This window comes from Anaerovirgula multivorans, assembly GCF_900188145.1.
GTDB lineage: Bacteria > Bacillota > Clostridia > Peptostreptococcales > Natronincolaceae > Anaerovirgula > Anaerovirgula multivorans.
The window spans coordinates 1-89,903 of record NZ_FZOJ01000018.1; the positions used below are offsets into that span (position 1 = coordinate 1).

The 89,903-nt window shown below is 35.4% G+C and carries 76 protein-coding genes, 7 tRNA genes, 1 pseudogene and 6 riboswitches; of the genes and pseudogenes, 7 read left to right on the forward strand and 77 right to left on the reverse strand.

What is annotated here, in order from left to right; translation table 11 throughout:
- The first annotated feature begins 247 nt into the window (after window positions 1–247).
- Window positions 248–910: a hypothetical protein gene (locus CHB72_RS16095; RefSeq protein ID WP_089283908.1), complete on the forward strand. Its 663-nt coding sequence runs from the start codon at window positions 248–250 to the stop codon at window positions 908–910.
- Between the two features lie 617 nt (window positions 911–1,527).
- Here the strand turns inward: CHB72_RS16095 and CHB72_RS16105 are convergent.
- From CHB72_RS16105 to CHB72_RS16315, 43 genes and pseudogenes are all read right to left on the reverse strand, one after another.
- Complete coding sequence (locus CHB72_RS16105; RefSeq protein WP_089283909.1) at window positions 1,528–2,658, reverse strand: metallo-dependent hydrolase; 1,131 nt, start codon at window positions 2,656–2,658, stop codon at window positions 1,528–1,530.
- A gap of 99 nt (window positions 2,659–2,757) precedes the next feature.
- Window positions 2,758–4,257 carry a tripartite tricarboxylate transporter permease gene (locus CHB72_RS16110; protein WP_089283910.1) on the reverse strand — a complete coding sequence of 500 codons (1,500 nt, stop codon included), beginning with the start codon at window positions 4,255–4,257 and terminating at the stop codon, window positions 2,758–2,760.
- Between the two features lie 26 nt (window positions 4,258–4,283).
- Entirely contained in the window at window positions 4,284–4,751 is a 468-nt protein-coding gene (locus CHB72_RS16115; protein ID WP_089283911.1) for a tripartite tricarboxylate transporter TctB family protein, read from the reverse strand.
- Window positions 4,752–4,777: 26 nt separating this feature from the next.
- The gene (locus tag CHB72_RS16120) at window positions 4,778–5,794 is read right to left on the reverse strand and encodes a tripartite tricarboxylate transporter substrate binding protein (RefSeq protein ID WP_089283912.1); all 1,017 of its coding nucleotides are present in this window, start codon (window positions 5,792–5,794) and stop codon (window positions 4,778–4,780) included.
- Between the two features lie 30 nt (window positions 5,795–5,824).
- Window positions 5,825–6,526, reverse strand: a complete 702-nt coding sequence (locus tag CHB72_RS16125; RefSeq protein WP_089283913.1) for an RraA family protein — start codon at window positions 6,524–6,526, stop codon at window positions 5,825–5,827.
- Window positions 6,527–6,529: 3 nt separating this feature from the next.
- Complete coding sequence (locus tag CHB72_RS16130) at window positions 6,530–7,507, reverse strand: 2-hydroxyacid dehydrogenase (protein WP_089283914.1); 978 nt, start codon at window positions 7,505–7,507, stop codon at window positions 6,530–6,532.
- A gap of 498 nt (window positions 7,508–8,005) precedes the next feature.
- Window positions 8,006–10,036: a sigma 54-interacting transcriptional regulator gene (locus CHB72_RS16135; RefSeq protein ID WP_176431418.1), complete on the reverse strand. Its 2,031-nt coding sequence runs from the start codon at window positions 10,034–10,036 to the stop codon at window positions 8,006–8,008.
- Between the two features lie 68 nt (window positions 10,037–10,104).
- On the reverse strand, window positions 10,105–10,878 hold the full coding sequence (locus CHB72_RS16140; RefSeq protein WP_089283916.1) for an REP-associated tyrosine transposase: 774 nt from the start codon (window positions 10,876–10,878) through the stop codon (window positions 10,105–10,107).
- Between the two features lie 84 nt (window positions 10,879–10,962).
- Window positions 10,963–12,090, reverse strand: a complete 1,128-nt coding sequence (locus CHB72_RS16145; protein ID WP_089283917.1) for a hypothetical protein — start codon at window positions 12,088–12,090, stop codon at window positions 10,963–10,965.
- 396 nt (window positions 12,091–12,486) lie between these two features.
- On the reverse strand, window positions 12,487–12,906 hold the full coding sequence (locus CHB72_RS16150) for a MarR family winged helix-turn-helix transcriptional regulator (RefSeq protein ID WP_089283918.1): 420 nt from the start codon (window positions 12,904–12,906) through the stop codon (window positions 12,487–12,489).
- A 269-nt stretch (window positions 12,907–13,175) separates the two neighbouring features.
- Window positions 13,176–13,424, reverse strand: coding sequence for a hypothetical protein (locus CHB72_RS16155; RefSeq protein ID WP_089283919.1), 249 nt, complete (start codon window positions 13,422–13,424; stop codon window positions 13,176–13,178).
- 76 nt (window positions 13,425–13,500) lie between these two features.
- Window positions 13,501–14,256: an isoprenyl transferase gene (locus CHB72_RS16160; RefSeq protein ID WP_089283920.1), complete on the reverse strand. Its 756-nt coding sequence runs from the start codon at window positions 14,254–14,256 to the stop codon at window positions 13,501–13,503.
- A gap of 25 nt (window positions 14,257–14,281) precedes the next feature.
- The gene (locus CHB72_RS16165) at window positions 14,282–16,246 is read right to left on the reverse strand and encodes an FtsX-like permease family protein (protein WP_207652585.1); all 1,965 of its coding nucleotides are present in this window, start codon (window positions 16,244–16,246) and stop codon (window positions 14,282–14,284) included.
- Window positions 16,236–17,003 carry an ABC transporter ATP-binding protein gene (locus CHB72_RS16170; protein ID WP_089283922.1) on the reverse strand — a complete coding sequence of 256 codons (768 nt, stop codon included), beginning with the start codon at window positions 17,001–17,003 and terminating at the stop codon, window positions 16,236–16,238. The genes CHB72_RS16165 and CHB72_RS16170 overlap by 11 nt, the downstream gene beginning before the upstream one ends.
- A 27-nt stretch (window positions 17,004–17,030) precedes the next feature.
- On the reverse strand, window positions 17,031–18,923 hold the full coding sequence (locus CHB72_RS16175) for a serine hydrolase domain-containing protein (protein ID WP_089283923.1): 1,893 nt from the start codon (window positions 18,921–18,923) through the stop codon (window positions 17,031–17,033).
- Window positions 18,924–19,071: 148 nt separating this feature from the next.
- The gene (locus CHB72_RS16180; RefSeq protein ID WP_089283924.1) at window positions 19,072–20,085 is read right to left on the reverse strand and encodes a sensor histidine kinase; all 1,014 of its coding nucleotides are present in this window, start codon (window positions 20,083–20,085) and stop codon (window positions 19,072–19,074) included.
- Window positions 20,082–20,765 carry a response regulator transcription factor gene (locus tag CHB72_RS16185; protein WP_330397062.1) on the reverse strand — a complete coding sequence of 228 codons (684 nt, stop codon included), beginning with the start codon at window positions 20,763–20,765 and terminating at the stop codon, window positions 20,082–20,084. The genes CHB72_RS16180 and CHB72_RS16185 overlap by 4 nt, the downstream gene beginning before the upstream one ends.
- 1,214 nt (window positions 20,766–21,979) lie before the next feature.
- Window positions 21,980–24,100: a HelD family protein gene (locus CHB72_RS16190; protein WP_330397063.1), complete on the reverse strand. Its 2,121-nt coding sequence runs from the start codon at window positions 24,098–24,100 to the stop codon at window positions 21,980–21,982.
- Window positions 24,093–24,953, reverse strand: a complete 861-nt coding sequence (locus tag CHB72_RS16195) for a GNAT family N-acetyltransferase (protein WP_089283925.1) — start codon at window positions 24,951–24,953, stop codon at window positions 24,093–24,095. The genes CHB72_RS16190 and CHB72_RS16195 overlap by 8 nt, the downstream gene beginning before the upstream one ends.
- A gap of 256 nt (window positions 24,954–25,209) precedes the next feature.
- Entirely contained in the window at window positions 25,210–27,261 is a 2,052-nt protein-coding gene (locus tag CHB72_RS16200; RefSeq protein ID WP_089283926.1) for a sigma-54 interaction domain-containing protein, read from the reverse strand.
- Window positions 27,262–27,743: 482 nt separating this feature from the next.
- Entirely contained in the window at window positions 27,744–29,147 is a 1,404-nt protein-coding gene (locus CHB72_RS16205; RefSeq protein WP_089283927.1) for a YfcC family protein, read from the reverse strand.
- 356 nt (window positions 29,148–29,503) lie between these two features.
- Window positions 29,504–30,598, reverse strand: coding sequence for an amidohydrolase (locus CHB72_RS16210; protein WP_089283928.1), 1,095 nt, complete (start codon window positions 30,596–30,598; stop codon window positions 29,504–29,506).
- A 629-nt stretch (window positions 30,599–31,227) separates the two neighbouring features.
- Window positions 31,228–31,803 carry a GyrI-like domain-containing protein gene (locus CHB72_RS27990; RefSeq protein ID WP_330397065.1) on the reverse strand — a complete coding sequence of 192 codons (576 nt, stop codon included), beginning with the start codon at window positions 31,801–31,803 and terminating at the stop codon, window positions 31,228–31,230.
- 51 nt (window positions 31,804–31,854) lie between these two features.
- Window positions 31,855–32,157 (reverse strand): annotated as a pseudogene (locus CHB72_RS27995) (helix-turn-helix transcriptional regulator); the annotation flags it as partial.
- A 153-nt stretch (window positions 32,158–32,310) separates the two neighbouring features.
- A tRNA-Arg gene (locus CHB72_RS16220) sits at window positions 32,311–32,387 on the reverse strand.
- Between the two features lie 144 nt (window positions 32,388–32,531).
- A complete protein-coding gene (locus CHB72_RS16225; protein WP_089283930.1) occupies window positions 32,532–33,317 on the reverse strand; it encodes a transglutaminase-like domain-containing protein in 786 nt (261 codons plus the stop codon).
- Window positions 33,318–33,330: 13 nt separating this feature from the next.
- A riboswitch (cyclic di-GMP riboswitch) is annotated at window positions 33,331–33,421 on the reverse strand.
- A gap of 91 nt (window positions 33,422–33,512) precedes the next feature.
- Window positions 33,513–33,602, reverse strand: a riboswitch (cyclic di-GMP riboswitch).
- Window positions 33,603–33,824: 222 nt separating this feature from the next.
- Window positions 33,825–34,475 (reverse strand): class D sortase, encoded by a 651-nt coding sequence (locus CHB72_RS16230; RefSeq protein ID WP_089283931.1) that lies wholly within the window; start codon window positions 34,473–34,475, stop codon window positions 33,825–33,827.
- A gap of 69 nt (window positions 34,476–34,544) precedes the next feature.
- Entirely contained in the window at window positions 34,545–38,426 is a 3,882-nt protein-coding gene (locus CHB72_RS16235) for a carboxypeptidase-like regulatory domain-containing protein (protein ID WP_089283932.1), read from the reverse strand.
- A 33-nt stretch (window positions 38,427–38,459) separates the two neighbouring features.
- Window positions 38,460–38,543: riboswitch (cyclic di-GMP riboswitch) on the reverse strand.
- A 3-nt stretch (window positions 38,544–38,546) separates the two neighbouring features.
- Window positions 38,547–38,630: riboswitch (cyclic di-GMP riboswitch) on the reverse strand.
- Between the two features lie 230 nt (window positions 38,631–38,860).
- A riboswitch (cyclic di-GMP riboswitch) is annotated at window positions 38,861–38,942 on the reverse strand.
- 398 nt (window positions 38,943–39,340) lie between these two features.
- Window positions 39,341–39,417: transfer RNA gene (locus CHB72_RS16240), tRNA-Arg, on the reverse strand.
- Between the two features lie 88 nt (window positions 39,418–39,505).
- Window positions 39,506–39,580, reverse strand: a tRNA-Gly gene (locus CHB72_RS16245).
- Window positions 39,581–39,617: 37 nt separating this feature from the next.
- A tRNA-Gln gene (locus CHB72_RS16250) sits at window positions 39,618–39,693 on the reverse strand.
- 5 nt (window positions 39,694–39,698) lie between these two features.
- Window positions 39,699–39,774: transfer RNA gene (locus tag CHB72_RS16255), tRNA-His, on the reverse strand.
- Window positions 39,775–39,782: 8 nt separating this feature from the next.
- A tRNA-Arg gene (locus CHB72_RS16260) sits at window positions 39,783–39,859 on the reverse strand.
- 9 nt (window positions 39,860–39,868) lie between these two features.
- A tRNA-Gly gene (locus tag CHB72_RS16265) sits at window positions 39,869–39,942 on the reverse strand.
- A 248-nt stretch (window positions 39,943–40,190) separates the two neighbouring features.
- Window positions 40,191–40,673, reverse strand: coding sequence for a YfcE family phosphodiesterase (locus CHB72_RS16270; protein WP_242975163.1), 483 nt, complete (start codon window positions 40,671–40,673; stop codon window positions 40,191–40,193).
- Window positions 40,666–41,280: an XTP/dITP diphosphatase gene (locus CHB72_RS16275; RefSeq protein ID WP_089283934.1), complete on the reverse strand. Its 615-nt coding sequence runs from the start codon at window positions 41,278–41,280 to the stop codon at window positions 40,666–40,668. Before CHB72_RS16275 ends, CHB72_RS16270 begins: the two co-directional genes overlap by 8 nt.
- Before the next feature lie 11 nt (window positions 41,281–41,291).
- Window positions 41,292–42,044, reverse strand: a complete 753-nt coding sequence (gene rph, locus CHB72_RS16280; protein ID WP_089283935.1) for a ribonuclease PH — start codon at window positions 42,042–42,044, stop codon at window positions 41,292–41,294.
- A gap of 231 nt (window positions 42,045–42,275) precedes the next feature.
- Window positions 42,276–43,286 (reverse strand): GerMN domain-containing protein, encoded by a 1,011-nt coding sequence (locus CHB72_RS16285; protein WP_089283936.1) that lies wholly within the window; start codon window positions 43,284–43,286, stop codon window positions 42,276–42,278.
- 206 nt (window positions 43,287–43,492) lie between these two features.
- Window positions 43,493–44,014, reverse strand: coding sequence for a DUF2179 domain-containing protein (locus CHB72_RS16290; RefSeq protein WP_089283937.1), 522 nt, complete (start codon window positions 44,012–44,014; stop codon window positions 43,493–43,495).
- Window positions 44,015–44,276: 262 nt separating this feature from the next.
- Window positions 44,277–46,034, reverse strand: coding sequence for an N-acetylmuramoyl-L-alanine amidase (locus tag CHB72_RS16295; protein ID WP_089283938.1), 1,758 nt, complete (start codon window positions 46,032–46,034; stop codon window positions 44,277–44,279).
- Window positions 46,035–46,276: 242 nt separating this feature from the next.
- The gene (locus CHB72_RS16300; protein ID WP_089283939.1) at window positions 46,277–48,160 is read right to left on the reverse strand and encodes an N-acetylmuramoyl-L-alanine amidase; all 1,884 of its coding nucleotides are present in this window, start codon (window positions 48,158–48,160) and stop codon (window positions 46,277–46,279) included.
- A gap of 308 nt (window positions 48,161–48,468) precedes the next feature.
- Entirely contained in the window at window positions 48,469–49,452 is a 984-nt protein-coding gene (locus CHB72_RS16310) for an AIR synthase family protein (RefSeq protein WP_089283980.1), read from the reverse strand.
- Between the two features lie 53 nt (window positions 49,453–49,505).
- Window positions 49,506–50,090 (reverse strand): hypothetical protein, encoded by a 585-nt coding sequence (locus tag CHB72_RS16315; protein ID WP_089283941.1) that lies wholly within the window; start codon window positions 50,088–50,090, stop codon window positions 49,506–49,508.
- A 316-nt stretch (window positions 50,091–50,406) separates the two neighbouring features.
- On the opposite strand from CHB72_RS16315, the gene CHB72_RS26660 reads away from it, so the two are divergent.
- Both CHB72_RS26660 and CHB72_RS16320 read left to right on the forward strand, forming a co-directional pair.
- Window positions 50,407–50,559, forward strand: a complete 153-nt coding sequence (locus CHB72_RS26660) for a hypothetical protein (RefSeq protein ID WP_176431420.1) — start codon at window positions 50,407–50,409, stop codon at window positions 50,557–50,559.
- A gap of 291 nt (window positions 50,560–50,850) precedes the next feature.
- Window positions 50,851–51,249 carry a rubrerythrin family protein gene (locus tag CHB72_RS16320; RefSeq protein WP_207652586.1) on the forward strand — a complete coding sequence of 133 codons (399 nt, stop codon included), beginning with the start codon at window positions 50,851–50,853 and terminating at the stop codon, window positions 51,247–51,249.
- Window positions 51,250–51,347: 98 nt separating this feature from the next.
- On the opposite strand, the gene CHB72_RS16325 is transcribed toward CHB72_RS16320, so the two are convergent.
- The 8 genes from CHB72_RS16325 to pcrA all read right to left on the reverse strand — a co-directional run bounded on the left by CHB72_RS16325 (window position 51,348) and on the right by pcrA (window position 61,248).
- Window positions 51,348–52,037: a TIGR01906 family membrane protein gene (locus CHB72_RS16325; protein ID WP_089283942.1), complete on the reverse strand. Its 690-nt coding sequence runs from the start codon at window positions 52,035–52,037 to the stop codon at window positions 51,348–51,350.
- A 595-nt stretch (window positions 52,038–52,632) separates the two neighbouring features.
- Window positions 52,633–53,367, reverse strand: coding sequence for an ABC transporter ATP-binding protein (locus CHB72_RS16330; RefSeq protein WP_176431421.1), 735 nt, complete (start codon window positions 53,365–53,367; stop codon window positions 52,633–52,635).
- A gap of 8 nt (window positions 53,368–53,375) precedes the next feature.
- On the reverse strand, window positions 53,376–54,383 hold the full coding sequence (locus CHB72_RS16335; protein ID WP_089283943.1) for an ABC transporter substrate-binding protein: 1,008 nt from the start codon (window positions 54,381–54,383) through the stop codon (window positions 53,376–53,378).
- A gap of 1 nt (window position 54,384) precedes the next feature.
- Window positions 54,385–55,200, reverse strand: coding sequence for an ABC transporter permease (locus CHB72_RS16340; protein WP_089283944.1), 816 nt, complete (start codon window positions 55,198–55,200; stop codon window positions 54,385–54,387).
- Window positions 55,175–55,462, reverse strand: a complete 288-nt coding sequence (locus tag CHB72_RS16345) for a thiamine-binding protein (RefSeq protein ID WP_089283945.1) — start codon at window positions 55,460–55,462, stop codon at window positions 55,175–55,177. Before CHB72_RS16345 ends, CHB72_RS16340 begins: the two co-directional genes overlap by 26 nt.
- Window positions 55,463–55,593: 131 nt before the next feature.
- Window positions 55,594–55,705, reverse strand: a riboswitch (TPP riboswitch).
- A gap of 110 nt (window positions 55,706–55,815) precedes the next feature.
- On the reverse strand, window positions 55,816–56,904 hold the full coding sequence (locus tag CHB72_RS16350; protein WP_089283946.1) for a YibE/F family protein: 1,089 nt from the start codon (window positions 56,902–56,904) through the stop codon (window positions 55,816–55,818).
- 154 nt (window positions 56,905–57,058) lie between these two features.
- The gene (gene ligA / locus CHB72_RS16355) at window positions 57,059–59,041 is read right to left on the reverse strand and encodes an NAD-dependent DNA ligase LigA (RefSeq protein ID WP_089283947.1); all 1,983 of its coding nucleotides are present in this window, start codon (window positions 59,039–59,041) and stop codon (window positions 57,059–57,061) included.
- A 26-nt stretch (window positions 59,042–59,067) separates the two neighbouring features.
- On the reverse strand, window positions 59,068–61,248 hold the full coding sequence (gene pcrA, locus CHB72_RS16360) for a DNA helicase PcrA (RefSeq protein ID WP_089283948.1): 2,181 nt from the start codon (window positions 61,246–61,248) through the stop codon (window positions 59,068–59,070).
- Between the two features lie 583 nt (window positions 61,249–61,831).
- On the opposite strand from pcrA, the gene CHB72_RS16365 reads away from it, so the two are divergent.
- The 4 genes from CHB72_RS16365 (at window position 61,832) to CHB72_RS28310 (ending at window position 65,156) form a co-directional block, all read left to right on the forward strand.
- A complete protein-coding gene (locus CHB72_RS16365; protein WP_089283949.1) occupies window positions 61,832–62,119 on the forward strand; it encodes a transposase in 288 nt (95 codons plus the stop codon).
- Entirely contained in the window at window positions 62,077–62,760 is a 684-nt protein-coding gene (locus CHB72_RS16370) for an IS3 family transposase (protein ID WP_141131462.1), read from the forward strand. The genes CHB72_RS16365 and CHB72_RS16370 overlap by 43 nt, the downstream gene beginning before the upstream one ends.
- A gap of 526 nt (window positions 62,761–63,286) precedes the next feature.
- Window positions 63,287–64,768, forward strand: coding sequence for a group II intron reverse transcriptase/maturase (gene ltrA, locus CHB72_RS16375; RefSeq protein ID WP_089283951.1), 1,482 nt, complete (start codon window positions 63,287–63,289; stop codon window positions 64,766–64,768).
- Between the two features lie 25 nt (window positions 64,769–64,793).
- On the forward strand, window positions 64,794–65,156 hold the full coding sequence (locus tag CHB72_RS28310) for an integrase core domain-containing protein (protein ID WP_242975164.1): 363 nt from the start codon (window positions 64,794–64,796) through the stop codon (window positions 65,154–65,156).
- 203 nt (window positions 65,157–65,359) lie between these two features.
- Here CHB72_RS28310 and CHB72_RS16385 read toward each other — a convergent pair whose 3' ends face one another.
- From CHB72_RS16385 to CHB72_RS16510, 26 genes are all read right to left on the reverse strand, one after another.
- Window positions 65,360–66,280, reverse strand: a complete 921-nt coding sequence (locus CHB72_RS16385) for a hypothetical protein (protein WP_089283952.1) — start codon at window positions 66,278–66,280, stop codon at window positions 65,360–65,362.
- A 209-nt stretch (window positions 66,281–66,489) separates the two neighbouring features.
- A complete protein-coding gene (locus tag CHB72_RS16390) occupies window positions 66,490–66,783 on the reverse strand; it encodes a hypothetical protein (RefSeq protein ID WP_089283953.1) in 294 nt (97 codons plus the stop codon).
- Between the two features lie 275 nt (window positions 66,784–67,058).
- On the reverse strand, window positions 67,059–67,760 hold the full coding sequence (locus CHB72_RS16395) for a lysophospholipid acyltransferase family protein (RefSeq protein WP_089283954.1): 702 nt from the start codon (window positions 67,758–67,760) through the stop codon (window positions 67,059–67,061).
- 350 nt (window positions 67,761–68,110) lie between these two features.
- On the reverse strand, window positions 68,111–68,797 hold the full coding sequence (locus tag CHB72_RS16400) for a DUF998 domain-containing protein (RefSeq protein WP_089283955.1): 687 nt from the start codon (window positions 68,795–68,797) through the stop codon (window positions 68,111–68,113).
- Between the two features lie 149 nt (window positions 68,798–68,946).
- Window positions 68,947–69,837, reverse strand: coding sequence for a hypothetical protein (locus CHB72_RS16405; RefSeq protein ID WP_089283956.1), 891 nt, complete (start codon window positions 69,835–69,837; stop codon window positions 68,947–68,949).
- Window positions 69,838–70,083: 246 nt separating this feature from the next.
- Window positions 70,084–70,833, reverse strand: a complete 750-nt coding sequence (locus CHB72_RS16410) for a GNAT family N-acetyltransferase (RefSeq protein WP_176431422.1) — start codon at window positions 70,831–70,833, stop codon at window positions 70,084–70,086.
- A 216-nt stretch (window positions 70,834–71,049) separates the two neighbouring features.
- Window positions 71,050–71,919 carry an alpha/beta hydrolase gene (locus CHB72_RS16415; RefSeq protein ID WP_089283958.1) on the reverse strand — a complete coding sequence of 290 codons (870 nt, stop codon included), beginning with the start codon at window positions 71,917–71,919 and terminating at the stop codon, window positions 71,050–71,052.
- Between the two features lie 328 nt (window positions 71,920–72,247).
- The gene (locus tag CHB72_RS16425; protein WP_089283960.1) at window positions 72,248–73,012 is read right to left on the reverse strand and encodes a phosphotransferase family protein; all 765 of its coding nucleotides are present in this window, start codon (window positions 73,010–73,012) and stop codon (window positions 72,248–72,250) included.
- Window positions 73,013–73,383: 371 nt separating this feature from the next.
- The gene (locus CHB72_RS16430; protein ID WP_089283961.1) at window positions 73,384–74,220 is read right to left on the reverse strand and encodes a prenyltransferase/squalene oxidase repeat-containing protein; all 837 of its coding nucleotides are present in this window, start codon (window positions 74,218–74,220) and stop codon (window positions 73,384–73,386) included.
- A 360-nt stretch (window positions 74,221–74,580) separates the two neighbouring features.
- Entirely contained in the window at window positions 74,581–75,342 is a 762-nt protein-coding gene (locus CHB72_RS16435; RefSeq protein ID WP_089283962.1) for a class I SAM-dependent methyltransferase, read from the reverse strand.
- Window positions 75,343–75,618: 276 nt separating this feature from the next.
- Window positions 75,619–76,476, reverse strand: a complete 858-nt coding sequence (locus CHB72_RS16440; RefSeq protein WP_242975165.1) for an FtsW/RodA/SpoVE family cell cycle protein — start codon at window positions 76,474–76,476, stop codon at window positions 75,619–75,621.
- Between the two features lie 252 nt (window positions 76,477–76,728).
- A complete protein-coding gene (locus CHB72_RS16445) occupies window positions 76,729–77,367 on the reverse strand; it encodes an HAD-IA family hydrolase (protein ID WP_089283964.1) in 639 nt (212 codons plus the stop codon).
- A gap of 188 nt (window positions 77,368–77,555) precedes the next feature.
- Window positions 77,556–78,197, reverse strand: coding sequence for a M50 family metallopeptidase (locus tag CHB72_RS16450; protein ID WP_089283965.1), 642 nt, complete (start codon window positions 78,195–78,197; stop codon window positions 77,556–77,558).
- Window positions 78,198–78,465: 268 nt separating this feature from the next.
- Window positions 78,466–79,686 carry a flavodoxin family protein gene (locus CHB72_RS16455; RefSeq protein ID WP_089283966.1) on the reverse strand — a complete coding sequence of 407 codons (1,221 nt, stop codon included), beginning with the start codon at window positions 79,684–79,686 and terminating at the stop codon, window positions 78,466–78,468.
- Window positions 79,687–79,875: 189 nt separating this feature from the next.
- Window positions 79,876–80,097 carry a GNAT family N-acetyltransferase gene (locus CHB72_RS16460; RefSeq protein WP_089283967.1) on the reverse strand — a complete coding sequence of 74 codons (222 nt, stop codon included), beginning with the start codon at window positions 80,095–80,097 and terminating at the stop codon, window positions 79,876–79,878.
- 15 nt (window positions 80,098–80,112) lie between these two features.
- Window positions 80,113–80,367: a GNAT family N-acetyltransferase gene (locus CHB72_RS16465; RefSeq protein WP_089283968.1), complete on the reverse strand. Its 255-nt coding sequence runs from the start codon at window positions 80,365–80,367 to the stop codon at window positions 80,113–80,115.
- Between the two features lie 355 nt (window positions 80,368–80,722).
- Window positions 80,723–81,190, reverse strand: coding sequence for a GNAT family N-acetyltransferase (locus CHB72_RS16470; protein ID WP_176431423.1), 468 nt, complete (start codon window positions 81,188–81,190; stop codon window positions 80,723–80,725).
- 231 nt (window positions 81,191–81,421) lie between these two features.
- The gene (locus CHB72_RS16475; protein ID WP_089283970.1) at window positions 81,422–82,042 is read right to left on the reverse strand and encodes a hypothetical protein; all 621 of its coding nucleotides are present in this window, start codon (window positions 82,040–82,042) and stop codon (window positions 81,422–81,424) included.
- 261 nt (window positions 82,043–82,303) lie between these two features.
- The gene (locus CHB72_RS16480) at window positions 82,304–83,011 is read right to left on the reverse strand and encodes a DUF5131 family protein (RefSeq protein ID WP_089283971.1); all 708 of its coding nucleotides are present in this window, start codon (window positions 83,009–83,011) and stop codon (window positions 82,304–82,306) included.
- A 347-nt stretch (window positions 83,012–83,358) separates the two neighbouring features.
- Window positions 83,359–84,138 carry a PhzF family phenazine biosynthesis protein gene (locus CHB72_RS16485; RefSeq protein ID WP_089283972.1) on the reverse strand — a complete coding sequence of 260 codons (780 nt, stop codon included), beginning with the start codon at window positions 84,136–84,138 and terminating at the stop codon, window positions 83,359–83,361.
- 447 nt (window positions 84,139–84,585) lie between these two features.
- Window positions 84,586–84,927, reverse strand: coding sequence for a hypothetical protein (locus CHB72_RS16490; RefSeq protein ID WP_089283973.1), 342 nt, complete (start codon window positions 84,925–84,927; stop codon window positions 84,586–84,588).
- Window positions 84,928–85,226: 299 nt separating this feature from the next.
- Window positions 85,227–85,367, reverse strand: coding sequence for a hypothetical protein (locus tag CHB72_RS26665; protein WP_176431424.1), 141 nt, complete (start codon window positions 85,365–85,367; stop codon window positions 85,227–85,229).
- Between the two features lie 284 nt (window positions 85,368–85,651).
- A complete protein-coding gene (locus CHB72_RS16495; RefSeq protein ID WP_089283974.1) occupies window positions 85,652–86,302 on the reverse strand; it encodes a hypothetical protein in 651 nt (216 codons plus the stop codon).
- Between the two features lie 352 nt (window positions 86,303–86,654).
- Window positions 86,655–87,188 carry a GNAT family N-acetyltransferase gene (locus tag CHB72_RS16500; RefSeq protein ID WP_089283975.1) on the reverse strand — a complete coding sequence of 178 codons (534 nt, stop codon included), beginning with the start codon at window positions 87,186–87,188 and terminating at the stop codon, window positions 86,655–86,657.
- Window positions 87,189–87,493: 305 nt separating this feature from the next.
- Window positions 87,494–88,345 carry a class D beta-lactamase gene (gene blaOXA / locus CHB72_RS16505; RefSeq protein ID WP_089283976.1) on the reverse strand — a complete coding sequence of 284 codons (852 nt, stop codon included), beginning with the start codon at window positions 88,343–88,345 and terminating at the stop codon, window positions 87,494–87,496.
- Window positions 88,346–88,554: 209 nt separating this feature from the next.
- Entirely contained in the window at window positions 88,555–89,205 is a 651-nt protein-coding gene (locus CHB72_RS16510; protein WP_089283977.1) for a helix-turn-helix domain-containing protein, read from the reverse strand.
- Between the last annotated feature and the right edge of the window lie 698 nt (window positions 89,206–89,903).

Genomic DNA, 89,903 nt, shown 5'->3' on the forward strand with positions numbered 1-89,903 from the left:
ACAAAGTGCGCTATATAAAAATGAAAAAACATAAAAAAAATAAGCCTTTTCAAGCTTTTGAATGGGTTTTGAAATTTACAACTGTCAAACTCCCGTATTCTATGTAGTAATAAAGTCCTGTTTTAAGCTTTATTTCCTTCAACTTGTAGAAATATTGACAATGTATATTGCTTTTTTTTATAATTTTATGTATTATTTATTAGGGTAAAAAATAACAAATTAGTTTAATTGAGGAAGGGGTTTATTTATGACAAGATTTAAGAGAAGTATCTTAGCAGTATTATTAGTCACTTTATTTGCAATATTAATTACAGGGTGTGGAAAGAATAACATTGAAAAAGTTATAAGTTTAGGAAGTGTGGAGGGTTCTACATATACTAATGATTATTTTGGATCAACATTTACCATACCAGAAGAATGGGTAATTGCAGATGAAGAAGAGATGGAAATGATAACTAACATGGGTCAAGAGCTTATTGCTGGTGATGATGAGGAATTAAACAAAGAAATTGACCTTTCTAAAGAAAAAACCTTAAATATGGTAATGGCATTTAAATATCCACTAACACATACAGATGGTTATAACCCTAACATCATGTGTATTGCAGAGAACCTAAATCTCGTTGAAGGACTAGCTATTAAAAATGGAGACGACTACTTAGAGTATTCTAAGGAAGTCTTACAAATGTCAGGAATGCCGTATTCTTTTGAAGATGTATATACAGAAAAAATTGGTGGAAAAGAGTTTCATGTTTTGGTGGCAAAACTAGACTTTGGAGTAATGGAAATAACACAAAAATATTATTCTACCATTATAAATAAATATGCATTTAACTTTATTGTTTCCTATTCAAATGATGAAGAGTTAGAGGAATTAAATGGAGTATTAAATACTGTGGAATTTAAGTAATGGTATGATTGAATTGATATTACTAATAGTATAATAGTATAGAAAAAACAAAGAGACAGGTGGTGGGTTTGATGATACCTCGGGTTTACGATAGACTAAATCCCAGTGGTTTGCAATTAAACCCGTTACCTGTCCTTTTTAAATCACGAAATCACGAGGTGAATCACAGGGACGGTTCTTTTGATTATGCTAAGTGATTGATATAAGAGCTTGTGAAACTCCTAAAATCCTAGCCAATTGGCGCTGTGTTACTCCTTCTATGTATTTAGCCTTTTTAATTATCTTATTCCTTTGATCTTTTGGTAAACTCTTTATTTGCGCTACATTAATCCCTGATATTATCTTTTCAATTTCTAACCTTACGTCTTCGTCTCTCAGTCTTGTAGTAATAACATCATCTAAACAATTATCTTCATTTTCTTGCTCATTAAATTCCTTGAATCTTTTTTCCGCAATTTCATTATCTTCTGAGAATAATTTCAGTATCAGCTCACTATCTAACAGTTCTTGCGGATATAATTTCTTTCCATAGTATCCTGAACAACTACTCCATTTCTAATCCAAAAGAAATGACTAATCAATAGAACCGTCCCTATAATTACTATAATTAAAATTACTTAAAATTCTATATCCCTATAAACAATCTCACCGTCTCGCATCGTTAGCATCGTTCTTAACAGCTTCTTACCTATGATTTTGCTGCCTTCCCAATCCTCGTATAATTCCTCTTTTTTAATGATCTTTAGAATAGCTATATCAGCACAACTTCCCAGACTAAGGCAGCCTATCTCACCTTCCATACCTATAATACGTGCTGGCGCGCTTGTACATCTTTCTATTATCTCATTCATGCTCAGTCCCATATTCAAGTATTTTGAAAGCAAGAACATCATATTAAATATCTGTGGTTTTTTGTAAAGGCTTTTTACCGTAAGGTCTGTACTGATTACATCAGGCAAGAAACCATCTTTAATTGCCGCATTGGCCACTTTAAATGCGAAGTGGAATCTTGCATTCGCTACATCGAAAATAACGCCTCGTTGTCTCGCTGCTTTTATTTCGTCATATACTTTTCCATTTTCATCAATAATCGAATGTCCAATATTATGGTACGCATGTGTAACTACATCACCTTTTCTTAAACAGTTCACCAATTCTGTCATTGTAACAGGAGAATCGGTGCTATGAACAACCACATTAACACCTATTTCCTCTGCTAACTTGATCGTTTCCTTCAAGGGCTCTATTCCCAAATCTCCAACTACGTCTTTGCTGAGACGCACCTTTAAACTGATTAGTTCTCCCTTGTATTTCTCAAAAAGCCTTTTGATTTTTTTTCTATTAAAATATTCAGGATTTACATTTTCATGGTAACTACTGGTCACTAACCCTGCAGAACAAACGTTTAGATAGCATTTGATTCTCAGCTTGCTACTGTTAATAAACCCTCTATAATATTCATAATTGGCACATCCGCAGCTTCCTGCATCCACTACCGTAGTAATTCCTGAAGAAAAACAGGTAACCTCAGCAGGAATACCGATTTCTGTTAAGGGATATATGTGCACATGATAATCAATTAACCCTGGGGTTATTATATATCCTTCAGCATCGAGGATCTTTTCACCTTCTATATTGTCAAAGTTCCCAATCCCCACTATTTTTCCTTCTTTTACTGCGATATCAGCAATTTTATCAATTTTATTATAGGGGTCAATTAGTCGACCATTCTTGATTATGATATCCATTACAGGAAACACTCCTCGCACAATATTTTAGACTGGAGAAATTGAAAAGAAAGCAGGCTTTTAGCTGCTTCTCTTCATAATTGGGAGAATTAATATTTATTATATAGCATCTGGTGCAGCACCATCTTTTTTCTTAAGGTTCTTTTTAACTACTAATGCAACCGAAACTACAGCAGCTACTAAAAAGAGTGCAGAAATTGGTCTTGTTAAAAATGGAATTAGACTTCCATCACTTGCCATGAGTGCCCTTCTTAGGTTTACTTCAGCAATGGGTCCTAAAATAAATCCAATAATAAAGGGTGTCGAAGAAATATTTGCTTTGATGAATAAATAACCTACGACACCAAAGATGAATATACTCCATACGTCAAAGACTCTACTGTTGCCCCCAAATGCTCCTACTGCACAAAGGACCATGATGATAGGGAATAAAATACTTTTTGGTATATCCATAAGTTTGACGAAATATTTAAGTCCTGCGTATTCAAAAATAAGCATTGCGATATTCGCAACAATTAATGCTGTAAATATTGCATACATAACTACACCATTGTTTTTGAAAATCAACGGACCAGGTGATATTCCGTGAATCAAAAGCCCTCCTAATAACATCGCCGTTACCGTATTTCCAGGAATGCCCAATGTAAGTAGTGGTATTAAGGCTCCACCTGTTGTAGCATTGTTTGAAGACTCTGAAGCTACCACGCCATCAATAATACCTGTTCCAAATTTTTCAGGATATTTAGAAGCATTTTTTGTTGCACTGTAGGCTAGGATACTCGATGTTGAGCCTCCTACACCTGGGAGAATCCCAACCCCCAACCCTATTAGTGATGATCTTATCATATTCCAAAATTGTTCTTTGAATTCCTTTAGAGATACACCAAAGCCTTTAATTTTATACTCTTTGACTTTGCCTGTCTGCCCTGTAGTCTTTTGATAAGAAAATCTTATGATATCACTTACAGCAAAGAGCCCGATTAAAACCGTGAGAATGTCAAATCCCGAGGTTAAGTGATGGATACCGAATGTGAACCTCATATATCCATCAAGAGGCGCAATACCAATCATGGCTATAAGAATTCCCAATAATCCGCTAAGTAAACCGTTAATCATAGAATCACCAGAAAGACTTGCAATAATTGTAAGAGAAAAAATGGCGATCGAGAAATATTCAACAGGAGTAAATTTGAGGGCAAAGTCTGCCAAGGATGGTGATATAAAAATAAGGGCAATTACACTAATGATTCCTCCAATAAAGGAGTACAAAATACCTATACCTAAAGCTTTTCCCGCTTCACCTTTCTCTGCCATAGGCCCACCGTCAAAAATCGTTGCTATGGATGAGGGTGTCCCGGGAATTTTAAGAAGGATCGCTGAGATGAGCCCACCTGAAATCCCACCGATATATAATCCCATTAAAAGCGATATACCATTAATAGGCTCCATTCCAAAGGACATTGGTAAAAACAACACAACTGCCATTGTAGCCGATAGGCCGGGTATGGAACCGAAAATGATTCCAACAATTACACCAAGAGTTATCAGTAATAAACACACTGGCGACAGCAGTACTGCCAAAATACCTTCTAAAATCATTTGAACACCTTCCTTTCTTGATATATTTATCCTAACAAGCCAGCAGGAAGCATTAAGCTAAATGCCTTTACGAAAAGGAAATAAATGCAGACGGGCACTGTGATCGATATGATACCCATAATAATATAATTTCTTTTTTCAGCACTCATTAATAAGTACATTTGAAAAAATAAATATAAGGCAGAAGAAATAATAAATCCCAATACATTAAATAGAGCTACGTATAACCCCAGGGCTACTATTGTAAGTAGCCCGTTTAGGGTATTTTCATTCTTGGTAGATTTTTTTGTGTATTCAGGAGTATTCTTTTTGATTGAAAGCCCTAGTTTTACTACAGCCAAAATGATTATTCCCATAGTTACAATTTTCGGTGCAAAGGCAGGACCTACGTCTGCTTTGATTACAGTTTGAATTGTAGCGCTATATGCGAACACAGCAACACCAATGATGAGAAAAATCATAGAGGATAATATGTCTTTTTGCTTTTCACTCATTTTTTTTCCTCCCAACAGATAACTTTTTAAAGTGCACCTTCCATTACCGTTTTGATATATTGAATCATTTCTTTTTCTGAATTATATGTTTCTGTAGGATTCATATATTTTACTACTCCAAAGAAGGATTCTATTTCTTTCTGAAATTCTTCATTTTGAGAAATTTTTCCTAAAGCTTCATCAAATTTTTCTATAATAGCTGGATCTGTGCCTTTAGAGAAAGAGTAGGAGTATGTTTTAATTGCGGTTACATCATACCCCTGCTCAACAAATGTTGGGACATTTGGAAGAGTAGGAACTCTTTCCTCTGATAAAATACCCATAACAATAAAGTCACCTGACTCAATATAATCCTTAATTGTTGCATAGTTAACCGTCAAAACGTCTACCTGTTTTCCAAGAAATGCCGCTATTCTATCAGAGTTTGAAGAACCAACATCAAGTTCTTTGATATCTATGCCTGCAGCTTTTTCAAGCTGTACAGATACATAATGTGTTACGGAACCATGTACAGTAGAGTATGTTAATTTTCCTGGGTTTGCCTTTGCATAGTCGACCATATCTTGTAATGTTTCAAAGCCAGAGTCTTTGCGAACAACTACTGTATATGTGCTATCTTCAACAATTGTACCTCCAATGTCAAAGTCTTCTGTATATGAAAAATCTGCCAAGCCTGTTGCTTCCGTAATTAGACCTGCTGTATGTTTGAAAAGCACATTATAACCGTCGGGCCTATCACTCATAATTTTCGTTGCAGCAGTCATACCACTTGCGCCTGCCATATTGATAATAACGATTGTTTGACCCAATTCTTTCTCAAGATATTTTGCTGCAATTCTTGCATAAATGTCTGTATCACCACCTGCATTGTAAGGAACAGTCATCTGAATTGTCTTTTCCGGCCATTTAATTTCCTCTTGAGCAGCTTCTTCAGACGGATTAGTATTAGTAGGTTCTATATCTTTGCTTCCACATCCTACTAATGAACTTAATGTGAAAATCACTACCAGTAAAACAATAAATACTTTCGAATATCTTTTCACTTATATCATCCTTTCTTAAAATAATTATTCTTAAACCCTATAATAATCTTCTACAATTTCACAATTTTTCTTTATGAGAGTATCTTCAACCCATTGCTTATTTGCTGTCCCATTTTTAGCCGCTTCAACCTTGGCACTATCACTTGCTGACAATTTTATAGCTTCCTCTAAAAGCTTTTGCGCGTCATTTTTAGGAATAACAATGAGGCCATCTTTGTCACCTAATATAATATCACCAGGATTTACAGGTACTCCTCCAATAGCAATCGGAACATTTATTTCTCCAGGACCTTCCTTGAATGGTCCTCCTGGCGTATGCCCTGTTGCATATACAGGTATTTCCATTTTTGATATGGCATCGATATCTCTGATTGGTCCATCAAAAACAAGACCCGATATCTTTTTCGTATACTGTGCATAGGCTACCATTATTTCTCCAACTAATGCACGACTTCTGTCACCCTCATTGGATACTATTATTATATCACCTTCCCCTGCCAGTTCCATTGCCTTGTGTATAAAAAGATTGTCCCCTGGTCTTGCTTTCACTGTCACTGCAACACCCACCATAATATCTGTTTTAGAACTGGACATAATTCTAATCTCTGGATTTAATGCATATACTCTGTTCATACAATCACAAACATTTGCCGTCGGAATCGACTTAAATCCTTCTACAATCTCTTTGCTCGGTAATTCTCTTTTTAAAAATACTCTGTTTCCAATAGCCATTTCTTATCCTCCTATGTTTGCTATAAAATATTCTTTATTTACAACGTATTTAATGTCTTGTTGCTTTTCAAAATTAATTATATTTTCTGCCATCAGAGGAACCATATGAATAAGAAGATCTGCAGATGTTCCTCCAATATGAGGTGTCAATGTTACATTAGGTGCTTCTAGGATAGGATCTCCTAGCTGCACAGGTTCATTTGCTATACAGTCTAGACCTGCACCTAATATTCTATTGTTTTTTAGTGCCTCTATTAAATCCCCCTCGTTAATGATCCCACCCCTTGCTGTATTGATAATTATTGCAGTAGGCTTCATTAGCTCAATTTTTTCCTTATTAATTAAATTTCTTGTAGATTCTATTAAGGGTACATGTACACTAATGATGTCTGACGTTTTCAATAATTCTTCTAGCTCTACATATTTCATATCCAAGCTCTTTTCTTCTAGCTCACTCATTCTAAAAGCATCATAGTATTGTACAGTGGCTCCAAATGCTTGAACCTTTTTTGCCACTCCTTTACCAATACTTCCACAACCGATAAGGCCCACAGTTTTGCCTAAAATTCCGTAGGATCTATCCGTATAGGTATTTTTTGTCCATTCACCCTTTTTCATTGCATCATGTTGTACAATTAGATTTCTATAAACTGCTAGAATATGCATTACTGCTAACTCTGATACTGCATAGGCATTTGCGCCGGGGGCGTTTGCAACATAAATATTTCTTTCTCCTGCTGCCTCAATGTCAATTGTATCGAAGCCAGCTCCCCATTTCTGAATGAACCTTAAGTTTTTGTTTCGTTCAATTACCTCTCTATTAATTTTAAAAATTCTTAAGATAATAATCTCAGCATCTGTTAGATTATCGTACTTTTCCTGAGTATCTACTATCTCAATCTGAAATTTTTCCGCTGGGAGCAATTCTGTAAACAATTCTTTCGCTCCCGAGGGAAATATTCCAACTAAAGCAACTTTCATCCATATCACCTCTCTAAATATTATTGTGATTCTATATGATAGCAATAATCGTGCCAGAAGTACACGGAAAAGGTTTTCCTGTATTTCTAAGCTTTTTATCCAAATATAGTGAATAATTTATTAATTTTTTTATTTGTCATTTCAAAAGTGAAATGTTTTTATTTCAATTTTGAAATGTTTACTAGGCTTTTGACATATAAAATGCTTTTCGAATAGAAAAACTCTAGCATTGGTGCACTAATCAAAACGATGTGTTATGAAATCCTTTCTATGCTATCCTTGATAAAAAAAAGAACAAATTTGACTTCGTCAATTTGTTTTCGCTAGGGAACCCTAGGTTCCCTTCGACGCCGACAAAGTCGTCTGAGCATCCTCCTGAATACGACAGAGGGGAATCCCTCTGTACTCCCCATGTCTAGTAAATTAAAAACCATAATTTCCTAGACATTAATAAATCCCTATCATAGGAATAGGGATAAAATGGTGCAGCTAACAATTCTATAATATATTGAACTTTTTCATTCTGCGCCACAAGGTTGTTGTGCTGATGCATAATAACTCAGCTGCTTTTTCTCTATTGCCTCCTGTTTTTTCAAGGGCTTCTTTTATTATTTCAGCCTCTATCTGGGCAAATAAATTAGGTCCGAAGGAGCTTGTCTCTGATAAAATGTCTTTTTTCATTTCATTAAATATCTCTACCTTCTCTATGGCCTTAGAAGTTTTTTGAATGCCTGACGTATTCGTTTTCTCTCCTATAAGCATTTCGATAATGTTTATAAGTTTCGCTTCCGTTTCGGAAGCTGGTTTTTCTTTTGACTTATTAGAGTCTTGCTTATTAAAAGTCATATTTTTCAGAACTTCTGCCGTCTTTTCTCCATCAATTATTCCACCTTCACAAATAACCGTAAGTCTTTCAATAATGTTTGCAAGTTGTCTTATATTTCCAGGCCAATCATAATCGCAGAGCATTTGGATTGCGTCTTGCGCTATGATCATATTTGTCTTCGTTTTTTCTTTAATGAAATAATGTATTAGTTCCTTTACATCTCCTTTTCTATCTCTTAAAGGAGGTAACTCAAGTTCTAAAACAGCCAACCTGTAATATAAATCTTCTCTGAAATTGCCTTTATAAATCTCTTCCATTAAGTTTTTATTGCTAGCGGCTAATATCCTAACATCTATAGGAATAACCTTATCATCTCCTATTCTTGAAACCTCTTTTTCCTGAATTACTCTTAGAAGCTTAACTTGTACATCGGTGGAGACTTCACTTATTTCATCTAGGAACACAGTTCCCATATGAGCTAGCTCGAAGATACCTGCTTTCCCTTCATTTCTTGCTCCTGTAAAAGCCCCCTTTACATAACCAAAAAGTTCACTTTCTAAAATATTTTCTGGAAGAGCCGCACAATTTATTGCAACAAATGGCTGCCTTTTTCGGTTGCTATAATTATGGATGCTTTGAGCAAAAACTTCTTTTCCTGTCCCCGTCTCACCAATTATTAATATTGTACTATCCGATTGTGCATATCGAACCGCACGTTTTTTTACTACGTCTATGACCCTTGATCTTCCAATGATATCGGCAAAAGTTTTTTTTGCAACATGTCCACTACCTAGATGTTTTTTACGAATTTCCCTGTCAATAGATTGGATCTTATTCTCTTCTTGTATCGTTGCAACTGCTCCTATCGTTTTATCTTCTACTTTTATTGGTACACTGTTTATTACAATAGATTGACCTCCTATATTAATCAATTCACTAAAATTCTCTTTTCCTGTATTTGCTGTATCTATAAGTAGAGATGATGGAAGAATCTCTTTTATATTTCGTTGTTCTTTATAATTTAAAATCTTCTTGGCTATTTCGTTGATATGCATAATTTGTCCATCTATTTCAATCCCTACAATTCCCTCTGAAGTACAATTTAATATGGAATTAATGGTTTCATATTTTTCCTTTCGTTCTATCTCAATCTTCAAATCATGAAGAGCCTCATTCAGAGCTAGATTAATGGCAGAAGGGTCAGCCTGTCCCGCTACATACGGCACATTATATTTTTTTGCTGCTTTTGCCAGCTGAAATCCTCCTATAACGACCTTAGTACCATTATTAACATGCTCTTTTAATTTTTCTTTTATTTCATTTTCATTCTTAACCTCAGTTACACAAATATCAGTTTTCATTATTTGATTGTAATCGTTTGCCGCTTCACAAATATCTCTAAAACCGACAACTCCAATTTTATCTGAAATCTTTTTAGCACTTTCAACAGATAGATGCATATCAATAAAACCATGCCTTATATCGACAATAGGAACTCCAACTTTATCTCTTAAATAGGCGGCTGTTCCACCTCTGCATATTACGACTTTGGTACCTGATTGAATGGCCGCTTCTGCTATTTTATATGCCTCCTCCATAGTAGCTTCATATATAGGAAAATCTAGTTTTCTCTTTTTAAGTACCTCTTTAATTGTTGCCGTGAGAATAGAAGTTGTAGATATAAGTATTATTTCATTATTCAATGTTTTCACCTCCGTTAAACAAATCATAAATCACACACATAATCACAGGGACGGTTCTTTTGATTATGTTAAGTGGTTGATATCAGAGCTTGTGAAACTCCTAAAACCCTAGCCAATTGGCGCTGTGTTACTCCTTCTATGCATTTAGCCTTTTTAATTATCTTATTCCTTTGATCTTTTGGTAACCTCTTTATTTGTGCTACATTAATCCCTGATATTATCTTTTCAATTTCTAACCTTACGTCTTCGTCTCTCAGTCTTGTAGTAATAACATCATCTAAACAATTATCTTCATTTTCTTGCTCATTAAATTCCTTGAATCTTTTTTCCGCAATTTCATTATCTTCTGAGAATAATTTCAGTATCAGCTCACTATCTAACAATTCTTGCGGATATAATTTCTTTCCATAGTATCCTGAACAACTACTCCATTTCCAATCTTGAGGTTTGCTTACAAGTCCAGCTTTTATAGGATTTTGATGTATATACCTAATTACTGTTATAAGATATTCTTCACTTTCCACATTCTCACTTTTATACCTGTCTTGAAATAAATGCCCTGTCGTATCATATTTACAGTGATAATATGCTACAAAGCTTACACCTATTCTCTTCATAGTTGTTGCAAGCTCCTCTTTACCTTCTTCAACAAGTAAATGTATGTGATTATTCATCAAACACCAACCATATATCTTAATTTCACTTTTCACTTTATATTTTGCTAAAGTTTCAAGGAATTTTAAGCAATCCTCATCATCATGAAATATCTCCTGTCTATTTGCGCCTCTAATTATTACATGATATATACCACTTTTACTTTTCACTCTTGCAGTTCTTGGCATTCTGATTACTCCTTTGTGTTTTTCCTCTATTCTACTACAAAAGAAATGACTAATCAATAGAACCGTCCCTATAATTTTTAAAATTCATCGATAATCTTTCCTTTTCCATTCAGAATTCATTGTAGGCTGACCTTTCTCATTCAATTCAATCTCTGCAGTCCATATGTAGGTTTTTGTCCAATTCTTAAACATGGGAATTGCTGCATAGAGAAGTTTCATTGACCACTTTGGCTCATTCGGCTTCCAGCCTCCGTTTGGATGGACCTTCATTTTGATTTTACTTCCATACCTGGAAAGCTCATATTCCCCACTGACAGTGCCTGTCGTCTTTTCACTGGCTATGGTAATTTTTCCTTTTACGCTTGCTCCATCGTGGATACATACAATGTCTGGCACTGCTGGTTTAAAGTAAACTGTAAGGCTATGTTTTTCATTTGCGATACTCATTTGCTTAATTTCATAATGACCTTTATTATCTATCAAATCATATGTTGTATCTTTATCTTGTATCTGCAATTTGCCACTAAGTTCTAGGGGATATAACGTCTCTAGGCCCGCAACATTCCATTTTACCAGGAAGGGGTCTATCGAATATCGTATATAATATATCTTAGACCCATCTACAAGCAGTGGGATCTTATCTACTTTATGTTCTCTTCCTGCTATGGTAATCTGTATTTCCGTTCCAGTCCGTCTGATGAAATCAATATCATACAACATAAACAGTGGCAAGGCATCAGGCTTATATGTACCAGCACCCAAAGGAGCAAGTATATTAAATGGCTTAGGCGTTTTTTTGTTGTTTTCTTTTATTTTTATTTCTATTTGTCTCCCAATTTTATCCTCAAAGGTGTAGAAAAGATCCACTCCTTCGGAGGTAATTTCGTACCTTGCATTTTTCATAGGCCTCTCTATCAAGTCCCTCAGACCTTTTCCAACCTGATTGAAGTCATTGGAATTAAAGATCAGCCCAGGCTGATAATACACATCAACGTAACCGTCGTTGCGCGTTGCTAAGATTCTCATCCCTTTACCGTAAATGTTATCATCAAATATTTGCGACTCAAAAGTGGTATAGATTTCATCGGGATCATTCTCTATCCCAAAAATGATTAAGCGCTCCATTGGCTCAAGCTTGAAATTGAAGGGCGAATATATTATTCCGTTTGATTGCGTTCCGTAAATACTGCTGGGATTATTGTCTGATATCATAAAATCCTCCTTATAAGTTGAGAAAATTTCCAGTTGAACAAAATAAAAACAATCAATAAAAACACTGTGGACAATGCAGATCCCCACGTCTTCCAGCATCTATAATAAAGTGCTTCAATAATGGCATATAAGAAAAATAAACTAAGTACAAAAAAAAGTAAATGGAATTTGAAATAAAAGAGAACACTGAGACTGAAAAAACAAAATTCCAAATATCAGCATGCAGATGGCCTTAAACTTGATTTTTCTTTCACAAATATTTTTCGGCAATTTCCTATACTGTTTCTTTGCCAAAGCTATTCGCTGTTTTTTGATTATGTATAGCAAATTTGTTAAAATCTCAGCTGCACCAAAAACAATAAAAATATTCTGAAGATCTCCTGTCCCATGCTCGCCCTACGATAAGTTATCAATAATTCTATTTAATGCCCTGTATAATATTTTTACTTCGTCCTCACTAAGCCCATTTAATGCTTCATTTGTAATTTCCAAGGACAAGCTTTCGATATCACTTATTATTCCTTTGGATTTAGAAGTCAAGCCTATAACATATGATCTGTTATCATTTTTATCTAAGTTTTTTTTCAAATATTCTTTCTTATATAGTATTGATATGACACTGCCGATAGTTGCTCTGTCTCCTGCCAATGCGTCAGCTATTTCCGCCTGAGACAACTCGCCACAATTATAAAGCAGTCTTAGTATAGCACATTGGGAAGTTGTTATCCCGTATTTTTCCAATCGTTTATTTACAGCTCTTTTGAAAAATCTGGAACTAGTACTTAACAAATATGCGAGTGCTTCTTGTTTTTTCATATAAATCCCCTCTTAGTTTGATATGTATACTTATAATAAGTGTACATATTATTTTTGTTGCTGTCAAGTAAAATTAAAGAGAATAAAAATGACCTACCTTTTGGGCAAGCCTCTTCCTAAAGTATTGGCAGAAATAAATGTTACAATCATAATTAGTGGGCGTTTCCTTTTCAAGTCTCCATAATGCCAGCACATCACTGCAAATATTGCAATGACAGGCAGAATGTCTCTAAACAAGATTGTCTCTCCAAATATCAAGCTGCAAAGCGTTAATGATATGTGTAAATGGATTGAGCATCAAGGCCCTCAAACAAATTTTCGGCAGAAAAAAGAGCTGTACTAACCCTCCCTTGAAATTTATTACTGGTAGTCATAAACCCAAGATTAGCAGCAACATCTTGAAATTTCAAATCTGAATCTGAAATCACCACATCAAACTTTTCATCTTTAGAAAGATTACTTTTAGCATATAATAACATCTCTTTTTTTAAGTAGCATATTTTGATAAAAATAGACAATAGGCTCTAACCTAGCTCTATCAACACAACCTAACCATGGGTTTTGATAGAATTCAGGTATTCTTATAATGAATGATCATATAGTTCTATATGGTTGGTAGCATTCAAAAGCTTTCTGAAGATGTTCACTTTTAAAATCAGGCCATAACACTTGAGTTGTCCATATCTGAGTCTTTGCCAGCTGCCATAATAAAAAATTGCTTACTCTAAATTCTCCACTGGTTCTGATTAAAATGTCCGGATCATCTTGACCTTTCGTATAAAGGTAGTTATGAATGGTATCCTCGTTAATATCGTCCTGCATTAACTTACCATATTGTACATCCTTTGCGATAGCTTGTACTGCATTTACTACTTCTTGCCTACCACCATAGTTTAAGGCTACGTTAACGATCATTTGATTATTATTCATAGTAACTTTTTCTGTTAATTCAATCTCATATAGTAAATCTTCGGGAAGATTTTCTTTTAACCCTATATGGTGAAACTGAATCCCCTTGCTGCGAATTTCTTCTCTCCACTCACGAAAGAAGTCTACAAACAGCTTCATCAGGAAATCAACTTCATTCCTGTCACGTTTCCAGTTTTCTGTCGAAAAAGCAAATAATGTCAGAATTTTTACACCAGTCCTTGCACATTCCTGAGTGATACACTTCATTGGTTTAACTCCTGCCTTATGGCCAAAACTGCGTGGCAAACCTCTTTGTTTTGCCCATCTTCCATTTCCGTCGCATATTATTGCAACATGCTTAGGGATGTTTTTCTTCTCGGTTTCTTTATCTTTATTATCTGACTTCTGTTGATTCAAAAATATTCGATTAAAATTAAACATAGTTTCTCCTTGGATGTTTTTATATTTAATACCCTTGTCCTTCCAGAATCCTCTTAAATCCACGTTTGCAGGCAGTGAAATATACTCCGTAAAACACTGTAAATACCATTACTGTGAACAATACCATTTTAAATATAGAAAAATTCCCTGCAAGTTGAATATAATTTGTAATGGCAGTCAAAGCAACTGCGCTATTACCGATTGTCAAAAGTAACGGTGTAAAAAAATAAACTGCCATTTGTAAAAATATTGAATCGTCAATCATTTTATCATCGACTCCGATTTCTTTAAGCGTTTTATATCTTTGTCTGTGCTGTGCAGCATCGGTCAGCTGCTGAAGTGCTAATACGGTGGTACTCATGATTAAAAAGGTAATACCGATATACAGCCCTGCAAATATAGCAAGTGCCGACATTCCATAAAGCTTTTGCAGAATCTCGAATCTGACAATAAGTAAACCATTTTTGTATTTATTAATTTCATTTGTTACCTTTTGGGAAAAGGCTTCATCGTATTTACCGTTTATATTGACTGTAACAACTTTATTTGCTGGAACGACTGCAGCAAGTTCTTCATCATTTATTACTGCAAATTCAAGATACCCTGCCACCAGGTTTTCGTCATACACACCTGCTATTTTTCGTGTAGTACCATCAATAATCAATGCCTTATTTACATCGACAAAATCCTTAACATACGGCTTTAGTTCAGATTCAATCACATGCAATGCAATTGCACCTTTATCAAGAGATATTGAATCAAGCCCTTTTTGCCTTCGCAGATGATTATAATCAGTCAGCTTGACTAACTCCAATTTCATATTTATAAGATTACTGTAAGCATTTGCATTTTCCTTTGAAGCTGCTTCCAGCGCCTGTTCCAATACCGTATCGGATAATGTTGCACCGGATGGATAAACCTCTACCTCAGTAATTAAGGATTTGTCATACCCTTCAGATTTAATATATTCGCCGATTAAAGCTATATCGGTATTAATTGGAGTTGAAAATTCAAAATCATTCGGCGATGCACGTTTCAGTTTGTTATTTGCGAAGTCATTCAGTCCGAAACCTCCTGCAAAAGCACATACCGTAACAAGAAGCATAATGGAAATAGTGGCTATCAATACCGTGTTGGTCATTATTTTGTTTGAAACCTGGCGAAGTGAAAAAATATTTAGCTTCTTATAATACAGCTTTTTATCTCTCGTCAGTACTGTCAATAAAAAGCCGGAAGCAGAAAAATAAAACAAATATGTACCTGCACTTCCAAGAATAAAAGCAGAGATAACCTTCTTTACATCATTGAAACGAAAGTCCTTACCGAGGGCAATAATATATGCCGCCACAAGAAGCATTGCTGAAAATGCAAATAATGTGATAGATATCCCCGTCTTTGCAAATCTGATCTTTTCATTCTTTTTGCCTGTCTGTAAAAGGTTGATAATTTTAAGACAAGCAATCTTATATGAACAAAATGCGGCAACTACAATAAAAATCAAAAGAAAAAAGAATACCGTCTTAATCAATGATGAGATAGAGACAGAAAACTTTAATGCTTCCAGCTCCTGCTCAAAGATCCTTGCTACAATAAATGACATCCCCTGTGAAAGAAATATTCCTGCAAAAAGGCCTGACAATAGTGCAGCAGCAGCAAGTATTAACATTTCTAGGAACAGCATCACCGATATTTTACGTGCTGACATCCCTAGCAGCATATAAATTGCAAGCTCCTTGCTGCGTTTTTTAATAATAAAGCTGTTTGCATATACAATTAAAAAGCCAAGTATTACACTGATAAAAACAGATAATGCATTGATAAAAATAGGCATTGTTTCCCTGATTTCCCTTGAAGAAGACTGCACCCCCTCACTAAACGGAATAGCGTTAAAAATATAGAAGATGGCGACAGCAAAGAAAAGTGTCAGGAGATATACTACGTAGTCTCCGAAGCATCTTTTTATATTCCTTATAACAAGTTTAGCGCACATCTTCCACATCACCGCCCAAGAGAGAGATTACATTGAGAATTTTATGAAAAAACTGCCTGCGTGTGTCATCGCCCCGCACAAGTTCTGTGAAAACAAGACCATCTTTTATAAACAGTATTCTTTTGCAAAAGCTAGCTGAAAATGCATCGTGTGTGACCATCAGAATAGTTACGCCAAGCTCCAGGTTAATTTTTTGCATAATTTCCATAAGCATCTGTGCCGACCTGGAATCAAGTGCACCTGTAGGCTCATCTGCAAGAATCAAGCTTGGATTGGTGACAATGGCTCTTGCCGCTGAAACTCTCTGTTTTTGTCCACCGGATATCTGATATGGAAATTTATGAAGTATATCGTGAATGCCCAATGCCCCGGCAATATCTTTAACTTTTTTATCAATCTGTCCCGGTACTTCACCTTGAATTGTAAGCGCTAACGCAATGTTTTCATGTACGTTCAGTGTATCAAGGAGATTGAAGTCCTGAAATATGAAACCCAGCTTTTTTCTTCTGAACTCCGCTAATTTATTTACACTAATCTTAGTTACTTCCTGTCCGTCAAGTATTATACTGCCGGAAGTTACCGAATCGATGGTGGAGATAACATTCAGGAGGGTAGTCTTACCACTGCCGGAAGGGCCCATAATTCCGGTAAACTCCCCCCTTTCGACACAAAAGCTCACCCCATTCAGTGCAGGAGTACGGTTATATTTACCGCCATATTCCTTTATTACATTTTCAACCGTCAATATCCTGTCCAAAGCTTTTCCTCCTTCTATTACAAAAAATTATATTTTAAAACCATTCATTACATACATAAATGCGAGATTAATTACAGCAGCTACTATGAGGATAGAATAATACAGCCTTGTCCGCAATAAATATTCATTTTCAACCCATGAATTAACAACATATATTGCAGAAACTGCACTAAGCCCAAATGAGAGATAACATACTACAGTTATTAATGGCATAATCACTTTCAAGACAATAAGCGTGTCGGCTGCCATGCACTTCAATGCCACAAATCCATTCAGTCCAAAATATGTAAGTATAAAAATACTCAATGAAAGCAATATACATTTGAAAATCAGAGACTTTGTATCCTGTTTTTTTCTGTTTCTAATCATGGATATGGGCATCAATATTATTGATAACAGCAAAAAAGGCAAGCAAGCTATTGCTGCTGTAAACAAATTCTTATCCGAACCGGATACCTTTTCAAAATCGGAACCCAGAAAGCTAAAAGCCATCCTGCCATCCTTCTCCGAAATCTTGCAATAATATCCGTTTTCTTTGCTATAGAAAAAACCATTACCTATATATTTAAAATTACACTTGAGGCCTTCACCGGTAAACGTAAGGTTTCCTGCTTTATCACATTGAACATTGCATGTAACCAGTACAGATTTTAGTTTTGTTACATCAGTGTGTCCATACCCGTCAAATACATATCTGCCATTTATTTCATTTACGTCCATATCCAGAGGAACATTTGCCTTTAGTAGAGCTTCAGCTTCCACATTTTCTGCTTTGGTCGTAAAGAAATCATAAAATTTATCAACAAATTCATTGCACACTTTGCCGCTTCCTTTGGAATCAGTATTTATCGCAATGAACATGCCAATGTTTTCTTCCGGCAAAATAGTCAATTTTGAAGAAAATGAAGGAAGATATCCTCCATGTTCAATGGTTCTCCGACCATTTCTAATTGTCTCATAAAATCCCAGTCCATAACCGGTCAATCTGTCATCATTTGGATACTGATGGTGATGCATATTGATTGCAGTATTTTCATTCAGTATTCTTACCCCATTGTATTCTCCGTTGTTAAGGTGCATACGCATGAAGGCAGCCATATCTGAAGCCGTAGCACAAATTGATCCACTCGGATGGTCACTGATTAATGTATATGCACTTTCTGAATACTTGCCATCCTTATATCTGTAAGGCTTCGTCATATTCTTAAGAATAGCTTCATTTAATCCGTATGATGAATTTTTCATTCCAAGCGGCTTCAGGATATTATCAGTTATATATTCATTTATCGGCTTTTCCGATACCTCTTCTACCAAGTAGCCCACCAGTGCCATACCATAAACATTATACTGACAAAAAGTTCCCGGCTCTTTTATAACTGGCGGCATGTTTTTCTCAAGTTCCTTTTCCAGTGACTGTAAAGAATCAAAAAATATATCTCCTGTACTTTTCAGGTACAGCGGCACCCTATCGTCCAGCCCTGCGGTATGGGTCAATAGGTTCCGGAGGGTAACCGGCTTTGAAAAAGGATTTTTAAGCTTAAAGGCTGTCAAATAATTGTTCACATCTTCATCAAGCGATAATTTACCCTGTTCAACCATCTGCATGGCTGCAGTTGCCGTAAACAGCTTTGAAACGGAAGCAATTTGGAAAGCAGTAGCATCGTGGTCTACAGGTGTCTTTTTATCAATATCGGAATATCCATAACCCTTCTCAAAAAAAACCTTCCCATCTTTTACAACAGAAACAACCGCTCCAGCCACATTATATTCATCAAGAATCTTCTTCATATACTCATCCGTCATTTGTTCAAAGGTATAAATAGATTTGTCGGAGGACTCGGCAAAAATAACACCTCCTCGCGATAAAGAAAAAACAGTAACAAAAAGCAATACTAAGCACATAATCTTTTTTATTCGCATATTATTTCTCCTTAAAATAATGTTTTTTATTTATGGAATATGTGCTTATTTTATTTTATCGGTTTATATATTTCCATCGATTTTTATAACAGAAAACTAACATTATTGTCATATTTGAATACAAAATAGGCATCTTAAGTTCATCCTGTTAAAAGTGAACAAAATTACTTTTTGGAAAAACAATCGACACCCTTGTAAATTCTCTTTCCGATGACTGGACATAAACTCCGTGACCCAGCTTACAGCAAAGTTCTTTTACAAGATAAAGACCCATCCCTGTAGATTTTTCATATTTACGCCCCAATTCTCCGGTAAAGCCTTTATTAAAAATCCTGCCAATATCCTGCTTCGGTATACCTATTCCATTATCCTCAATGTTTAAAACAACAGAATCACTTTTTTTATCAACCCAAATTTTTATACAGGGTTCAATATTTTTTGAGTATTTGATTGCATTGATGAGTATCTGGTTTAGTATGAAGCCAAGCCATTTCTCGTCAGAGAATACTGTTTCACCGCTGTTTTTTACATCCAGCGTTATACCTTTTCGAGCAATAAGTGCAGTATTGCCTTCAATAGCGGCTTTGACACATTTCATCACAGGGATTTCCTTGATAAAGTAATCTTTTTCAACATTTTCACTTCGTGCAAAGTAAAGGGTCTGATCGACAAGGTGATCAATTTTATTTACCTCTTCCAAAAGCTCATCATGGCAAATTCTTTTTAAATCGGTTTCAATGATTAATTTTATGGATGCAATAGGTGTCTTTACATCATGTATCCATGATTCTATGTACTCTTGATAGCTGCTTTGCTTATTTTTTATTTCCGTAATTTTTCCCCGGACATCTTCATTCAGCCTCTGTATATATTCATAAAACATTTTCATATCAGTGTTTTCCGGGGACTTAAGACTATTTGTCAGTGTATTCAGGTCTGTGGAATTCTCAATAAATTCTTCCAGCTTGACGTAGTATCTGCGGCGGTTAAAAAATATCACCGTAAGATAGCATAAAAATACAATTATCCATGCAAACACTATAAATAAAACAGCAAGCTGCGGTATGTCAAATATTCTTAGATAGAAGTATAGTGCAAACATGCCGATGATATGTAATAGTATAATACCTTTTCTTCCATACAAAAAATCTTTTAACCTCATGTTATAATATACCCCTGTCCATGCTTTGTAAGGATATAGTTACTTAGTCCAATATCCTTCAACTTCCTTCTGAGCCTGTTTATATTAACTGTAAGAGTATTGTCATCTAAAAAAACATCATCATTCCAGAGCTGTTTCATTAGATCATCCCGTGAAATAAGCTTCCCTCTATTCTTCATCAAATAATATAAAATCTTGTATTCGTTTTTTGATAAATCTATAGAATTTCCTTCGTATACAGTCGTATAATTTGCAAGGTTTAAAGCAAGTCCGTTATGCTCTATAATATCAGAGGTAGCCGAGTAGCTCCGTCTGAGTACTGCACCTATTCTGGCAAGCAGTACCTCCGGGTTATATGGTTTCGTAATGAAATCATCCCCACCTACTGTCATTCCCATTACTTCGTCCATACTGCTGCTGCGGCTTGTAACAAAAATAATGGGAACGTTTGAAATTTTTCTTATTTCCCTGCAAAAATGAAAGCCGTCGAAACAAGGCAGGTTTATATCGAGCAGGACAAGATGCGGCATTGACTCTTTAAAATGGTTTATGATATGTTTATCCAAAGGCGGGTCAATAACAGAATACCCATATTGAACAAGGAGCTTTTTCAGCTTATCCTTAAGTTTTTCATTATCTTCTATAACCATAATTTTATACAATATATCACTACCCTTCATGAAGGTCACTCTCTAAAGATTTTTTTATATTTGGCAAAAAGTCGCAAATTTCTATTCTAATAGTGCCCTTAATGTAATTATAAATCATTGTATCACACTTTAATAATTACCAAGTAACAATTTACGAAAGGATTCCCTTTAAAATATAAATATTAACGACCCTTATTCTTTCAAATTTAACAGGTCAGAACTTTTAAAAAAGCAGGGGTTTATTTTAAAAGCAGGACTTTATTGTGCCCCTCAATCCCCACGACGCTTTCTATATGCCTTCTGGCTACAATTCGGATAAATTTTTATGCTAAAATCCTGTTTATCTATAGTGTAAATGGATCCATAATGTCGTTGAGCGGTCAATAATAATAGTGCTTTAAGATGGTAGCCCCTTGGCGGCAATGTAATTCTATGAACTTTCCGCTATCATTGTAGCATTTATACTACTATCTCTCAAATATTATGAATCATGCTTTTCTACTCTCAATCATCCTGCATAATAGTTTTCATTTTCTTCACCTATATCTTTATTTTTTGAATATTTATATTATATCGTAAATACCTGACAAGGGTATGTCATGTTATTTGAAAATTAATCTGGACATGGGTGGGGACATGGAAACATTTTCGTTTGTCATCTTAACCCATGGCTATTAAACGAATAGTTTAGTTGACTTGGAACCATATTCTTTACCTTAGCGCAAAATTGTATTAGGATAAAAAATAGCAAGAGACCACTCGTTTTGGTAAAATATTTGTCGCCAAGCTCAACAAAATACCAAAGAGGATCCCTTGTGAATAATATTATACGGCAAATTTGTGAAGGAGGGGCCAGGGGGATGTATGTAAAGCATCAGTCACTGCATACACCGCAAAAATACCTTGTTCCGTTAATTCATCTTTAACTAGTTCTTCAATATTTGAAAGCACCAGGGATGGTTCCTTTTGCTTTTCTTTCTTTCCTAAGCTACACACTTCTATTTTTCTAAATTTACCTTATGAACTCTATTGTTGCTTATTTCTAAAAGCCTGATGATCTGTCTATAGCTTAACTTGGTTTCTTCCAATAATTTTCTCTTTTATCGCCTAGATATATTGGGGTTTTATAAATTTATTTTGGAACCAGTACCCCTTTAGAAATACAATAATCATAACAATCATATTATTTATAAAGAAAAAGGATTCGTCCCTCTTGCTTCCTAACTCTTTCGTTTTTTTGTACATTAGGGTAGTTCCTGAATTAATTTTGTAGGCGTCCCACTATAGGTAAGTGACAATTGGTGCATTGCTCTTGTACATGCAATATAAAGTAGGTTTCGGTCATAATCGGTGTGATAAGTCTCGCTGTTGACTGATGGGATAATAACCTCATCAAATTCCAGACCCTTTGACATTTGGATTGGTGTGACAGTTACACCGTTTGCAAAAGCTACACTGTCGGGTGTGAGAAGATTCACATCATACTCGGCACATAAAGCCTGACACAGAGTACTGGCCTGTTTAGAGGTTTTAAGAATAATACCTAAAGTAACGTATTCGTTCTCCCGAAAAGCGTCAATCATTTCCTTAATTTGCTTAATTTCTTCCTGGGAATCGCAACAGGGTATCACTTCCGGCTCTTTTCCATGTCGCTCAATGGGTTCCAGAGCTGCAACATTTAAGATTTTCTTTGCAAAAGTGATGATTTCAAAAGTTGAGCGATAGCTTTTGTTCAATTCCACAATTTGCACGCTATCATACAGCTTCCGAAAATCATCAAGAGAATGCAGATGATAGGGGTTAATGGTCTGACCAAAATCACCCAATATTGTTTTTTTGCATAAAAATAGCTTATTTATCACAGCGTATTGAGCAGGCGTATAGTCTTGCATTTCGTCGATGACAAGATGACGGATCAGTTTGTTCTCTTTCAGGCCTTCTAAGGTAGCATGGAAATACATGAAGGGATAGACATCTGCCCATTCCAATGTATTCTTAGCTGGAAGCACCAATTTCTTTGGCATGTTCAACCACTGATAAAAGTCCTTATACAATGCCATTGTGTTTTTCTTTCTAAGCATGGATTTGAGTTGTCTGTATATCCCTCTTTGCTTCGGCAACTCTTCTTCCCTGATATTCTCGGTTTCAAAGCGGTCAAGAATATCAGCCGACACTTCATTCAACCGCTTTTTGATTGGATACTTCTTATAGGCATTGTAGCGCTCCGAAATCCATTCCTTAGCGGCCTTAAATCTGCCAGAAATGTAGTCAGTTGGCTCGAAATATTCAGTAGCAGCATATTCCAAATACTCGTCCATTTTTTCCACAAATTCAAGCGTGGATTTAAAGCGTACTCTTTCCGCCCACTCCAAGTCTTCCGTTTCAACTGGATCTCTGGCAGGTTCAAATTTAACAATGCCATCGAGTTGTATTTCTGCAATATCAGTAAAGCTCATTTCATAGATCGGTTCTTCACCCAATTCTGGCAATACGTTTGAAATATAGTCGGCAAATACCTTGTTAGGAGAAATGATCACCACATTGTTGGCTGATAACCTGTCTTTATATCGATAGAGCAGATATGCGATTCGGTGCAGGGCAATGGAAGTTTTACCGGAACCCGCTACACCCTGAATAACAATAATATCAGCTTTCTCGTTTCGGATGATTTGATTTTGCTCTTTTTGGATGGTAGCGATGATAGTCTTCATTTTTTCATCGGATGTATGGCTTAATTCCCGCTGTAGCACATTATCTTGGATATTGATCGAGCTTTCCAGTACATATTCTATTTGGCCTTGTTTGATTTTAAACTGACGTTTTCGGGTTAATTGCCCTTCGATTCTACCAACCGGCGCTTCGTAATTGGTTTTTCCCAATTCACAATCATAGAACATGCTGGATATAGGCGCCCGCCAATCAAAAATAAAAATCCTTGAATCCTCGGCAAAAGCAAATCTGCCAATATAATAAATAGATGGTTCTTCGTTACAATCCGTCCGGAAGTCGATTCGCGCAAAATAAGGGGAATCCATCAGCTTTGCGATCTTGTCTCGCATTTGTACCGCAAAAATCTCCCAGCTTTCAATTTGTTTGATAGCGAGTTCATTTTGAAAAATTTCTCGAGGATCTATTTCATGGCGGTAATCTGCGAGGTATCGCTTCGAGTCCATGTATTCTTTATCATAGCGTTCTACAGCTTCATCAGAATCCCGTAGAGCGTCGCAGAGCTTAACCTTGATGGTTTCAAGATGGTCTATCTCGTCGGGGAAGTTATCAACTGTTCCCATACTTTTTCCTTGTTGATCTGTATTAGCAGGCATGCTGGCTTTCGTATGCCTGCGCATTGGCTGTACCTTATTCATCGTTTGCACTCTCCTGTAACTGTTTAGGTAATACCATTTTTTGTGTCGGATAGCCAAACTCGGTTAGTAGCTCTGCTTCTGCAAATCCGAGCTCTTTCAAAGCTCTCCGATGGCCGATATCAGCTTTATCACCTTCCCGGAAAGTAGTTATGGTAATGTTTTTATTCTTCAGCAGCTCGCTGATAGCTTTATCCAAAAATTCTCTGGCAATTCCCTGCTTGCGGTATAGGGGATGAACCCCGAGAAAATCAATGCTACCTGTAGTATAGCAAATCATCATAATCCCAATTGCTATGTCGCCTTCTTTCATGATCAAGGCGCGGCGTTCTGCGATATTCTGCTTGAGCACCTTAGTGTGCTCCTTCTCATTAAGATAGGGAAATCCGTCTATCACAAGTCGAACCAAATCCATCCAACTCGATATATCTTCCTCGGTAGCAAATGTTATTTCTCTTGTGGTTGCTGGTTTGTTTTCATCCAGCAGACCGAATTTTTCATCAAATACAAATTCTAGTTGCAATGGATAATACTCCTCGCTTTCTCTAAATTGATGTGGTGATTTCTTATACATAGCTTTGAAAATGTTAGTGAAAGCCTGCTGGCTTTCGTATCCAGCCAATAATGCAATATCAAGTATGGACTTGTTTGAAAAAACAAGTAGCTTTGCGGCTTCAGTAAGTTGCCGTCGCTGAACATAATGGTGAATTGTTATTCCAACCGTGTTATTGAACATTCGGTGTAGATGATACTTTGAATAATGAACAGCTTGAGCAACTTCATCTAAATCAATTTTTTCAGTAAGATGATCTTCAATGAAATTGATTGCTAATGTAATGATTTTGATTTTCTGCAAGCCTACTCCCCTCCTTCCATGAAAAATTATAACAAAACATTTAATATGACTTTTAATTATTCTTGCGCTTTTTTGGGTTAATCATATGTCAGAAAACAAATGTATTCATAATGAACAGAAAGGGGCATTTCATTTTGAAAAGAAACAAAGACCACTTATGTGATCTTTATTGGATGGCGCATACACCCCTAGAATATTATTGTAAATGGGAGTGCTTTTTTTAAAAAAAGCGTTCAAAGGGCATTTGTTTAATATATTATCCCTTAAAACGCTCGTGATTTTTAGTAGTTTTTTTACCTTTGTCTGTTAATATGGCACCTTTCTTTTCTTTACTATATATAATATATTCGTTGTTATACAAGTAATCCATTATTTTCCTTACGCAATACTGAGAAATTTTGAAACCTGATTTTTCAGCTTCCTTATAAATTATTCTTCTTCCTGCGGGCCTACTGTCAAGAAATTTTAATATATATAATGCCAATTCGTTTTCATCTAATAATAATTCTGGAAATACTTTTTCATGAACCCCTTTATCATCATCATTATTATTATGAGTGTTATTAATATCTGAGAGTAGATAAGAAGGTAAATCTTTTACGGTCAGACTCTGATTTCCTATACAAGCCATATACTCTAAACAATTTTTTAATTCTCTAATATTGCCTCGCCATGAATAGTTGATTAAAATTTCTAAAAGTTCATTATTCAGTTTTTTATTTTCAAACCCTAACTCTTTCATAATATTTTTAATCAAATATACTATATCTTCTTTTCTTTCTCTCAACGGGAGTATTTTCAATGAAAACACATTAAGTCTATAATATAAATCTTCTCTAAATTCTTTTGTCTCTGTAAACTTTTTTAAATCCTTATTGGTTGCAGCAATTATCCTAACATCAACAGATATGATATCTGTTCCTCCAATCCGCATAACCTCCCTTTCCTGTAATACCCTTAAAAGCTTTGCCTGAATTCCCAATGGTAATTCGCCGATTTCATCAAGAAAAAGAGTTCCTTTATTTGATAATTCAATCAAACCTATTTTTCCACTTTTTTTGGCTCCCGTAAATGCCCCTTCTTCATATCCAAATAATTCACTTTCTAGCAATTCATGAGCCAAATTAGCACAGTTTATAGCTACAAATAAATTGTCTCTTCTAGGAGAAGCATTATGAATTGATTGTGCAAATAGCTCTTTTCCCGTACCACTCTCCCCTTGTAATAAAACTGTTTTATCAATCTCTGCAATTTTCTTTGCTCTATCCTTACAATCAAGAATTTTATCACTAATACCTAAAATATCTTCAAAAGTATATTTTGCAATATGTCCTTTATATATTGATTGATTAACAAATGTATTTCTCCTAGTATGGGCTTCGTTTTTTTCTTTGATAACAAAAAAATATCCATGAATATCATTATTTATAATAACTGGTTTTTTAGATATTTCAAGAATCTTGTTGAATTTTAAGTTCTTAATTAGATAATTTTTTATTATATCTTCTCTTCTGAATACTTCTTGAAATTTCTTTGGTATGATGGTATCAATAATACTTTTGTTTCTATACTTATTTTTATTAATATTTAGTAACTTTTCTACTACAGAATTGTAATATTTAATTGTTAACACATTATCTGTAAAAATAACACCTTCTTTTATATCTTCTAAAACCAGATTGTAATTTTCGTAAGTATAAAGTAAGCCATGATCTAATGGTACAATGGATTCTTGATAAAACAATAATTTTTCTCTAATATCCTTATTCAATATACCTAACTTTGTGGCTAAATTAAATAAAACAGATGAATCAATAACCCTCCATCCAATATCTATAACATGCTCTACATTTGATGGAACATATTGAGTTTGTCCTGGTGTTATGGCATATTCAAGATCAGGAATCTCCTTCATATCTGGATAGACTGGAACAAAGTCGATATGTTTAATTCCAATTTTATTATATAATAAAGAAATATTTTCTAAGGAAGAGGCTTTATCATTACATACAAGCATTGCAGAAATACCTTTTTCAAGATTGTTTAATTTATCTATACTATTTTTTTGATAAGTCCTATTCATATAAATAATTTCAGATTTTGGTAATAAGTACTTATTTACAAAATCTGTAAATATTACAGAGGTTAGTAGTACTAGATCAGCTTCTATATTATGCTTTATTCCCTCTTCTATGCTATAGCCTTCTAGTTCAAAATGATTTCTATAATCATAAAAAAAATCATTTAATTTATTGAGGTATACCTCTTTTGTATTTTTTTTAAAAGCAATAAAAGCTAATTTCTTCATTATGCCTCCTCCCTTATGTAATATTTTAAATTTTAATAATATTTTGAGTTATATTATATTACTATATTCTATTTATGTCCATCCTTTTATACTAACTCCATTAATAGAAAGAGATACCTAGTTTAATTATTATTATTTTATCAAGGCTCTAGCATTAATATCAAGCCTCCAAATATGCTTCTAATTAAAAGAAGAATGAAATCTCTATGGTGGAATTCGATTAGAAATAGTAAAAAAATATGTCTTTTATAATATTGTTTCATGCCAAAGAAAAGAAAGCATACTAAATGAAAGGAGCATACTTTTCATTTTTATGATTATACCGTATAATATGGTGATTCATACAAGTTTATTTTATAAAAAATTCACAACTCCATCTTCTTTAATGACGCAGAATTTAAAGAAAAAAATTTTTAAAAAAGACCTAAACATTAAATTGCCAATGTTTAGGTCTTTTGGTATAGACAAAACTTCCTATTCTATTATGCCCAACCTATTAATACAGAAAAGATAATTGCAATAGTTCCTATCAATACCCAGGAAGCTAATAATGGCAACATAAACTTCAACCATTTTTCGTATGGTATTTTCGCCACGCCGAGTGCTCCCATTAGAACCCCTGAAGTAGGTATTATTGTATTTGAGAAGCCATCACCATATAGAAAAGCTGAAACTGCCACTTGTCTAGAAACATTAACAACATCAGCCATTGGTGCTAATAAAGGCATAACAATCATAGCTTGTCCTGATCCCGACGGGACAAAGAAATTAAATATTGAGTTTACGTAGAACATTAAAACAGCTGAAATCATTGGTGTAACATTCGCTAATGGCATAGACATAAAATGAATTACCGTGTGAATTATTTTACCCTCTGTAAGCACTATTATTATTGAATTGGCAAAACCTATTACCAATGCTCCATAGACCATATTCTTACATCCTGCTATAAAGGATTTAGACATATCATCAGGATGCATTCTTGTTATAATTCCACTAATTAACGCCACAGCCAGCATTGTAGCACTTAAGTGATTCGTACCCCAACCTAGTTTAAAGGAACCATATGAATAAATTGTAAATCCTGCCGCTAGAACTGTTAAAACTATTGCGTGTTTAAAATTAAAATCAGTAACATCTGCAGCTGTTTCAGATTTCCCAATCCATTCAATCTCGTCTAAAACGCTATTATTTATATCACTTTTAACCTTTTTAGCATAACGCAATGTATATAAAACAGAAACTATAAAAACAATTGCCCAAACTATTGCTCTGAATCCAAAACCTGATAATGGCGTCAATCCTGCAATATTCTGTGCTAATAATGTGTTATAATAGCCCATTGGAGTTGTTGTAGTTCCTGTAAAAGCACCTATATACATAATTGCCATGCCCATAATTGGATCTAGTTTAAGTTTTTTCGCTAATGCTATTCCTATAGGAATAAAAGCAATTACAGCATTTACAATTATCCCTAATGCACCTAATACCGACATAAGCGCCATAATAATTGGAATGACTAAAAATGCTTTATCTTGCAATTTATTAACTAAAATATTAATTGCGGCATCTATTGCCCCAGTATCATTGATAACTTGAAAAAATCCTCCTATTAGAAAAACAAGAAAAATCATAGCTGCTGCATTTGTCATGCCATTAGGAATTGCAAGTAAAAAATCACCTACTCCAACTGGATTTCTATCAACAAATTGAAATGATGTTGGATCTACTAAATTTCTCCCCGTTACTTCATCCTGGTAGGTACTATATTCTCCTGCGGGTAAAATATATGTCATTATCGCAGCAACAATAATAAATATCATAATTAAGGAATAAGCATTGGGTACTTTAAATTTTTTCTTCTTTATCATTGTATTGTTTGTCATAACATCCTCCTCCTTCTTATATCATTGGTTTTGTAAACTTCAATGAAAATTGAGGACTCCAAACCCTCTGTGGTACAATGTTTTGCCGAAACAATGATACCTCCCGTAAAGGATGAAGTCCTCCTAGGGTTTTAATTTTACCAATATAACCTTCAAATGGTCAGTTTAAAATTTGTCAGGAGCATGCTTTAACATCTTCTTTATCTATTCCCGATAGATTTAAACAAAATTTTTAACATCTTTAAAAAATTAAAAGCTATTTTATGAAATATTATGCTTTTCCATTTTAAGTTTACTAAACCTGGTTCAATATTTCTTTTTTAAATTTTTATACCTATAATTACTCCAATAATATATTATCCTAGTCTTTTATGAACTATTTTAGATAAGACCTTTTCTCCATATTCAAGGGCTTTTAAATTAAAAGTCATTTCAGGATCGTGTAATCCCGGTTTTAAGTCAGCTCCTAATCCTATATAAGATGTTTTAATATCTAACATTTGAGTATAGAAATGAAAATCTTCTCCTCCAGGTGTTACAATAGGTTCTAGCGATTTGCCTAAAACCTCAATAATTGCTTCTTTCGCAACACTAATCATATTATCATCATACTCAGCTGCCACAACACCATCACAATATGTTATTTCTGCCTCTGCTCCTATTGATTTTACACTTGTTAGAATTGCATTTTTCACGCCTTCAGTTAAGCTATCCATAAGTTCATTCGTTTGAGCCCTTAAATCAAGTTTTAAATACACAACATTTGGAATGACATTATGTGCTGTACCTTCCGTCTGAATGTTCGTAACTTTTACTGAATGAGCTATACTTGGATTCCCTCTTATTGCATTGACTGCATTAACGGCTAATACTGCTGCATCTACTGCATTAACGCCTAAGTGAGGTCTAGCACCATGGGCAATGGTTCCTTTAATTTTTACAGATATCATTTTAGAAGCTCCATGAGATAAAGCTGGAGTAGCCTCTCCTAAAGAAGCTTCTTGAATTGGTCTTAAATGTATACCAACCATCTCTGTTACATCATCCAGCATCCCACTTTTACTAATTCCAATAGCTCCCTTAGATATCTCTTCGGCAGGCTGAAAAACAAAAACAATTTTACCTCTTTTTATACCTTTTTCTACAACTGCTTTTGCTGTTGCTAATACCATAGCTGAGTGAGTATCATGACCACATGCATGATTCACTACTTTTTTTCCACCAATTTCAAATTCTAAGGCATCCATATCAGCCCTGACTGCTAAAGCCGGACCTTCATTTCCACTATCTTTTACTGCTATTACTGATGTTTCAAAAAAATTTTCTTTTACACTATAACCCATTGTTTTTAATTCTGATGCAATAAATTCAGATGTTTTAAATTCACAAAGAGCTTTTTCAGGTATAGAATGTAGGTGTTTATAGACTTTTTCTACATATTTTTCACGCATTTTTTCACCTCCATTAATAACAATTATAAAGTTTAATAGTTGAAATATATTGAAAATTATAGGATGTAGAAATTATACGCAAGTTTTGTACCATTTTTTATTAAATGTCCCTCTCGTTGAGCAATTATTGGCTGTGTCTATTGAAATTACAGGAAAATATAATTATATTAAATAATTTAATTTTTAGATTTATCAAGGTATGAAATATAATCCAGCATGCTTTTTTAAAAAAACGGGCGTTTAAAGGGAGAATTTTACCAATGTCATCCCGCTAAACGCCCATGTTTTTTAGAATTTTTTTGTTTTTGGGAAATCCAAATTACAAGTAAGAACAAATGATAATAAAGTATGGTGAAAGTGGGTAGATTTTGGAAATCCATTATCTTCATCAATAAAACCTGCTGCAGTTAACTGTACCGCCAACCCATAATAATCTCAGTAATAATCTCAGGGATGTCCCCGTGATTACAAATGCTATTAGTCAATTTCGTCCTCAACGCGAACTTCTATTGTATTCACATTGCCTGTGAAGTAAAGAAACAAAGACCACTTACGTGATCTTTGTTGGGCAGTGCATACACCCCTAGAATATTATTGTAAACATGACTAATATAGAGTAAAGCACTTTTTCACTGACACTCTACATCTTCTATCGGAATAGGAATAACCCATATCTCCATATAAGTGGCATCTGGTGTTGCTTTATAATACTTCTCCGCTGAAAAAGGCTGTGTTGCCAACTTGTGATTCTTAAGCCATGTTCCAAAGAGATATTTCATAGCTTTATCAAGTGCTGAAGTTGTGAGTTCAGTAAAATTCTCCGCTTCAAAACAACATACCACATACTCCCCGGCAGGCAACTCCCAAGTAGTAAGCACTCCACTAGCAGGTGTTTTTGGTTCAACTGCTGCTCCTACAAAATAAGTAAACATTTCGTCCACTGTGTTTCCCATAGTTGATGCGCCTAATTCTATACCGTCTGGCAGCAGATTGGGAATACCTGATTTCATACTGTGGAAAGAATCCCATAGCTGACCAGGCACGTCAATACCGGTGGTCTCACCTACCGGTGTCTGAGATATCGGTACTTGACCAGAAAGACCAACATAGGTTTCGGCTACATCAAGTTTCTTGCGTGTAATTTCTAAAACTATATTGTCGGTAATCAATGGTACATCTTCATCAATCATCGTATAGTTTAGCAACAACTCGGGCTTCACAATCTGGTTAAGACGGACGGGATTGGCACGATATTCTTCCGGCGTTATTCCATATGCGTCTTTAAATGCACGGGTAAAGGTTTCGTGCGAGGAAAATCCAAAGTCCAAAGCTATGTCTATAATCCGAGTATTCCTATCCGATAGTACTTCGGACGCTCTCGCAAGACGGCGGAGCTTTATGTATTCGTTCACTGGCTTTTTTACCAACCGCCTAAATAGCCGCTGAAAATAGAACTGCGAAAGCGCTGCAATATTTGCGAGAGTTCGAATCTTAATTTCTTCAGATATATGCACCTCAATATAATCTATTGATTTCTGTATTTGTTCCCACGCGTGCATAATAATCACCTCCTTGTAAATAGGATAGCATGAAACTTTTATTGCCCGCTTGACAGCCAATGCCCTTTTTATTAATCGCAGGGGCGGTTTGAAGTGACCCTATAATTACAAATTAGAAAATCCCTATATCTTAGTAAATACAAGGATTTTAACTGGCGCGCCCTGAGGGACTCGAACCCCCAACCTTCAGATTCGAAGTCTGCAACTCTATCCGATTGAGCTAAGGGCGCATAAATTATATATGATTTTTTCGACTTACTCATTATAACGAAAAGATGACCGTATGTCAAGAGCGCTCCTCCATGGTGAAAATTGCAAATAATTAAGAGTTAGCTATTTATTTCAGCTAACTCTATTGTTTCTGCTCATTCTACTTAATATTCATTTGATTTCTTATATAAACTGCTGTCTTTGACCATATCTACTTTTTTATTGGCTGTATTGTATTGTGCATCTACAGTTGTATCTATAGTAACCCATTGTCCCTTGCTCCCTATATAGACTTCATTCCAAGCATGATATTCTTTAACGTCAGGAGCATAACCCTTCACTAGCTTTGTAGGGACTCCTACACTTCTTAGCATCGCAGCGAATAGAGAAGCATAGTCATAACAAATTCCTTTATTATCTACAAAAATACTATCTACTTGTGGTAAATAATCTGATGTTAATCTACTGATTTTATCATAATCATATTCTATATTATTAATAATATATTGATAAACCTTTTCTACCTTTTCTTCGTCACTTTTTGCATCTTTTACTAATTCTTCTGCTTTTTTTATGGCCTTCATTGATGAATTCCATTTTATCATTTGCACAGAACCTAAAAAGGCACTGTTCTCTTCCTTCATGCTTAATACTACCGTATCTTGATAAACTACTTTATATTTATTCCCTTCAGTATTTTCTAATAGATTGATTGTATAACTACCGTTTCCCATCTGAAGTGAAAAATCTTCTTTTTTATTATTCATATCATATGTATATTTATTTTCATCTTTTTCAATCATTACCTTCATTCGTTTTGTACTGTTATTGTTATATTCAACACCTATGACACCACTTTCTAGATTTCCAGTATCAAGAATAGCTTTTCCAAAAACATTGCTTGTTGTTAAAGCTAAAATGATAAGAATTACTAATAAACTCTTTCTCATTATAAACTCCCCCTTCGGTAGCTCGGCTGCCATTGCTTTTATTTAAAGCATTAGGCCCTATGGCTTTGCGTCTCATCCTTTCGGATGGTTTGCCTTTATCGGTGAAAAGCTTATTCACCATTTTGTTACTCTATATGGATTGGGATATTTAATTTTCAAGTGCCTAAAGGTTTTTTAGATAACAAAAACTTCCCCTTCGGTAGCTCGGCTATCATAGTAGAAAAATCTACTTTAGATCCTGTGGCTTTGCGTCCCACCCTTTCAGACGGTTTGCCATTATCGTTGAAAAGTTTTAACTTTCATTTTTTCATATTTAATTATAGTAATTATACCATAATCTTTATAAAACAAACTATAATCTTTATAAAACAAACCATATTTTTCTAATTTTTTTAATATTTTTATAGTATTAAGGCAATACTATGGAGTTCGATGATTTATAAATTGTTTCATTATCATCTTAGTAAAATTTAATTAAATTTATGATATATCCAAGAAAACAATACGCTAGTCTATCTTTGCATGAATAATTAACCTATGGGTTGCATCGTATAAAGGATCACAGGTTATTAAAGTAAGTACTCTGTTGGCGTTATTTCGATTAAGTACCGATATATCTGCAGGTTCGACAACTTTTTTCTCATAAACTGTGTACTGATATTTAGTATTATTAGTCTGGATGAGAATACGATCTCCTACCTCCAATTCATCTAGACGATTGAATAATTGTCCATAAGTATGTCCCCTATGAGCTGCAATGGCTACGTTACCGATTTCCCCTGGTGAATTTGTTCCTGCTAAATGACCTGCTCCTCTTTTAAGAGCAGTATTACTAGTGCCTTCTACAATAGGTAATCGTAAATTAATTTTTTCAATTTCAATGGTTCCTATTGCCTCTATAGTATTCTTTTTCTCCTGTTGATTATTTGTAGTATTGATTTCAGTATCGTCCTCAACAGTTAAAGCTTCTCTTTCCTCTTCAAATACTTGGTTCAATTGCCTATAATTATCCTCTATTAATTCTTCCTGCTGTTGACTATCAGCTTCTAATTCTGCTAATAATCTTGCCTGCCAATAGGAGCTATATGTATCACTAAGTTTAGGATAACTAGCAATTAGTATTCCCAATACGATAAAAAGGTAGCTTAGTTTTTTCATGCTTATCACCTCAATTAGAAAAAATAGAGGGGTATCTCTCCCCTCTATTTTATAAGACTAGATAGTCTTTTAGAAGACTTTTCTCATTCTGATTCCAATAACTGTAAATAGCAATCCCAATAAGTAGAAGCTTAAAGGATTGGATTCACCTGTCTTAGGTAGCTGTGCTGCTCCTAAAGGAACTTCTTCATCAAAAATAACGATCTCTTCATCATTCTCTGGGTCAACTTCAAGTGTTCCTAGTGGAATTTCTTCTTCTTCAATTTTAATTTCTACAGTATCTAATGGAATTTCTTCTTCTTCTAACTCTATTGTTGTTGTTGATGGAGTTGTAGTACCACCGCCAGTGCCTCCACCACTGCCTCCACCAGTTGATGTAAAGGTATTGGTAATGGTAATGGATGTCGTGCCTTCTTCTGTGATTTGAATCATAACATATCCATCTTCATCTACAGAATCACTATAGCTAGCTGTAGCACCACCTGTCTTAGTTTCCTTGAGTCTATATAACCCAACTGGTAGTTCTTCAAATGTGTTTATACCTTGTACAATGCTATAGGTTCCAGATGATTCAACTGCCATAGTACTAATGCTAGCTGGCGCCGGGTCATTCATCTTTTCAAGAGTAATCTCATACTCAGGTGTACCTGTTGGTGTTCCAGATACTACCTTCTCTATCCCAAGGCTTCCTTTTGGTGTGCTAGGTGTCCCTTCCTCTTTCATATTGGTGACTATTACTGTCGCGGTTGGTGACCCCTCAGTTAGAACTACTACCCCTTCTGATGGATCTATAGATAGCGTTCTATAGCCTGGTGTACCTTTTTCTTCAATAGTGTAGGTTCCTAATGTTAAGCCAGTTAATACTAAAGGCTCATTGACACTGAATGTGTGATCTTGATTATACTCTGGTCCAGTTATCTTAACAGTGAACTCCGTATCATCATCCTCTATCTCAGTTTCATCATAATCTAATAACCTTTTCTCTATTGTTAGTTTTCCTGTTGTTCCATCTGGTCCGCCTGGACCGCCGCCAGATACTTTCTTATTAGTTACTGTTATTAATAAAGTATCTCCTTCTATTACTACTTCTGATTCCCCATTTGTTGTAGCAAAATTAGCCTTCCAAATACCCTCTTCTTCTGTTAGTTCTACGACTATATCTCCATAGCTATCTTCCTGTAGTATTTGGCCTCCTATTGAAAAGCTTACAAATTCATAACCATCTTTTTCCTCTTCCACAAACCAATATTCTCTAGATTCTAGGCCCGTGAAAATGGCACTTTCTACTACACTAAATTCTTTTTCCTCTTCAATTGCTGTAAAGAAAATGGTGAATTTTTTATCATTATCTTCTTCAGCTCCATTTAATAATACTTTTTCGAATTCAAAGTTGATGGTTTCTGGCGTTTCGCCTGGTCCGCCACCTGATTCAAAGGTATTAGTAATGGTAATGGACGTTGTGACTTCATCTGTGATTAGAATCATAACATATCCATTTTCATCTGCAAACTCACTATAGCTAGGTGTAGCACCAGCTGTCTTAGTTTCCTTGAGTCTATATAACCCAACTGGTAGTTCATCAAATGTGTTTATACCTTCTACGATGCTATAGGTTTGAGATGATTCAACTGTCATAGTACTAATACTAGCTGTGGCTATGTCATTCATCTTTTCAAGGGTAATCTCATATTCAAGTGTACCCGTTGCTGTCCCCACTACAATCTTCTCTACTTCAAGGGTACCTGTTGGTGGTTCACTTGACCCTGTATATTGAAATTCGAAATGGCTAAGCCCTTTGGTCGCTTGGTTTGTGGCAGTAACCTCAAATGTCCATATACCATCTACAAAGCCTAATAATGTAATTTCAAAGCCCTTTAATATGACTTTGCCACCAATTTCACTTATGCTTCCAGTTTCTGCACTATTGCTTGCCTTGGCGGTTACAGTTAGTGGAGCAGCATTCCAGCTTTGGATGTACTCTCCATGTTCTGTATAACCTTTTATAGTGTTGCTATTATTGTATTTGTCAAATTCAAAGTATCGGGTGCCAGTTTTGAAATCTTTCTTAATATCATCGAACTTTGCCCAATATAAGTCAGTGTCTTTATCTTTTCGTATCTCCAGTTTGTAAGTCCCTTCGCTAGGTATAGTTGGACTCATGACGATATTTTCGTTTTTAGCTTCGCCAACTACCTCCACAGATCCTGATATAGTTTCAAATCCAGCTTTTGTCACTGTGTAAGTATGTTCTCCATTCACCAAATTGAAACCTACTTTTCCCTCTTGATCTGTAGTTTTTGTTTCTGAGTTAATGGTTACTGCTGCTCCATCTATTGGATCAGTTCCATCAGTTACTGTAAAGTTTACTGGGTAAGTAGCAGGAACTCCTCTATACCAGAAAGAAATTTTTGATTCTTGATCTAACCAAAATAAAACTTTTCTTCGACCAGCTGCGGTATTATTTATGGTGTTTCGATCGCCTGCACTTGCTGTAAAGGTATACTGTCCCTCATCCACAGATGTCCTACCACTACCGCTACGGCTGTCTAAATCTCGAATGCCTTTTGAGTAAATAGGTGTCCCATTTTCATTAACATTTAAAAGAATGTTTACTATTTTTACATAACCTATACTTTTATAGGTGTTTTCTACCTTATATTTTACCACATACTCTTTTCCAATAACCAAATTCAATGCATTTGCAAGAGGTTGCCAAGCGTCATCATCGTCATCGACAGCCTTAATTCCTGTAAGAGTCAATTTCAGATAATCATCCGATGTGTCAAGAACCTCCGCTATCATTTCCACAAGTACAGTCACTTCATTTCCATCTGCCTCAACCGTTCCAGTTTCCTCTATATAATCTTTAGCAGTTACTTTATAAGCATAGTTATCACTTTTCACGTTGATAGAGGCCTTACCACTGAAATTTGTTGTGATTTCTTTACCACTAATGGTTACTTTAGCCCCTGAGATGGATGTAATTCCGTCAGTTACCTGAAAAACTACTGTGGTTGTAGGAACTGCTGTATAGTTGTATTGGGAATCTCTTTCGAAATTACTATTAATTGTTCTCCAATTATTAATGATTAGCCACTTATCATTATATTCTAAAATCCCCGTTAATTCAGCTGTCACCTGTACATTGTCTCCACTACTAGGAACACTTATATTGTTTATTGTTATGGATTTAGTTTGCCCTTTGTTGAGCTCTATTTGACTAAGGCTACGAGTGACGGGTTCAGACTGTCCCTCAACATATAGCTTTAGTACAGGATTTTTTATTCTTCTTTCATAATCACTGCCTTGATTCTTTACGTTGATGGTGATGCTATAATTTTCACCCACTAACAGAGGTTTTGTGATATTCGTATTTACAGAAAATTCAATATTCTCTGAAGGTGTAGCTGCAGCTTGAATCATCATAGCACCTGCCATCATATCCGACTGAAGCTCTTCATTTTGCTCTTCGTCTAACTCTTCATCTTGCTCTTCATCTTGTTCTTCGTCTTGTTCTTCATCTTGTTCTTCGTCTAACTCTTCATCTTGCTCTTCATCTTGTTCTTCGTCTTGCTCTTCATCTTGTTCTTCGTCTTGCTCTTCATCTTGTTCTTCGTCTCGCTCTTCATCTTGTTCTTCATCTTGTTCTTCGTCTTGTTCATTTGTTTCTTCGGCTTGTTCTTCATCTTGTTCTTCGTCTTGTTCTTCATCTTGTTCTTCATCTTGTTCTTCGTCTTGTTCTTCATCTTGTTCTTCATCTTGTTCTTCGTCTTGTTCATTTGTTTCTTCGGCTTGATCCTCCGACTCTTGTGATGATTCAACAGTAGGAGCTGATTCATCAACAGCGTCAACCGTTGCAAAAGCGCTTAAGCTGCTTCCAAAGATCAACAGGAAGCTAAGAAGAAATACCAGCATTAATCGGCCTATAGATGTTTTTGTTCTTCTTTTCATGATTTTCTCTCCTCTCTTTAAACAGCAATTTGTCTAAAGAAAGGTCGGTTGCACTACTTGCTCCATGCACCTCAAGTGCCCACATGCAAAGTGCACTTCATGGCATCCCTTCCTTAATAAATCAAGAAAAGTCGGTTGCACTACTTGCTCCACGTGCTTCAAGTGCCCACATGTAAAACACGCTTCTTAGCATCCCTTTTCGGCACTACCTTGGTACACTGTTTTTACCATATCTCCAGCAACTCTCGCTGAAGAACATGTTATGTTTTGTCCACCAAGTTGTTTATTATTTTTATATACCAACTGTCGTTAGCCACCTTTTATATGAGCATTGCTTTTAATGTACTACTGCGACCACAGTTGGTAATCCCCACCTCCTTTATAATAATCTAAGCCTCAAATCCTCAGCTGTTTAGTAAAATAAAAACTCTCCCTTCGGTAGCTCGGCTGCCATTCTTACGATTAGGCCCTTTGGCTTTGCGTCCCATCCTTTCGGATGGTTTGCCTTTATCGGTGAAAGTATTGCACACCATGTTCAAGAAACTCTTATTCTATTATTTCCAATTATGCTATCACTCTCTCTGTTGTAGAGACTTTCTATTTGATAAGGCTATCTGTGAAGTTTTATTTTTTTCAAAATACTGGATTACATTCCAAAAATTGTTATAAATATAGGTATATTATACATCCTCTTCTAGTATTCGGTAAATCCCTTTTTGTGTTTTTTCAAAACATTTTTTCTTTAAAAACTATTCTTGTTCTATAGTTTTAAATAAGATTGATATCTCTTACTACTTCAATCTCCTCTAGTTATTAGTTTTAAAGTAATTCATTAATTTATACTCTCTTAAACAACAAAAAAGACCTTGACCTGTAGTAATCCTACAAAATCAAAGTCTTTGTAATTATATGTATGGCATACCCACAAGGATTCGAGCCCCAGACACTCGCCTTAGAAGGGTGATGCTCTATCCAGCTGAGCTATGGATACATGGTAGTCACTTAGCTAAAAGTCTCACAGTTCATTGCGATATTTAAATCAAAATGAACTGTGAGACTTTTAACATCAATTATTTAATTGGAGCGGAAGACGGGACTCGAACCCGCGACCCTCGCCTTGGCAAGGCGATGCTCTACCACTGAGCCACTTCCGCGTATAAGGAGGGATATAACTCCCTCAGATATTCTATTTGGCTGGGATAGCAGGACTCGAACCTGCGGATGACGGAGTCAAAGTCCGTTGCCTTACCGACTTGGCTATATCCCATTATCTGGGGTGGATGATGGGATTCGAACCCACGAATGCAGGAGCCACAATCCTGTGTCTTAACCACTTGACTACACCCACCATATATATGGCGTACCCACAGGGATTCGAACCCCGGACACTCGCCTTAGAAGGGCGATGCTCTATCCAGCTGAGCTATGGGTACAGAATAAAGTGGAGCGGGTGAAGGGAATCGAACCCTCGCGGTCAGCTTGGAAGGCTGAAGTTCTACCATTGAACTACACCCGCATATTCATTTGCCTTTTCGACATTTCATTATTATAACATGTTTTGTAGGAAAGGTCAACAATATTGCTTCTTTCACTGTATAGTTTTCTGAAGCACAAGTTATAGTATACATAGATTTATATCAGAAGTCAATAATATATTTTTGTCTTTATAAAGGATTTCCCTTAGATATCAAAATTATACTTAACCATTCATTAAAATTCTTTCATTTTTTTCGATTTTCTTTTCTTTTATGTAAACTTATGCCTTTACTTTAACTCTATTATTTCTACATTAATACTATCTTTAATCTCTAGACTAGCAAAACTTCTAGTGGAGTTACCCCTTGGAAGGCTAACACTCCCTGGGTTTAAGAGCACCATGCCGTCTTCTATTAAATTTACTGGCATATGACTATGTCCAAATATCACAAGATCGGCCTTCAACTCTTTTCCCTTATAAAAAATACCACTCAAACCATATTTTACACCGTATCGATGTCCATGAGTTATAAAAACTCGTTTGTCTTCTATTATCTCTAACCTCTCCTCTGCCACACTCTCCTCTAAATCACAGTTGCCTCTAACGCCTATAGCATTTGGATTATAGTGATCCTGGATGTATACTAAATCCTTATAATTATCTCCATTATGTATTACTAATTCTGCTTCTTTTAGAACATCTCCAATCATATCAATACTTGAAGTATCTCTATGACTATCTCCCAGCACCACTACCTTCAATTTATTCACTCCTCAATCTCATACTAAGTTCTTTTTTCATCTTTTCTAAAGCATTGGCTCGATGGCTTATTTTATTTTTTTCCTCTAGCCCTATCTCTGCAAAGCTTAAGCCATCATAACATCTTGGCATAAACAAAGGATCGTAGCCAAAACCAGCTTGTCCTTTTGGTTCAAATCCAATGACACCATAGACTTCCCCTCTGACAGTAAACCTTTCTCCATTTGACATAACAACAGCAATCACACACACGAAACGAGCTCTTCTTCCCTCAAGTGGCACGTCTTTTAGGAGGTTTAGAAGCTTATGGTTGTTTTCTTCATCAGTAGCCTGTTCCCCAGCAAATCTAGCAGAATACACCCCTGGCTGACTATCTAAATATTCCACCTCTAAACCTGAATCATCTGCAATCGTCATATACCCTGTTCTTTCCATAACAGTCTTAGCCTTTATTAGAGCATTTTCTTCGAAGGTGCTTCCATCCTCTATAATCTCTAACCCATCTAAGCTAACATCCTTCATAGATTTTATTTCTAATTGAAAATCCTTCAATATCTCTCCGATTTCCTGCATCTTATGGGCATTACCCGTAGCAATAACAGCAATATTACTTTTCATTTTTTCCTCCATTATTCCTCACGAATATTTTGTAGCTTATCAGCAAGTTCACCTAATACTAGTTTTTGCATCTTTATTAGTTCAGCATTTCCTTTTTCCCCTAATGCCAGCAGCTCCATTAAATCATTCTTAGAAAAAGGAGCCTCCTCACCAGTACCCTGTACTTCTATAAATTCTCCTTGGTCTGTCATCACAATGTTCATATCTACCTTTGCCTTAGAATCTTCTTCGTAACGCAGATCTAGTAAAGGTTTGCCATCCACTATACCGACACTTACTGCCGATACAAAGCTCTTTAAAGGCCACTTTTGTAATGTTCCGTTTTCCATCAATATATTAACGGCGTCTACTAATGCTACAAAAGCTCCTGTGATTGAAGCAGTTCTTGTTCCTCCATCTGCTTGAATTACATCACAATCAATCCATATGGTTTTTTCTCCCATCGTATCTAAATCCACAATTGATCGTAAGGCTCTTCCAATAAGTCTTTGAATTTCCTGGGTTCTACCATCAATTTTCCCTCTAGATGATTCTCTGATTTTACGGCTCTGGGTGGAGCTGGGTAACATAGAGTATTCTGCAGTAATCCAACCTTTCCCTGTGTTTTTCAAAAAAGGTGGTACCTTGTCCTCTATCATAGCAGTGCAAATCACCTTTGTATCTCCCATTTCAATTAATACAGAACCTTGAGCCTGCTTCGTATAATTTCTAGTAAATTTCACTGGCCTTAATTCATCATGATTTCTTCCATCTATTCTACTCAAAACATATCTTCCTCTCTATATGTACTTTAGTTTTACTACTATATATTTTATCTTTTTAAAAAAATTGTCATTGTATGTATTTCCCTATGTTGTATTGTATCATACTTTTCTTTTCCTATGAAAGTTTTCCCTAAACTTTTCAATATTATTTGGGAAAAAGTGAACTTTAAAAATAAGAAAAAAAGTCGAGAAAATTCTTATTGGAATCATCTCGACTTGACTCTTAAAGGCTTAGAATTCATTAGAAAATTGTGGAAGGTTAAGACTTATATCACTACTTAATTGGACCTCTGTGCCATTAGATAAAATTCTTATTTGTGCTATAGTTGGTTCTATCTCTCTTAAGGTTAAGCCTAGTTCATATACCAAGGATTGCTGATGAACTGGACTCTCCGGCATATGCTTGATTTCTTCAGAGAAATCTATATAAGCAACTCCTTCCTTTACATAAACATCATTAATAGTAGCACCAAAGGGTATCTCACTATAAAGCCCACTGTCATCTGGGGCTCCCTCCAATAGTGCCACTAATGCTGATTTGATATCAACCTTCATAGCATTTGTTCCTTTTGTTACAGGAACAAAGAAGGTTTCTTCCCCATTGGTAGTCCCTTTATAGTAAACAACTACTGGTATGTTTTCTTGAGATAACTCATAAGCTAAATTAATATTAGCTCTTTCTAACGGTTCTCCAATTTTTGTACCATATGTAAGTTTATTCATAATGTCACCCTCTACCATAATTTGAACTTGATCTATCGTCTCAAATTCTGTTAGAGTATATATAACTGCTTGAACGATGGATTTTTCTTCTAATTCGCTGCTGTAAGATAATAGTTCATTACTAAAGTCTACTTTGCATAGTCCTTCATTGATGGACATGCCAATAATTTCTGTCCCTGCTGGTAGCACTGGCAATAACCCGATGGTGGATAAATCTTCCCTTACCACTGGTCTATCAACCAATTGGCCTACTGCCGATTTGGCAATACCTTCTTCCCATGGTATTCTTCTCATAACAGGAATAACAAATCCCTTTTCATCTCTATAATAAAGTACTGTTTTTCTTAATCCTTCATCTTCTACATCTACAAAGCCTTCATTATCGATTAAATAGCTTACATAAGATGTATCGGAGGCTTCTTTTTCACCTACTAATTTAGCAAGTGGATTTTCACAGCCTGATAATACAACCATCAAGCATAGTACTATGACAATGATCACCAGTTTATAACGCTTCATTGCTTCCCATCCCCCCCTCAACAATATAATACATGTTCTTTTTAACATTATATTATTAAGGGTACAATACTATTCATAAAACGAGACTTAATTCAGGGGGAGTTTTTCATCCCACTGAATTGTAGCCGAGTCTATTTCGAGGATGTAGTGCTTGAACTACCGCTTAATAAAAAAGCGGGAGTTTTAGCAATACACCGAAGGGGAAATTATCTTCTTTTAGAGCGGACGAAGTACCCTCCTTTGATTGCTCTAGCATCGGTAATAGTGACAAATGCTTTTTTGTCATGCTCATCTAAAATTTGATATAACTTGCTTAGGTTTTTTCTTTGCATCATAATATTTAGGAGGTGCTGCATACCTTCTCTTCCATAACCTTCTACTACCGTCACGCCAAAGCCTTCATCTCTAAATTTCTCTACTAGCTTCATAGAATTTCCTTGAGAAATTACCTGTACGATAATGCTTCCTAACGCCATCTTTTCCTCTACAAAAATCCCCATGTAATTACCTGATGCAAACCCTAGGGCATAGGCAATGACGTTTATAGGATTATCTAGCTCTGTTAATACTTTCCCTATAGCCAATATATAGATAATAATTTCAACGAATCCTATAAGTGCTGCTTGTACCCGCCTTCCCTTCACCACCATAATCATTCTAATGGTTGCCAGCGTAACGTCAGAAACCTTGGCCAAAAAAATGAACAAGTAGCCTAATATCAGTTCCATAATTATCCTCCTAAAGATATATTCTCTTTTTACTTTATAATAATCGCAGAAAAAATTCAATCCTGATTTCTCTTAACGTTATTAAAAAAATCAATAATCTCTAACCGGTTCAAAAGATCTTAGATTCCATGGACGAGAAAAGGCGGCAAACACAACATATAAGCAATACGTAAGGGTACTAGTTTTTCGAAACGCCGAAGAAGATGGGGCTTTTCAACAGGCTAAAAGGACAGAGGATATTCCTCTGCCCTTAGTATTATTACTATTTTATCTCTTCAAAATACTTTAAAATTGATTGATAAATAGATTCTGCCACCAATTGTCTATATTCAGGTGTCGCTAGCTTTGCTGCTTCCTCTGGATTTGTTAAGAATCCAACTTCAGTCAACACCGCTGGCATCTTTGTCTCTCTTATGACATATAGCTGCTCCCTTGGAACAATCCCTCGGCTATGAGCTCCTAACATCCTTACCATTTCCTTTTGAAAGACCTGTGCCAATTTTTTATTATCTCTGGCGTCATTAGAATTATTTTCACTAGGATAGTAGAGATTTTCAATCCCATTGGCACTACTACTAGCAGCGGCATTAGCATGGACACTTACAAACAGATCCCCCTGTAATTGATTTGCCACTCCTGCTCTATCCGCTAATGTAATGGCATTATCTGCTGTTCTAGTCATATAGGTTCTAAATCCTGCATCTGTTAAAAGTTTGTTTAGCTTTTGAGATATATCCAAAACAACATGTTTTTCCATTAAACTGTTAATAGGGGATGTGGCTCCTGGGTCTGTACCTCCGTGACCTGGGTCTATAACGATCAATGGAATACTATTGTTTTGTTTGGTGGTAAATTCTATAATAAATTCCTTTGTACCCGCACCCGCTGGTGAGTTTGTCTGATAATTTATATCTTCTTTTAATCGTATTTCAATATGATATATATCACCATTTTGGCTTTCCTCAATATTGATAGTTTCCAACAAAGGATCATCAATATCTAAATTCAATATTGGCAGTTCTATATAGGCTTTATATACAGAAACATTCAATGTTCTTCCAAAATCACTAACTGAAAAATCAAATTCAGTTGTCTCGTTACTTCTAAAAGCTAACTTTGAAGCTGTTTTGGATGTCGCCCAATACTGAAAGGCTTTCTCTGTATTATGTTCCAGTTGAATAACCATATCACCTGCATTTTTATCATAATATATTTGATACGGCATCATTTCATCTAATTCTACTGTGACTCTTGTTACGAAAGGATCTGCTTTAAACTGAGATGCTCTCACACTGTTTATACCCGAGCTATTTACATTAAACTGCAAAGTCCCGTTCGATTGCAACTTACCTTTATTTGTGAAGTCAAACTTGGTATCTTGAAAATCAAGTACTAATCTAGCTGGACCATCTAACTTAAGTTCTGTATAAGCTAATTCTTCACCAGTTTTGATACGGATTTCAGGGGCACCGGTCTCAAAGCTAGCTACAACATCCTTTACTGCCTTTGTAACAACAGGATCCGTTACTATAGGTTCGCTAGGCTCATCTTTTTCTATAGATACTGTTCTTGTACTTTCATTCCAGTTTACAATAAGTCCTATTTCTCTTAAAAAAGCGATGGGAACCATTGTTCTTCCACTATTTTGATAGGTAATAATCTTAGGTGGTACATCACTAGGCAGCCGTATAGCTTCTCCGTTCATCGTAGCTATAGGACTGTCGATTTTCATAACAACTGTTTTATCATTAGTTTTTATTGTAACCTCTCGAGTAGCATCCTTCCACTCAACAGTTATTCCCATGTTTCTAATAACATGAATAGGTACTAATGTTCTACTTCCATGTATTACAGACGGCACATCAGTAGCAACGGCTTTGTCATCTACTTTTAGCTGTACTGTTTGAAAATCCATTGTTCTACCGTCCATTACCATCCTTACAGTAGCATTGGTATTAGCAGATGCAAAGGAAGTTGATAAAATCATCAGTATTAAAAGAATTGAGATTACTTTTTTCATGTGTTTGTCCCCCGATTTTAAAATTCATCTCTTGTTTAAATGTATCTATACTTATGTTATATCACTGTTTAAAGAATTATGTCAACAGATGTGAGGATTTGTCATAAAGATGTAAAATAGATAAATTTTTGTAACAATACTATTAATTTATTTAATCATTTAAAGACAAAAGAATTTTATCAAATAAATGAAAGAGAATGTCATTTGACATCCTCTTTAAAAGTTGATCTTATCTTCAGTCTTTAGGAAACTTTTTGAAAATATTTTATGATTGATTGATAAATGGCTTCCGCCACCACCTGCCTATACTCTGTTGTCTTTAATTTTGCTGCCTCTTCTGGATTTGAGAGAAACCCTATTTCACTTAATACTGATGCCATTTTGGCCTCTCTTAAGACAGCGTAATTTGCTGTTTTAACACCTCTATCATAGGTTCCCATTGCCTCTACCATTTCTTTTTGAAGAATTTTAGCCAGTTCCATACTATTGCTGTGTTTACTTAAATTCTCTTCACTTGGGTGATAATAGTTTTCAACACCATAGGGTATTGGATTTAGTATGATCTTTTTGGTTGCTGAATCCTGCCTATCAGCAGAATTGGCATGAATGCTGATAAACAAATCTGCATTTAATTGGTTTGCTATTTCTGCTCTAGCCAATAAAGCTACAGTAGTATCAGCTGTCCTTGTCTCATAAGTATTGTATCCTGCCTCCACCAACAGCTTATTTAATCGTTGTGATATATCTAATACAATATCCTTTTCCACAAGTCCGTTAATGGAGGATGTCGTACCAGGGTCCGTTCCCCCATGGCCAGCGTCGATTACAATTAAGACACCTTCCTTTGAAACAAGGTGATTATTTCCTATGGTGAATTCTATAAAATAGTTTTTTGTATTACTTGGAGAAAGTCCCTGATAATTTACGTTTTCTTTTAATCTTATTTCAATATGATAATAATCTCCATCTAAATCTTCTCCGATATTTATTGACTCCAGCAACAAATCATTGATTTCTATGTTCATTATTGGAAGTTCTATGTAGTCTTTTGATGTAATAATATGCAGTGTTCTTCCATAATCACTAACTGCAAAATCATATTGGGTAATATCACTGCCGCTTAACTCCAGCCTTGTGGAACTTCTAGTAATTTCCCTGTAATTAAATCCTTCATCTACATCATCTTCATCTATTTTATCTATTTTATCTATTTTATCTATTTTATCTATTTTATCTATTTTATCTATTTTATCTATTCCCTCATACCCTTCTAATTGAATAACCATATCCTTAGTGCTTTCATCATAAAAAATCTCATAGGATTTCATTTCCTCCAGTTCTACAGCAACTCTTGTTACAAAGGGGTCCACTTTAAACTGAGATGCTCTCACGCTTCTAATCCCATTAGCATGAATCTCTAACTGTAGGGTGTTATTTGAAAGCAGCTGACTTTTGTTATTTAAATTAAATTTAGTATTCTCAAAGTCTACTACTAATCTATCTGGATCTGTTAATTGAAGTTTTGTAAAATTTATTTTTTCACCTGTATAAATCCGAATCTCTGAGTTAGATCCCTCAATACCAACAGTGATATCTTTTACTTCCTTTACAGAAATAGGGGACTCAGTAATACCAACAATAACATCTTTAGGTGCTTCTACCGACACAGTTCTTGTATGTTCATCCCAATTTACTATCAAGCCTAGTTCTCTTAGAAAAGCAATAGGTACCATAGTTCTCCCTGTATTTCTATAGGTGATAATTTTGGGAGGTACATCACTAGGTAGCCGTTTTGCTTCTCCGTTTATTATAGCTATAGGGCTATCAATTTTCATAACTATTGTCTTATCTGTTGTTATGATAGAGACTTCTCGGGTAGCCTCCGTCCATTCCACCTTTATATCCATATCCTTAATGATATGAATGGGTACCAACGCTCTGCCATCATGTATCACTGCTGGTACATCAGTAGAAGTCAATTTCCCCTGCACTCCTAATTGTATTGTGTTAAAGTTTATAGTTTTACCGTCCATTTCCATCTCCGCAATTTCGTTATTGGGATTGGCAACAGCAAAAGATGGTAACAGCATGATAAATACTAATAGGATCGAGATAATTTTTTTCATATATTTGTCCCCCAGTCATATATTTCATGTAGGGCTAAGTCAATCATCTAAACGCTTACATTGTCCTACCCATAGTTTAAATAGTTTTCCTATCACTATTTATATCATTGGTGCAAACACAAAGTCAAGAAACGTAGGCTTTTGTCATAAAAATGTAAAGAATGTAACATTTTCCTGTATTCTCTAGATTATAATTTTTATTGCTGATATCATTGTAATTAATAATAAATCTATAAAATCCCTTGCATTTACCTACCTGTAGATTACTTTTATTAATATATCCATAAAAAATAGGCTTTTCGCCTATTTTAAATAACCTTATACAATTCATCAACTTCAGGCGCTTGTAATACTTTTCTTTCATTTCCAACGAAAATTATCCTATCCTTTTCTACAATTCTTCCTATTTCAGCAGCCTCAATTTTCTGTTGCCTAAATGCCTCCATCAGTTGTTTCTTTTTATCTTCTGATACTGCCAACACCATCACGCCACTAGAGATCAGTCGTAAAGGATTGATAGATAGTGCATTACAGATCTCTAATGTCTCTTCTCTGACTGGTATTTTATCTTCATAGACTTCAATACCTACCCCTGATGCCTCTGCCAACTCCCAAAGGGCTCCTAATAGTCCTCCTTCAGTAACATCATGCATACTATTTACACCAACTTTACCCGCCAAAATCCCTTCTTTTACTACACTAATCTTATCCGCAAAGTCTTTAGCAGCTTCAATAATCTCCTGTGATACTTTTCCCTTCAAAGTATCCTCTAAATCACCTGCAATAATGGCAGTTCCCTCTAAGCCTGCATGTTTTGTCATAATTACTGTATCTCCTATCTTAGCACCCTCTGAAGTTACCATACTAACCTTACTTTGAATTCCAACGGCTGTAGTGGTGATCACCATTCTATTAACAGCATCGGTTATTTCAGAATGCCCTCCTATAATTTCTACATTGATGGAAGCCGCTGCCTTATTAGCCTCCCTCATGACATAATCAAGATCTTCTTTAGTAGTACCTACTGGTGCTAATATTGTCATCATTACTCCCACAGGTTCTACCCCATTAGAAGCAACGTCATTACATGAAATATGTATACTCAGGCTCCCTATATCTTTCACTGCTCCAGTAATGGGATCGGTGCTCATAACACATACTTTGTCTCCAAAGTCAACCACCGCACAGTCTTCTCCTATCCCTGGTCTCACCAGAACCTCCGACCTTCTATGTCTAATATTTTTAAATATGACTTCTTCTAATATTTCTGTAGGAACTTTTCCAATCTTCACGCCAAATCCCCCTCCGTCTATTACTAATGGTATTATATCATATTTAGAATAGCTTATACACAAAATATCTTCTGCCACGCCTCCACTGTCAGCACTCGATGATCGGAGACCAAGTACATCAGTTCAATGTCCTCCGGGGGGATACTATGAAAAATCATTACCTCCCCATCATAGCCTTCCTCTAGGTCCCTTCTATATCTTAAGTTTTCCTGAAAACTTAAGGAAGTTTTCCAATACTCTAGGATCAAATCTCTTCCTGTGATATTCAAATAGTTTTCTGCCTTTGCGAAATTCTCTGTTTCTCTTAGTATAAAGGGTTCATAGATTTGATTTGCTTTGTTCTCATTAGCTACCCAACATTTAGTAATATCTACCTTTAATGCTAATACCGCTGTATGGGAATGAAAACAGGGATTATTTTTATAATTCATCGTAGCGAAAATAGCTTTTTCCCTTACCACCCATGGAGGAATATTGTTGGTCTGATATTTGTCAATAAACCTATGAAAGGAATGATAATGCTTTTTGTAACTAGCTTTATCATCATAATTCATTCCTTCTGTTAAGATTTTTTTCAAATCTGTAATATGGGCAACATGATAGATCAACCCAGTTTTCTTGTAATCTTCAAAAAACATTTTATCACCTCTTGAAAATTTCCTTATCTAACAATAATTTCAATGTCTTCTGCCAGAGAGTTTGAAAGATGACTTTAGGTGAAACAACTAAGTGACTGACTCAAAATCATAGATTGCACTGTGTATAAGTGACTGACTCAAAATCATAGATTGCACTGTGTATAAGTGACTGACTCAAAATCATAGATTTTGGTCATCTACTTATGGTCATCTGCTTATCTTAAAACCGATAACAAAAATTATGGCTTATCTACAGTTTTATAAAGTACATAATTTCCTATTAGTTATAACAGAATAGTATTAAGGAGGTGGCTTTTTGATAACAATATTCTGTAATCATCCATGTGTGTATGAAAATGAAGGTGTATGTACCTTAACTCACGTCACTTCAGCGTCAGAATTAAGCAATAAAAGCTGCACCTATTTTAAAAAGAAAGGAGAAGAACATAAAAAACCTAACAAATTTTAGTATCGGCTTTTTTTTACCTATTTATTAACAATACGATAAAACAGTAGAAGTCTAAATTTCTACTGTTTTATCATTGCCGCTAAAGAAGGTAGCTGCCTTTTTGGTGTATTTGTAGCGCAAACAGTAGTAAAAGTCACAGAAGAGATTATCTTGGGGGTATAAACCCCCACCGGATTCCTCAATGTTTCAGTTTACTGAATCAAGTTCACTGTTTCTCATTTTGTTTTCTCTTTAATTGTGTTACAATGAAATCATTGCATTGTCAATTATACGGTAGGAGGTATTATGATTATGTCATTAAGGGGAACAAAAACTCAGGAGAATCTTTGGGCAGCCTTTGCTGGTGAAAGCCAAACTAGAAATAAGTATTCCTTTTTTGCTGAAATTGCTAAGCAAGAAGGTCATGAAAATATAGCAGCGGTTTTTGAGGTAATATCCACTCAAGAAAGAGAACATGCTAAAACAATATTTAGCTTTTTAGATAGTTTAAAGGATACTCAGTCTAACCTCAAACTATCTGCCTATAGTGAACACTATGAGGGTGATACGATGTATAAAGAGTTTGAAAGGGTAGCTCGACAAGAGGGATTCGATGAGATTGCAGAATTTTTTGCAAGAGTTGCTAAAATTGAAATAGAACATGAGAATATATTTTTATCCCTATTACATAAACTAGATGAGAATAAATAATCAGGTAAAAAAGGCAAATCCAATAAAGCTTTTACATTTATTGGATTTGCCTTTTAAAAATTATGTTTTTATTAATTGTAATCTTATTGATTATAATTTTATTCATTATAATTTTTGTTCTTTCTATACCTCCAAAAACCCGTTACCCCTAGTATCATAATAAATCCTATATAAATAACTGCTATCTTCACTGCTGTATTGTAGAAAAATGCCTCTGGAAGCATCTGAATCATAATATCTGCGTTAGGATCCAGTACCCATAAGTCATTATCAAAGAAGATATAGTGAAAGTAATCAAAGTATTTAGTGAAATTGAAATACATTAATAAAAATAAGATAATAATCAAATCGATATTCGCCATAGCTGTATACATAAGCGTCTTTGATATACCTCTTCTCCAAAGCTTATCTTGGGCAACAAAAAAGATGAGGAGCCCTCCTAATAGGAAAAGACTTATGTTTCTTATCCATCTTCCTCCAACAAACAATTCCTTTACGTCTATCATATGAAGCTTTTCCCGTTCTCCAAATACTTCTCTTTCCTCACCCTTTACTACTGCCCTTATATTAAGGTCCTCTCTATCATCCCTTAAATAGGATAGCAGTTCTTTGGTGACATGCTGTAAATTTTCCTTATCCATACCAGTAACCACCATTATATCATGTTTCTCGTATTCCCTTGCATAATGGTTCATATCAAAGGTAACCATTTCTACCGCAGTAAGCAATAGAACAAAGGATAATGCTAGTCCTGATAATACATAAAGGAATTTTTTATAATTCTTCATTCTCTTCACCCTTTAGCTTTTCTTCTTCCCTCTATATTATACAATCTTTCCTCCTCTTGCAAACAATATATTTTTAAATTTATCCTTCGGTGTATTGCTATGACTTCCGTTTATTCAAGCAAAAGATTAAGCATACATGAAATAACTTGGCTACAATTGAGAAGAGGTAAAAAATCCTCGCTGAATTAAGTCTCATTTTAGCACCTTACTGCTACTAACTACATATTATAAAGTAAAAGATAAGTAAATTGCTATTTATCTTAAGGGGGTGAACAATCATGACTGCTACTGGTGGTATTTTTGGAGGTCAAAGTAGCCTATTATTCTTTTTCCTACTACTAGTAATTATCTTCTGTAAGTGCTCTAAAGCACTAGGTATAAGCGGTGATAGCTTATTATTCTTCTTCTTGATATTAGTTGTATTGTTTGGCGGAAGATCTTTCTGGTGTTAAGAAGCTTTGAAAAAATGTATAAAAAATGGTGGTCTTCATGTAGAGACCACCATTTCACTTTTTATAAAGCTTTACAGCCACAGATATTGGAGAACATCATAATCAACTGCCTTATCATCAAAAATAGCCATCAAAACACCCTCCTAAAGTAAATTTAATATTTTTTCTTTTAAGCTTACAAATTCTTCACAGGTAAATGTGCTGTTGTCTCTAGGTCTAGGAATACCAATATCAAATATCGCTTTTATCCTCGCTGGTCGTTCCGACAAAACATAAATTTTATCCGATAGAAAGAGGGCTTCATCAATATCATGGGTGATAAACAGTATAGAGGCCTTCAAATTTTTCAGCACGCTTAACAGCCATTGCTGCATCTTTCTTTTTGTAATGGCATCCAATCCACCAAAGGGTTCATCCAATAGCATAATGTCCTTTGCAAAAAGGTAGGTTCTCAACAATGCCGCTCTTTGTCTCATACCACCAGAAAGCTGATGTGGATAATGATTTTCAAAGCCCTCTAGCCCAAAGAGAGAAAAATAAGGGGCAGCCTGTTGTCTTGCTACCTTCTTATCTATTCCTTTAATCATCAAAGGAATGGAAGCATTGTCTAAAATCGTCTTCCATGGTAAAAGAAGATCTTTCTGGTGCATGTAACTTACTCTGCCGGTTTTCCCTGTATAGTCATTTCCTTCTATCAAAATTTTTCCATGATCTGCCTTTTCTATACCAGCAACAATATTAAATAAAGTGCTCTTGCCACTGCCACTAGGCCCTATAATTGAGACAATTTGGTTTTCCTCAAGGGTTAGGGAAATGTTTTCTAAAGTGTACAATTCATCAAAGTATTTAGTTACATCAATAATCTCTAGTTTTTTCATATGGATACCTACTGAGGTAAGAATTCGTTTGTAAAGGCATCTTCTGTTTTTAAAGCTTCCCTCAATAACCCCTGTTGATACATCCATTCACTATATCTTTCCCATACTTCTGCCTTCATTTCACCCCATCTTTTTGCCTCTGCTTGGTACTGTGCTGCTAAGTATTTTTGACTGGCTATTACCATTTCTTCATCTAACTCCGGTACCCATTTCAGCAGGTCTGCTGCAGCTCCCTCTGGGTTTTCCATAGCATATTGATAGCCTTTTGTTGTAGCTCTTAAAAATCTTTCTGCCAGCTGAGGGTTGCTTTCTAAAAGTTCATCATGGGCTATGATCACAGGCGTATAGAAATCAAGGGCTTCTTGGATATCCTGAAGTAAAATAAAGTTCAAGCCAAAATCTCTTAATTCAGCTGCTACTCCATCCCATCCATAATAAATCCATGTGAAATCCACATGATTTTCTACACTGGTAAAGAAGTCAATTACTCCTATGTCGACCATTTCTAGCTTAGAAAAATCTCCCCCCTCTTTATCCATCAATGCCTTTAATATGGCTTCTTCCATAGGTGAACCCCATCCACCATATTTTTTACCTTCAAAATCTTTTGGAGAAAGGATTTCCTTATTCACTGGAGATGCAAAACCTGAAGTATTATGTTGAATAATAGCTGCGATTGCCTTTACTGGCAATGGGTTTTCTGCTGTTCTTGCATAAGCCACCTGTTCCTGATAGCTAATGCCAAACTCTCCTTGCTTTGTTGCGATTAACTCTGCACTACCACTCTCACCAGGCTGAATGATTTCAACCGCTAGGCCTTCTTCTGCATAGTAGCCTTGTTCTATAGCAGTATACATTCCTGTATGATTTGTATTCGGTACCCAGTCCAAAATTACCGTTACCTTTTCCATCTGCTGAGAAGGTTCCCTTGCTTCTTTACCTGTTCCTATACTACATCCAACTAAGCTTGTCATTATTAAAGTTAACACGATACATATTGTAAAAAACTTCTTCATTTTATTCTTCCTCCTTTTTTAGTCCATATATTTCTTTATTCCATGGCATAGCTTTGCTTTCTATAAATCCAATGAACTTTAAGACACCGATACTTAATAGAACAATCACAAGGATTGCAGCAAAAACCCTATCAGTAGCAAAGGAATTCTTCACCCGAAGCATATAGATACCCAATCCTCTTCTACCTCCTACCCATTCTCCAATCACTGCCGCCATGATGCTATAGGTACCTGAAATCTTTAATCCTGAAAAAAAGCTGGGAAGAGCTGCCGGCAGCTTTACAATTTTATAAATATCCCAGCTGCTTGCCCCCATGGATTTCAATAGATTCAACAAATCCTTATCCACTGACTCTAACCCCTTTAAGAGACTAATGGTAATAGGAAAAAAGCAGACCAGCACCACAATGACAATTTTAGGTAGATATCCGAAACCAAACCACATGGCAAACAGCGGTGCTAAAGTAATTATTGGTACAGTTTGCGAGGTAATCAGTAGAGGATAAAAAATCCGTTTCAGCACCCTCACCTTATCCATCATGATAGCAATAAGGATACCTGCTAAAATAGCAATGCAAAAGCCTACTACTGCTTCAAATACCGTAGCCATCATATGCTGCCCCATTAAAGGAAAAGTGACGACTAAGGTATGTATCACCTTAGAAGGTGCTGGTAAAATGAAGGGATCCACTAAGTCCAACCTAGTAATTACTTCCCAAAGTAGAATAAGAAAAGTAGTAAATACTACAGGCAATAGATCGATGTTAAGTATACTAAAAGTGTATGGAGAATTACCTGTATTTCTTAATCTTTTCATCCATCGTCACGCCCTCTGGCTTGTAATCTATTTTAACAACAGATAATACTCTTGTGGCACCCTCTTTAACACATAGTTCTTGAGCCTTTTTCACAATTCCCAAAAGTTCATCTAGCTCTCCTTCAATAGTTGTTTCCATTGGTCCCACCTCATACTTCAATCCTGTTTGCTGAATCATATGAATTACTGTGTCAACAACTGGATAGATCCTTTCATCTGGAACCCTTGGTATCACCTGTAGGCTTAAATTTACATGGGCCATAACAAACCCCTCCTTTTATAGTGTCTAAAAACTCTTAAAAGCTTTTAGTAAAACGGCAAAAAACCTTTATCCTGACAGAAGGGATAAAGGTTGGTTAAATGTACTGAATCCACTGAAAAACATAAAGCTTTTCAAGGTCATGATATTTTCCCTACGCTAGCATTACCCAGGTCAGGTGCAACGGGTCGGAACAAACCACAGTTCCCTCTCAGCCAAGTTAACTTAGCTCCCCTTTAAGTTTTCATCATCATTATATATCATTGAGTTAAAATGTCAATATACTATATTGTTTTGTTAAATTTTTCCCCTCTTAAGGTTCTTAAGTTCAATTAGACATGTCTTTACAGATGAGTTTAATAATGTTTAATAATTGATCTCCTATGGTTATTATTAACCATAGAGCTGGCAATAAAAACAGTGAGGGGTATCGTAAGAACCAATCCGATACTTCCACATAACGAACGAATGATCTCACCAGCTACTACTTCAGTATTTAAAATATAGCTAAAGTTTATCTCTGAACCAAAAAAGATTAGAAACAAAGGCATGGAAGCGCCTGCATAGGCTAAAATAAGCGTGTTTATCATGGTAGACATAACGTCTTTGCCGATATTAAAGCCAGATAATACTAGCTGAATAAAGCTAATGTGCGGCGATTGTTTTTTTAATTCAAATATAAATGAGGTTATAGACATACTTACATCCATGGTAGCACCAATTGTACCGATAAGTATGCCACTCATAAACAAACCTCTAAAATCTACTGAAGCACCTACTTGCGTCATCAGAAATATAGCCTCTTCATTTGCTGTACCGGTTATGGAAACCATAGTAGTATAATAATTGGCAAGTAACCCTGAAATAATGGTACCTCCAATGGTTCCTATCATGGCAGCAACACTTTTACGAGTAAATCCTCCTATGAGAATAAAGCTTGTGATAATGATGCCAATAGCACATAGAACAGATATGAATATAGGATTATATCCTTCAAGTATTCTAGGAATTAGTATCTTTATTATAAGCAGCCCAGATAACCCTAAAGAGATCAGAGAAGCAAACCCTTTACTTCTGCCAAACAATACTACCGCCAATAAAAACAAAATACCAAGTTGTAGTAGATGATCTCTTCTATCTATATTTAAAATTGATGCAGTTAATTGATTGTTTTCATCATCATTTATAGCAATAAGGACTTTATGACCCACTTTAAGATCCAAACCTCTACTAGCTTGCAAAGAGACATAGTTAATAGTAATTATTTCGTTAATATATACGCCTTCCAAAACCTTAACAGTGATTAATTGACTTTTCAGTTCTTCTTGACTTATACTTTCGATATTTACTATTTTTGATTTAATTTGATGGTTATCATCTGTGGCTACTGAGATTGATATAAATATAATTAGAAATATAAGGGTTAAACATATTTTTTTAATCATAAGTATTCTCCTTAGATAAAGTTTTGTTTACCTAAAAGATTATGATAAATATAGGACAAGTAGAACAATAAACTTTTTTCTTTTGCTTAGTTTTTTTATATAAAAAAAGAGAAGAGGAAATTTTCTTGCTTAATCCCCTTCATCTCTTATCTATTCATATCATTTTCCTAAATTCTTCCTCTGTTAGGATTGTTAAGTTGGTTTCGACTCCTGAAGCCATGATTTCCTTAGCCTTATCTAGCTTAGAACCAGCCTCTTCCCCTGCCAATAGATAATCAGTTTTTTTGCTGACACTTCCTGACACATTGGCCCCTAGCTTTTCCAACAGCTCCTTGATTTCCTTCCTGTTATACGCCTCAAGGGTTCCTGTAACCACTACCGTTTTTCCTGTAAATAGGCTTTCTGCTATGTCTCCACCTTCATGTTGAGGATGAAGACCCTTATCTAACAGTCTTTGAATATTACCTAAAATCTTTTCATCATGAAAGAAATCCACAATGCTGCTGGCCACAATCCCACCAACATCTGATAAAGTAACCAGTTCCTCATAGGAGGCCTGCTTGATGCCTTCTAGGGACTTGAAATAATTTGCTAAATCTGTAGCGGTTTTTCTCCCCACATTAGGAATCCCTAATGCATAGATAAAGGCATCTAATCTGCAATCCTTACTTTTTTCTATAGCATCCAATAGATTTCTAGCTTTTTTATCTCCAAACCTTTCTAAGGAAATTAAATCCTCATACTTTATATCATATAGATCAGCAATGTCTTTGATGCCCAATGCTTCATATAACTGTCCTGCTGTCTTTTCACTAAATCCTTCGATATCCATGGCATCTCTACTGCCATAATGAACAATGGCTGATACCAGCTGTGGCTTACAGGATAAGGAGTTGGGACAGAAAATATGGGCTCCCTTTTCAATCACTTCGCTTCCACAGGCTGGACAAAGTTCTGGCTTTTCCACCTCTTGTGCCTCTTCACAGGCTTCATCGATGGCTCCCATAATCTCTGGTATAACATCATTGGAACGTCGCAGCCATACTTTACAGCCTATTTTCACCCTTTTTCTTTGGATATCCTCCCAGTTGTTTAATGTCGCTCTACTAACAGTAACTCCACCAATATCTACTGGTTCCAACACTGCGGAGGGAGTCAACTTTCCAGTTCTCCCCACCTGCCATATGACATCCATTAATCCAGTTGTTACCTCCTGAGCTTCAAACTTAAAAGCAATCGCCCATCTAGGGAATTTTTGCGTATAACCTAGTTTTTCTCTTATATTTAAATCATTGACTTTGATCACGAGACCATCCGTTAAGAAATCCAAATCCTTTATACCATCCTTCAAGCTTCGAATCTCTTCTATCACTTCAGTCATACCACTACACAGCTTGATATAATGGCTGACAGGGAACCTATTTTCTCTAAGGAAGTCGATCATCTCCATATGAGTTGTAAAGTCTAAACCATCAATATAACCTACATTATAGCAAAAGGCGTCTAGCTTTCTTGTGGCAGTTGTCTTTGGATTTAAATTCCTCAATGCCCCCGCAGCAGCGTTCCTAGCATTTTTCAAAGGCTCTGCAACAGTTTCATTATATTTATCCAACACCGATAACCGCATCAATCCTTCACCCTGCACCTCTATTTTCCCTAAGTAATCAATAGATAAGGGAATAGATTTAATGGTCTTTACCTGTTGAAGAATCGACTCTCCTACCACACCATTTCCTCTAGTAGCCGCCTGGATCAATTGTCCCTCTTCATAAGTGACATTGATGGTTAAACCATCAAATTTATATTCCAGCACATATTCTAATGGTACATCCTCCTCTAACAGCTTTTTTACTCGTCCATCCCAGGTAATCAGTTCTTCTTCTGTCTTTGCCTTATCTAAACTCCATAGAGGGGTAATATGTCGATGGGAAGTAAAGCTTTTTAAAGGCTCTCCCCCTACCCTTAATGTGGGAGAATCTGGGAGAATACTGTTGTTCTCCTCTTCTAACCTCACCAATTCATCATAGAGTTGATCATATTCTTTGTCACTAACCAAAGGGTCATCCAGTACATAGTAGTGGTAATTATATTCATTTATTTGTTTTACCAAGTGCTGCATTCTATCTAGCTTCTTCATTGCATACCCCTCCGAAAACCATTCATTTATTCCACTATTCCCAGTTCTACAAAGGCAGAGGAAATTTTCTTTATCCCAGCATTGGGAAAGGCTATCGTTAATATATCTCCATCAATAGCTACTACTGTGCCTACCCCAAACTTTGGATGTTTTACCTTGTCTCCTGTTTTGGCTTTACCCTTAGATACATTGCCTGCTGCCTTAGGTGAGCTGTTGAAGCTCTGTAACCCTCCTCCAGTAAAGAGGGGAGAAGTTTGCATTTTTTTCACTTCTGCTTTGCGATTATATGGTGCTTCTCTTGCTATCAGTATATCTGGGATTTCCTCTAGAAACCTGGAGCACGCATTGCAGTTGCTTCTACCATACAGAGTTCTCATCATGGCATGACTCATATATAGCTTCTCCATAGCCCGGGTAATCCCTACATAGCAAAGTCTTCTTTCCTCTTCCTCATTGTTCTCCTGCATAGACATATAAGAGGGGAAGATTCCTTCCTCCATTCCCGGCATAAAGACCACGGGGAACTCTAAACCCTTTGCACTATGTAGTGTCATTAGGATAACTGCATTTTCCTCCTCAACAGCATCCATGGAGGTTTCTAAGGAGGTTTTAGCTAAGAATTCCTCTAAAGTTTTCTCCTCAGCATTTTCATCAAAGTCCACTGTTAAAGATAGGAACTCCTGTAGATTTTCTATACGGGTGGCGGCTTCCACCTTCTCCTCCTCCTGGAGAGTATCCATATAACCTGTCCTCTTATAGACCGCTTCAACGATTTCCGTAACTGTCATTTCCTCTCTTCTTTGTCTTAGATCCATCATGATATCGGTAAATCCCTTGATCTGCTTCTTCACCTTAGTAGATACATCCCCTATTTCCTCGATGTCCAACAAGGCTTCAAAAAAGCTTATCCCTAAACGATCTCCATACTCTTCAATTTTTTCAATGGTCTTTAACCCGATGCCTCTTTTAGGTACATTAATAACCCTTTTTACGCTAACATCTGATACAGGATTTTCTATGGTGATTAAATAAGCTAAGATATCTTTAATCTCCTTACGGTCGTAGAATCGGATACCAGCAACAATTTTATAGGGAATATCTGCCTTCATCATAGCTTCCTCTAATACACGGGATTGAGCATTAGTTCGATAAAGGATAGCAAAATCTGAATACTGTTTATTTTCTTCTCTTCTTAGTATTTCTATTCTATTGGTGATGTAGGAGGCTTCATCGTATTCATTGTTGGCTTTATAATATTGGATAATATCTCCTTCTTGATTATCAGTCCAAAGCTTTTTATCCTTTCTACCAACATTATTATGAACAACACGATTAGCAGCTTCCAAGATGTTTTTGGTAGAACGATAGTTTCTTTCCAGCTTGATGACTGAGGCTTTTGGAAAATCTTTTTCAAAGCCCAATATATTTTGGATATCAGCCCCCCTCCACCCATAAATGGACTGATCATCGTCACCCACCACACATAGATTCTGATGCTGATGAGCTAACATGCTGACAAGAGTATATTGAGCCATATTGGTATCTTGAAACTCATCTACTAATATGTATTTAAATTTGTTTTGATAATAATGAAGAACAGTAGGATTTTCGCTAAAAAGTTCCACCGTCTTCATGATCAAATCATCAAAATCTAATGCATTGTTACTTTTTAAAGTTTTTTGATACATTTTATAGAGTTCCCCAATTTTGCCATTTCTAAAATCACTACCATGGGTTCTTATATATTCCTCTGGTCCCACCAGCTGATCTTTAGCTCTGCCGATGATTCCTAGTACTGCTTTGTGATTATAATATTTTTCATTTAAGTTTAGTTTCTTAATACAATCCTTCATTACCGTTTGCTGGTCAGAGGTATCATAAATAACAAAGTTTTTTGCATAGCCTATTTTTTCTATATCCATTCTCAGGATTCGAACACAGGTAGAGTGAAAGGTGCTAACCCATAAATCCTTTGCCCCTCCTCCCATCAACCTATCTATTCTTTCTCTCATTTCCTTAGCGGCTTTATTAGTAAAGGTTATGGCTAAGATACTATAGGGGGACACCTCTTTTCCCTCTACTAAGTAAGCAATTCGATGGGTAAGTACTCTTGTTTTACCCGATCCGGCTCCTGCTAAAATCAAAAGTGGTCCTTCTGTATGTTCCGCAGCCCTTCGCTGCATATCGTTCAAATGTGATAAATTCATGAATTTTCTTGCTCCCTTCAGGTATTGATATATATTATCTTACCTTATTTTCATAGCTTATTCAATTTTATCATTATTTTCCCTTGTTTAGACAAAGTTTCCAATAAATTCTGTCCTAATTTAGAAGGTTGACGAGTGGGTATGGAAATCCACCCCTAATCAGACTGTAGGGGGGCAGTCTCTGTGGCTCCCCGAAAAGTCTGATCAATACACCCAAGAATAAAATGTCTATTCACTTAAGTAAGCGTTCACGCTAACCCACATGTTCAAATCCAGTAGCGTTTGATAAAAGTAGATGCCCCAAATCTTCGATTTGGTGTCAGTCACTTTTGCAGAGTGCAACAAAAATGCCGCTTACCCAGTTAAAGGAAACGACATATCTTTAATCATTCTTTATATAGTTGAGAATAATTTGATATGAATAGTAAAACTGAATTTTAAGAGCGGAAATTTATCGTCAAAAACTTATAGTAATTAGTCCTGTTTACTATATTGGTGCTAGAATATAAATAGTACAAGTTGAAAGTGGAAAATTCCAAAATAAAAGATATAATAAAGTTAGTGAAAAATGGAGGGATTGAACATGAGTAGACAGTTTACAAAAGAGTTTAAAGAGGATGCAGCAAGGTATTATCTAGAGCATAAAGACTTAGGATTAACAGAGTGTGCAAAAAACCTAGGGATAAGCAGAACAGCATTATGTACCTGGGCAAAAGAGTCAAGAGCTAATAATGGAGAGGTACCTACAAGAGGATCAGGTAATTACCAAAGTGATGAAGCAAAAGAAAATGCAAGACTACGTAAAGAACTAAGAGACTCACAAGACGCATTAGAAATACTAAAAAAAGCAATCAGCATTCTGGGAAACTAACAGAGGCTCTTTTCATTAAAACATCTGAAAAAGAAGATGAACTAAATGAAGACGGTAAACGCCGGCTTAATGTTAGCGGAGTGCTGAGAATATTAGGCGTTTCAAGGAATGGCTATAATTCTTTTAAAAAAAGGCTTCCTTCTGATATGAATAAGAGAAAAGAGGTTATAAAGACTCAAATTAAGCAAATATATGATGACTCTTATCAGAACTATGGAGCTCCTAAAATAACACAGATTCTACAACAAAATGGAGAAACTATAGCAGAAAAAACTGTGGGTAACTATATGCGAGAAATGGGCATAAAAGCCCAATATGTAAAACCATACACTGTTACAACGATAGATTCGAATTTTAGTGAAGAACTTATCAATATATTGAATGAGGAATTTAACCCAGCAGAACCAAATGCGGTATGGTGTTCAGATATTACTTATATTTGGACATATCAAGGATTTGTGTATTTAACGAGCATTATGGACCTATATTCAAGAGAAATCATATCTTGGGTACTAAGTACTACACTTGAGGCAAAATGGGTCATAGAAGCAATTGGCAAAGCAAAAGCATCACGAAATATAAATAAACCTTTAGTCATGCACAGCGATAGAGGCGTTCAGGTGCGACAAGAAGTCGCGTAATATATTGTCGAAAGACTACCCTATCCATTCGGGGTAACTCTATCGTGACTAGCGTGGATGGTAACGTCTAGGTTAGAAAGCTCACGAGACAATGTGGAAGTTCGAGTAGCCTAAAACTGGGACAACTGCTAGAGTAAGAATGCTATGGAGAACGTAAAGTGAATCACTGTAGGAATCGTTACGCTGGAGAAAGCGAAATAGGCTGAAACGCTTCAACCAAAAGGTAAGGAGTCGAGCAAAGGCGATCTGTTAAACTAATGCGAATGGATGAAGAACTCCCGGTTTAAAGGTGGCTCCTAAGGCATTCACAATTATGTATTACGGGGAACTTGGTAAACCCTATATGTTCCTCTATAAAGAGGTATCGAACCGTAAGGGGACGAAAAGACATAGAGGGCAGACGAAAAAGATAAAAAGCGAATGCTGACTTTGTAATGAAATCGGATAGGGGTTCAAAATTTGCCCTAACCTGAAAGGGTGCAGACTTATCTAACGGTATTTCTTGGCAGGAAAGGATTGTAAACCTATGAATTTTAGTATTTCAACGATGGATAAAACCGAGAGTCTAAAAGACACAAAATCACTTACCAATCAATGGGAGTCCATTGATTGGTCAAAAGTTGAGCATGATGTTAATAGGCTACAGACCCGAATCGCCAAGGCAACAGCAAACGGGGACTCCAATAAAGCCAAACGGCTACAATACCTACTCACCCATTCTTTTTTTGCCAAAGCTTATGCAGTAAGAAAAGTAACTACCAATAAAGGTAAAAACACTTCAGGTGTAGACAAAAGGCTATGGTCAACATCTGCATCAAAAATGAGAGCTGTACTTTCGCTTACCGATAAACGCTATAGAGCAAAGCCGCTTAAACGTGTATATATCGCAAAGAAAGGCAAAAACAAAAATCGTCCATTAGGAATACCAACCATGTATGATAGAGCTATGCAAACATTATATGCTTTGGCACTTGAGCCCATTGCTGAAACCAAAGCAGATACTGTCTCTTTTGGTTTCCGTCGAGGAAGGAGCGCAAAAGATGCGTGTGAACAAATATTTTGTGTGCTCGCTAGGAAATGCTCACCAACATGGATACTTGAAGGAGATATCAAAGGCTGCTTTGACAACATCAATCATGAATGGCTACAATCCAACATTCCAATGGATAAAAGAATCTTGAAACAATTCCTGAAATCAGGCTTCATATACGAAGGAAAGCTATTCCCGACAGAAACAGGCTCTCCACAAGGCGGAGCCATCTCTAGTCTATATGCAAATATGACATTAGATGGTCTTGAAAAAGTAATTCAAGATAAATTCCATCGAAACTCTAAGGGTAACATAGAAAACCATTATCGTGCTAAAACAAAAGTAAACCTAGTTCGATATGCTGATGACTTCATCATCACAGCAAACTCAAAAGAGACTGCAGAAGAACTCAAATGCATTGTCAGTACCTTCCTCGAATCTCGAGGTCTAATGTTATCAGAAGAAAAGACTACAATCACGCATGTAGATGATGGATTCGACTTTCTTGGATGGACATTCAGAAAGTTCAAAGGAAAACTCATTGTGAAGCCTTCCAAAAGTTCCATCAAAAGCCTGATTAAGAAATGCTCTAGCATCATACTTAAAGAAGGAAAAGCAAGTATGCAATCAGACTTGATACGGAGACTAAATCAAGTGATTAGGGGATGGACCAACTACCATAAACACGTTGTAGCAAGTCAAACATTCTCATATGTCAATAATACACTTTACCACTTACTGCATCTATGGGCTAAACACCGCCACCCCAACAAGAACAAATGGTGGCGGTTAAACAGATACTGGCATGCCCAAAATGGGAAACCTTGGGTATTCATGACTGATGACTATACTCTCATCAACCTTAGGAGGATAAAAATCGTCAGACACCCGAAATTACAAATTTTAAAAACCCCTTTCTTAGATAGTAAGTATTTTATCAAAAGAAAGATGAAACTTCACGCGCTTGTTGCCGCCTGAAAAGGTTAAGAAATGCTTGAGCCGTATGAGTTGGAAACTCTCACGTACGGTTCTTAGACGAGGGAAAGGGAGCAATCCCTTTTCTTTAGTCGAGTATACCTGTACTGCGTACCAAGAAGCTACTGAAAAATTTATAAATAGTTATTCTAATAAAGCTTATCCATGGCACAATGCCTGTATAGAATCATTCCATGCATTAATTAAAAGAGAATGGATAAATAGATTCAAGATATTAGATTATAATCACGCACATAGATTGGTATTTAAGTATATAGAGGCGTTTTATAATACAGTAAGAATACATAGCCATTGTGGATATTTATCACCAAATCAATATGAAGCTATTTACAATAAGGAACTAGATAAATTGTACACGAAAGCTAGTTAACATAACATTGGATGCGATAAGAATACAAAAAATTCTAATTTAACTTGTACTTTTTCTTGACATAGTACCAAAGTATGAGAGGGTGTGCGCAGCGTACTGGAATCGTTCCGAGTGTTCACGACGTCCGTCAGCTCTCACAAAGCCTGACCCCAAATGCTGATGGATGTTGGGAACACTCTGTTAGGCGGTGTAATTAACGCCAGTTAGTCGACTCCCCTAATTTGTTTATATGTATTACTCAAGGAGTCCTCTAAAACAACTTCTATCCCTATTTTAGTTTTATCAAATTCATCAATACTACTAAAATCAATTTCTTCAATAGTAAACCAATAATCCCCATCTAAATGTTCAAGTTGTTTTTTTGGCTTTTTCCTACCACTTACTTCATTTTCTTTTAGAACATCAATTACTTTCACTATATCCTCTCCATAATATACATTGCATATAGCACTTAATAGTTTTACATTTGTACTAGATTTGAATTTAGCAATTTGCACATCAAATTCAAGTTTAGACTTCTTCACGTCATATATATTAATACCTTTCATAAAGGTGTTTTCTGCCTTCGTATATAAATCTAAATCTGGTAATTGCTCATAATTTATTTTATTATCATCTTTAAATGCAACTTTCAACTCATAATTACAAGAAAACGGTACAATAAAATCAGCAGAATAACTTCCATTATTATTGTGCACCTCAATATGTTTCCAATCCTCATTGGAATAATCATAGTTCTTTATCTTTGTGTAATCATATACTGTACGATATAATAGTTGTAAATCAGTATAGGATTCTAACTTATTTGACGTTATCTCAACTGTGACCTTCCCTAAAATTTTTCCGTTTTCCTCTACTTGCTCTACTTTATATTGAGAGTCTACTATAATTCTATTCATTTCTATTACTGTATTAAGTTGTTTCGATACTCCCTCAATTTCATATTGTAATTCTTTTACATTTTCTTGTATACTTTGTAATTGATTACCTAGTGATATATTACGAATTATTAGAATAAAAACAACTAATATGGCTACTATTGTAATAATATTTGAATTTTGTTTTTTCTCCATTTTTTCTCCTTTCGTTACAAAGTTAATTATATCGCCTAACGTCTCTGCCATTTCCGACACCTTCGAACTGGATCCTAAAGGAATGCCCCTTTGTGGTGCTTGCCACCCAGTGAGAAGGTGTGGTGCTCTGACCTTTCCCTTGACACGTGCTGCTAGCACCTTTATGCAAATGCATTGTTAGAGGATGTGTCAATAAGACCTTCGCCACATAGAGTATTTCCACTATAAAAAGACAACAACTCCCTTTCTACCGCTTGCTATCACCCTGGAGGATTTAGTGGGTCGTATAGGACAGTTATCGGTAACAATTTCGAATGCATCAGGAAATTATAAACCTCTCCATTGAAATCTTTAAAAACAGCAAAATAGTCTCCATGTACAGAAGAATACTCAATTGTCACGAAGAGTAATCCTCTATCTTCATGATTTTTTTGAACATAATTTATCGCAGCCGCCTTCCCTATCTGTTGAGGAATAATACCATTAATCCATAACCCTAAAACCAGCAAAAAAACCATAACTGCAATTGTTATTTTTCTTGCCTTTATCTTCAATTCACATCACTCCCACTTGCTTTCAATAGCTAATTTGGATTTCTCACTTTCAAAAAATTAAAAGACGATAAAAGAACAGTAAAATTTTTAAATAACCAACTCTATTACCTCTATCAGAAATGACAAAATTTTTATTGTCTATCTACTTTCTATTACTATTATAATTTATCTTTCGCTGTTACGCTTTTTTACAGAATATGCAACATCTCTTGCGAAGGTTGCTATGCATTTTTCATCTACTGTGCCAATATATTTAATCTCTAATTATAGACCTCTTATTTATATACACCTCTATAATTCTCGGGTAATAATTCTGCTATTTTCTTCATTATATATTTTGTGGCAAAATCTTCATATTCTTTTTTATCTTGCTCTTTTGCTCTCTTGGGAAAATCAAATTGTTTTCCAATGTTGATATAAACATCTGCATAATTAAAGGTTTCCGCACTCATATCTCCTTCTTTATTTACAGGTAACAGTTTTTCTGTCCCATATAATCCAATAGGTACAATAGGAGCCCCTGTCGTTCTTGCTATAAGAAAAATTCCTTTCTTTGCTTCTATCAAGCAACCAACTCTACTTCTAGTCCCTTCTGGGAAAATCAATAAGTTTTCCCCTTGCTTAACAAGCTTAATAATTTTCTTAAGACCCTCTTTATCAGCAGTATTAGGTTTTATATTTGTAGTCTTTATTACATTAACCCCTATGCTTGTAAAAACATTATTTGACAGCTTTACACCTGCTATAAAAGTTGGATCAATCTCTTTTAAAGCCTTGTCTAAAACTAATCCATCAGAATTGCTTAAATGATTACATATAAAAATAGTTGGTGTTTTTATTCCCTTTAAGTTTTCATTTCCCTTTACATTTATATTGGCATATTTTTTTAGGTATTTATCAACAACTCTTTTAGAAATGTATGTGACAAATTTATCCGGTAAAATATTTATAATTTTTGCCGTTGTAGTGGATATCATTTGCTTACTCCTCCTGAATGTTTCTATACTTGAAATTATGTATTGAGACACGTAAAATGTCTAACAGTAATTATTTCTACTAATTTAGGTACATTCTATTACCGATGTTAGAAGTCTAACCAGACTTTCAAATTTAGGTGACCCCGATTTGCTAATTAATACAAGCCTTAATTAGCTTCCAACTAAATAATGTAGACCCAAGAAAACAGCTTTGAAATGAATAGGCAATTGTATATAACGTTCCCGTGTTCAAGACGCCCTAGACACTTAGCCAGACCTGGCTTAGTGTCTAGGGTGTGTGCGGCTCTTCTCCAAAGACTTGACCCAACCGCACGAACTTGAACACATTGTTATATGATGTCCTCCACGGAACTCTCCAATAACCCCTCAATTAAATATGATCTGACATAATGTGCTTTTGTGCTATCAATAATAATGGCATATACATACTTGCCAATAGTAATCGTTGCCAAAGTCCACTTAGCCCAATTACCCGTATTCTTAAAAACGTCTTTTTCTGACATAATGAATAAAACAAAAAAGGCGATACTTAATATAAAAAAGATAACAGATATTATTCCAGTCATATTATCTGAGGCTTTAAAGGATAATACCCCCACTATTAAAGGAATAAAAGCTAAAGCTAAAAATCCTATCCCCGCTCCAATCCCATGAATTTTAGATGCTAACGTTTCAATTTCTTTTCCTTCATTAACACTAAATATGCCTGCTATAATCCCTGCACCTATTCCAAAAACTAATAATATTATTAACCCTGAGTATGCGTAGCCTCGTGAAACTTCATTATATGTATTATAAAAATTAACTGCTGAAATACATATTAAAATCCCAAGAATAATTAACCAACTATTATAGAAAATGGCTATTGGACTTCTTGGGCTTCCGAGTGCACTCATAACTTGTTTCATATGACTATAACCCGTATAGTAAAATCCTAAAACATACGCTACTGCGAAATCTCCAAATATTGCAACTATTAATAAAATCCATCCTAATTTACTGTTACATAGATTCATAATCTTTACCTCATTTTTATTCTAGTGGAGGATATCATATAACGTCTGTGATTCCAGACGTCCTCGAAGTATGATAGGGTGTGTGCAGCGTACTGGAATCAACTTGTTATGTGACGTACGGAAATTAGCAAATACTATTCCAATAATAACTAAATCAAAGAATTAATAACTTTAGGTCCCTTAATAACCAACCAATAAAAATGCTCAAAAGTTGTAGATAAACGGTCAAATGTTTTAACATATGCGGGACTCAGTGCATTCTCCCATTCTTCTCGTTTTAATCCTGTATCACAACCCGATAAATAAACATACTGAAGACTTGCACTTATATTATTACTCTCAACATTTTCAGGTCCATAGAAAATGTTGTGTTGAAGTATTATATACCCTTCTAATCCATGAGATGCAACAAATATAAAACGTCCATTCTCCAAAGCATAATCTATTGTATTGTTATTCAAGGGTACAATGGCAACACTATTGTCTCCCCAACGATTAATAGCGATAATTGAATCACAATAAAACCCAAGAGTAAATACCCACCTTGGTATATACCCCATATCATCATATAATAGAAATATCTCTGCTTCTTCTACCTCTGTTTGAGCTATAGAAGATGAGTGAATTGCTACTATAATTATCAATATAACGAAAAAATGATGAAATGCTGTTAATACTGTTGAAAACCTTGTACGAGTAAAACTTGAAAATAGTGATATTCTTGGAGCACGCCCAATTATTGCACTAACAATTCCTTCAAGCCAAATAATTAAACATATAAATAATAAGCAACCCAATATGTAGAAAGAAAGCTCTATTGGCATGGTTAATGCAAGATTACGATAAAAATACAATATAAACGTTTGTATGCTAAAACAAATAAAAAAGATTATAAAACTACAGAATAGCAGAAAATTTATAGCTAATGCTTGTAAGTAATGATAATCCTTCCTACGTTTTCTATGTTGAATAGCATTAAATAACCAGTAAAATGGTATAAAACCGATATAATAGCTAATATTTAATAATTTTTCATACATACCTTCTGACCTCTCTCTCATCAAAAATAATAAATTTCTTTCTTAACAAAAATATCCAATACTAAAAACTAGTATGTCACATAACGTCCTCGCACTCAAGACGTTCCTCAGCCGTAGATAGCTCTTATCTTAGGCTGAGGAACGTGCTTTGGCTTCTTCGAAGGGATGACCCAAAACAGGCAAAACGAACTTGAGTGCATTGTTATACGATGTTGTGCACGAAAACTACCAATAACCATGAACTATTTAGAGTATCTTTTTTATATTAAGATGCTCGTCAAAAGAAGAACTCCCATCAAATGCATTTTGGTAGGTACTCATCCATGTAGCAACATATCCGCTCCTATGTGCTGTTGCCTGGGAGCTTATATTAGATGATGCAGCGCAATAATATGGTGCAATCCCTTTTTCCATAATCAAAAATGTAATATTATTAACGAGGTATGTTGCTAATCCCTTATTTCGAAATTCTGGTAATACGTCAATCCCTATTTGCCACATAGTATCGCATTCAGTTGATGCACCTACGAGAGCAACTATCTTTTCGTCTTTTTTGGCGTACATTCCAATGCCTGTAGTATAACTTCCGTCCTTAGAAAATCCAATTGCATTATCAAATCCTTGAATTCCATATAAATCTGCAATCTGGCTTTGTTCTTTAACAAAGAATTCGAGTCCATCAAATGTTTTTTCTATCCTAGTTATATTCTTATCAGGCAGATAATAGATAGAGTGCCCATACAAAAATGGAGCTTCAAATATTTCTTCTCTTGATTTCCCAATAAGCAGTGGTTTAATTCTATCAAGAATATTTTCATCTCCTGAAACTACAATTCCTTTTCCCATTGTTGCAATTTCAAGATATGGATTTTGTCTTTTTACATTTCTACATCCCAAATTAGTTTTAGCATTACAAAAAACAAGACCATCATTAATTAAATCTTCTTCTCTACAGTTCATATCAATTGCCAATTGCTTTCTTGCAATATCTTTCATATTCAAAAACATCATTTCACCTCGTTACTTAAATATTTCTAGTTTCGCTGCACTATATAAAGAGCCTTCTAATAGTGCTCAATATTGTATAACGTTCTTGTAGTTTCCAACGTCTGTTAGACTTAGCTAGCTCTTAGCTTAGCCTAACAGATGTTGGAAACTACATGTTAGGAGATGTTGGCTCACTCAACTTCGTAGCATTACTCAAGCTATATTTTATAAAGACTCTTGCTCAAATAAGAATTTTTCAATCTTATTCCAATATTCTTCTACATCATCAATTGAATTATGACTTTCACCAAATAATTCTTCATAAAAAACCTTCCCGCCCCAAGCTTCTTTAAGTCTTTTTGAATGCCCTATTGGTATGAGCCCATCTTCACTGCCAGTAAGGATTAGTAATGGTTGCTCAATTGAAGGGGCACGACCAATAGAATCATACTTGTGTGGTAAAATTAAGTTAGCAGGTACAATCAGGCATTTGTTTTGAACTAGATTAGGCAAATTATCATAAGGTGAAACAAGAATTACAGCTGATATCTTTCTTTTTTCTGCTAAATATGTAGCTACACCCGTACCTATACTTCTTCCCATAACAACAATATTACTCTTATTAATATCTTCCCTATTGATAAAATAATCATATATTTCCTCAGAATCACTATATAGAGTTGTTTCTGTAGCACTTCCTTCACTCATTCCATACCCTCTGTAGTTAATTAATGCCACAGACCATTCATCTATATTTGCCATTTTTGAAATCACACTAGATAATTCTTCAGCATTTGCACCAAAATAAATGAGCAAATTCATCTTTTCACTTTTTATTTTTTTTATAAACCAACCTCTTATAATAGTACCATCCTTCATTTTAAGTTCTATATTTTCAATACATCCTTGTTGAATTGATAAAGAAGGTACTTCTTGAGATAGTTTTCGAGGCCACAAAATTATTCGTTCAAGAAAAAAATGTGTAAATAAAAGTAAAAAGATATAAACACCTATACTTACAATTACAATTCTCTTAATTATTTTAAGTACCTCTTTCTGTTCTAATTTTCTTGTTGTAACATTAAATTTGTTCATATATGCACCTTGTATAATTAAACTATTATAATTTTCCCTTTCTATATACTTTTTAAGTCAATTTTGATACTTTTTTAATCTATAGAAATCACTTCACATCTTGATTATGACCCAAAAGGAATACTCTGAAATGAGTGAGCCAATGTCTACTAACGTTTTCGCATTTGCGACGCCTTCGAACTGGACCCCAAAGGAATACTTCTTAGTGGTGCTTGCCACCCAGTGAGAAGGTGTGGTACTCTGACCTTTCCCTTGACACGTACCGCCTGCACCTTTATGCAAATGTATTGTTATAAGGAGTGGCAACATCTTTTTCCTAGACCTTTGCTCATATTATATAAATAGTTCTGTAACTATCCTGTTCATTCGGACATTCACCTACCCTAGCAGCACTAATAACATATAGATAATCCTTTATCATGTCTCTAGTAACATTCATTTGCATAAGATATAAGTCTGCCAGTGTTTTTTTAAATTGATAAACAATTTTTTTATTTTCCATTTCCACCGGCACAGGTGTGTATTCTACTAGAAATACAGTTCTTGCAACATCATAAAGAAAATCTCCATAACATACATTCATGAAATCAATAACCACTACATGTCCATCCGATAAGAATATATTACCTGGGTGATAATCTCCATGACAAAGCACATTCCCATCACCTAATTTTTCTAGCATTTGCAGTGCCTTTTTTCGCTTTTCTAAGTTATCGGATAGTCCCTTAACTATATTATATTCTAAAAATTCTTTATAATTTGGTACATTAATAATCTCATTCCGACCAATTGACTTATGTAACTCTGCCATATATACTGCACATCTCTGCATATCACCTGTTTTTGTAACCCAATCTAACAGAGATTCCCCTTCAACTCTATTATAAATAATACCCATTTGATCTTCGCAAAAAACCATCTCATATGCATTTGGTTTTGCAAAACTCATATTACTTATTGCTTTTGCATTAAAAAACTCTCTTTCTACGGCTTCTTTAGGATAGCCTTGACTGAAAAGCTTAAGCACTTTTCCTTCTTTAAGTTCATACACAGTTGCAGTATTACCTCTACCAATTATTTTTCCATGTTTCATAAAATGTTCTCCTAACCTTTTAATCTTCATATGGATAGCCAACTTTGTAAGTCCGGTTATTCTCAGACAAGACCCATAAGTACAACCCCGATATCGCCATTTCTTATAACGTCTAACGTCTCCGACGTTCCTGAACTGGCCCCATAAGGAATACCCCTTGCCGGTGCTTGCACCCAGTGAAGGAATATGGTGTGCTGCCCTTACCACAAGGACTTGCCTCTGCACACCAAAGGAGAAACCATGTTCTATGAAGTACCACGCCCCTCGAAGCCAGACCCGCCACAAACGGCTAATCCTAAAATAAAACCATTTAATATACATGAGCACTCACGTTGATTACCTTACTTAATCATATCATCAAATGTTGGTTTTCAATTTATGCCAAGGTTCTTTAAGATTTCGTGATAGTGTCTTGTTGCCAATGCACTTGGTTCACCTTTTTTACAGAAAGAAAACTTGGCCAACTTCGGAACAATGCGCTCAACAACAATCTGACCATCTACCATTTGGGATTCCAGCGCTTTTAAGGCTTCCAGAAACCGATTATCCTCTTTTGCCCGGTCATAAAAGGATAACACATAAACATAAACAAAAATATTATAGTTACGAAATGGATATTCAACTTGCATGAACAATGTGCCCATTCCGTAGTGACATGGACCAATCGGTTTTCGGATTACCCAATGTTCAAGTAAGAAATCCACAGCCCTGTCAAGCGCTGGTTCTTTATTTAGATAGTCACTAAAGCGGAATGCGTTCAAGACAGTAAGTGTTGGGAATGGGTTTGAATACTGAGTTTCTGGACCTCGACCAAAACTAAACTTATTGCAACGCCAACCACCATCGGTGTATTGGGTACCTAAAAGGTGTTGGAAAGTTTTCTGTAATCTAGCATCGCAAGCATATCCCATGTGACAAAGAACATTGGCAGCGAGAGCGGTATGGCATGGGTAAATTGAGCCTTTTGGATACAACCTAAAACTTCCATCTTCTTTCCATGCACTAAATATTAAGTCGGCGCATTTTTTAAGTAAAGACTCGGTAGGCTCTATACGCAATTCTAACAGATAAAGTAAGCAGTCTAGAGTGGAGAAAGGTGATCCTTTTATTAATCGTTTGTCGGGAGTAGTCCAGTAGTCTGCACCATTATCATACCTGTGTGACAATATCGCTTCAAAATCTGATAGATATTGTTTGTCCATAGCCATTTCTTCTCCTCCATTTCTTATTGCACTGTGCCTAATTCATATTTCGCATAGACCAAATAGTTTTTTTGTCTTTCACAATTTATGTATAATTCAAAAATAAGTCTACTCCAAAAGCATTCTTACTAAATCCGACCTAGGATGTGGCGGCTATTTTGCGCGCGATTTTATATAATGTCCCGGCAATTCACGAACTTTTTGGCTGGCGTGACTTTTGCCCTTTCCTTCATTCCTTCTAGATGCAAAAGGCGTGACAGCCAAAAAGTTAGGTCGTAGCGAAGCCGTGAATTGTCCTGTTATGTAAAGTCGCATGCCGCCATAGCCAGAAGCCGACAGGACGTCGGCCTCTTAAGTATACTGTTTTTATATCTTTTTCAACATCCACGTCACTGCAATAATTTCGTTTTCGAGTTCATCACACTCAGCCAACTGACTATTAATATAACTTTCAAACAAAGTTGCCTTATCAGGGTATTTCTTTTTTAATTCATTTGCTCGGTTAATAATACATTGATTGTTTTTATCATTTATATCTGACATTTCATCTTCACTAGCAGGCTTTTCCTCAATCAGTTGAATACTTGTCTTTTTAAATATCTTTAACCATTGTTTGTATGATAAATAATTGCTAGTTACATCCTCTCGACTATATGCATCATCAATGATGATAAAACCTCCAGGTTTAATGGTATTCTTAAGTTTTTGAATTGTTATTTCCGGGGCTCCAAGTACTTCTCCCACCGCACCAAGAATAACAATATCATATCCTTGTTCCTTAGTAACAGAAAGATTTATATCTTCAATTATAAATCTACACAAATCCTGTACTTCAAATTCTTTCGCTTTTTGTTCTGCATAGCTAATAAACTCAGGAATAATGTCAATACCATTGACATTACATCTAATTTCCTTTGCCAATTTTATACTAACTGCTCCCTTCCCACAAGCAAGATCAAGTATTTTAAGTTCTGTCTTAACTTGAACATTCTTATTTATAAGTTCTATAATATCTTCTGGTTTCGAGCCAAGTTCCCATAAATCCTGAAGCAAATATGGTAAATAAGGAATTAAATCTATTGTTTCAGCAGTCAGAGATTTTGCAAGTCTTTCTTCTACATCTTTCATCAGTATTTCTCCTCTCATGATTGTAAGATAAATACAAAACCATATTATCCTTCGAAGCCCTTCTTACTCAAACTCGCCACACGATGTGGCAGTCTTTTGCGCGCGATTTTATATAACGGTTCCGCATTTGCGAAGCCTTTGAGCTGGACTCCAAAGGAATACCTTCTTGGCGGAGCTTGTCTCCCAGCGAAAAGGTTTGGGTCGGAGCGCAGCGGAGCTGGCAATGCATTGTTATATGCCGTCCTCTTCATTATACCTTCGAAAATATACAAATGACTATGCTTGTGACTTGAAAACCTTTGTGTTAACTTTTAATAACCATGTTATAGCTATAAAATAGCCTATGATTGGAGAAATCCCATAACCCATCAGTGGAACAGGAAAATTACCAAACAATGTGGAAATTATTATAATTATAAAATACAAACCAAGACACATTGATATCAACCTATAATTCTTCGATGGAAATATTATAAAAGGTAGTGGTAATAGTGCTAAAGAACCAATTCCTATCAGAAACCATACTGCACCTAAGTTTTTGACTATTAATACAATTTCTTCAACATAATCAATAGGAGGTAAGCTATCAATAAAAATCCAAGATATTATAGGAATTACTGATATTAAGCTTGTAATACTATATCGAATAACACTCTTGTTGGCTTTACTTAATAACAATATTATCATTGGAAATATAAACCCCGTTGTTTGTGATGCATCAGGTTGCAAAGCGAGTAAAATAGAAACAGCTATGGTAATTGTCATGGAATGCCACCAATTAAATATTTTTAAAATTCTCCATAATTCTATAATAAAAATAGGTAACATTATACTTGCAACGTTCAGCTTAATTGGACCGATAGATACCCATCTATGAACACCATCTAAACCACTATCTAAAAATGTTAGAAATAAGAGAATTACTGTTATTGGAACAATAAAACCAAAAGAGTTTCTTTTACTGAATTTAGGTTTTTCTTTCAAGAATAAATAGGAAATAAATCCTGAGATTATTAGTGCAACAATATTTTGACTCCATATACCTATTGAGATTTTATTTAAATGCATGGCTACAGCACCAATGACAACTGATGGAAAGGCAATGATTAACGGGACAAAATTTCTTAATTTCAATCTATTCAGCTCCTTATTTATATCAAATTAGTTCTAATATTTTTTAAAAAACTCTTTCTATAGTACTCAATTAATAGATGGCATATAACGGTCTAGCAGTTCGCGAACTTTTAGCTGGCGTGGCTTTTGCTAACCACCTTTGCAGCTCAAATGCAAAGGCATGACAGCTAAAAGTTAGGTCGGAGCGTTAGCGGAGCGGCGAACTGTCTTGTTAGGCGATGTGACCAAAAAGACCCCATATTTTTTGATAGTTCATACTCCTCTAAATTGACTTGAAATACTTAAAATTTCATGTGGTTCATTAACTATATAATCTGGATGTTCTTTCTTTATATTATCAATCTGATCATATCCCCAACTTACCCATATTACCTCTATACCATTTTTTTTACTCGCAATAATGTCTCTAACTTCGTCTCCAACATAAACTACTTCGAAATCTTTTAGTTTTTTCGTTTCTAAAAATCTTTTAATATCTTTATCTTTACCATAGATTTTATTTGAACAAATAACTTCATTAATAAAGTCAATTTGGTTTAGTTGAAGAAAATCTCTGATATTAGACTCAGAATTTGTTGATATAATTGCAAGTTGAAAACCCTTAGAATTTAATGCTTCTAATAGCTCCTTTATTCCATCAAATAAAGTAAGATCCTTTATGGAGTTCTTATATAATTTATAAATATCCAACGCCATAAGTGGAAATTTATATAATTTGAAATTTAAAAATTTACACCTTTTCACTATAGACAATCCTTTTATATATTCAAAATCTTTTTGGTCAATCTTGTTGGATTTATATTTACTTGCAAGCTGGTTATAAGCTTCAATAATAATATCTTGAGAATCAACTAAAGTACCATCAAAATCAAATACAAAATATTTTATCATAAATACCTCTCCTCAGTTTTTTTAACTCATTATTTAATTTTATATTACGATTGTATTTTTAAATGCTTTATAAACCATTTAGCTGTTTTTGGTCATTTCGTCTAACGTCTTGAGGCTTAGCGATGTCGGACTTTCCCTTAAAACCTTCTTACCGATATCTGCTAAGGCTCTGTTATGTGAAGGGCTGATTATCTACACCCTTTACTTGAAGCTGTACCCTTGTTTAACAATCCTTTGAAGATGAATTGACCTCCATCATTGAATAATATCTTGCCATTCTTTATCATCATTGGGATTGGTATTGTATTGAATATAAATATAAAACTATTAATAATACCGAAAATATAAAAATAGAAATATATTCCTAAATTATTTTTGGCATTGAGTAATGCAGTCACCCCTTCAAATCCATTTTGAAAAACCCATAGTGAACTATACACGACGCTTTTAAAAATATATGGTATTAATGATGCAAAGCTTCCAATCAAGAGAAAATCATAACTTGAGTAATAAATTACTCCAAATGCTATTATAGCTATAGCTAAATTAAATATAATACCTCCTAAGTGAATGAGGGCTCTTTGCAGAACATTGAAACTATCATAATTAATTTTTTCTTTTCCTCCAACGTATCCAAATGGAACTAAAAATCTGTTCATTACTATATTAAAATTCCCTACCTGTAACCTATAAAGTTCATTTCCGATCCCCAAATAAATATTATTAAACTCTTTTACTCCTGCTAACCTTGGCATAACACAATGACCAATTTCGTGTATCAAAACACTTAAATAAAAAATTCCTATGATAACTAATATATCTCCCATCATCTCTTTTTCTCCTTTGCAGCCGCTATCTATGTACAGCCTTTTACATAACGTTTCTAATTTCCGACGCCGAGAATCTTAGAAAGCTCTTTTCTTAGCTTCGTAGGTGTAGCTTGGCTGTCTTTCCAAGCCAAGCTGAATGGAAATTTTTTGTTATCTGTAGTTTTTGCAACTACACTACAAAAGCCACTTTTCCAAACAGTCTTTTATAAGTTATTGATTCAAGAGTATTGCGAATCAGTCTTTCAAATATGTCAATTTATTGACAGAATTAAACCGTAGTGCTTTTCTTATTTAAGAATAAATAAGGACAATCAAACCGTTTTTCATATGCATCATTTTTTTTAAGCTGTTGATCCCAGAAAAAGTTTACTAGCCCAATCTTGATAAGTACCTTAAAGAAAATTTCCATACCCTTTCCCAATCGAATTGGTCTAGCCAATTGGCAGATACTGTTTGTGTTGAAACTTCCTTCACACACTAAGTTAGCAATGGATTTTACCATTGGTTCAATAATCTTTTCTTGAGTTTTAGCAGGTCTCACCTGCAAACCTTCCACCCCACCCTTAATGGCTGTACCAATATAAGTTCTTCCCAATCTAAGGGCTAGTTGTTCAAAATATGCCTCAAGATAGTGAGACTGACTACTTTCTGGAAAGCCAGATTGTACAAAAAAGCTTATACTTCCTCTGGAGACTTGAAGTTTCTCGATAAATTTCATGACGTGGGAAGGCATTGCATGGACATACAAGGGCATGAAGAACATAACATGATTCTCACTTTTAAAAGAATATGCCCACTCCTCCCATTTATCTCCTTCCTTCAAATCACGAATCTCAATTCTATCCCCAAGGGTTTCAAGGACTTTTTTCAGAATAAGTACGGAATTACTGCCACTCCTTCTAGGCGAACCATTGTAAATCACTAGTTTTTCCATTGGTTCAATTGAATCAAAGGCCACAGCCTGTCTTTTAGCCTTCCTTGATTCCAGTAAGCGTAATTGAAGACTACCATCTTTTACAATGCGGTAGGCTTTAGATTGAAAATGGTAAGCAGTACGATACAAATAATCCTCAATAACATGTTCTTCTTGAGTAGTTAATCCTTCAGTATCATAGTAAAATACCATATCAGGATAACACTTATATCTAGCAACATGATGACATTCTCCATCTACAATTTTTATATATGGATGGTAATGTGGAATTGTCCTATCCAAAAAAGCTTTAGCTTTATAGTTAATAAATCCTTGTGCTGTATCGATTAGTAAAATTATAGCATCACTGTTTACATAGGCGGGATAGGATTCAGCCATTTGATCTTTCATTACACATCTACCAGGAGTCTTGAGCCAACAGTTCCAACATCCGATGCACGCAGTGATTGATTTATTATCCAATCTAACTACCTTCAAAGGTTCGTCATAAAGATTTTGGATAGCCTCATGAACTGCACCATCTTGCTTCTCTCTTAAATCAAATATAGTTTTCAATCTTATCTCTCCTTCAATACCTTTATATAATTTTTAAAACCTTTGAGCTATCGCTCTGTTATTCAAAATTTACAGATAACGTTCCGCGTATTCCCGACGTGTCCTAATAACATTCATCTTGATTAAGTGTTGGGAATACGCTGTTAGATGATGTATGATATGCCTGATGTGCCACAGACGGCAAATTCATCATCTCTCAAGTTCTACCTGCTTCATAAAAAACATCATTTCTTCTTCATTAAATCCTATCTTTCTATATAAATTATGTCCTCTCTCATTACTCAGTTCTGCATGCAACTGAATTCTTTTATATCCCTTGTGTTCAGCAAATTTAGTTAAATATTCCATCATCCTTTTTCCATTGCCTCTTCCTCTATAAGGTACAGCTATATATAAATCGTCTATTGCCAATGCTTTTCCTCTAGATCATATACTGTAGACCATCAATGTATTTGCATATCCTATTACTTCCCCATCAATCTCACCAACAAAAATCTGTATATGTTCAGGCATACTTAAAGCCTCCTTGAATACATTTCTCATTTCCTCTTCTGTTGGCATTTTTAAAGATGTCCAATAAGGATTCTCCGCCATTACTTCCTGCATAAAAGTTAAATTAAGTTTAATAAACGCTGATTCATCCTTTGCATTACATTCTCTAATAAGAAGATTATCCAACATAATTTTATCCCTCCCTTATACCCTCCGAGAAGATCGGCAAAATTACATGCCATATTTCATCTAACGCTTCGCATTTGCAACATCCCTGAATCGGACCCGCCTGACCCTACTCCTTAGCGGAGCTTTGCTCCCGGTGAAGGAATGTGGTGCTCTGACCTTTCCCTTGACACGTACTTCCAGCACCTTTATGCAAATGTATTGTTAGATGATGTAGGCTGCCCCGTGACTCAGAGGCCGCTAGGTCGGCGGTCCCCAGATAAGTCCCTCGAAGCCCTTCTCAATAATCACACTTTGTACATATGGTGAGAACTGAAAATAAATAAAAAATGTATTCATTTAGCTAGCTAATATCTAATCAAACAAGCTGTAACTTCATTGAGGTATATTTTGATTTCGCTTCAGTAAAGCCAATTTTTTCATATAATGCCTTTCCATCCTGTGTAGCAGAAAGGTCAATCGAAGACACGCCTAATTGTTTTGCTTCATCAATTATTTGATATATCACTTTTCTGGCAAACCCCATTCTGCGATATTCAGGATATGTAAGTACATTGAGCAAAGTACCCGTTTTACCTGTAATGAATGTTGGATTTGCAGGCTTTTCTGATATTGCAAGAAACGCCGTTGACACTACTTTGTTTTCTATTTCAGCTAATATAGCTACGAAATCATGATTAATATGTTTTACATAATATGTTGTCAACTGTGAACGTATTGCACTCTCTTCATCTTCTGTCAAATTACCTCTGTCAGCTAACAGGTAATCAATTCGAAGTTTAATAAGGATGTCGATATCGTCAACGGTTGCTTTGCGAATATTCATTTTCCTACGCCTCCATAATATATAATTAATTACAACACATTTCAAATTTATATGACAGTAATAAAAACTCCAGAGACTTACCCACCGAAATCCGCGCATGGACGCGCGGCCTTGCAGCCTATGTCCTCTAACATTTCGCGTATTCCCGATGTTCACTCTGACCCACAGCGTCTTTCTTCATAGAGAGTGCATGTTGGAAATACGCTGTTATATGCAGTATATGCGAAAGCATCAATTTTCCTCATAATAGTACCGCATATCAAGAAGATCTTCGTGTTTGCACAAACCGAATAAATGAGAATGTGCAAACAGCTCTTCTTCATCATCTTCAATATCATGATAGCTACTAGCTTCGTCAGCCATATATAAGAAACCATAACTATTAGATGAGATTGTTAAGAAATTACTCCTCTTATCAACGTTGAGCGTGCCTTTCAGCTTCCACCATTTATTATTATTGTAAGCAATATCTGGAACTGCAATATCAATACATTTCTTTTTACTATAATCTAACATCTTCAGTAGTCTCATGATCTTCTTACTACTAATCTGTGTATACTGATAGTTATAAATTATCATATCTAAATGGAACTCTGCTGAACTTGGATACCAGTCATGGAACCTCTCAACCTCTTTAGAGTTGTCCTTTACTCTAATTAAGCAATTATCCTTCATACTTGCTGACACTATCTTAAAAATATTCTCTAAGAAATCGAAACCCATAGCATTCGCAAGAACTGTTGGTGTATCACCTTGTGGATATACCACTCTCAATTGTCTTGGAACATCAATAACATCAAATAATCTATAAGTCTTTGATTCCATCTGTAAATCATAAACTGTAAACTTCATTATATCCTCCAAACTCTAGACAACCTAGCATATATTGCATATAACGTTCTCATGTTTGCGATGCCTTCGAACTGGACCCTCTTGACCTTCCCCCTGGCGGTGCTTGCACCCAGTGAGAAGGTATGGTGCTCTGACCTTTCCCTCAAATGTGCCCACCAGCACCTCCCGTAAAAACATTGTTATAGGGAGTAGTGATGTCTTATATTAATTGCGTTATAACTACAAATACAGAGTATACTCAAAATTTTTACTAAATATTATTTAGCAATTTATATTTGCTTTTTTTGCTTGACTGCACAGTTCTCTAACATTTAAAGTATATTTTTTGTTGTCTTTTATGAAATGAGTACCACATTGCCTAAACTCAAACCCAACATTCTTATCAATACACTGTTCTCTTATTGATAAAACCCAGTCATAATTAAGAGGTCTAGCATTATAATCTGACTCACCGCCGACCACAACTAGCTCTACATCATCAAGATATTTTATAATGCTAACCCGTTCAATAAGAGGTTGACAAATAATATTTTTATGTTTTATAGGGAGCTTTGAAAATATTGAAAGTCGAAAATCAGCTCTATCCTGATTTTCTATTGTGCAGCCTACTGTCACATTATCATAGCCGCCATTCCAATCATTGGGAATACACTGCATAAATCTTTCAATCCGCTTTGTCAAAAATATAAAATGCAATTCGGGTCGTTCTCGCATCATAGACCAACAGTCATTTCTCCACTGGTCTGCATCTTCTATAAGAAAATCTGTGGAAAAACACAGATAGACTGTTTGTCCTGATTTTATTTTGTATTCCCCTTTTTTATTTTGTTCAATGGGAGCATTAAAGTTATCTGTTTTTACCACATTATTAGTGTCAATTCCTCGCTTGCTGTCACCTTTATGAATATAGCAAAACTTACATCCTTCACTATACTTGCGACAACCTCTCCATGGATTCCACATCGCCATAGCTTCACCTTCCTTACCTGTACTTCACATTATCAAACTATTGTGTATCTCCTCGTCTTTTCAATAGACCCCTGAGAAAATCCCCGATATCACTATTTCCTATAGCGGTCCCGGGATTTGCGAACTTGGCGGTTGGCATGACAACCGTCAAGTTAGGTCGAAGGCGCAGCCGGAGCCGTAAATCCTCGTGTTATGTGTCGTCTCGTTAGTGCCCTGCTCTATATTTCCACTGAACCTTTTTAAATCTAATTATTTAGCAACACATAGAAAAGCGGATACGACCTGACCACTTATTTAACTCCTTAACAATTTAAGGAGATTTATACTAAACCACTATTTAGATATATCTATACATTGATGTATCCTTCTAAATAAGATACTGCTTCTCCAGATATCTTTACCGTTTCGCCTAAATCAGTACAGTAAAGCTTTCCTCCTCTTTCAGATAATTGTAATGCCACAAACCCATTCTTGTTTAATTTCTTTTTCCAATAAGGAACCAACGTACAATGAGCAGATCCCGTTACAGGGTCTTCATCCACTCCAGCCTTTGGAGCAAAAAATCTCGATACAAAATCTACTTCATTACCCTTCGCTGTAGCAATTACACCAAATGCATCCAATTTTTTTAGCTCATCCATATTCAATTCCAGATTCAGTATGTCTTTTTCGGTGTCAAAAACCACCATATAGTCTCTTGACTTGTAAACTTCAATTGGCTTCTTGCCCAGACCCTTAACAAGTGCCTCCGGAGCCTCGCATCTTTCTCCTTCTCTGGACGGAAATATCATTGACAATAAGTCACTTTCCTTTGATACTTCCAATACTCCACTCATAGTATGGAATTTGATATTCGCTATACTGCTATCCAAATATGTAAATATAACATATGCAGTCGCCAGCGTAGCATGCCCACAAAGGTCTATTTCTCCTTTTGGGGTAAACCATCTCAACTCATAATCATGTCCTTTCTTTACGAAAAAGGCTGTTTCCGACAAGTTATTTTCTGCTGCAATCTTCTGCATCAAATCATTATCAATCCATGCCTCCAATGGGCACACAGCCGCAGGATTTCCTTTAAACTGTATGTTTGTAAACGCATCAATTTGATATATTGCTATTCTCATTCCTAATTCCTCCTCGATATTCACTTGTGGCATCTTGATCTTGTGTTAAAATATTTTAGCATTTATAATTCGTTATTTACTACTTATTGTAATGTATCATATATATTACCATATTGCGTCTGATCCATCTGATGTGACTATCTTTACCATCTTTCTTTTCGGTTTTACTTACTATCACGACTTTTTAGCGGGGATGGCATATAACGTTTGGCATTGCCGAAGCCTTTGAGTTGGACCCCAAAGGAATACCCCCTTAACGGAGCTTGTCTCCCAGCGAAAAGGTTTGTGTCGGAGCAAAGCGGAGCCGGCAATGCATTGTTAGTTGATGCCACAACTTATCTCACTTTTTTATGCCACATTAAAAAGATGATTGTGATACTAAGTAAAATTTTATTTTTTCTAAATATAAACATCTAATGATAAACATAATTACAAGTAGTAATGACACTAATCAACTTTTAAATACTTTCTAAGTTTTGTCATTCTATTCAAATAATCTTCTTCCGTGAAATACCCTGTCTCTTTTAATTCATTTAAGACATTCTCATATTTCTTATATTTTTCATTATTTTCCTTTATTTTTGTCTTGTTATTATATAATGCTATTATTTCTTCAAGCTCTGTATTATCTAACACATCAATATCTCGCAATTTTGTTAATCCCGAATTCTGTTCATCTATAGTTATTTCCTCTTGCTGGTCTAAGTGATCCAATAACGGTCTAATAGCTAACCTAACAGCAAAGTAACCGATAATAAATATAAGGAAAGCATTTAGTAGATAGTGCATTTTTCAACCCCCTTGGGTTAGATATTTTTCATCTAATATTCAATAGCATCTGACAAACCAATTGACCCCAAAGGAATACCCCTTGGCGGTGCTTGCCACCCAGTGAGAAGGTGTGGTACTGACCTTACTTCTTGACGACAGTGCATACAGAGACTCTCTCCCTGGCGTCACTTCTTGCACCCCTGCGGGAATGGTCATGTTAGTTGATGCCACAACCTGCCTCACTTTCTATTGGCATATTAAAAAGACAAAGCGACTTAACTAAACTTTGCATTTTTGTTCATTAGCTTAGTATGCATTTAATTTTTCTTATCTTGAATTGCTTTCAAAATAAAGCTACCCATAACTACAATTGGAAGCGTCATTGCAAAAGGCAATGGTTCTAAAAAGGAACTAACAAATCCAGCAATAAGTGTACAAATAATGGCTACTACAATCATATTACACCTCCTAGTATATAAATTATCCATATTCCACATTTTTCATCTAATGTTTAGTAGCACCAAACAAACTAATTGATCCCCAACGCCCTGCCCCGATATTGTGGTTTCAACTAACGTTTCGCATTGCCGAAGCCTTTGAGCCGGACCCAAAAGGAATACCTCTTGGCGGTGCTTGTCACCCGGCGAAAAGGTTTAGGTCGGAGCAGAGCCGGCAATGCACTGTTATATGTAGGCGCAGGTGACCCGAGATTCAGAGGCCAACAGGACGTTGGTCCCTTGAATTACCATGTGAAGTTTTCCGGCTTTGATGGCTGATAAGTCTCCCCTTCACAGGGCTCATACTGAATGATTTTTTCATATCTGTTTTCTTCAACGTTATAGATCATTACTCCATTTTGAACCTCAATATCGTTATCAAACCATAAATATGATACAAGTAGCTTTGAACTATCTGGCGACCACTCCAGTGGTTGAAGATATGGATCGGATCTGTTTTCATTCAATATGTAATCAATTCTTTCTCCAGCTTCTTTGAATTGATTAATCGTTATTTCCGGCGTTGGTGGGTTTTTGTGCTTTCCTGTTACTAGATCGATAATCATATAGTCTTTCCATATGCGTCCTGAGTAAGTGATAGCTAACCATCTGCTATCAGGTGACCATAGGTGCTGAATATCGCTCCCGATTATCTTGACTGATGCAACTTCCTTATTGTCTTTATTGCTGGTCACTACGATCTTTGCATTATTCTCACTTTCCATTATCGCGAGGACCACATAGGTGCCATCAGGAGACATTGGATTTAACATTAAGCCAACCGCTTCATCTGATTTTTCTTCGTTTTTGTCTATTATCGTATGAGTAGCTGTGCATCCGCAGATTGACACTACTAGCGCAAGTAACAAAATCAAAAAAATTCTTTTGCACTTCATTTCTTAATCCTCCTTTATTCGCCACACGATGTGGCGTCAGTTGTTCCCGTGCGCTTTCATATAACGTCTCTGCCATTCCCGACGCCTTCGAACTGGACCCCATAGGAATACCCCTTGGCGGTGCTTGCACCCAGTGAGAAGGTATGGTGCTGACCCTACTCCGTGACGGTGCTTCTTGCACCCTTGCGGGAATGGCTTGTTATATGCTGTCCTTTAACCCTGCACCATTTATATCCATTAAGCCCATTATTTTCTAACTCTTTAGTAGTACATTAAAAGGATAATGTTAAACTATTATTAACTTTTGATTCTGCATAATATAAGAAATTTGCAAACTAATTAAATATATCTTTTAATCAATCAATAATCCCATTATTAAAGAATCATAGAACTTATCATTAATCAAAAAATCTCTTTTTATTATTCCTTCCTCTAAAAACCCGAGTTTGTTGTATAAGTTAATTCCTCGCGTGTTGTCGTTTCTAACTCTTAAATTAATTTTTCTTATTATTCCTGAATCTTTGCTCCAGTTAATTAAGTATTTTATGAGTTCTTCGCCTATACCTTTCCCCCAATATTCTTTAAGAATACTTACTCCAAATTCACCAACATGAGCATTCCTTTGTCTTGATCCTCCAGAAAAATTTAAATTTCCAACTATCTTTCCATCGACTTCAGCTATAATAAACAAAGCATTTTTTGTGCTTAATGTATTTGTAATAAATTCCTCTTCCTGTTCAATACTTCTTCCAAACTCCCCTGTTCTAAATGTTAAGAAATCCGATTCTCCTCCGATTATATTGAGGTATTCTATTAATGATTTAGCATCAGATTTATTAGCCTTTCTAATTATAACTTTTTCATTATTAACATTTATCTCTTCCATAATTACAACTCCCCATTATTTCGTATACTCTTACAAATACATAATTAATTACACTTATTGCTGTTACGCATTGTCCATCTTTTATGACTATCTTTCCAACCCTACTTTATCCAATACCGCCACATTCTTTGCTAAGGATGGCATATAACGTCTCCGCACTCAAGACATTTCTCAGCCTTAGATAGCTCCTATCTTAGGCTGTGGAATGTGCTTTGCTTCTTCGAAGGCATGACCCCAAACAAGCAAAGCGAACTTGAGTGCATTGTTATACGAAGCATTTCACGGAACTTTCCATAGACTTTCCTTTAATTCTCATATATCTTTAAATATTTCAATATCTCTTTTGTTATTTCTTTCGCCTTCGGTCCATTTGTATCGTTTTCCCCAATAATATTTGTTGCAAAATAATATATGTCATCACCTTTTTTAATAGTTCCTACAAACCATCCAAGACCTTTATCTGCTGTGCCAGTCTTCCCCGAAAATACATATCCATCGGTTGACTCTAGAATGATAATTTCTCTAACAATCTTCATATTTTCTTTATCAAATGGCAACTTATCATGATATAAATTTATAAGGAATTCAACTTGCTCCCGTGCACTTACTTTTAGTGAAGAACCTAACCAAAATTTTGTTATGCCACCAGAAATATCGTTATTTCCATAATCAATCTTATCAAGATATTTCTGCATTCTATCTTCTCCAACGTTTTGGGCTAATCGTTGAAAATACCATACTACAGAATTAGTAATAGCAGTTGCTAATGTGTGATCCTTATTCCAAGAATCTATCCAATTCGTTTTACCATCCCACTGATAAACATAGTCTTTGCCTTCAATCACACCAGTTTCAAGTCCAATCAAAGCGCTTGGAATCTTAAATGTTGAGCATGGTGATAATCGTTCATCAACTTGTGACTCATTATATATACTGTACCTAGACTCGTTTTCATCATATATAATAAAACACCCTTTATAGTCAATAAAAAAATCTTTCAAATCAATTTCATTTGTTTCTACATCTTTAACAATATTCGTTTGCTTCAAGCCAATTTCATTTATTGCTACATCTTTAGCAGTATCTGTTTGTTTATTACATCCAGACCCGATAATTAGAATTGTAATAATTATAAAGAATAATGTTCTCCTTTTCATCGTACTACATCCTTTCTTTATTAGTGAAATGTTTCGTATAACGTTTCGTGAATTCCCGAAGTCTGGTTATTACATTCATATTCTCTCAGATTTTGGGAATCCACTGTTATACGAAGCCGTACGCCCCCAGACTCAGAGGCCCGCCACGGACGGCGGCCCCTATAGCACTCCGTAGTGGCTTTAATTAAACAAAATGAGAATAATGTGTATTATAAGTATTTGCTTTTTCTTGCATTGTTCCATCTCTTTGAAAGAGTTAAAAAAGCAAATGTTACAACTCCATTAAATATAAAGTAAAATAGCACAATACTGAAGGAATAATGTAAAACTTCAAGTCTATTTAATAGTTTCGATAACACACCTGATGAAAGAATAATTGGCATAACGGATAATAACCAAATATTGATGCTCCAAAACAAATACTGTCTTTTCATCTCAAAAAGTTTACTAAAATATAAAACCTCAAAAACACATATTCCAATGATTTGGATGCCTATACCTAACGCAGCAGAACTAAATTGCCAATAGAAGAATAGGGTTCCATCATTAGCCATTGCTAAAGCGATAATAAGACCTATTGCGATTATTGCGGTAGAAATAGCAATGGGGATATTTCCACTTCGTTTTTTTGTTTCCGTACTTAAGACCTCATTTTCATTTGCATACTCATCTTTTAACAGATAGTCTGTTGAAACATTAAAAAAGTTGCTTAACGCAATAATTTTATCAATATCAGGAATTGAAGCATTACACTCCCATTTTGATATAGCCTGTCTAGACACACCAAGAACTGAAGCCATTTCCTCTTGTGATAAGCTTTTTGATTTTCTGCATATTTGGATTCTTTCACCTAATGTCATCGAAACACCTCCCTTATTTTATGGAATAAAGTCTAACAATCTTTATAGTTGCATACTACCAAATTGTACTTTCAATTTCGCAGCTATCAGTTGCAACTCTTATATTAGCAGTTTTCTAAATAAATACTATGAGAATAATCCTTGCTTCACGTAATTTAACTACTGCGAAGAAATACTTCAAATCCCATCTCGTCCGCGCCAGGACGGCGCGGCCTCGCGTACAGTTTCGTATAACGATTAGGATTGCATCTGAAGTTGAAAGAATAATAAGTTAACCCTTCTATCATCACCTTTTTCAGGGTAATTACATCAATACTTAATTTATCTTTCTTTCAATTTCAGATGTGATCTAGTTGAACGAAAGCGCTTCACCACTCTTCTATGGAATTTCAATCTTCCCTATTCACCTTTTAAATCCTAATAATTTTATACAATTACTAGATTTCTTCTAATAATTTATATAGTAATTTCGATTTTTCTTTTTAGAAACCTCCAATATATTACACTTTTTCCCATATTTATTGATCATTCAGTATTTATTGATCATTCAGTAGCTCTCATTAAAAAAGTGCATACTTATTACCTATTATTTATGGTTTTATGCTATTTGTGCTCTAAACTGTGGCGGTGAATAGCATCGTGGTTCTAGTTTTATCTTTCTTATCATTTTCCCCTTATTGCAACAGGGACAGATTGTA

What these genes read in the sequence shown, in the direction of transcription:
- CHB72_RS16095 (WP_089283908.1), top strand. Translation starts at nt 248, where the DNA reads ATGACAAGATTTAAGAGAAGTATCTTAGCAGTATTATTAGTCACTTTA.
- CHB72_RS16105 (WP_089283909.1), bottom strand. Translation starts at nt 2,658, where the DNA reads ATGGATATCATAATCAAGAATGGTCGACTAATTGACCCCTATAATAAA.
- CHB72_RS16110 (WP_089283910.1), bottom strand. Translation starts at nt 4,257, where the DNA reads ATGATTTTAGAAGGTATTTTGGCAGTACTGCTGTCGCCAGTGTGTTTA.
- CHB72_RS16115 (WP_089283911.1), bottom strand. Translation starts at nt 4,751, where the DNA reads ATGAGTGAAAAGCAAAAAGACATATTATCCTCTATGATTTTTCTCATC.
- CHB72_RS16125 (WP_089283913.1), bottom strand. Translation starts at nt 6,526, where the DNA reads ATGGCTATTGGAAACAGAGTATTTTTAAAAAGAGAATTACCGAGCAAA.
- CHB72_RS16130 (WP_089283914.1), bottom strand. Translation starts at nt 7,507, where the DNA reads ATGAAAGTTGCTTTAGTTGGAATATTTCCCTCGGGAGCGAAAGAATTG.
- CHB72_RS16140 (WP_089283916.1), bottom strand. Translation starts at nt 10,878, where the DNA reads ATGCCAAGAACTGCAAGAGTGAAAAGTAAAAGTGGTATATATCATGTA.
- CHB72_RS16145 (WP_089283917.1), bottom strand. Translation starts at nt 12,090, where the DNA reads ATGATATCAGACAATAATCCCAGCAGTATTTACGGAACGCAATCAAAC.
- CHB72_RS16150 (WP_089283918.1), bottom strand. Translation starts at nt 12,906, where the DNA reads ATGAAAAAACAAGAAGCACTCGCATATTTGTTAAGTACTAGTTCCAGA.
- CHB72_RS16160 (WP_089283920.1), bottom strand. Translation starts at nt 14,256, where the DNA reads ATGTTTAATTTTAATCGAATATTTTTGAATCAACAGAAGTCAGATAAT.
- CHB72_RS16165 (WP_207652585.1), bottom strand. Translation starts at nt 16,246, where the DNA reads ATGTGCGCTAAACTTGTTATAAGGAATATAAAAAGATGCTTCGGAGAC.
- CHB72_RS16175 (WP_089283923.1), bottom strand. Translation starts at nt 18,923, where the DNA reads ATGCGAATAAAAAAGATTATGTGCTTAGTATTGCTTTTTGTTACTGTT.
- CHB72_RS16180 (WP_089283924.1), bottom strand. Translation starts at nt 20,085, where the DNA reads ATGAGGTTAAAAGATTTTTTGTATGGAAGAAAAGGTATTATACTATTA.
- CHB72_RS16185 (WP_330397062.1), bottom strand. Translation starts at nt 20,765, where the DNA reads ATGAAGGGTAGTGATATATTGTATAAAATTATGGTTATAGAAGATAAT.
- CHB72_RS16190 (WP_330397063.1), bottom strand. Translation starts at nt 24,100, where the DNA reads ATGAATAAGGTACAGCCAATGCGCAGGCATACGAAAGCCAGCATGCCT.
- CHB72_RS16200 (WP_089283926.1), bottom strand. Translation starts at nt 27,261, where the DNA reads ATGAAGAAATTAGCTTTTATTGCTTTTAAAAAAAATACAAAAGAGGTA.
- CHB72_RS16205 (WP_089283927.1), bottom strand. Translation starts at nt 29,147, where the DNA reads ATGACAAACAATACAATGATAAAGAAGAAAAAATTTAAAGTACCCAAT.
- CHB72_RS16210 (WP_089283928.1), bottom strand. Translation starts at nt 30,598, where the DNA reads ATGCGTGAAAAATATGTAGAAAAAGTCTATAAACACCTACATTCTATA.
- CHB72_RS16225 (WP_089283930.1), bottom strand. Translation starts at nt 33,317, where the DNA reads ATGAGAAAGAGTTTATTAGTAATTCTTATCATTTTAGCTTTAACAACA.
- CHB72_RS16230 (WP_089283931.1), bottom strand. Translation starts at nt 34,475, where the DNA reads ATGAAAAAACTAAGCTACCTTTTTATCGTATTGGGAATACTAATTGCT.
- CHB72_RS16235 (WP_089283932.1), bottom strand. Translation starts at nt 38,426, where the DNA reads ATGAAAAGAAGAACAAAAACATCTATAGGCCGATTAATGCTGGTATTT.
- CHB72_RS16275 (WP_089283934.1), bottom strand. Translation starts at nt 41,280, where the DNA reads ATGAAAAGTAATATTGCTGTTATTGCTACGGGTAATGCCCATAAGATG.
- CHB72_RS16285 (WP_089283936.1), bottom strand. Translation starts at nt 43,286, where the DNA reads ATGAAGCGTTATAAACTGGTGATCATTGTCATAGTACTATGCTTGATG.
- CHB72_RS16290 (WP_089283937.1), bottom strand. Translation starts at nt 44,014, where the DNA reads ATGGAACTGATATTAGGCTACTTGTTCATTTTTTTGGCCAAGGTTTCT.
- CHB72_RS16295 (WP_089283938.1), bottom strand. Translation starts at nt 46,034, where the DNA reads ATGAAAAAAGTAATCTCAATTCTTTTAATACTGATGATTTTATCAACT.
- CHB72_RS16300 (WP_089283939.1), bottom strand. Translation starts at nt 48,160, where the DNA reads ATGAAAAAAATTATCTCGATCCTATTAGTATTTATCATGCTGTTACCA.
- CHB72_RS16315 (WP_089283941.1), bottom strand. Translation starts at nt 50,090, where the DNA reads ATGTTTTTTGAAGATTACAAGAAAACTGGGTTGATCTATCATGTTGCC.
- CHB72_RS16320 (WP_207652586.1), top strand. Translation starts at nt 50,851, where the DNA reads ATGTCATTAAGGGGAACAAAAACTCAGGAGAATCTTTGGGCAGCCTTT.
- CHB72_RS16325 (WP_089283942.1), bottom strand. Translation starts at nt 52,037, where the DNA reads ATGAAGAATTATAAAAAATTCCTTTATGTATTATCAGGACTAGCATTA.
- CHB72_RS16330 (WP_176431421.1), bottom strand. Translation starts at nt 53,367, where the DNA reads ATGAAAAAACTAGAGATTATTGATGTAACTAAATACTTTGATGAATTG.
- CHB72_RS16335 (WP_089283943.1), bottom strand. Translation starts at nt 54,383, where the DNA reads ATGAAGAAGTTTTTTACAATATGTATCGTGTTAACTTTAATAATGACA.
- CHB72_RS16340 (WP_089283944.1), bottom strand. Translation starts at nt 55,200, where the DNA reads ATGAAAAGATTAAGAAATACAGGTAATTCTCCATACACTTTTAGTATA.
- CHB72_RS16345 (WP_089283945.1), bottom strand. Translation starts at nt 55,462, where the DNA reads ATGGCCCATGTAAATTTAAGCCTACAGGTGATACCAAGGGTTCCAGAT.
- CHB72_RS16350 (WP_089283946.1), bottom strand. Translation starts at nt 56,904, where the DNA reads ATGATTAAAAAAATATGTTTAACCCTTATATTTCTAATTATATTTATA.
- ligA (WP_089283947.1), bottom strand. Translation starts at nt 59,041, where the DNA reads ATGAAGAAGCTAGATAGAATGCAGCACTTGGTAAAACAAATAAATGAA.
- pcrA (WP_089283948.1), bottom strand. Translation starts at nt 61,248, where the DNA reads ATGAATTTATCACATTTGAACGATATGCAGCGAAGGGCTGCGGAACAT.
- CHB72_RS16365 (WP_089283949.1), top strand. Translation starts at nt 61,832, where the DNA reads ATGAGTAGACAGTTTACAAAAGAGTTTAAAGAGGATGCAGCAAGGTAT.
- ltrA (WP_089283951.1), top strand. Translation starts at nt 63,287, where the DNA reads ATGAATTTTAGTATTTCAACGATGGATAAAACCGAGAGTCTAAAAGAC.
- CHB72_RS28310 (WP_242975164.1), top strand. Translation starts at nt 64,794, where the DNA reads ATGAGTTGGAAACTCTCACGTACGGTTCTTAGACGAGGGAAAGGGAGC.
- CHB72_RS16385 (WP_089283952.1), bottom strand. Translation starts at nt 66,280, where the DNA reads ATGGCAGAGACGTTAGGCGATATAATTAACTTTGTAACGAAAGGAGAA.
- CHB72_RS16395 (WP_089283954.1), bottom strand. Translation starts at nt 67,760, where the DNA reads ATGATATCCACTACAACGGCAAAAATTATAAATATTTTACCGGATAAA.
- CHB72_RS16400 (WP_089283955.1), bottom strand. Translation starts at nt 68,797, where the DNA reads ATGAATCTATGTAACAGTAAATTAGGATGGATTTTATTAATAGTTGCA.
- CHB72_RS16405 (WP_089283956.1), bottom strand. Translation starts at nt 69,837, where the DNA reads ATGTATGAAAAATTATTAAATATTAGCTATTATATCGGTTTTATACCA.
- CHB72_RS16410 (WP_176431422.1), bottom strand. Translation starts at nt 70,833, where the DNA reads ATGAAAGATATTGCAAGAAAGCAATTGGCAATTGATATGAACTGTAGA.
- CHB72_RS16415 (WP_089283958.1), bottom strand. Translation starts at nt 71,919, where the DNA reads ATGAACAAATTTAATGTTACAACAAGAAAATTAGAACAGAAAGAGGTA.
- CHB72_RS16425 (WP_089283960.1), bottom strand. Translation starts at nt 73,012, where the DNA reads ATGAAACATGGAAAAATAATTGGTAGAGGTAATACTGCAACTGTGTAT.
- CHB72_RS16430 (WP_089283961.1), bottom strand. Translation starts at nt 74,220, where the DNA reads ATGGCTATGGACAAACAATATCTATCAGATTTTGAAGCGATATTGTCA.
- CHB72_RS16435 (WP_089283962.1), bottom strand. Translation starts at nt 75,342, where the DNA reads ATGAAAGATGTAGAAGAAAGACTTGCAAAATCTCTGACTGCTGAAACA.
- CHB72_RS16445 (WP_089283964.1), bottom strand. Translation starts at nt 77,367, where the DNA reads ATGATAAAATATTTTGTATTTGATTTTGATGGTACTTTAGTTGATTCT.
- CHB72_RS16450 (WP_089283965.1), bottom strand. Translation starts at nt 78,197, where the DNA reads ATGATGGGAGATATATTAGTTATCATAGGAATTTTTTATTTAAGTGTT.
- CHB72_RS16465 (WP_089283968.1), bottom strand. Translation starts at nt 80,367, where the DNA reads ATGTTGGATAATCTTCTTATTAGAGAATGTAATGCAAAGGATGAATCA.
- CHB72_RS16470 (WP_176431423.1), bottom strand. Translation starts at nt 81,190, where the DNA reads ATGAATATTCGCAAAGCAACCGTTGACGATATCGACATCCTTATTAAA.
- CHB72_RS16475 (WP_089283970.1), bottom strand. Translation starts at nt 82,042, where the DNA reads ATGAAGTTTACAGTTTATGATTTACAGATGGAATCAAAGACTTATAGA.
- CHB72_RS16480 (WP_089283971.1), bottom strand. Translation starts at nt 83,011, where the DNA reads ATGGCGATGTGGAATCCATGGAGAGGTTGTCGCAAGTATAGTGAAGGA.
- CHB72_RS16485 (WP_089283972.1), bottom strand. Translation starts at nt 84,138, where the DNA reads ATGAGAATAGCAATATATCAAATTGATGCGTTTACAAACATACAGTTT.
- CHB72_RS16490 (WP_089283973.1), bottom strand. Translation starts at nt 84,927, where the DNA reads ATGCACTATCTACTAAATGCTTTCCTTATATTTATTATCGGTTACTTT.
- CHB72_RS26665 (WP_176431424.1), bottom strand. Translation starts at nt 85,367, where the DNA reads ATGATTGTAGTAGCCATTATTTGTACACTTATTGCTGGATTTGTTAGT.
- CHB72_RS16495 (WP_089283974.1), bottom strand. Translation starts at nt 86,302, where the DNA reads ATGAAGTGCAAAAGAATTTTTTTGATTTTGTTACTTGCGCTAGTAGTG.
- CHB72_RS16500 (WP_089283975.1), bottom strand. Translation starts at nt 87,188, where the DNA reads ATGGAAGAGATAAATGTTAATAATGAAAAAGTTATAATTAGAAAGGCT.
- blaOXA (WP_089283976.1), bottom strand. Translation starts at nt 88,345, where the DNA reads ATGAAAAGGAGAACATTATTCTTTATAATTATTACAATTCTAATTATC.
- CHB72_RS16510 (WP_089283977.1), bottom strand. Translation starts at nt 89,205, where the DNA reads ATGACATTAGGTGAAAGAATCCAAATATGCAGAAAATCAAAAAGCTTA.